The organism is Paenibacillus sp. PsM32, assembly GCF_030433815.1.
Taxonomy (GTDB): domain Bacteria; phylum Bacillota; class Bacilli; order Paenibacillales; family Paenibacillaceae; genus Saccharibacillus; species Saccharibacillus kyungheensis.
In genome coordinates, this window is the sequence record NZ_JARUWY010000003.1 from 115,344 (window position 1) to 230,686 (window position 115,343).

Annotated in this window: 105 protein-coding genes and 4 pseudogenes (2 of these 109 cut by a window edge); 38 read left to right on the plus strand and 71 right to left on the minus strand. The window is 37.6% G+C overall.

The genetic code is table 11. The annotated features are described in order from the left end of the window. The 10 genes from QCD85_RS08365 to QCD85_RS08410 all read left to right on the plus strand — a co-directional run. Positions 1 to 622, plus strand: partial view of a glycine C-acetyltransferase gene (locus tag QCD85_RS08365; protein WP_301262277.1) — the 3' portion only. Its footprint begins 569 nt before the window's first position; the window shows 622 of its 1,191 coding nt (coding positions 570-1,191); its start codon lies beyond the left edge, outside the window; it ends in the stop codon at positions 620 to 622. A 37-nt stretch (positions 623 to 659) separates the two neighbouring features. After that, positions 660 to 1,619 (plus strand): L-threonine 3-dehydrogenase, encoded by a 960-nt coding sequence (locus QCD85_RS08370; RefSeq protein ID WP_301262278.1) that lies wholly within the window; start codon positions 660 to 662, stop codon positions 1,617 to 1,619. Between the two features lie 633 nt (positions 1,620 to 2,252). Beyond that, on the plus strand, positions 2,253 to 3,143 hold the full coding sequence (locus QCD85_RS08375; protein ID WP_301262279.1) for an alpha/beta hydrolase: 891 nt from the start codon (positions 2,253 to 2,255) through the stop codon (positions 3,141 to 3,143). A gap of 76 nt (positions 3,144 to 3,219) precedes the next feature. Beyond that, positions 3,220 to 4,722 (plus strand): phytoene desaturase family protein, encoded by a 1,503-nt coding sequence (locus tag QCD85_RS08380; RefSeq protein WP_301262490.1) that lies wholly within the window; start codon positions 3,220 to 3,222, stop codon positions 4,720 to 4,722. Continuing rightward, on the plus strand, positions 4,709 to 6,106 hold the full coding sequence (locus tag QCD85_RS08385) for an aldehyde dehydrogenase family protein (protein ID WP_301262280.1): 1,398 nt from the start codon (positions 4,709 to 4,711) through the stop codon (positions 6,104 to 6,106). Before QCD85_RS08380 ends, QCD85_RS08385 begins: the two co-directional genes overlap by 14 nt. A 50-nt stretch (positions 6,107 to 6,156) precedes the next feature. After that, positions 6,157 to 7,686, plus strand: a complete 1,530-nt coding sequence (locus QCD85_RS08390; RefSeq protein ID WP_301262281.1) for a phytoene desaturase family protein — start codon at positions 6,157 to 6,159, stop codon at positions 7,684 to 7,686. Between the two features lie 27 nt (positions 7,687 to 7,713). After that, on the plus strand, positions 7,714 to 8,811 hold the full coding sequence (locus QCD85_RS08395; protein WP_301262282.1) for a glycosyltransferase: 1,098 nt from the start codon (positions 7,714 to 7,716) through the stop codon (positions 8,809 to 8,811). Positions 8,812 to 8,985: 174 nt separating this feature from the next. Beyond that, positions 8,986 to 9,252, plus strand: a complete 267-nt coding sequence (locus tag QCD85_RS08400; RefSeq protein WP_301262283.1) for a hypothetical protein — start codon at positions 8,986 to 8,988, stop codon at positions 9,250 to 9,252. Between the two features lie 60 nt (positions 9,253 to 9,312). Next, positions 9,313 to 9,588, plus strand: coding sequence for a hypothetical protein (locus QCD85_RS08405; RefSeq protein WP_301262284.1), 276 nt, complete (start codon positions 9,313 to 9,315; stop codon positions 9,586 to 9,588). Positions 9,589 to 9,634: 46 nt separating this feature from the next. Then, positions 9,635 to 10,279: a sugar O-acetyltransferase gene (locus tag QCD85_RS08410; RefSeq protein ID WP_301262285.1), complete on the plus strand. Its 645-nt coding sequence runs from the start codon at positions 9,635 to 9,637 to the stop codon at positions 10,277 to 10,279. Positions 10,280 to 10,414: 135 nt separating this feature from the next. On the opposite strand, the gene QCD85_RS08415 is transcribed toward QCD85_RS08410, so the two are convergent. The 3 genes from QCD85_RS08415 to QCD85_RS08425 all read right to left on the minus strand — a co-directional run bounded on the left by QCD85_RS08415 (position 10,415) and on the right by QCD85_RS08425 (position 12,523). Next, the gene (locus QCD85_RS08415; protein WP_301262286.1) at positions 10,415 to 10,561 is read right to left on the minus strand and encodes a hypothetical protein; all 147 of its coding nucleotides are present in this window, start codon (positions 10,559 to 10,561) and stop codon (positions 10,415 to 10,417) included. Positions 10,562 to 10,603: 42 nt separating this feature from the next. Next, positions 10,604 to 11,269, minus strand: coding sequence for a CPBP family glutamic-type intramembrane protease (locus QCD85_RS08420; protein WP_301262287.1), 666 nt, complete (start codon positions 11,267 to 11,269; stop codon positions 10,604 to 10,606). Between the two features lie 219 nt (positions 11,270 to 11,488). Next, entirely contained in the window at positions 11,489 to 12,523 is a 1,035-nt protein-coding gene (locus QCD85_RS08425) for a zinc-binding alcohol dehydrogenase family protein (RefSeq protein WP_301262288.1), read from the minus strand. A gap of 135 nt (positions 12,524 to 12,658) precedes the next feature. Between QCD85_RS08425 and QCD85_RS08430 the strand changes: the two genes are divergently transcribed. The 5 genes from QCD85_RS08430 (at position 12,659) to QCD85_RS08450 (ending at position 16,924) form a co-directional block, all read left to right on the plus strand. Beyond that, positions 12,659 to 13,018 carry a winged helix-turn-helix transcriptional regulator gene (locus QCD85_RS08430; RefSeq protein WP_301262289.1) on the plus strand — a complete coding sequence of 120 codons (360 nt, stop codon included), beginning with the start codon at positions 12,659 to 12,661 and terminating at the stop codon, positions 13,016 to 13,018. 1,461 nt (positions 13,019 to 14,479) lie between these two features. Then, positions 14,480 to 14,908 (plus strand): MarR family winged helix-turn-helix transcriptional regulator, encoded by a 429-nt coding sequence (locus tag QCD85_RS08435; protein ID WP_301262290.1) that lies wholly within the window; start codon positions 14,480 to 14,482, stop codon positions 14,906 to 14,908. Between the two features lie 42 nt (positions 14,909 to 14,950). Then, on the plus strand, positions 14,951 to 15,697 hold the full coding sequence (locus tag QCD85_RS08440; RefSeq protein ID WP_301262291.1) for an SDR family NAD(P)-dependent oxidoreductase: 747 nt from the start codon (positions 14,951 to 14,953) through the stop codon (positions 15,695 to 15,697). A gap of 16 nt (positions 15,698 to 15,713) precedes the next feature. Continuing rightward, positions 15,714 to 16,085, plus strand: coding sequence for a DoxX family protein (locus QCD85_RS08445; RefSeq protein ID WP_301262292.1), 372 nt, complete (start codon positions 15,714 to 15,716; stop codon positions 16,083 to 16,085). A gap of 287 nt (positions 16,086 to 16,372) precedes the next feature. After that, positions 16,373 to 16,924: a hypothetical protein gene (locus tag QCD85_RS08450; protein ID WP_301262293.1), complete on the plus strand. Its 552-nt coding sequence runs from the start codon at positions 16,373 to 16,375 to the stop codon at positions 16,922 to 16,924. Between the two features lie 155 nt (positions 16,925 to 17,079). Here the strand turns inward: QCD85_RS08450 and QCD85_RS08455 are convergent, their stop codons facing one another. The 3 genes from QCD85_RS08455 to QCD85_RS08465 all read right to left on the minus strand — a co-directional run bounded on the left by QCD85_RS08455 (position 17,080) and on the right by QCD85_RS08465 (position 19,285). Beyond that, on the minus strand, positions 17,080 to 17,436 hold the full coding sequence (locus QCD85_RS08455) for a hypothetical protein (protein WP_301262294.1): 357 nt from the start codon (positions 17,434 to 17,436) through the stop codon (positions 17,080 to 17,082). 307 nt (positions 17,437 to 17,743) lie between these two features. After that, on the minus strand, positions 17,744 to 18,712 hold the full coding sequence (locus QCD85_RS08460; RefSeq protein ID WP_301262295.1) for an NAD(P)H-dependent flavin oxidoreductase: 969 nt from the start codon (positions 18,710 to 18,712) through the stop codon (positions 17,744 to 17,746). Between the two features lie 147 nt (positions 18,713 to 18,859). Next, positions 18,860 to 19,285, minus strand: a complete 426-nt coding sequence (locus QCD85_RS08465) for a MarR family winged helix-turn-helix transcriptional regulator (RefSeq protein ID WP_273612349.1) — start codon at positions 19,283 to 19,285, stop codon at positions 18,860 to 18,862. A 366-nt stretch (positions 19,286 to 19,651) separates the two neighbouring features. Between QCD85_RS08465 and QCD85_RS08470 the strand changes: the two genes are divergently transcribed. Then, positions 19,652 to 20,506: a CPBP family intramembrane glutamic endopeptidase gene (locus QCD85_RS08470; RefSeq protein ID WP_301262296.1), complete on the plus strand. Its 855-nt coding sequence runs from the start codon at positions 19,652 to 19,654 to the stop codon at positions 20,504 to 20,506. Between the two features lie 458 nt (positions 20,507 to 20,964). Here the strand turns inward: QCD85_RS08470 and QCD85_RS08475 are convergent, their stop codons facing one another. Then, positions 20,965 to 22,089 (minus strand): hypothetical protein, encoded by a 1,125-nt coding sequence (locus tag QCD85_RS08475; RefSeq protein ID WP_301262297.1) that lies wholly within the window; start codon positions 22,087 to 22,089, stop codon positions 20,965 to 20,967. Between the two features lie 321 nt (positions 22,090 to 22,410). Here QCD85_RS08475 and QCD85_RS08480 point away from each other — a divergent pair, with 321 nt between their 5' ends. Continuing rightward, positions 22,411 to 23,340 (plus strand): LysR family transcriptional regulator, encoded by a 930-nt coding sequence (locus QCD85_RS08480; protein WP_301262298.1) that lies wholly within the window; start codon positions 22,411 to 22,413, stop codon positions 23,338 to 23,340. A 202-nt stretch (positions 23,341 to 23,542) separates the two neighbouring features. Here QCD85_RS08480 and QCD85_RS08485 read toward each other — a convergent pair whose 3' ends face one another. From QCD85_RS08485 to murB, 3 genes are all read right to left on the minus strand, one after another. Further along, positions 23,543 to 24,781, minus strand: coding sequence for a macrolide family glycosyltransferase (locus QCD85_RS08485; protein WP_301262491.1), 1,239 nt, complete (start codon positions 24,779 to 24,781; stop codon positions 23,543 to 23,545). An 89-nt stretch (positions 24,782 to 24,870) separates the two neighbouring features. Further along, positions 24,871 to 26,211, minus strand: coding sequence for an MFS transporter (locus tag QCD85_RS08490; RefSeq protein ID WP_301262492.1), 1,341 nt, complete (start codon positions 26,209 to 26,211; stop codon positions 24,871 to 24,873). Positions 26,212 to 26,478: 267 nt separating this feature from the next. Next, the gene (gene murB, locus QCD85_RS08495; protein ID WP_301262299.1) at positions 26,479 to 27,369 is read right to left on the minus strand and encodes a UDP-N-acetylmuramate dehydrogenase; all 891 of its coding nucleotides are present in this window, start codon (positions 27,367 to 27,369) and stop codon (positions 26,479 to 26,481) included. 320 nt (positions 27,370 to 27,689) lie between these two features. Here murB and QCD85_RS08500 point away from each other — a divergent pair, with 320 nt between their 5' ends. Then, positions 27,690 to 28,349, plus strand: a complete 660-nt coding sequence (locus QCD85_RS08500; protein WP_301262300.1) for a helix-turn-helix transcriptional regulator — start codon at positions 27,690 to 27,692, stop codon at positions 28,347 to 28,349. Between the two features lie 405 nt (positions 28,350 to 28,754). Here the strand turns inward: QCD85_RS08500 and QCD85_RS08505 are convergent, their stop codons facing one another. Both QCD85_RS08505 and QCD85_RS08510 read right to left on the minus strand, forming a co-directional pair. Beyond that, complete coding sequence (locus tag QCD85_RS08505) at positions 28,755 to 29,675, minus strand: oxidoreductase (RefSeq protein ID WP_301262301.1); 921 nt, start codon at positions 29,673 to 29,675, stop codon at positions 28,755 to 28,757. A 201-nt stretch (positions 29,676 to 29,876) separates the two neighbouring features. After that, positions 29,877 to 30,614 (minus strand): SDR family oxidoreductase, encoded by a 738-nt coding sequence (locus QCD85_RS08510; RefSeq protein ID WP_301262302.1) that lies wholly within the window; start codon positions 30,612 to 30,614, stop codon positions 29,877 to 29,879. 192 nt (positions 30,615 to 30,806) lie between these two features. Between QCD85_RS08510 and QCD85_RS08515 the strand changes: the two genes are divergently transcribed. Further along, positions 30,807 to 31,463, plus strand: coding sequence for a TetR/AcrR family transcriptional regulator (locus QCD85_RS08515; protein ID WP_301262303.1), 657 nt, complete (start codon positions 30,807 to 30,809; stop codon positions 31,461 to 31,463). Positions 31,464 to 31,691: 228 nt separating this feature from the next. Here QCD85_RS08515 and QCD85_RS08520 read toward each other — a convergent pair whose 3' ends face one another. Beyond that, complete coding sequence (locus tag QCD85_RS08520) at positions 31,692 to 36,470, minus strand: S-layer homology domain-containing protein (RefSeq protein ID WP_301262304.1); 4,779 nt, start codon at positions 36,468 to 36,470, stop codon at positions 31,692 to 31,694. A gap of 506 nt (positions 36,471 to 36,976) precedes the next feature. Here QCD85_RS08520 and QCD85_RS08525 point away from each other — a divergent pair. Next, the gene (locus QCD85_RS08525; RefSeq protein WP_273612359.1) at positions 36,977 to 37,735 is read left to right on the plus strand and encodes an SDR family oxidoreductase; all 759 of its coding nucleotides are present in this window, start codon (positions 36,977 to 36,979) and stop codon (positions 37,733 to 37,735) included. A 140-nt stretch (positions 37,736 to 37,875) separates the two neighbouring features. After that, positions 37,876 to 38,493 (plus strand): TetR/AcrR family transcriptional regulator, encoded by a 618-nt coding sequence (locus QCD85_RS08530; protein ID WP_301262305.1) that lies wholly within the window; start codon positions 37,876 to 37,878, stop codon positions 38,491 to 38,493. A 155-nt stretch (positions 38,494 to 38,648) separates the two neighbouring features. Here the strand turns inward: QCD85_RS08530 and QCD85_RS08535 are convergent, their stop codons facing one another. From QCD85_RS08535 to QCD85_RS08585, 11 genes are all read right to left on the minus strand, one after another. Beyond that, entirely contained in the window at positions 38,649 to 39,014 is a 366-nt protein-coding gene (locus QCD85_RS08535) for an SH3 domain-containing protein (protein WP_301262306.1), read from the minus strand. A gap of 34 nt (positions 39,015 to 39,048) precedes the next feature. Then, positions 39,049 to 39,516: a hypothetical protein gene (locus tag QCD85_RS08540; RefSeq protein WP_301262307.1), complete on the minus strand. Its 468-nt coding sequence runs from the start codon at positions 39,514 to 39,516 to the stop codon at positions 39,049 to 39,051. Positions 39,517 to 39,680: 164 nt separating this feature from the next. After that, positions 39,681 to 40,388: an acetolactate decarboxylase gene (gene budA, locus QCD85_RS08545; protein ID WP_301262308.1), complete on the minus strand. Its 708-nt coding sequence runs from the start codon at positions 40,386 to 40,388 to the stop codon at positions 39,681 to 39,683. After that, positions 40,385 to 41,311 (minus strand): alpha/beta fold hydrolase, encoded by a 927-nt coding sequence (locus QCD85_RS08550; RefSeq protein WP_301262309.1) that lies wholly within the window; start codon positions 41,309 to 41,311, stop codon positions 40,385 to 40,387. The genes budA and QCD85_RS08550 overlap by 4 nt, the downstream gene beginning before the upstream one ends. A gap of 15 nt (positions 41,312 to 41,326) precedes the next feature. Then, positions 41,327 to 41,926: a cysteine hydrolase gene (locus QCD85_RS08555; RefSeq protein WP_301262310.1), complete on the minus strand. Its 600-nt coding sequence runs from the start codon at positions 41,924 to 41,926 to the stop codon at positions 41,327 to 41,329. Between the two features lie 24 nt (positions 41,927 to 41,950). After that, entirely contained in the window at positions 41,951 to 42,916 is a 966-nt protein-coding gene (locus tag QCD85_RS08560) for a zinc-binding alcohol dehydrogenase family protein (protein ID WP_301262311.1), read from the minus strand. Positions 42,917 to 42,994: 78 nt separating this feature from the next. Then, positions 42,995 to 43,624: an ABC transporter permease gene (locus QCD85_RS08565; RefSeq protein ID WP_301262312.1), complete on the minus strand. Its 630-nt coding sequence runs from the start codon at positions 43,622 to 43,624 to the stop codon at positions 42,995 to 42,997. Then, the gene (locus QCD85_RS08570; RefSeq protein WP_301262313.1) at positions 43,621 to 44,391 is read right to left on the minus strand and encodes an ABC transporter ATP-binding protein; all 771 of its coding nucleotides are present in this window, start codon (positions 44,389 to 44,391) and stop codon (positions 43,621 to 43,623) included. Before QCD85_RS08570 ends, QCD85_RS08565 begins: the two co-directional genes overlap by 4 nt. A gap of 21 nt (positions 44,392 to 44,412) precedes the next feature. Next, positions 44,413 to 45,315 (minus strand): glycine betaine ABC transporter substrate-binding protein, encoded by a 903-nt coding sequence (locus tag QCD85_RS08575; RefSeq protein ID WP_301262314.1) that lies wholly within the window; start codon positions 45,313 to 45,315, stop codon positions 44,413 to 44,415. A gap of 13 nt (positions 45,316 to 45,328) precedes the next feature. Further along, positions 45,329 to 45,988 (minus strand): ABC transporter permease, encoded by a 660-nt coding sequence (locus QCD85_RS08580; protein ID WP_301262315.1) that lies wholly within the window; start codon positions 45,986 to 45,988, stop codon positions 45,329 to 45,331. A 143-nt stretch (positions 45,989 to 46,131) separates the two neighbouring features. Continuing rightward, on the minus strand, positions 46,132 to 46,788 hold the full coding sequence (locus QCD85_RS08585) for a hypothetical protein (RefSeq protein ID WP_301262316.1): 657 nt from the start codon (positions 46,786 to 46,788) through the stop codon (positions 46,132 to 46,134). A 374-nt stretch (positions 46,789 to 47,162) separates the two neighbouring features. Here QCD85_RS08585 and QCD85_RS08590 point away from each other — a divergent pair, with 374 nt between their 5' ends. Further along, a complete protein-coding gene (locus QCD85_RS08590; protein ID WP_301262317.1) occupies positions 47,163 to 47,501 on the plus strand; it encodes a winged helix-turn-helix transcriptional regulator in 339 nt (112 codons plus the stop codon). Positions 47,502 to 47,685: 184 nt separating this feature from the next. Here the strand turns inward: QCD85_RS08590 and QCD85_RS08595 are convergent, their stop codons facing one another. The 8 genes and pseudogenes from QCD85_RS08595 to QCD85_RS08630 all read right to left on the minus strand — a co-directional run bounded on the left by QCD85_RS08595 (position 47,686) and on the right by QCD85_RS08630 (position 55,896). Further along, on the minus strand, positions 47,686 to 49,041 hold the full coding sequence (locus tag QCD85_RS08595) for a glucoamylase family protein (protein ID WP_301262318.1): 1,356 nt from the start codon (positions 49,039 to 49,041) through the stop codon (positions 47,686 to 47,688). Positions 49,042 to 49,332: 291 nt separating this feature from the next. Further along, entirely contained in the window at positions 49,333 to 50,634 is a 1,302-nt protein-coding gene (locus QCD85_RS08600) for an NCS2 family permease (RefSeq protein WP_274169961.1), read from the minus strand. Between the two features lie 446 nt (positions 50,635 to 51,080). Beyond that, positions 51,081 to 51,794: a beta-glucanase gene (bglS, locus tag QCD85_RS08605; RefSeq protein WP_301262319.1), complete on the minus strand. Its 714-nt coding sequence runs from the start codon at positions 51,792 to 51,794 to the stop codon at positions 51,081 to 51,083. A 105-nt stretch (positions 51,795 to 51,899) separates the two neighbouring features. Continuing rightward, the gene (locus tag QCD85_RS08610) at positions 51,900 to 53,429 is read right to left on the minus strand and encodes a glycoside hydrolase family 43 protein (protein ID WP_274169960.1); all 1,530 of its coding nucleotides are present in this window, start codon (positions 53,427 to 53,429) and stop codon (positions 51,900 to 51,902) included. 352 nt (positions 53,430 to 53,781) lie between these two features. Further along, positions 53,782 to 54,207 (minus strand): nuclear transport factor 2 family protein, encoded by a 426-nt coding sequence (locus QCD85_RS08615; RefSeq protein ID WP_301262320.1) that lies wholly within the window; start codon positions 54,205 to 54,207, stop codon positions 53,782 to 53,784. Further along, positions 54,191 to 54,424, minus strand: a pseudogene (locus QCD85_RS08620) (zinc-binding dehydrogenase); the annotation flags it as partial. The pseudogene QCD85_RS08620 and the gene QCD85_RS08615, both read right to left, overlap by 17 nt. Further along, positions 54,423 to 54,575: pseudogene (locus tag QCD85_RS08625) on the minus strand (DUF554 family protein); the annotation flags it as partial. The pseudogenes QCD85_RS08625 and QCD85_RS08620, both read right to left, overlap by 2 nt. Beyond that, positions 54,565 to 55,896 (minus strand): NtaA/DmoA family FMN-dependent monooxygenase, encoded by a 1,332-nt coding sequence (locus tag QCD85_RS08630; protein ID WP_301262322.1) that lies wholly within the window; start codon positions 55,894 to 55,896, stop codon positions 54,565 to 54,567. The pseudogene QCD85_RS08625 and the gene QCD85_RS08630, both read right to left, overlap by 11 nt. A 95-nt stretch (positions 55,897 to 55,991) precedes the next feature. Between QCD85_RS08630 and QCD85_RS08635 the strand changes: the two are divergent. After that, positions 55,992 to 56,156 (plus strand): annotated as a pseudogene (locus tag QCD85_RS08635) (transposase); the annotation flags it as partial. Positions 56,157 to 56,397: 241 nt separating this feature from the next. Here QCD85_RS08635 and QCD85_RS08640 read toward each other — a convergent pair. Both QCD85_RS08640 and QCD85_RS08645 read right to left on the minus strand, forming a co-directional pair. Further along, positions 56,398 to 56,568, minus strand: a pseudogene (locus QCD85_RS08640) (MarR family transcriptional regulator); the annotation flags it as partial. 770 nt (positions 56,569 to 57,338) lie between these two features. After that, positions 57,339 to 57,890: a TetR/AcrR family transcriptional regulator gene (locus QCD85_RS08645; protein ID WP_301262323.1), complete on the minus strand. Its 552-nt coding sequence runs from the start codon at positions 57,888 to 57,890 to the stop codon at positions 57,339 to 57,341. 218 nt (positions 57,891 to 58,108) lie between these two features. Here QCD85_RS08645 and QCD85_RS08650 point away from each other — a divergent pair, with 218 nt between their 5' ends. Continuing rightward, the gene (locus tag QCD85_RS08650; protein ID WP_301262324.1) at positions 58,109 to 59,287 is read left to right on the plus strand and encodes an MFS transporter; all 1,179 of its coding nucleotides are present in this window, start codon (positions 58,109 to 58,111) and stop codon (positions 59,285 to 59,287) included. 193 nt (positions 59,288 to 59,480) lie between these two features. Here the strand turns inward: QCD85_RS08650 and QCD85_RS08655 are convergent, their stop codons facing one another. The 6 genes from QCD85_RS08655 to QCD85_RS08680 all read right to left on the minus strand — a co-directional run bounded on the left by QCD85_RS08655 (position 59,481) and on the right by QCD85_RS08680 (position 64,516). Further along, entirely contained in the window at positions 59,481 to 59,876 is a 396-nt protein-coding gene (locus tag QCD85_RS08655) for a cupin domain-containing protein (RefSeq protein ID WP_301262325.1), read from the minus strand. 75 nt (positions 59,877 to 59,951) lie between these two features. Beyond that, positions 59,952 to 60,689 carry a carboxymuconolactone decarboxylase family protein gene (locus QCD85_RS08660; RefSeq protein ID WP_301262326.1) on the minus strand — a complete coding sequence of 246 codons (738 nt, stop codon included), beginning with the start codon at positions 60,687 to 60,689 and terminating at the stop codon, positions 59,952 to 59,954. Positions 60,690 to 60,896: 207 nt separating this feature from the next. Further along, a complete protein-coding gene (locus tag QCD85_RS08665) occupies positions 60,897 to 61,475 on the minus strand; it encodes a TetR/AcrR family transcriptional regulator (RefSeq protein WP_301262327.1) in 579 nt (192 codons plus the stop codon). 95 nt (positions 61,476 to 61,570) lie between these two features. Further along, positions 61,571 to 62,272 (minus strand): SDR family oxidoreductase, encoded by a 702-nt coding sequence (locus QCD85_RS08670; protein ID WP_301262328.1) that lies wholly within the window; start codon positions 62,270 to 62,272, stop codon positions 61,571 to 61,573. 394 nt (positions 62,273 to 62,666) lie between these two features. Further along, positions 62,667 to 63,686, minus strand: a complete 1,020-nt coding sequence (locus QCD85_RS08675) for a Gfo/Idh/MocA family protein (RefSeq protein WP_274169951.1) — start codon at positions 63,684 to 63,686, stop codon at positions 62,667 to 62,669. A gap of 59 nt (positions 63,687 to 63,745) precedes the next feature. Further along, positions 63,746 to 64,516: a sugar phosphate isomerase/epimerase family protein gene (locus tag QCD85_RS08680; protein ID WP_301262329.1), complete on the minus strand. Its 771-nt coding sequence runs from the start codon at positions 64,514 to 64,516 to the stop codon at positions 63,746 to 63,748. A 147-nt stretch (positions 64,517 to 64,663) separates the two neighbouring features. Here QCD85_RS08680 and QCD85_RS08685 point away from each other — a divergent pair, with 147 nt between their 5' ends. Continuing rightward, positions 64,664 to 65,491 carry an AraC family transcriptional regulator gene (locus QCD85_RS08685; RefSeq protein ID WP_274169949.1) on the plus strand — a complete coding sequence of 276 codons (828 nt, stop codon included), beginning with the start codon at positions 64,664 to 64,666 and terminating at the stop codon, positions 65,489 to 65,491. A 124-nt stretch (positions 65,492 to 65,615) separates the two neighbouring features. Next, positions 65,616 to 67,133: a glycoside hydrolase family 43 protein gene (locus QCD85_RS08690; RefSeq protein ID WP_301262330.1), complete on the plus strand. Its 1,518-nt coding sequence runs from the start codon at positions 65,616 to 65,618 to the stop codon at positions 67,131 to 67,133. Between the two features lie 66 nt (positions 67,134 to 67,199). Here QCD85_RS08690 and QCD85_RS08695 read toward each other — a convergent pair whose 3' ends face one another. Further along, the gene (locus QCD85_RS08695; RefSeq protein ID WP_301262331.1) at positions 67,200 to 68,186 is read right to left on the minus strand and encodes a Gfo/Idh/MocA family protein; all 987 of its coding nucleotides are present in this window, start codon (positions 68,184 to 68,186) and stop codon (positions 67,200 to 67,202) included. Position 68,187: 1 nt separating this feature from the next. Then, a complete protein-coding gene (locus QCD85_RS08700; protein ID WP_301262332.1) occupies positions 68,188 to 69,207 on the minus strand; it encodes a Gfo/Idh/MocA family oxidoreductase in 1,020 nt (339 codons plus the stop codon). Positions 69,208 to 69,405: 198 nt separating this feature from the next. On the opposite strand from QCD85_RS08700, the gene QCD85_RS08705 reads away from it, so the two are divergent. Beyond that, a complete protein-coding gene (locus QCD85_RS08705; RefSeq protein ID WP_301262333.1) occupies positions 69,406 to 70,272 on the plus strand; it encodes a MurR/RpiR family transcriptional regulator in 867 nt (288 codons plus the stop codon). A 140-nt stretch (positions 70,273 to 70,412) separates the two neighbouring features. On the opposite strand, the gene QCD85_RS08710 is transcribed toward QCD85_RS08705, so the two are convergent. Together QCD85_RS08710 and QCD85_RS08715 are read right to left on the minus strand one after the other, a co-directional pair. Continuing rightward, positions 70,413 to 71,750, minus strand: a complete 1,338-nt coding sequence (locus QCD85_RS08710) for a dihydrolipoyl dehydrogenase family protein (RefSeq protein ID WP_301262334.1) — start codon at positions 71,748 to 71,750, stop codon at positions 70,413 to 70,415. Positions 71,751 to 71,950: 200 nt separating this feature from the next. Beyond that, a complete protein-coding gene (locus QCD85_RS08715; protein WP_301262335.1) occupies positions 71,951 to 73,210 on the minus strand; it encodes a cytochrome P450 family protein in 1,260 nt (419 codons plus the stop codon). Positions 73,211 to 73,486: 276 nt separating this feature from the next. On the opposite strand from QCD85_RS08715, the gene QCD85_RS08720 reads away from it, so the two are divergent. Next, positions 73,487 to 74,080 carry a TetR/AcrR family transcriptional regulator gene (locus tag QCD85_RS08720; protein ID WP_301262336.1) on the plus strand — a complete coding sequence of 198 codons (594 nt, stop codon included), beginning with the start codon at positions 73,487 to 73,489 and terminating at the stop codon, positions 74,078 to 74,080. Positions 74,081 to 74,200: 120 nt separating this feature from the next. Here the strand turns inward: QCD85_RS08720 and QCD85_RS08725 are convergent, their stop codons facing one another. Both QCD85_RS08725 and QCD85_RS08730 read right to left on the minus strand, forming a co-directional pair. Continuing rightward, entirely contained in the window at positions 74,201 to 75,322 is a 1,122-nt protein-coding gene (locus QCD85_RS08725; RefSeq protein WP_301262337.1) for an NAD(P)/FAD-dependent oxidoreductase, read from the minus strand. A 159-nt stretch (positions 75,323 to 75,481) separates the two neighbouring features. Further along, positions 75,482 to 76,474, minus strand: coding sequence for an aldo/keto reductase (locus QCD85_RS08730; RefSeq protein ID WP_301262338.1), 993 nt, complete (start codon positions 76,472 to 76,474; stop codon positions 75,482 to 75,484). A gap of 224 nt (positions 76,475 to 76,698) precedes the next feature. Here QCD85_RS08730 and QCD85_RS08735 point away from each other — a divergent pair, with 224 nt between their 5' ends. The 3 genes from QCD85_RS08735 to QCD85_RS08745 all read left to right on the plus strand — a co-directional run bounded on the left by QCD85_RS08735 (position 76,699) and on the right by QCD85_RS08745 (position 79,491). Then, positions 76,699 to 77,616, plus strand: coding sequence for an AraC family transcriptional regulator (locus tag QCD85_RS08735; protein WP_301262339.1), 918 nt, complete (start codon positions 76,699 to 76,701; stop codon positions 77,614 to 77,616). A 39-nt stretch (positions 77,617 to 77,655) separates the two neighbouring features. Next, positions 77,656 to 78,201 (plus strand): TetR/AcrR family transcriptional regulator, encoded by a 546-nt coding sequence (locus QCD85_RS08740; protein ID WP_301262340.1) that lies wholly within the window; start codon positions 77,656 to 77,658, stop codon positions 78,199 to 78,201. A 249-nt stretch (positions 78,202 to 78,450) separates the two neighbouring features. Further along, complete coding sequence (locus QCD85_RS08745; RefSeq protein ID WP_204824108.1) at positions 78,451 to 79,491, plus strand: NAD(P)-dependent alcohol dehydrogenase; 1,041 nt, start codon at positions 78,451 to 78,453, stop codon at positions 79,489 to 79,491. Positions 79,492 to 79,675: 184 nt separating this feature from the next. On the opposite strand, the gene QCD85_RS08750 is transcribed toward QCD85_RS08745, so the two are convergent. From QCD85_RS08750 to QCD85_RS08780, 7 genes are all read right to left on the minus strand, one after another. After that, positions 79,676 to 81,568 (minus strand): RICIN domain-containing protein, encoded by a 1,893-nt coding sequence (locus QCD85_RS08750; RefSeq protein WP_301262341.1) that lies wholly within the window; start codon positions 81,566 to 81,568, stop codon positions 79,676 to 79,678. A gap of 471 nt (positions 81,569 to 82,039) precedes the next feature. Continuing rightward, positions 82,040 to 82,483 carry an oxidoreductase gene (locus QCD85_RS08755; protein WP_301262342.1) on the minus strand — a complete coding sequence of 148 codons (444 nt, stop codon included), beginning with the start codon at positions 82,481 to 82,483 and terminating at the stop codon, positions 82,040 to 82,042. 194 nt (positions 82,484 to 82,677) lie between these two features. Beyond that, positions 82,678 to 83,271 (minus strand): chloramphenicol phosphotransferase CPT family protein, encoded by a 594-nt coding sequence (locus QCD85_RS08760; protein WP_301262343.1) that lies wholly within the window; start codon positions 83,269 to 83,271, stop codon positions 82,678 to 82,680. Between the two features lie 11 nt (positions 83,272 to 83,282). Then, positions 83,283 to 84,056: a nucleotidyltransferase domain-containing protein gene (locus QCD85_RS08765; RefSeq protein WP_301262344.1), complete on the minus strand. Its 774-nt coding sequence runs from the start codon at positions 84,054 to 84,056 to the stop codon at positions 83,283 to 83,285. Positions 84,057 to 84,109: 53 nt separating this feature from the next. Next, the gene (locus QCD85_RS08770) at positions 84,110 to 85,048 is read right to left on the minus strand and encodes a serine hydrolase domain-containing protein (protein WP_301262345.1); all 939 of its coding nucleotides are present in this window, start codon (positions 85,046 to 85,048) and stop codon (positions 84,110 to 84,112) included. Between the two features lie 88 nt (positions 85,049 to 85,136). Then, positions 85,137 to 85,424, minus strand: a complete 288-nt coding sequence (locus QCD85_RS08775; RefSeq protein ID WP_301262346.1) for a hypothetical protein — start codon at positions 85,422 to 85,424, stop codon at positions 85,137 to 85,139. 549 nt (positions 85,425 to 85,973) lie between these two features. After that, on the minus strand, positions 85,974 to 86,588 hold the full coding sequence (locus tag QCD85_RS08780) for a TetR/AcrR family transcriptional regulator (RefSeq protein ID WP_301262347.1): 615 nt from the start codon (positions 86,586 to 86,588) through the stop codon (positions 85,974 to 85,976). Between the two features lie 155 nt (positions 86,589 to 86,743). Between QCD85_RS08780 and QCD85_RS08785 the strand changes: the two genes are divergently transcribed. Then, positions 86,744 to 87,049, plus strand: a complete 306-nt coding sequence (locus tag QCD85_RS08785) for a YciI family protein (RefSeq protein ID WP_301262348.1) — start codon at positions 86,744 to 86,746, stop codon at positions 87,047 to 87,049. Between the two features lie 352 nt (positions 87,050 to 87,401). Here QCD85_RS08785 and QCD85_RS08790 read toward each other — a convergent pair whose 3' ends face one another. The 4 genes from QCD85_RS08790 to QCD85_RS08805 all read right to left on the minus strand — a co-directional run bounded on the left by QCD85_RS08790 (position 87,402) and on the right by QCD85_RS08805 (position 91,844). Beyond that, entirely contained in the window at positions 87,402 to 87,938 is a 537-nt protein-coding gene (locus QCD85_RS08790; protein WP_301262349.1) for a GNAT family N-acetyltransferase, read from the minus strand. Between the two features lie 593 nt (positions 87,939 to 88,531). Then, the gene (locus QCD85_RS08795) at positions 88,532 to 88,930 is read right to left on the minus strand and encodes a hypothetical protein (protein WP_301262350.1); all 399 of its coding nucleotides are present in this window, start codon (positions 88,928 to 88,930) and stop codon (positions 88,532 to 88,534) included. 1,153 nt (positions 88,931 to 90,083) lie between these two features. After that, the gene (gene pelA / locus QCD85_RS08800) at positions 90,084 to 91,034 is read right to left on the minus strand and encodes a pectate lyase (RefSeq protein WP_301262351.1); all 951 of its coding nucleotides are present in this window, start codon (positions 91,032 to 91,034) and stop codon (positions 90,084 to 90,086) included. A 204-nt stretch (positions 91,035 to 91,238) separates the two neighbouring features. Further along, positions 91,239 to 91,844 carry a pentapeptide repeat-containing protein gene (locus QCD85_RS08805; protein WP_301262352.1) on the minus strand — a complete coding sequence of 202 codons (606 nt, stop codon included), beginning with the start codon at positions 91,842 to 91,844 and terminating at the stop codon, positions 91,239 to 91,241. A 321-nt stretch (positions 91,845 to 92,165) separates the two neighbouring features. On the opposite strand from QCD85_RS08805, the gene QCD85_RS08810 reads away from it, so the two are divergent. The 3 genes from QCD85_RS08810 to QCD85_RS08820 all read left to right on the plus strand — a co-directional run bounded on the left by QCD85_RS08810 (position 92,166) and on the right by QCD85_RS08820 (position 96,579). Continuing rightward, a complete protein-coding gene (locus QCD85_RS08810; protein ID WP_301262353.1) occupies positions 92,166 to 93,818 on the plus strand; it encodes an S-layer homology domain-containing protein in 1,653 nt (550 codons plus the stop codon). Positions 93,819 to 94,091: 273 nt separating this feature from the next. After that, the gene (cyoE, locus tag QCD85_RS08815; RefSeq protein WP_373461962.1) at positions 94,092 to 95,003 is read left to right on the plus strand and encodes a heme o synthase; all 912 of its coding nucleotides are present in this window, start codon (positions 94,092 to 94,094) and stop codon (positions 95,001 to 95,003) included. A 187-nt stretch (positions 95,004 to 95,190) separates the two neighbouring features. After that, on the plus strand, positions 95,191 to 96,579 hold the full coding sequence (locus QCD85_RS08820) for an N-acetylmuramoyl-L-alanine amidase family protein (protein WP_301262354.1): 1,389 nt from the start codon (positions 95,191 to 95,193) through the stop codon (positions 96,577 to 96,579). A gap of 103 nt (positions 96,580 to 96,682) precedes the next feature. Here the strand turns inward: QCD85_RS08820 and QCD85_RS08825 are convergent, their stop codons facing one another. Beyond that, complete coding sequence (locus QCD85_RS08825) at positions 96,683 to 97,810, minus strand: NADH:flavin oxidoreductase (protein WP_301262355.1); 1,128 nt, start codon at positions 97,808 to 97,810, stop codon at positions 96,683 to 96,685. A gap of 189 nt (positions 97,811 to 97,999) precedes the next feature. On the opposite strand from QCD85_RS08825, the gene QCD85_RS08830 reads away from it, so the two are divergent. Further along, positions 98,000 to 98,596, plus strand: a complete 597-nt coding sequence (locus QCD85_RS08830; RefSeq protein ID WP_301262356.1) for a TetR/AcrR family transcriptional regulator — start codon at positions 98,000 to 98,002, stop codon at positions 98,594 to 98,596. A 36-nt stretch (positions 98,597 to 98,632) separates the two neighbouring features. Here QCD85_RS08830 and QCD85_RS08835 read toward each other — a convergent pair whose 3' ends face one another. The 5 genes from QCD85_RS08835 to QCD85_RS08855 all read right to left on the minus strand — a co-directional run bounded on the left by QCD85_RS08835 (position 98,633) and on the right by QCD85_RS08855 (position 104,328). After that, a complete protein-coding gene (locus tag QCD85_RS08835) occupies positions 98,633 to 99,295 on the minus strand; it encodes an SGNH/GDSL hydrolase family protein (protein ID WP_273612406.1) in 663 nt (220 codons plus the stop codon). A 109-nt stretch (positions 99,296 to 99,404) separates the two neighbouring features. Beyond that, positions 99,405 to 99,554: a hypothetical protein gene (locus QCD85_RS08840; RefSeq protein ID WP_273612407.1), complete on the minus strand. Its 150-nt coding sequence runs from the start codon at positions 99,552 to 99,554 to the stop codon at positions 99,405 to 99,407. Between the two features lie 15 nt (positions 99,555 to 99,569). Further along, complete coding sequence (locus tag QCD85_RS08845; RefSeq protein ID WP_301262357.1) at positions 99,570 to 100,787, minus strand: MFS transporter; 1,218 nt, start codon at positions 100,785 to 100,787, stop codon at positions 99,570 to 99,572. Positions 100,788 to 100,935: 148 nt separating this feature from the next. Beyond that, positions 100,936 to 101,946: an ROK family protein gene (locus QCD85_RS08850; RefSeq protein ID WP_301262358.1), complete on the minus strand. Its 1,011-nt coding sequence runs from the start codon at positions 101,944 to 101,946 to the stop codon at positions 100,936 to 100,938. A 375-nt stretch (positions 101,947 to 102,321) separates the two neighbouring features. Next, a complete protein-coding gene (locus tag QCD85_RS08855) occupies positions 102,322 to 104,328 on the minus strand; it encodes a TerD family protein (protein ID WP_274169923.1) in 2,007 nt (668 codons plus the stop codon). Positions 104,329 to 104,520: 192 nt separating this feature from the next. Here QCD85_RS08855 and QCD85_RS08860 point away from each other — a divergent pair, with 192 nt between their 5' ends. Next, positions 104,521 to 105,084 carry a GNAT family N-acetyltransferase gene (locus QCD85_RS08860; RefSeq protein ID WP_301262359.1) on the plus strand — a complete coding sequence of 188 codons (564 nt, stop codon included), beginning with the start codon at positions 104,521 to 104,523 and terminating at the stop codon, positions 105,082 to 105,084. A 111-nt stretch (positions 105,085 to 105,195) separates the two neighbouring features. Here the strand turns inward: QCD85_RS08860 and QCD85_RS08865 are convergent, their stop codons facing one another. Further along, on the minus strand, positions 105,196 to 105,699 hold the full coding sequence (locus tag QCD85_RS08865; RefSeq protein WP_273612412.1) for a ferritin: 504 nt from the start codon (positions 105,697 to 105,699) through the stop codon (positions 105,196 to 105,198). A gap of 88 nt (positions 105,700 to 105,787) precedes the next feature. Between QCD85_RS08865 and QCD85_RS08870 the strand changes: the two genes are divergently transcribed. After that, positions 105,788 to 105,922 carry a hypothetical protein gene (locus QCD85_RS08870; protein WP_301262360.1) on the plus strand — a complete coding sequence of 45 codons (135 nt, stop codon included), beginning with the start codon at positions 105,788 to 105,790 and terminating at the stop codon, positions 105,920 to 105,922. Here the strand turns inward: QCD85_RS08870 and QCD85_RS08875 are convergent, their stop codons facing one another. The 7 genes from QCD85_RS08875 to QCD85_RS08905 all read right to left on the minus strand — a co-directional run. Beyond that, positions 105,923 to 106,276 (minus strand): hypothetical protein, encoded by a 354-nt coding sequence (locus QCD85_RS08875; RefSeq protein ID WP_301262361.1) that lies wholly within the window; start codon positions 106,274 to 106,276, stop codon positions 105,923 to 105,925. A gap of 62 nt (positions 106,277 to 106,338) precedes the next feature. After that, positions 106,339 to 108,066 carry a ubiquinone-dependent pyruvate dehydrogenase gene (gene poxB / locus QCD85_RS08880; RefSeq protein ID WP_301262362.1) on the minus strand — a complete coding sequence of 576 codons (1,728 nt, stop codon included), beginning with the start codon at positions 108,064 to 108,066 and terminating at the stop codon, positions 106,339 to 106,341. Positions 108,067 to 108,301: 235 nt separating this feature from the next. Then, complete coding sequence (locus tag QCD85_RS08885; protein WP_273612415.1) at positions 108,302 to 109,024, minus strand: YebC/PmpR family DNA-binding transcriptional regulator; 723 nt, start codon at positions 109,022 to 109,024, stop codon at positions 108,302 to 108,304. Positions 109,025 to 109,463: 439 nt separating this feature from the next. Beyond that, the gene (locus QCD85_RS08890; protein WP_274169920.1) at positions 109,464 to 109,808 is read right to left on the minus strand and encodes a hypothetical protein; all 345 of its coding nucleotides are present in this window, start codon (positions 109,806 to 109,808) and stop codon (positions 109,464 to 109,466) included. A 176-nt stretch (positions 109,809 to 109,984) separates the two neighbouring features. After that, positions 109,985 to 111,541, minus strand: coding sequence for a ribosomal protection-like ABC-F family protein (gene abc-f / locus QCD85_RS08895; protein ID WP_273612417.1), 1,557 nt, complete (start codon positions 111,539 to 111,541; stop codon positions 109,985 to 109,987). A gap of 193 nt (positions 111,542 to 111,734) precedes the next feature. After that, positions 111,735 to 113,462: an assimilatory sulfite reductase (NADPH) hemoprotein subunit gene (gene cysI / locus QCD85_RS08900; RefSeq protein ID WP_301262363.1), complete on the minus strand. Its 1,728-nt coding sequence runs from the start codon at positions 113,460 to 113,462 to the stop codon at positions 111,735 to 111,737. A gap of 63 nt (positions 113,463 to 113,525) precedes the next feature. After that, positions 113,526 to 115,343 carry the 3' portion of an assimilatory sulfite reductase (NADPH) flavoprotein subunit gene (locus QCD85_RS08905; protein WP_301262493.1) on the minus strand. It continues 24 nt past the right edge of the window, so only the last 1,818 of its 1,842 coding nucleotides appear in the window; its start codon lies off the right edge, out of view; its stop codon occupies positions 113,526 to 113,528.

Below are 115,343 nucleotides of genomic sequence, written 5' to 3' on the forward strand. Positions count from 1 at the left end.
TATAGCTAAGCTACCTGACATTGTCAATATAGCTGAACAATTCGATCTGATTACGTATGTGGATGATGCCCATGGTTCGGGGGTTCTAGGAGCAGGTGCAGGAACCGTTAAGCATTTTGGATTATCCGACCGTATTGATTTTCAAATCGGTACGTTGTCCAAAGCGATCGGTGTTGTTGGCGGTTATGTCGCTGGTAAGAAACAACTGATCGAATGGTTGAAGCTGAGAAGTCGTCCATTCTTGTTCTCAACTTCACTACCACCGGCTGCAATCGCTGCTTGTAGCGCATCCATCGATATTTTGATGAATGATACAGAACTGATCGAGAAGTTATGGGCGAACAGCAAGGAATTGAAGCGAGGCTTGAGTCAGCTTGGATATGATGTAGGTCAAAGCGAAACACCGATCACTCCTTGTATCATTGGCGATGAATTGACCACCCAGCAGTTCAGCAAACATCTCTATGAAGAAGGTGTCTATGCCAAGGCCATTGTATTCCCAACGGTACCTAAAGGAACTGGCAGAATACGCAATATGCCTACCGCTGCCCATACGAAGGAGATGCTGGATCAGGTGATCTCTGTCTATGAGAAAGTTGGTAAGGAAATGAAATTAATCTAAACGCATTCACGGGAGTCTACTTCAGGAGGAATGTCTGATGAAAAAGATATTGGTAACGGGAGCACTCGGTCAGATCGGTTCAGAGTTGGTGATGAAGTTACGCGAGTTATATGGCACAGATCACGTCATTGCTACAGACCTTAAGTCATCCGCCCACGAAATTACTCGCTCTGGACCATTCGAGCTGCTGGATGTGACGAATGATAAGGCAATGTTCGAAATCGCCAAGCGATATGAAGTTGATACTGTCATCCATTTGGCTGCATTGCTGTCAGCAACCGCAGAAGAGAAGCCTCTGCTTGCTTGGAATCTGAATATGGGCGGATTGATGAATGCACTTGAGGTATCTAGAGAGCTCGGCTGCCAATTCTTCACACCTAGCTCAATCGGAGCTTTTGGTCCTTCCACTCCAAGAGATAATACCCCGCAGGATACCATCCAGAGACCAAATACGATGTACGGTGTGAATAAGGTATCAGGTGAACTGCTTTGTGATTATTATTTTCATAAATATGGGCTAGATACAAGAGGACTACGCTTCCCCGGTTTAATTTCTTATATGACACCTCCTGGTGGAGGAACAACCGATTATGCAGTAGAAATATATTATGCAGCCATAACGGCTGGAAGATATACATCCTATATTGCGAAAGACTCGAATATGGACATGATGTATATGCCAGATGCTCTGGACGCTATCATTGATTTAATGGAAGCAGACTCAGATCGGTTAGTACATCGGAACTCATTTAACGTCACCGCAATGAGTGTTGACCCAGAAGCAATCGCTGCATCGATTCGAGAGGAGATTCCTGGCTTCGTCCTTGATTATGATGTGGACCCGAAGAGACAAGCGATCGCAGATAGTTGGCCACATTCTATTGATGCGACGGCAGCTGCAAGAGAATGGGGATTTCATGCTCGCTATGACTTGAAGGCGATGACGAAGGATATGCTGTCCAAGCTGAGTGAGAGATATGTGCTTCGTAAAGCTTAGAGTTTGTGAAGTACATGTTCTAATCTAATGTGTTAAGAAAATGTGCGGTGTCTTCGAAAACGATCTGTTGTTTTGGCTTAATGTCAGAATATAAGTAGAGTTGCGATAGACGGTATATGTTTTGTTAGGGTTGGAAATTTTTTCGTAAATCATAGCGGCGTGATCATTTCCATAGCATTCATTAGAATCAGGACTTTGAGATAGACATCCATCTTAAGGTCCTTTTTTATGCGAAAATAAATTTCCCTGAAATTTCTATATGATAATAAGTTGAAGGCGATCATAACTAAGGGGACATCTGATTTTTCTTCTAAAATAGTTTGGACAGCTTCATTTATCTGGAATAAGAGGGGGCTACTAGTGGTTAAAGCAATTGGACTTCAGAGCCGGGCGACTATTATGTAAATAGAGATGGTAGAATACGTAACCGAATGATGCTGTAACTCTAGATATGCGCAATATAATATAAGATATTCTTCACAAAATTGTCACGTCAAACGCTGATTAATCAGTATTTGACGCTTTTTTTTAAAAGTTAGTACATTTAAAGGAAAAAAGGGTAATAGCATTAGAGAACTAATGTTAGAAACGATTCATTTCCAGTTTAAATGGTAAAAAAGCGAGGTTATCCTAATGTTCACCCATATGGCTGCAAGGTTAATTCGTCTTTTCCCCAATCAGGCGAAAAAGACGCCCATGCTCCCCTTCGAACCAGTGAAGGAAAAAAAAGAGATGAAAGTAGAGACATCTGTAAAACTCACGGATATTTCCTTCTACTATCCCTCAGAATCCAAACTGAAAAAACTCCCATTGTATATTAATTTTCACGGGGGAGCGTTCATCATGCACGACAAGGAGATGGACGATCCGTACTGTCGTTACCTGGCTAACCGGACAGCATGCATCATTGCGAATGTGGAGTACGCAAAAGCGCCGGAGTATCCTTTTCCCAACCCACTCGAACAAGTCTATGAAGTATTTCGCTGGATCCAGAGCAGAGCCGACGATTTGAATATTGACACGGAAAAAATGATGGTCGGCGGACAAAGTTCGGGAGCTAATCTGGCTGCCGCGCTCTGTCTCTATTTGGAGGAAAAAAAGGAAAAGCAACCGCTACTTCAAGTGCTGTCATGCCCGATGCTGGATTTTGCGACTCCGCACGCCAACAAGCCGGAAACGGACAAATGGCGGGCACGATATCCCCAAGTTGCTCACTTTTTGAACATGTGCTACGTCCCGGAAAAAGGTCAAGCAGAGCATCCTCTTGCTTCTCCTGTTCGCGCTGTCATAAGCAAACATTTGGCACCTGCCCTTATTCTCATCGCAGAACATGATGCTTTCAGGCCGGAAGCGGAATGTTATGCAGAGAAATTAAAGGAAGCTGGGGTACATATTGAGGAAAAAGTATTCAAAGACTGCAAGCACGCTTTTACCCACCTGGGTCCAAAAGAAAAAGCGGAGGAAGCCTGGGAAATGATTGCACGTAAAATCAGAGAAACAGCGAATGAGCGTTATGCAGAATAAAGTAAGGCATATGCTGGCTTGGCGCAACAATGAACACCATTCTTGATTGATGGAAGGAGAAACAAGACAAGTGAACATGACAAACAAAAACGTAGTGGTTATCGGAGGCGGACTTGGAGGACTGTCAGCTGCAATTTCGCTGGCACAGGCAGGATATGAGGTATCTTTATATGAAAAAAACGATCACATCGGAGGAAAGTTGAACCGACTGGACCAGGACGGATTCGGTTTTGATTTGGGCCCGTCTATTCTGACAATGCCTCAAGTTTTTGAGAATTTGTTTGCTGCCAGCGGCAAATCAATGAAAGACTATGTGCAGATTGAAAAGCTGAATCATCAATGGCGTTCCTTTTTCCCTGACGGAAATATAATCGACTTATATGAAAATCTACAGGACATGCAGGAGAAAAATGATTCTTTGAGCGAAAAAGACATGCGCGAGTATAAGGATCTGCTTGAATATTCCAAAAGGATCTACAATATGACGGACAAAACCTATTTTAAACATGGTGTAGATAGCACAAGAGAAATTATGAAGCATACGAGTCTGTTTGGTGCGTTAAAAAATTTCGATTTGTTTTCTACTGTTCATGGAGCAATCGACAAGCGGATCAGCAATAAACAATTGCGTGATATGCTGTCCTACTTTATCAAATACGTAGGTTCTTCGCCTTACGACGCACCGGCTGTTTTGAATATGATGATTTACATGCAACATGATCAGGGATTATGGTATGTACCCGGTGGATTGAATAAACTGGCAAACGGTTTGGTAAAGCTGGCTGAAGAAGTGGGAGTTCATTTCCATCTCGGGACACCCATCGTTAAGCTCGAAAAAAACAACAAAGAAATCACGGGAGCTTTTTTGGAAGACGGAACAAAGCTGACTGCGGATTATTACGTTTCTAATATGGAGGTTATCCCGGTTTACGAACGTTTACTGGACGAAGACAGCCGCTTTGTAGGCAAATTAAAGAAAAAATTCGAACCGGCCAGTTCTGGTCTTGTTTTGCATTTAGGCGTGAAAAAAAGCTACCCTCAGCTTCGCCATCATAATTTCTTTTTCGCGGAAAATATGAAGCAGCAAATGCAATCTATTTTCCATGAACATACCCTGCCGGAGGATCCGGTTATTTATTTGGTTAATGTTAATAAAACCGATCCATCACAGGCTCCTGAAGGACATGAAAATATCAAAGTATTGCCCCACATTCCTTACATACGGGATCAGAAACCATTCACTCAGCAGGACTATGAGCAATTTGCCGAGCGAGTTCTGATCAAATTGGAAAAAATGGGCTTAGATGATTTGCGAGCCAATATCGTGACCAGAGATATGTGGACACCAGAAGATATCAGAAAGACGTATGGCTCTGACCGCGGTGCTATTTACGGAACGGTATCCAATCGTAAAAAAAATAAAGGATTTAAGCATGCCAAACAAAGCGAACGCTATAACAATCTCTATTTTGTAGGCGGAACGGTAAACCCGGGCGGCGGAATGCCGATGGTTACGTTAAGCGGCCAGCTGGTCAGCAAAAAAATTGTGCAGAGGGATGTTTCGCATGCCGGACAATGAAAATCATTTTCTGAAGACCTTGCCTGAAAAGCAGCGTGAAGAATTACTACGTCAAGGCAGCCCTTCAAATGAGATGCGTAAAAAACAGCTTTTAAAGCTGAAAAATATTCTTGTGGAACGCGAAAAAGAATTAACAGATGCGCTTTATTCCGATTTGGGTAAACCGGCATTTGAATCTTTTTCATCGGAGATTGCCGTTCTGTTGAACGAGATCGATTACGTCTGCAAGCATATCAGTAAATGGAATCGTACCCGAGGTTCCCGGTACTTGAAATTAGGCTATATCGAATCACTACGAAAAAAGAGACATCCGTACGGAAGCGTACTGGTTATCGGTTCATGGAATTATCCGGTCCAACTTACCCTAATGCCTGTGATCGGAGCTATCGCCGGAGGGAACTCTTGTATTATCAAGCCGTCCGAATATGCGCCGGCAGTAGCCGAGCTACTAAAAGAAATCATCAATCAGGCATTTCCGCTTGAACAACTGCACGTGGTAACAGGAGATTCGCAAACCGCTAGCCTGCTTACTGCAGCACCGTTTGATTTGATTTTTTTTACAGGCAGCGGGCAAACTGGTAAGCGAGTGGCGGATCAGGCAGCCAAGCAGCTTACGCCGGTAATTCTGGAACTCGGTGGGAAAAACCCGTGTATCCTTGACGAAACGGGCTTTTCGGCAGCCGCTGTTAAGGACATTGTGTGGGGAAAATTCATCAATGCTGGCCAAACTTGTATTGCGCCAGATACCCTTTTTGTTCAGCGCTCCGTTTACGAAAAGACGCTGGCTGAAATTTCTACGGTGCTTTCTGATTTCTATGGGGAGCAGCCTCAGACAAGCAGAGATTATGGTCGAATCTGTACCGAAGCCCATTTTCAAAAAGTGATAGATTTTATCGAACAGGGCACAGTTCAGTATGGCGGTGTGTATGATCAAGCCGACCGGTTTATCGCTCCAACTGTGTTGACAGATATTGAGCCGGGAAGTGCAGTCCTGGAAGAAGAAATTTTTGGCCCGGTTCTTCCGGTCATTCCCTATACCGATTTGAATTCATTATTATCCAGTGGCAGTCTGCAGCGTGATGCGCTTACCGGATACATATTCAGCACCGATAAACATCGAATTGAGCAGTTTAACGAATACATGCGTTCCTCGACGATCAGTGTCAATCAAGTAATTCATCATGCGGCGAGTCCCCATATTGCGTTTGGTGGAGTTGGCCAAAGCGGATACGGCGCTTATCATGGCAAAGCCGGGTTTCTGGCTTTTAGCTATGAAAAAACGAGCGTTCGAACGTATCATTATCTACGCTTTTCGGGCAAATTCCCGCCTTATTCGGAACGAAACATGAAAGCTTTGAAGAAGTTGAGAAAGAGGATTCTGTAAACAACCAGTATCGCAACAAAGAAAACAGGATGCGGAAATGAGGATTTTGTATGAGTAAAAAGGTAATAGTCATCGGAAGTGGGGTGGCGGGTCTTGCCTCTGCCATCAGGCTTCAGGCTGCTGGCTACCAAGTAGAAATCTACGAAAAAGGTTTGACACCCGGTGGTAAAATGAACCGGATCGAACTGGACGGAGGATACAAATTCGATTTGGGACCTAGTATCGTGATGATGCCAGAAATCTATCGGGAACTATTCGAAGTGTGCGGCCGTGACCCGGACGATTATATTCCCATGGAAAAACTAGATCCGATTTATCGGGCTTATTTTAGTGATATTCCTGATGAGCCTTTTGACATTTCCTCCGATATGACCAAGCTGACCAAAACGATCGAAGCGATTAGTGAAGAAGATACAGCAGGCTTTTTTCGGTATCTACATGAGATTTATCAAAAATTTATTATTGCTAAAAATTATATTCTTCCTAGACCTTTCCGTAAAAGGAGTGACTTTTATAACCTCCCAATGTTGAAAAAGGCAATAAAATTAAAACCTTACGATACCGCGGATAAATTTGTCGGTCGGTATATCAAGAACAAAAGGCTGAGACAGATGATCAGCTTTCAAACGTTATATATTGGCATTTCACCTCTGACTAGCCCTTCTTTTTATACAATGATTCCGATGCTTCAATTTTTATATGGAGTATGGTTTATTAAGGGCGGGATGTATACGATGGCTTTGTCGATGGAAAGACTCTTCAAAGAGCTTGGAGGAATTATTCATTACGGCCAAGATGTACAGCAGATATCTATTCAAAATCAAAAAGCGGAAGGGATTGTCGTGGACGGACAAAATATTTCTTCGGATTATGTCGTTTGCAACGCAGACTTTCCTTATGCAATCAAACATCTGGTACAAGACAAGTCTGCTAAAGGACAGTATACCGATGAGAAAGTCGACAGCATGAAATATTCTTGCTCCTGCTTTTTGCTGTACCTTGGTATGAACCGCAAGTATGAAGAAACTGACCATGTGCATAATTTTATTTTCAATGAGGATCTGGACCAGAATCTCAATGATATTTTTGATGGAAAAAAACTGACGAATGCTTCTTTTTACGTATATATCGCTTCAAAAGCAGATCCTTCCATGGCTCCTGAAGGAACAGATGGATTGTATATTCTGATGCCTGTATCAAATGCAGCCGAATCCAACTATGAGTGGGACGAAGAGACGGTTGCTTATTATCGCAGTTACATCTTAAATGAATTGAAAAAGATTCGTGGTTTTGAAAATGTGGATAATGAGATTGTGACCGAAACGCATATCACACCACTGGATTTCAGTTCCAAGTTCAATGCGTATAATGGTGCTTCGTTTGGTTTGCAGCCTATTTTAAAACAAAGCAACCACTACCGTCCGCAAAGCAAAGCGAGCAATTGCGAAAATTTGTACTTTACTGGAAGCAGTACACATCCCGGCGCTGGCGTTCCAATCGTACTTCTATCTGCCAAAATTGCCGCCCAAGAATTGATCCAAGATGATACAGGCAATCTGTTTGATTATTCGGTAAAATAAAGAAAGGGGGCGAATGTTATAACGGCTTTGGACATTATCAAACTGGCGATTGGATTCGGGACAGTAATAGTCGGCTTCCTCATGTTCTGGTCGCTGCCTGTGCCCCGTGCCTCCTCCAGGGGGGCAATCAATCTACCGTTTCTGTCTATTATTATTCCTGCTAGAAATGAAGAAAGCAGGATCGTGCCTTTGCTGCGGTCGCTACAGGAACAGCGGTTTACCTCATTCGAAATTCTGGTTGTGGATGACGATTCATCGGACAAGACCGTTGTTGTAGCGGAAAGTTTCGGTGCAAAGGTGTTGCAGAACGAAGGAGTAGGGAAATCCTCAGCCTGCTGGCACGGCGCCGAACAAGCTAAAGGAAGCTGGTTATTATTTTTGGACGCGGATACGAAATTCGAAAGCACAGAGGGGCTAAACAATCTGTTGCAGTTTTATCAGGAAAAGGGAGCCAGAGGTATTACAGCATTGCAGCCTTTTCATACGGTAGAGCGCTTGTATGAACATCTTTCTGTTATTTTTAACATTATCGTTGTAACAGGAATGAATTTGTTTACCATTTGGGGTTCGCGTTTTAAAACAGCCGGTTCGTTCGGTCCGTGTATTTTATGCAATCGCGATGATTATTTTTTGTCTGGAGGGCATAAAAAAATCGAAGGAGCTATCATGGATGATCTGGCACTAGGAGAGGCGTTTGTTGAACAAAATCTTCCTGTACGCTGCCTGGGGGGGAAAGGTATTATATCTCTGCGCATGTATCCCGAAGGCATTGGCAGTCTGATCGAGGGCTGGTGTAAAAGTTTTGCCGTCGGTTCCAAATCGACGCATCCGGTTGTTATGTTCATGGTCATCTTATGGATATCCGGCAGTTTCATTGCTGCATCCGCTCTAGTTTCTTCCCTGATAGCATGGAATCCTGCTACCATCCTGTTGAGCGGGATACTATATGTCTTGTATGTCATTCAGACAGGATGGTTTGCCAGCAGAGTCGGGGACTTCAAAAAAGCGATTTTTCTTGTTTACCCGATATGGTTTGCGTTTTTTATAGGCATCTATGTATATTCCTTTATCAGGGTGAATGTTTTCCGTTCCGTGAGTTGGAAAGGTCGCAAAATCAAAGTCTGAATACTGCGTGATATAAGCTAATTGTTAAATCAAGTTTTTGGGAGACCTCTTGTACATGTTTTGAACTCACAAGAGGTCTTTTCATATCATGAACACAATAATTGAATATCAAGCTTCACCAAAGTCTAACGAGTATTACCCAAATCATACGGTGATAGCTATGTTGAATTGGATGTGGAGCAGGATGGAATAATAGTAATATCCATTGAAAGGTACAAAATTGAGCGTGGAGAGCGTAATATCTCTTTAGATACTTTACAAAAATTTCTAGTATTACATATTACACCTTCACATTTATTTGAAAACTATGATAATAAACAAACTAAGGAATTGGCAGACATGTTAAATCGCGATCAATTTTTATTAGAATCTAGGAAAGAGATCACGGTCATCGAAAAAATGATCAGTAATTTGCTAGAATCAATAGACGAATTAAAATAAAGAATAAATATTCAAATATAATAATTGTACTAACGCATACAATTAAATAAATCCTATGTAGTGATTATAAAAGTAAAATCGAATCAGTCTCTTGTCGCTAATCGTGTACAAGAGTTGGGAGCAGGTATGACTTTAAATAAACATCATCTCAGCGCAATTGATATGAGAGCGGCATTATTAGAAGTCTTAACCAATCCATCTTATAAAGAGCAGGCTTGTATCATTGGTGAATCTTTACGACAAGCAGGTGGTTATCAGAAGGCTGCTGAAATGATTATGAGTCATATGGATTCAATTGATCGTAATCTGTCCAATACCAAGTTTATAGATAAATAAGTTTTCTCTGTAGCAAGATGTGAATACTTTCAAAAGGGGATATGATATGAGTGAAGAACAACGTATTTTTGATGGATTATTATTCAATCCAGGTCATCCTGATCTGAAAAAAATTAAATTAAATGCTCACAAACTCAGCCAAAAGTATAGCCAAACCTATGAAGATGAAGTAGAAGATCGTGAAGCATTGTTAAGCGAACTAATCGGAAGTAGAGGAGAACGATGTTTCTTGCAAGGGCCTATCTTTTTCCATTATGGTCTTCATACTGAAATCGGCGATCACTTTTTTGCTAATTATAATCTTACCGTTCAAGATGATGCCAAAGTCACAATTGGAAATCATACTAATTTTGGACCTAATGTTACGATTGTTACACCTGTTCATCCTTTTATCGCTTCAGAACGTCGCCAGATGCTAGATCAGCATGGTGTACCCAATACTTTATGCTATGCCAAACCTGTAGAAATAGGAAATGATGTATGGCTATCTGCGAATGTAACAGTATGCGGTGGGGTGAAGATTGGAGACGGATGTGTTATTGGAGCAGGTAGTGTGGTTACTCAAGACATTCCAGCACATTCTTTTGCAGCAGGCGTTCCTTGTAAAGTAATTAGACCGATTACAGAGTTAGATAGTATGCGTTTTAACCCAAAAGTATTAGCAGATTGTAGTGTTGTAGATGAAGAATAAAATTTATATTGGGGTCAAGTTGAATAAATAGAAATTTGAGAGTTGTTCTTTTTTAGAACAACTCTTTTATGTTGCGATATAATTATATTTATTTAGTATATTACTATATAAGCCATGCTATATTTTGAATTAATTTTAATGAGCACGATACATAAAACCTGATTTTTTGGAAAATATCCAGACAGCCATAACCATTATAAGTGTAACCAATATGCCCGATTCACCTGTCCATAGATAAGCATTTTCACCTTTAGTAGCTGTATCAAATGAATCTTGAATCACAGCGTTCCACGAGGCATGAAGCAGGATAGCTGGCCAGATGCTTCATGTGCTTAAACGAAGTTGGCTGATGATAAAATTAAAGGAGCTAATTGCAATCATAAACAAGATGATAGATAGTATTAATGAAGGACCCGAGTAATAACTGCCTAACAGAATAGCGGGAAAATGCCAAACACCCCAAATCAGCCCACTTGTCAAAATGGGCTTAGGCACGCCTGCTGTGATTAATCGGCTGAGCATATATCCTCTCCATCCCAACTCTTCACTAGCACTGCTGAGGATACCGATCAATGTGCCTACAAACATCTGATAGACAATGCTTATCACGAGTGACCATATATATGAGTTGTCAGTATGTACGAAGTCAGCCAAGCCTGTTATCCATGCAAAACCGTAAGCGAGCAGTCCAATAATCACTGGGAAAAGTAGTACAAACGGTATCGATTTGAAAGCCAAGTTCCCTCGAAATCGAAATGAAATATCTGCAAACCCTTCACGCAACAAGAGACGAGTTAAGACAGATGATAATCCTGGTGACCACATAAGCAGAAGTCCAAATATAGGTGATACATGGAGTGCAAGTATATAACTAAGAAAGGTGAGAGGAACAAGCCACGCGAAAAAAACAACTAATCCTTTTCTCGATTTCTGTACGATGTTCGGGTCTTGCTTGTTCATTGCTCTATCATTAATTATATAAGATTCCAAACTACTTCACTCCTTTAAAGAATAGATGCATTTCAATAAGAAGTATAGCAGTGGATGCAACTAGGAGGAATGAACCTAAGACTAGGCTCTATTTTAGGCTTAGGTTAGTATAGAGTAGAGCTCAAGACGTATTACATCATAATAACTCAAATAAAATGATAAAAATAAAGCAGCCAATCACAATGATTGGCTGCTTTTGTCTAACTATGGATAGTTTGGTTATTCGAAGTTATCTATTACAATTTTGCCTGTCATGCGTCCTTCTTCCAATAATTCATGAGCTTTCCGCAAATTAGTAGCATTAATAGGAGAGAGGATCTGTGCCACGGTAGTTCGTAAAATTCCTTTATCAATCATACGGGAAACTTCGTTTAATAGCTTGTGTTGTTCAATTAAGTCCGAAGTCTGGAATAAGGGTCTGGTAAACATAAGCTCCCATACAAAAGTTACGCTTTTATTTTTTAATAAGGTCAGATCGAGGGGCTTATCCGTCTCTACAATAGAGCAAATTTTCCCTTGTGGAGCAATCGCTTCAGCCATGTTGACCCAATGTGTATCTGTACTGTTCAAACAAAAAATGTAATCAACATTAGCTAAACCTAATGCTTTGAGCTGAGGGAGAAAGGCTTCATAGTGATTGATGATGTGGTCAGCTCCCATATTTGTAGCCCACTTAGCAGATTCGGGGCGTGAAGCTGTACCAATGACAGTCAAACCAGCATGTTTTGCCAACTGTGTTGCGATAGAACCAACGCCACCTGCCGCTCCGATAATTAAAATATGTTTACCTTCATTATGCTCGGTATTAGTAGATACACCTAACCGATCAAATAATCCTTCCCACGCAGTGATTGCAGTTAATGGTAAAGCAGCTGCATTTGCAAAGTCTAGCGTTGCTGGTTTAAATCCGACGATTCGCTCATCCACAAGATGAAATTCACTATTCCCACCAGGACGGGCTATACTACCTGCATAGTATACTTCATCGCCTGACTTGAAAAGCGAAGCTTCTGGTCCAGCTTTTTCAACGATACCGGAGACATCCCAACCGAGAATCTTTGGCGTATCTTCGGTCTTATTTTTTGGGGCACGAACTTTAACATCAACTGGATTAACAGAAATAGCTTTAACTCGGATTAGTAGATCTTTTCCCGTAGGCTCAGGTATATCTATAACAACATCCAGCAAGCTTTCAGGTCGATCAATAGGTAAGTATTCTAGCAAGCCGATGGCTTTCATTTGTTTGTTTAACATGGTTATTTCCTCCTTAAATGTGTAGCACTTATTGATTTCTGTTTGTAATATAACGTATATTAACTATTGTGAATAGTACGCACAATAGTGTGATCTAGTATCAATTTGTATACTATTGAGAGAGGGGATATATACATGCGAGACCGGAGATCTGGCTATGGCGAATGCCCGAATGAAGAAGGTTGTCCCGTCGAGTATACGTTGGATGTAATTGGTGGCAAGTGGAAGGGATTACTTCTATATCATATGATTGATGGACCTATACGATTTAATGAGTTTCGCAGGATATGTCCAACCATTACACAGAGAATGCTGACGTTACAACTTCGAGAGCTTGAAGAGGACGGGATTGTGAATCGTGAAGTATACCCTCAAGTTCCTCCTAAAGTAGAATACTCGCTGTCCGAGTTTGGAAGCACATTAGTACCTATTATTATGGAAATGAAGACATGGGGAGAAAAGCATAAAAAATTATCAAGTTTTGCTTCTAGATAGAGTTTCAAAGTTGTACCTATAAACAATTCAGGGTTAATTGGATGAGGTTTTGTAGTCAAAAGGATAATTAACGACTTTCCAGATTAAATAGATAAGCAGTTAAAAAAATAAACTCTTATAGTAATAATTGAGATACGCTATACAGAGTTTATTTTTATATTTAAGAATAATTTTGGAAGCAACCAAATAAATATTAGAAATATTCATGACGTAGATGGAGGATTTATATAATAGATGAGGATTTGAACAAATTTTTATAATGTAAAGTATTATATACATAATCACAAAACTCGTATTTTGTACATATGTATAATTGAGTAATATAAATATATTAATTACTTATGCGTCTATTCACCTATTGTTGTTTGACAAAAAAGTATCAATTTGAAGCTTGAGCGAATAAAAAAATAAATTTATAAAGCAATTATTTTAGTGTAGCCTTCATTTCTTCATCTGTTAAGTTTTTATAGAGTATGGTAAAAAAATATTCTCTCTGACATCCTAAAGCGTGATCATTCCCAAAGCTATTTATGCATAGTCGCGCTAGATGATAACTAGGTATATGGTCGATGCGAATAACACCATTCCATACGATTAAGAATGTATCATTCATTTCATAAAATAAAGCCAGTTTATGGAAAGTATATTCATTCTTAATTTTTACTGAATCAAAAAAATTGAGCAAAAGATTGTCTTTATTATTTATCTGAATAAGACAAGTAGCAGCATAATTAGGATAATACTTTCAAACTGTTTCCATTTTACTGGATCCCCCCTCTCATCTTATCATCTACCGCCACTTTATCACTGGTATTGCTCTCTGTTTCTACAACTAATTTAAAAGAAATTAGATTTTATTTGACAAAAGATAATATAAAATTTAATATATGCTATAGCATATAAATGATTGATATCCGCTTATTTTGTTCTAATTCACTAGTTGATTAACTAATCTAAATGGAAAGGAAGATCTATAAGTAATAAAATCTCTAAAGTGCTAATTGTTGAAGACGAAAAAATAGTGCATGAATTTACTTGAAATGTATCTTTTACCCTAGAGTTATCACATTGATTAGACTGATAAAGGATTCATTTATATATGCTATAGCATATAAAAGGAGGTTTATTTTATAGTAAAGATTGCGGATTCACTTGGATAGAAGTTGTCGATGCTCCACTTAATATCCATCAATTATCTATACACTCTAAAAATTCTGCACGTTTATATGGAGCACTTGGTGATTCTTTTTTAAAAGAAAATAATTTAGGTCCTGACTATGCACAAAGTTTAGATATGTTTTGACATGGGAATATATTACCGATGGATTGGAACTTCATTATAATCACCATCGATTAGTGATATCACATTATAGTGTCCAGTGCGGTATTAGATTGACAGTAGATAGTACATCTCGTATGATTCAGACAAAATTACTATCTGAGAAATGGCGAGGTGATACGATGAATTTACACCAATTGACTGGATTTCTTGTACATCGTACAGATGTGAAAATGACTAACTATTTTATGAGAACGTTACGCCCTTATGATATTACACCTGATCAATGGGGGATCATCTCCATTTTGGATACGGAACGTGCAGTGAATCAGAAACAACTCGCTGAAGCGATCGATCGTGATCAAACTACGGTTGTTCGTATGATTCATTCTCTTGAACGTAAAGAAATGATTAAAAAAGTGGCTAATCTAGAAGATAAGCGCTCTCATCATTTATATCTGTCTACTAAAGGAGCAGATATCAAAAAGAAGTTACTGACTACAGTACAAGAAGCACATGACTATGTCACTAGAGGATTTACAATAGAAGAAATCGAACAACTTCAATCTTTTCTTAATCGTTTATATATTAATGTTATGGATGAAGAATAGTCGTTTGAGATATTCTTTACATCCTACAAGGAGGACGTTCTTTTGTTAAATAATAAGGTTGCCATCGTTACGGGAGCAAGTCGAGGAATTGGAGCTGCAACAGCACGCCTGCTAGCACAACATCATGCTAAAGTAGTGGTTAACTATTTTAGTAATGCTGCGGCAGCTCAGCAAGTTGTAGAGGATATCAAAAAAAATGGTGGTGAAGCCATAGCGATTCAAGCTGATGCTAGAAATGAAGAGCAAATGTCATCGCTTGTGCAGGGCACACTCGAGCATTTTGGACATATTGATATACTCGTTAGTAATGCCTCTATTTCTTTTCCAATGACTTCGTTTTTAGATATCTCTTGGGATGAATTAGATCGTAAAGTTTCCGATAAGTTAAAAGCAGCTTTTGTATCCACAAAGGTTGTATTACCACATATGATTCAGCAAAATAAAGGGAAACTAATTTTTATTTCAAGTGGACTAAGCAACTTTGCACAAGCTGGATTTGTCGCACATGGCATTGCAAAAGGAGCACTCAATTCTTTTGTCCGTTATATAGCTCATGAAATGGGATCCTATCAAATTACTGCCAATGTTGTGTCTCCAGGAATGGTTGCCACTGATGCTACTTTGCATACGCCTGTAGAAGCTAAAAACCAAACGGCTCAGATGACACCGCTGGGTCGTATTGCACAGCCAGAAGATATTGCAAAATCAGTTGTAATGTATGCTAGTTTATATAGTGATTTTATCACCGGTGCTTATGTTCCTGTATCAGGTGGCATGGAAATGAATTAATTCGTTTTTATTTTAAATGGAAGAAGGGAATTTCATCTATATTACGATAATTACTATTCAAATTTTACTAGGAATATTCTTTTTAATGACCGGATTCAACATTGCTTCTGGCAAAATGGCTGAAGAGTTCAAAAGATTTGGCTTCCCCTCTTTTTTCAATATCCTAACAGGAAGCTTTGAAATTATTGGCGCAATCGGTATGATTATAGGAATATGGGTGCCTGTAGGAGCACTTATAGCAGGATTCATTTTAGGTGGAACGATGTTAGTTGCCGCATTTACATTGATCGTGATTGCTAAAGATGCTTTCGCTAAAGCAATCCCTTCCATTGTTTTGGGTTTGATCAGCTTGTTTATTGCCTATTACCATTTTGTTTATAGCATTTAAAATTGAAAAAAGCCGAAGTAGCTCCTTTATACAGCTCTTCGGCAAATACGCCCTCTGAACAACACTAATTGAAGACGATTTAGCATTTTACTCATTATCGCAGTTTGCAAATAATTACATAAGCATAATATGTAGAGCGGTCAATAATTTTTTAGAGTAGTTAGAGAGATATTAAGCTTTCCCCCACTCCATATCTCCAATATTATATTACTTCAGCAATCGCTTTTGTGGCTTGCTGGGCAGCTGTGGATATAGCGGAAGACTAGTACGTTAAAAGGAGATTATATATGATAAGAAACGATAGAGATACAATTGTAGAGGTTCTTAAATATTTATGCGATGGACTTAGCCCATTCCAAAAAATGGATTCTATTGAGGATTTTATTAAAATGCATACGGATGTCTATGATACTTTTGGAGACGATTCATTGGATATTTTAATTGATATTTTATTACATCCTCCTGAGTTAGGACGCATTGATTCGAATGATTTTGACTATGAATTACAAGAAGCTCTTATAGCGATTGGGCCTAGAAACCCTCGTTATACTTTGGATACAGTCGAGGATCTGCTCGGTATAAAAAGTATACGTCTTGTCCTGATCAATATCATTGGGGGACTGAAAAATGAAGATGGTCTATTTCTATTAGAATCTTTATTGCAGCATTCAACAGAGTCGGATCCCTTGTCGGAAGATGAGCTCATAGAGTTGGCTTGTGCACTCGGTGAGATTAGAGGCGAGAAAGCTGTTGAAATTTTAGCAAAAATGAAAATAAAATATTATAATCATTCATCTGATCTATTGCAATATATAGAAGATGGATTAAAGGTGCGTTAGCAGCTTTTTTAAAGTTATGGAGCAAAGCCCAACAGTTCTGTTGAACTTTCATCTTGGAAATGAGACCCTTGCTGGGTCTGCGAAGCAACAATTTTTCTAGACTTGAGGATTACAACTTCATTAACGATAATAGAAAGCTACTCTGCGGCTTTTACTTAGACTCCATGAACAAACATGAGCGTTGTACGCATGTATCGGTAATATTCGGTTCCCTGCTTTTTAATAAAAATATTTGCAGGAGAGTTAGGTCTTCCCGGATAAAAATACATCTGGTCTTTATAAGCTCCTTCTCCTTGTGTAAACTTTGTAGGCTTCACATCGTTCAGATCCACCGTATCTTTATATGTCCATTGTTCCCCGTACGCTTCGATCGCTGGCGCATGAGCTTGGATACGCTTTACGGTAGAGTATAAAGTAGGAGTATGATTATAAAGGAGAATCACTTCTACAGATATACATACTGCACATAGTGCCACAATCGTGAGCGCCCATTTCGTCACTTGTCTGCTCATGTTGACACCTCCATTTCAGTATTAATTTCCTTTCACATACACATACGTTATAACATTCGTATTCCACGTTCCCCACTTCACATAATAGTCGCCCGGCTCCAAAGTCTAGTTGTTTTTAACCAATAAATATTTGGAGTTAGTTGCATACATTCTTTGTTCAACGGTGAAGTGATGCTCATAAGTTTCTTGTATAAAAAGAGAAGAACATCGTATTAAAGTTAGAGTCTACTATAAGTTGTCCCACTAAAGCAAAAAAACGAAGATCGATCTAAAGTACAATCAAATAGCTAGAGAGTACTCCCGTATTTTAATTAAAGTCTTGCATTAAAGTATCCACTACTTCTTTTACAGTTATAATTTCTTTGATTGGTGTAATTCCGGTACCTACAGAAATATATCCATCGTCTGTATTTCCTTCTAGCATCCCGATACGCATGCCATCAAACAAAAATTTTGATGTTTCTTCACGGCTAGCACCTTGATTATCCATTTCTACTAATTTATTCGCTAATTTAGTAGGTAAAGAACGATAGTATGCTGGTAGAGTACGAAACATTAACAAATCTTCTGCTGTAGCATCTACAATCATTTGTTTGACGTTTTCTGCTGCTGGATTTTCTTTTGTTGGAATAAAGACACTACCCGCAAATACACCTTCAGCGCCTAAAGCAAATGCAGCACGCACTCCTCTAACGTCTCCTATCCCACCAGCTGCCATTACAGGAATCTTTATAGCATCTGCAATCATGGGTACAATTGAGAATGTTCCAATAACTCGTTCTGGAACTGTCCCCCCTTCATCAAATCCAGTCGCAACATAAACATCGATTCCAAGTGCTTCTGCAGCTTTTGCATCTTTAATAGTAGGAGTAAGCGGTCTATAAACAATTTTAATATTGTTATCTTTTAATGGTTTAAACATTTTTTCATACGGTAAACCCGGCAAGCCGTTCACAAGAACAACAGGAACTTTCTCTTCAATAACGGTTTCTATCATTCGCCACGTGTAATTCAGATCACTACCTCCAATGATAACTGTTCCAAATGGCTTTTCCGTTAATGTTTTTGTTTTTTGTATTTCAGTTCTTAATCTTTCAGCAGTTAATTCGGGTGAACGATTAGGAGTCCTATCAACCTGACCGGCAGTTGCTGCTAGAAATCCTAATCCCCCCGCATTGCTAACCGCTGCAACAAATTCCGCATTCGTAAGCCAAGACATTGGGCCCTGTATAATCGGTTTTTCTATACCTAAAATTTCACATATTCTATTGTTCATTATTGAACCCTCCAGGTTTCAAATATTTCTAACACTATCTTGTCCGTAATTACTTTGTCTGCTAAATAAATTCATTTGACTGATTAGAATATCTTGAAGTATTTTGATAATTATTTAGTATGCTAAGTAATTATCGAAGAAAATAACTTAGTGCAAGTTATTTTCCATACGTTTTAATAAATCCCGTAGTATGAGACGTTCTTCATCTGATATGGACTGAAGTAATTTATCTTGTTGTCGTTTCCATTTTAATCTAACTGGCTCTTCTAATTCTTTACCTTTGCTCGTTAGATATATTCGCATAACTCTCGCGTCTTCTTCATCACGTTTACGGTATATGACACCATTTTGCTCTAGCGTTTTAACCATATTTGTAACTGTAGGCGGTTCGCATCTTAAATGTTCACATAGTTGCATTTGTGTTATTCCATCACCCAACCACAAACGCGCAAGTAGATTATCTTGACCTACGTATAAATTAAGTTCTCTAAGACTTTCACTATAATCCCGACGCGTCTGGGAGGAAACCTTATCCAAAGATCCACGGATTTCACAGTCAATATTAACCTTCATAGATAAACCTCCTAGCCAAATATATTTAGCACGCTAAATATATCATAGTCGTTTTTAAGCTGTCAATGGTACTTCCTAGAAAGCGAATATAAACCCTATTTCATTCAAAGAAGGTACAACAACTTTCTTCCTCTTCCTCCCTACGACTTCTAATCAGAAATAAATCTAACCAATGATAGAAAAAAAATTGCCTGAATTGTATGAACTTGTTTTAAAACTTCATTAGGTGATGTAATCGGTCTTCGGTTCTATTCTGTACTAGCCTAAAGCCCCAAGCAGAGTCTAGGCTTAGGTTTATTCCTCCTAGTTCCATCCACTGCTATACTTTTTATAAAATACACCGATCCTTTAAAGGAGTGAAATCATTTGGAATCTTATGGAATCAATGACAGAGTAACGAACAAGAAAGACCCGAGCATCGTTCAGAAATCTAGAAAAGGACTACTTGTTTTTTTCGCATGGCTGGTTCCTCTCACATTCCTTAGCTATGTACTTGCGATTCATGTATCGCCTATATTTGGTCTTCTACTTATGTGGTCACCAGGATTGTCCTCTTTCTTGACTCGTCTCTTGTTACGTGAAGGATTTGCAGATATTTCATTTCGCTTTCGAGGGAAATTAGCTTTAAAATCAATCCCGTTTGTATTGCTTTTTCCAGTGATTATTGGAACACTAGCGTACGGTTTGGCATGGATAACAGGCTTGGTTGACTTCGTACATACTGACAGCTCATATATGTGGCCATTGGTGGTAAGTATTGTTTATCAGATGTTTGTAGGTACATTAATCGGTGTGATCAGCAGTGCGGGTGAAGAGTTAGGCTGGAGAGGTTATATGCTCAGCCGATTAATAACAGCAGGCGTACCGAAGCCGATTTTGACAGGTGGACTGATTTGGGGCGTTTGGCATCTTCCTGCTATTCTATTAGGCAGTTATTACTCTGGCCCTTCATTAGTATTATCTATCATCTTGTTTATGATTACGATTAGTTCATTCAATTTTATTATTAGCCATCTCCGCTTAAGTACTGGAAGCATCTGGCCAGCGATCTTGCTTCATGCTTCATGGAACGCTGTGATTCAAGATTCATTTGATACAGCTACCAAAGGCGAAAATGCCTATTTATGGACAGGTGAGTCGGGCATATTGGTTACACTTGTACTGTTTTTGGCAGCATGGATGTTTTCGAGAAAATCCGATTTTATGTATCGTCCTCACTGAAATTAATATGCAATATGGTGCGGAGTATGGAGTATAAAGCAAAAAGGTATCCATAAAACAGACGACAAGTAGGTTTAAGCTACTTTATGAAAGACTTCAACCAAGCAGATATCATGTTATCATTATTACATTTCAATAGTATCAAATTTTTGTCCATTGGCGGCAAATACACGCTATGCTTATCCAACAACAAGTATAGAAATGAACATCTAACATATATAGCAAAACAAGTGACTACATCTGTTAAGGATGCAGTCACTTGTTTTGATGCAATTTATTATGAGTTTATCTATTTCTATGTTGAACTGTTTTTCGGCTATTACATACTTCTAATAACCCTGTAAGAATTAATGATACTAAGATCATAGCAAGTAATCTGATCCAAAATCTGCTGAATAGGTGATTGGTATTTTACTATTATATACAATACAAATACAACACCTTAGATAGATTTATTTCTAGTCAAGTTCTGGTTTAGAACCCGATAAATTCTCACCAGCAGTTAGAATCGTTCTACAGAAAGAATTTACTGTTAAATGATTGTCAAGTGTCACTGTACGACCATCTGGAAGGGAAACAGTTCCTGTCATTGTTGAAAGTAGATAACAATACATACGAGTTCCTGTTGAAACAGGCCAATGACTGTAAGCACGACCATGTGAAGCAATTTCTACATCTACAATGCAGTTATCTTTTTCCATCTTCAGCTTCCATTTAACAGGCAAATTCATACCACTTTTAGGATCTTCCCACTTCTCAGTAGTTTGATAATTAATAATTCCATTACCTGGACCAAAATCGACTTGTTTATCACCATACTTTACAAAGCCAATTTGGTTAGGACCAGGCTGAAAGAAATTTACTTTTACATCGCCTTGAATGGTATAAAGCCACCACATCCATTGAGGTGAAGGAAGGTTTTTAATTGGATCGTTTGACTGTCCTGTAATGATATGTTCACGAACGCCATATCCATTCTCAATTTTCAAATCATGTTCTGATGTGCGAATAGTTCCATTAACGTTAACGAATGCATCATAGCCAGCACGATCATTCTTATCAGCTTTTGAGAAAGGTCCCCAGTTCCAAAGAGCTGTTCCAATTTGCTCATAGACAAGATCAAGCTCAGCATCACCAGCTTTTCCTTTGATTTCCCATGTAGGAGGAGCTGCGATAAATTTTAGTCCATCAAAGTCCCAAATGACTTTGTCTTCTGTTGCAGTAACTTTAAATTTATCTCCACGCAAACGTTCTTTAGGCGTCCATCCTACACGCACAAAGTTGTTGTCTGTCATGGTGCCACGCTGGGATTTTGGTACAACAATTAATTGAATTTCTCTTTCTGCTGACATACCAGATCCCCAAATTCCTTTTCCATTACCAAAGAGAGCATAGCCAGCAGCCCATAGTAGAATATCGTAGTCTCCTGCTTCTGCGACAACACCAGCAGCAGTTTCTTCCCAAATATCAGTTTGTGATGACGGCACTGAAAGTGACTCAAAATGAGTCATCTCATCTTCTAAAGTAATTACCTCATGAGAGGTGACAATATTAGCATATTTTTCATTATAATCGTTTGACATAAGATTTCTTCCTTTCTTCTCCTCAAGATGAACAAGTATATTTTTATATGGATTGTTCAAAGTCACTACTATTTATAGATCGATCAAAACATCTCTTCATTGTATTTTGTACAGCTACCTCCCTTAGTTCAGGCTAATGTAAAGTTTGTTACAGTATTTTTATAGCGTTTGGATTGGCTATGTGTATATGATAAAACATTTATTATAAATAATTAAACACATAATAAATACAGATTCACACTTTATATATGTATAATAAGAAATGAATCATTCAAATTTATATCGTTATAACATAAATCAGAAATGGAGATTTTGAAATTTATGGAGTTTAGACAATTGCATTATTTTCTCAAAATATGTAACACATTGCACTTTACAAAAGCTGCTGAAGAACTAAATATTGCACAACAACCTTTAAGCTTTCAAATACACAAACTAGAAGAAGAATTGGGATTTAAACTGTTTGAACGAACCACCAGATCAGTTTCTATTACTCCTGCTGGAAAGGAATTTCAAAAGAATATTGAGAAAGCGTTCTGGTATATTAAACAAGGAACCGATAATGGAAAAATGATATCTGAAGGTAAGATAGGAAAATTAAAAATCGGTTATAACAGTTTTATAATGAGTACTACTCTTACTCTTGCTATTAATGATTTTAAAGAACAGTACCCTCAAGTAGAGTTAGAACTTCAAGAATTAAATTCTCCAAATCTCGAAAATGCAGCGTTAGACGGAACAATAGACGTTGGGGTGATGGGGTTAATCTGGGAAAATCATAAAGAACTTAACTATCTAGAAATAGCAGAAGAAACATCTTGCGTTGCAATTCCAAAGAAATGGAAAATTACTGATAACGAATATTTAGAATTGGAACAAATAAAAGAGCAATCATTCATTACGTATTCACCCAAAACAAAGACTAAATCGTATCAAGATTTTATATCAACATGTCATTATCTAGGGTTTGACCCTAAAATCATTCAGACTGCTGAAACTGATTTAGCCGTTCTTGGGTTGGTTGCTTCAGGATTGGGAGTTGCTTTTGTGCCCTATTGTTATAAAAATATTTATTGCGATTTGATAGATTATAAGCCAATAAAAAATCATAAGATCCCCATCAAAATCGATTTAGTTTGGAATAAGAAATATCTTCAACCGAAAGCTCAAAATTTTATAGAGTTATTAGTGAAAAGCAGTAGAAATGAATTAGATGCAAATCATTTATCGAAAATAATATCCCCTTTTTGATTATGTATTAATTCATTGCTGATAATAGATTTGTATCTTTTTCAATTTATAACTTCTTTTCCAAAACGCAAAAAAGCACCTCACAAAAAAGGCATAGTAGTCTTTTTGTGAGGTGTTTTCCCGTTAACAATAATGATTTGACTGTATAATATGATTGATTAAAGTCATTAACAACATCTTCTATAGTACATCCTTGAAGAACCTATAACCTAGTATTGGAGACATTACGATCAATGGAAGCCATATGATTCATAATCATTTCAGCAGCCCGTTTATAACCACCCGCTTGTCGTAAAGATTCACCGATGATACAAGCCTGCTGTCTATAAGATGGATTGCTTAGCACCTCTAATAATGCTTCTCTCATAACAGCTACACTAAGCTGATATTTATTTAAAGTGATACCTGCCCCTAACTCCTGTACTCGATTAGCTACAAGCGGCTGATCCGATGTTAGCGGAATCATCACTAACGGAACATTGTAATAGAGCGCTTCACTTGTACTGTTCATTCCGGCATGGGTAATAAAAACATCTGTATGCTGTAGCATCTCCAACTGTGCAATATATGGCATCACGATAAAATTAGAAGGAATTTGATCAGCCAAAGGTTCCATATCTGTATATTTTCCTGACGATAGAACCACATTCACCGGTAGATCGCCAAATGCTTCAAAGCAAAGCTGATAAAAATCCAAGTTTTTATTTAAAATAGTACCCATAGCAATATACAACGTTTGCGGATAACGTTCATGAAGCCGCTCGAATGAAAAAGTCTGAGCATCTTGACGCGCAATGATCGAAGGACCTGTAAAAATAAACCGATCGTCCAGTTGCTCTGCTTGTGGTTGAAAATAACGACTGGTATACACAAGCTTTAACTCGCCTGCATGCACTGGAATTTCTTCTATAGCGGGAATACTCACTTGAAATTCTCGCGCTAATGCACTCGTTATCTTCATCGTAGCATCATACAATTCCTTCGTATTCGTATCCATCTCCTGCATACCTTCTCCAGCTCCTAATGGATTGACAAAAGCAAAGGAAGCGACCGAACACACTGCGGGAATTCCTAATTTTTCTGCAAGAATAGTCCCTCCCCAACCCATCAGTGAATCAAAGATGAGATAGTCGAACTTTTGATTTTCGATCACTCGTAGCACCTCGGGTATAATCCTCTGAATAATACCGCCTACCATCATATAAATGAACTGATAAGGATGAGTATACTCCTGCGGTTTCAACACAGGATCAAGAGAGAAAGCATCTTGTGGAAATGGATATGTAATCAACAGGGCGCCAGTTTGTTCGATTCGGGAACGGTACTCTTCTGTGCACACATAGACAACTTCCTCACCACTGTCGATCAATTGAGTAACTAATCCTAACGACGGATTCACATGACCTTCAGCCGGAGTAATAACAACTAATACACGTGCTATTGTATCCACCTCCCTATTCAATTTTTTCTGCTATCATAATATTTTTAAAAATATAATATTATACGTTACAAAAGAATATTATCTTGTGACTAAACAGTCGGATCATGTTCTTGAGGAACAGGCTCGGTGATGCGTAAAGATGCTAAAAAACTTAATAATACCCATAGTAATTGCAGGATTAATACCATCATTACTCCTGTAGATATGCCCCACTGTAATGTTTCTGACAAAGCGATTAAAGCGCCACCAACTCCGATGCTTACTCCCATATAGAAAGAATCGACGAATTGCAGATTTGCAGACATTTCTCCTTCTTGTCTAGGTGTTGCATGTTGTAAAGCAATAGCAGCAGTTGTAGGATTAGCCAATCCAACACCGAAGCCAGTAATCATTTGTGAGAGCAAAATGAGTATAATTCCACCATTGGATAACATAAGGGCTAGGATGACAAGTACAGTACCGGCGATCATAATTCCGATACCACTCATCACTCTACGCTTTCTTCCATGACCTTGATCTCGTACATCAAGCTTGGCTTGTAACCATGCTGCGGCAGACCAGCTTAAAGAACCTGCTGCTACAATAAGGCCAGCAAGATCTGCTGATAACCCTTTTACTTCAGTTAATGCCAAAATTACAAAACTCTCTGTTGTAAAATAACAAGCTACATATAACCCTCTGGACACCAATGTAGCAGGTAATCCTTTTTTCACTGCAAAAGTTCCTTTAGGAAGTAGTTTTTGCATTTGCGGGATCATGATCAACAAGCCACCCAAAGTAAGTACTATTCCTTTCCAATCGGTTATCATCCCAAGTCCTGTAAGCAACAGCCCTGTTCCAATAGCAAGTAGAATCGCATGCAGAGTCTTGGAATCCGCTTTGGGCGCTATACCTGTCCGTACTTGCCGAAGCTGTAGATCACGGAAAGAGCGGAATGTAAGACTCAATGCCAATGCAATCAGAGGTAACACAATCCAGAAAACAAATCGCCATGATATATACGACGCCATAAGACCTGCCAGGTAAGGACCGATTAAAGAAGGTAACACAAATGCCATAGAGAACGCCGCCAAAATTTGAGTACGAAGAGCATCTGAATAATGCAAAGTTACACAGGTATATACACATGTGATCAAAGCTCCTGCCCCAAAACCTTGAAGCGCTCTTGCTACAATAAGCATATGCATATCAAAAGAAACAGCGGCAACTACAGTTCCGAGCACAAAAATACTAAACGACACAAGCATAGATGTAAAAACGCCGCGCTTATCAACCTGCTGACCCATAACAAGAGTTCCAATCAGTTGAGATAATAAAAATGCGCTAAAAATCCATCCGTATAAATGAATACCTTGCAAGTCTTGTACCATTTTCGCTGCTATTGTCGTAATAGCCAGTCCTTCGAAAGCGACAGTTGTTAGAACTAGCATAATACCAATCGTCAACGCTCTGTGCTGCTTATCAAAAATTCCAGTCTGATTGTTATTTGTTTTCTACACCTCCCTAATAAAATATTTTTGGTAAAATTAACCTTTTTTTAAGGTCTGAATACATAATACTCTTTCTACTTTGTAAAGTAAAATGTTTAATAACTAATGTTTAATAAATAGTAAAGATGCAAATGATCTTTCCACTACTCATAAAAACTACTATAAGTGAATTGAAAGTAGTCGATACCTAAAAGTAGGCAATAGAAGTCACTCTCCTAAAATAATCACTTCTGTCTCCAAATCAATCTTAAATGCCTCGTATACTTTTTGTTTGATCAACTGGATTAACTCCAAATAATCGTCAGCGGTTGCATGATCTGCATTAATAATAAAACCTGCATGCTTCAGAGAGATTTCCGCTCCTCTAATACGAGTGCCTTGCAAGTTACAATCCTGAATCAATTTTCCTACAAAATGACCTTCTGGACGTTTAAAAACACTACCACATGAAGGATATTCTAGCGGTTGTTTAGATTGTCGTTTGAACGTCAAATCCTGCATGATACTAGAGATGACATCTTTATTTCCTTGTGCAAGCTTCAGCTCGACATCAAGTATGATATAGTCATTTGTTCTAAATATACTGTCCCGATAACCAAGCTTCATATCTGCTCGGGGTATATCCAGCACTTCTCCATCTTTGGTGATAACACTCGCACGCTCAACAACTTCAGCCATCTGACCACCATAAGCACCAGCGTTCATATAGAGAGCTCCTCCCGTGCTACCCGGTATACCACATGCAAATTCCAGCCCTGTTAAGCTATGATCTAACGCCATGCTAGAGACATCCATAATATTGGCTCCACTTTGCGCAACAATGTTATTCCCGCTCACCTGAATCTGATCGAAATGGCTCAAAGAAATAGTGATTCCTCTTATGCCGTTGTCTTTAATGATGACATTTGAACCTTTGCCGATAACAGTCAACGGTAATTGCTGTTTTTTTGCAATTTCAACGATGCTTTTAATTTCGTCTTTCGTGGTGGGATGAATAAGTATGTCTGCTTTACCACCTAACTGTATATACGTGTGATCTTTTAAAGGCTCATTTCGTTTTACTTTTTCCAAAGATATATGATTCTCAAATAGATTCATGCTATTCTCTCCTTGAGTTGGCACAGAGATAATATAGATGATACGGATAAACCTTCGAATCCAAAGGCTATTACTGTCAAAACGATCCCTACAAATAATGCAAAATAGATAATGAAAAATAACTAGACTGAAAATACGGTGATGACCAGACCATATCAAATGTGACTTTACAACATGAGTATGTATACCTCGTATCCGGATACTTAGTAAACATTTTTGTTTATAAAGTCTAAACTACAGTTCAATTTTGACTTTGTCAACATTTTTGTTTAAAATGTAGACAGCGATATAGATTAAGTTGTTTTAAAAGGAGATGTACCATGAGCCGGGATCAAATTAAAAAGGATGTCTCCAAAAGTACTCGAAGAGGGATCATTCATCTGTTAAAAGAGCGAGGAGGAATGGATGTTGTAACACTCTCCTCTCACTTTTCGTTGTCAGGAATGGCGATTCGTCAACATTTGAATGCGCTCAAAGAAGAAGGACTAGTTACCCATGTGGAAGAAGCTCGTCCTATGGGTCGACCTACTAAGCTATGGGTATTAACTCCAGCAGCTAATCGTTTTTTTCCAAATGGCTATTCAGACTTATCTGTCAGCTTGATTCATTCGATGAAAGAAGCGTTTGGTAATGAAGGGCTGGATAAGCTACTAGATATTCGAAATAAAAAGATGCAAGAACAATATCTTCAGCATCTTGGTGATACATCAGACATTCGAGAAAAACTGGAAAAGCTTGCCGAGATCCGAACAATCGAAGGTTATATGGCTGAGGTAAAGATGCAGGATGATGGCAGTCTCCTATTGATTGAGAAGCATTGTCCAATCTGCGAAGCTGCTGCTGTATGTACCGGATTGTGCAAAAATGAGTTACATTTATTTCAAACGGTTCTAGGAAATAATGTTCATATTGAACGCAGTGAGTACATTTTAGCAGGAGGAAGAAACTGCATATACACCGTTAGACAACATAAGCCATAACGAAAAGAGCAACCTCATTGGAGATTGCTCTTTTTATTACTGCATATCTTTTCTTTACATACTCGTCTTACGTCTTTTCTGCTCTTGCTATCAGTCTGTTCCTTTTTGTTATACTCCATAAAAAAATGATTGTTGAACGCATGTACTGGTAATATTATTTTTTATTCATTAACAACGAGCAAAGCAGCCATATTGAAATAAGACTGCTTTGCTCGTTGTTATAATACGTTATTTGATAATTGAGATACTATTTATTTAGATGTATACTTTTTATCTTTTAGACCATTCTCTAAAAAATCTGCTTAATCAAAATCAAATATGTTGATTATTTTCTATCCGATGTTAAATGAATCCTTCTCTCTCTTTTAAGAATTACCTCATGAATCTTTCATATTCATTTCCAAATCACTTTTCAAATTTGAAAGATATACCTGTTAAATCTTCAGAAACGTTCCAAAGCTTATTAGATATATTAGAGTCATACAGTTTCTCAATGATCGTATCATTTGTTGGATAGCCTTTTTTGCCACCTTTGCTATCAGGAGCGATATATTCTCCTCCTTTTATAGTGGATGATGTTGCGCTATACAAAGCAGGCAATGCACCCATATGTGCTGGTTGACTTATCATACTTGAAATCATTCTGAGAAATATATTGGCTTGCTTTCCTGAACCAAAAGAGCCTAAATTGGTATGCGAAATTCCGGGATGACAAGCAACGCTCACTGAATTGATATGATTTGAACGAAATTTATTTTGTAATTCTTTTGCAAACAATAGATTTGCCAGTTTACTTTGGCCATAGAACTTACGACTATATCCTTTAGAACCGTCTAAATTATCAAAATTAATATGAGCATCATGAGCAACTAAGCTACTCTGCGTTATCACTCTCGAATTTGGCGTAGAAATTAAATGTGGCAACAATAATCCTGTTAATGCAAAGTGTCCTAAATGGTTCCCGCCAAATTGGGATTCAAAGCCGTCTTTCGTCAGATGAAAAGGAGGATACATAATACCTGCATTGTTAATAAGAATGGCTAAAGATTTATAATTGTTAAGAAAATTTGCTGCAAATGCTTTTACACTGGTCAAATCACTAAGATCGAGCTTCATAGCTTTGACATTTGCACTAACATAGGCAGCTTTTATTTTATTTACAGCGTCGGCTCCTTTTTCCATATTGCGAACAGCAATAACAATTGTCGCCCTCTTTTGAGCTAATGCTAGCGCTGTTTCGAAACCGATCCCGCTATTCCCACCTGTGACGATGACCACTTTCCCAGACATATCTGGAATATCATCTGTTGTCCAAATTTTACTCATTTAAAATAGGCTCCTCTCGCTGACTTACACAATTTGATTGAATTTATAGCATCATAAACATCGTTATTTTAACAGTAGGGATATAGCTTTCTTGGACATTCTACCGTAGAGCTTAACTAGTTAGCTATCTATCTAAGTTCTGATAGAATACCTCTTCTTCTGATAAAGATGAAAATATTTTTCTTGCTCTAGCAGATTCTTTTAAGATCGCTGAGAAGTAGGCGTAACGATCATTTCTTTTACTGTCACAGATGATGGTTGTTCAATTGCATATCGGATTGCTGCTGCAATATCTTCTCCATGTAGAGGGGTTAAGTTAGCAAATTCAGACTCTAATGAAAACACATCTTGGTCTGTTATCGTATGCGTTAACTCAGTAGCTACATTACCGGGAGAAATGATCGTTGTACGAATATTTTGATCAGGTCGCAACTCTTTTCGTAAGCCTTCTGTAATAGCACGAACTGCAAATTTTGTACCGGAGTATACTGCGGTGCTTGGATAAATTTCATGCCCTGCCACTGAAGCAACGTTGATAATATGCCCTTCATTTCGTTCTTCCATATGTGGAAATACAGCAGCGATTCCGTATAAGACACCTTTAATATTCACGTCAATCATTCGATCCCACTCTTCTACTTTCCGGTTTCTTATAAAAGAAACTTGTGCGATACCAGCATTATTAATCAAAATATCGATTTTACCGTAAGTTTCAAGGGTAGCTTGTGCAAGTGACTCCATATCTGCTTGCGAGGTTACGTCTGTAACTCGATACTCTGCCTGTCCCCCAGCAGCTTCAATTTCTTTTTTTAGTTGACTTAATCGGTCTTCCCGGCGTGCTGCAAGCATAACTTTTATTCCGTTACTCGCTAGTTCTCTTGCTGTTGCTTCTCCAATTCCACTACTTGCACCTGTTATAATAGCCACTTTGCTTTCCATATTTCGTACCTCCTGAGTTTTGTTTGATTTTATTTTTTTTGAATAACGCACTCAAATATGAAGAGTGTTTCGTTAACAAAGATTATATTATCATACCAAGTTAACTAAATCAACAAAAATAGTTAACTTGGTTTTTATAGTAATTTTAATGCATATTCTGATATAATATAGGCTAGCTAAGGGGGAGGAATTATGGACGAAGATCAACGTGATAAGACAAGTAAAGAAATGATATATCGACTTGTTACGCGTACTCGTAAAGATAGCCTTATTTCGATGCGAGCTGAAGATATGGCTAAATTTATGGATGTAAGCAAAGTAACAATGTATAAATATTTTTCTTCCAAAGAGGAAATATTATCCCTGGTTATCTCAAACTACACAGATTATATCCGTAATATGGATATATCTTCTGCTGATGAGAATAAGGCGATCCTAGAACGCTATCAAAAGTCATTTGAGCAATCTTTGATGATTAATTACTATTTTCCAGAACATTTTTTCAATGATTTTAAAACTTATAATCCGCGGTTGTATGAAGAAATTGTTGATGCACAGCAATTTCGTTTTAAACAGTTAGATGAACTGTATCGTTTGGGAGAGGAACAAGGGATTTTTTATCCTGTAAATTCTGCAATTTTTATATTGGATGATGAACTGATCTTGCGCCGAATACTTGATCCATCGTTTCTTGTTCAACATGGGTTACCTTTAGAGCAGACACTGCTTGATTACTACCAGATGCAAAAGAGGAAATTAATTTGTGAAAAGCATATAAACACAATGGATGATTCACCGATCGAAGAGCTAATACGTTCTTTTGTAGCTAAAAATTCGAGGAATTTATAAGATATAACGAACCACAATAGCCTATTATAAAGACCGAAGGCTTCTACGACTTGGTAATACCGATAGACGATGAATAAAGGATACTTGATTTTCTGGATAGTTTAGTAGGAGAATCCATATTATGAAGATCAGGAACATCAGTAGCATTATTCATCTTTGAAAAGCTTTGTTTTTAAAAGTAATCGAGTATAAAAAAAGGTGCTACACGTCATGTGCAGCACCTTTTTTTCATTTGTTTAATAATCTATAAATCACCACAGCTGTTTCTTCTTTGGTAATCTTCTGCTTAGGCTTGAATTGACCATTCTCATAACCAATAAAGAGTTCTCCGCCTAATGTATTGATCGCTGTTTTTGCCCATGAAGGGATCTTTGTGTTATCAGTAAACTGATATACAGCATTTCCTTGTTGCTTTATAACACTTTGCAAAATTGTAGCCGCTTCTGCTCTTGTTATGATTCGATCTGGTTTAAAAGTTCCGTCTGGATAACCTGAAATGTAATTCATTTCAGTTGCTTTCACTATATTTGCGGTATACCATTTTTCACTTATATCACTAAATGGATGATCATTAAATGTATTGGATGTTGGCAGAGAAGCAGTTGTAACTTCAAGCTCTTCATTTCTGGCGCGAAGTAACATACTTACAAATTCTGCTCTTGTAATACCTGCTGTAGGGTTGAACTTACCTGATTGATCACCATTTACAATGCCGCGGTCAGCTAGATCATTGATAGCACTCTCTGAATACCGTGACTTCACATCAATAAATCGATTAGCTAGATCATTATCGTTAGCTATTGGGCGCACAGATAATGTATTATGATCCTCTTCTATTTTATCAGGATTATGCTGGTCTATCGTCACTGTCGGGTTCAAAATCGTCGAAGGAACATTCCCAACTGGTTTGTCTTTTGTTTTAAACGTTATACTTTGCATTTCTGATCGAATCCCAGATGAATTTTCAGTCCATACCTTTATGGTATATCGATGTGCATCTGACAACTTGTTAAGTTCAAGTGTTGGCGATGATGATCGCTGAAGCTCATTTTTATCATCTGCAAAAACAAATAGATCTAAATCACTTCCATTTAGCGCATGTACAATTGCCGAAGATGTAGTGATATCTGTTGTATATAGTTGGAACCCTGAAAAAGGATTCGTTTCAAATGATAACTTATACAAATCTCCCATAATTCCAGATGAATTCACTGCACGAATTCCAAAATCATTATATGTTGTACTACTTGATAAATGATCTATACGTACCTGATTGTCTTCGGTAGTGTGAATCAGTTGATCACCATCGTACACAAGATAAGATGTTGCCCCTTTAAAAGACTCCCACCCGATCGTAGCAGAATCAGATTGTAGATCTAAAATATTGAGCACATTAGTTTGAGATGAAATAGGTGCTCCTTGATATTGTATCCATAAGCGCTCAGGGCTTTCGCCATTTTTGCCTACAGCCGCAATACCAAAAGAAGATAAAATACCAGCACCCGGGCTAGGTAAGTTTACATGTAATTCACTGGTTGTTTGGATCAATTTCCCATGTGTATCATAGATACGATAATATAGAGCACCTTCAGAAGGTGAAAATGCTAATTGAAGATCAACATTTGTATTGGAATGTACGTGTCCCGATTTAGGAGCAAGCGGTATAGTCTGAAATTGAAGAGATTGTACAGCAGACTTTCCACTTTCATTGACAGCATACACATGTACCGAATATATCTCACCAGCGGTTAGACCGTTTAAATCAATCGTTGAAGTTGAACTGGTATATTCTTTTCCATTGATGATCGCTATATAACTTGAAGCTCCCTTTACAGGGCTAAACTTTAGTTGTGCAGAAGTATAAGCAATATCTTCTATGCGCAAATCTTGATGAATAGATTCAGGCAAAGTGATAAACGTCGTATTCGCAGCTTCCCCTGTGCCAAAATCGTTAAAAGGAACAACAGAAACTACATGTACACTACCTGCATTCAGTCCAGAAAATTCATAACCTGGATGCTCTGTTGTTGCTGTTTTGATACCGTCTAGATAGATATCATAGCCTGTGGCTCCTCGTACATCTCTCCAGACATAAGATGCAGAGTCAGTAGTTACATTTTTCTTTATCAACTCCGTGGCGACAGGTAATGTCGATAATGAGATATTTTTAAAATTACTTTGTCCCGATGCATTGGTTACAGCAATAGCATAATTATAGTGTGTGCCTGAAATAAGATTATGATCAGCAAAAAGAACATTTGAACTAGGATAAGCTACATGGTATTCGTTATAAGTATTATCTGTAACTGTTGTATACGTTTCTTTGGTAACAGTCACGATATGCTCATCATTGCGTTTGACATCATAATAAACATCTCCTGTTACGCTGTCCCATGATAGCTGTGCAAAATTAGTTCCAACCCCTACTATATGTAGACCAGCAAGCGAAGGTATTGTCAAAAATGTATAGCGACTCTCCAGACTTTGACCGGATGCATTGACGGCATGAATACTCAATGTATAGCTATGGTTAGGAGAAAGTTGTTCGAATATATGACTTGTATTCATACTTCCGTTTGAAATGATTACTCCATTTTGATCAGCAAGTTCATACAAATAATGCGTAGCAGATGGAACAGATTCTAGCTCTACACGCATAGAAGTCTCAGATAGTGCATAAACTCCTTCTACTCTGGTAACAGCAGGAATTGTTGTATAACTGTAGCTTATAGATTCTCCTCTACCTGATACATTAATAGGTGTGATGACATAAGTATATTTAGTGCCTGGCGTTAGATCGGTATCTATAAATGAGTTGCTACCAGCAGGTATATTTAATATATTTCCTGTTTGCTGGTTAATCACTTCATAAGATTCATCTGTTCTGGATGGTAATATTCCTTGAATAATGCCTGATGAAGAAGAACTTAACTGAATATCATCATGGACAAGCTTTTCTGGTAAAGCTTTAATCTTAATTTCTTTGGAGCGTCCATATGACTCATTGCCCGCTGAATCTAGTGCAAGCACATGAATATACCAGATCCCCTGTTTTTCAGATGGTAATGTAAGAGAAAAGTTCTCGTTACCTTCGATCCACTGCGCATTGATGTCTGGACGAGTACTCTGTTGATTTACAATATAACGAACAGATTGTAATGATCGATCAGCAGTCAGAATATCTACATCCACCTGATTAGCTTGCCAATCGGAGCCATCTGGTGTAAATGAAATTGTCGGCCCTTCTTTGTCAATATTCGCAACTGTGATTGTTTTCGAAGAGGAATTACCTATCCAGTCATACGTAGTAAATGTATAATCTCCATTCTCTGTCACATCATATGTAGTGACTCCTGTTGCTACACTATGGCCATTGGGAAGTGTTATCTTCGTAATCCAAGTATCCGGATCATTAGCAGATACATAAATCGTATTTCCATAACGATTCAATTCATTGGATGCAAGCGATAGATTCAATTCTGGTTGGCTATTATCTTGTAAAGTGATCGTTTGTGTTGGGCCGATATTACCATTTCCATCAACTGCTGCTACATGAATAAATTGAGCAGTGGCATTAGGGTTTATCGTCATACGAGTATCAGAAGTAGTTATAGATCCAGATGTGATTACTGTATTAGGATCATTATCCGGAGTTACAATGTATCCTGCGATGCCAGAAGTGACTTTCACTTGAGTAGGATCTTGAACTGAACCTAACGAGCCATCTCTTAATTGACCTTGAATAGTGTATGTATAGTCTGATCCATTATCTATTGGTGCTGCCCATGTTAGAACAACATTTTTATGTGAAGGAGCAAATGTGTAGTTCAAACCTTCAACTTTGTTAGGTTTCTCCATATCTACAGCAGCACTATCGTTATAATTTGAATCGTAACCAGCATAGATTTGTTGACCATTTCGGTAAATAATTGCTTTTTGTGCATAACCGATTTTGAACTCATCCAACTGCATAATACCGTTGGTAGATGAAGTAAAGCTAAGATTTGCTCCGTATTTACCGAGGTCAAACTGTGTCGTATCTGCCGGAATATCAAGGCTACGACTGTAAGTTGTCCAATCTGGATGATACCCTATATCAGCCATCCCAGTACCAAAATCTCCATACGGAAAAGTAACCAACGAGTCTCCCGGCTGAAATGTATAGTCTCCATTGCTAGTCATACCTGATGCTCCTATCGTTGTATACCAGAACGAAGAATTCGAAGAGTCTAGCACCAGTGACTGGGTTGCAGCTTGATATTTATAATAAGCAACTGCCCAGTGCCAATCGGTATTGGCAGAACTGAGTATCGTTAGAAATTTTCCATCAGGCCAATTTGGAGTCCCTCCATCCACATATACAGGAATGATTTGAGGCGTATTTGCTGGCTTGCCCGGAACAATAGAGGTGGTGTTTCTAAAGCGGACAATCCTTCCACTATCATCTGTTAATTGGAGCCCTTTTTTTCCGCGAATATCACTAAATTGAACAGCGCTTTGATTGGTTGATCCAGATAAAGAACGCATATCATATTGAGCTTGAAGTCGTGCTCCTTGTTGCAGACTTGCTATAGAAGTTCGAGCCAAGCTTGTATCGCTAGATGTACTAGGATATCCATATGCATTACCTTTACGGTTAGTGATCGTGTCTGCAATTTGTAATGAAGTACCTTTATCTGTAGAGACATAGGATTGATTGCCCTGGTTACCGCTACCACCGTAATAGGTAGAAAATTGGTTAGATTCAAAGTTAGTTTTATACAGCACCTCACTATCTGGCATAATTACAGAAAAGTTCAACGAAACCGAGTTAGTACTGGCTTTTGCAGATGTGATATCGGCTGTCACGTTTGCAGCATGAACACTTGGAATTGGCCCGAATACAGATGTTAAAATAAGAATACTTAACGAAGTTTGAAGTAGTTTACGATTAAACACTAAGCGATGGAATTCATTATAAATAGTTGGTATCGCTTCTTGATCAATAATTTTTTTAGAATTTTTCATAATATATGCTCCTTTATAAAACAAAAAAAAGCACCTCGCCGCAGATACAGAGTATCTACAAGCGAGGTGCTTCCTCGTAAGTTCATTTAATTGAGTATATCATACCTGCATTTTGAAGAAAAAGCAAAGAGAATTCGCAAATATATAGATAAGTTAACTTGATGTTATTCATTTTATAAAAATAGTTTACTCAAGCAAATTTTTTTATACATTTTTTATGTTTACGGGAACGTTGAGTAGCAGACAATTATCATCCTCTTTTTATCACGCTTAATACGTTGATAAATTCTTTTAATACCGCTTATGAACATAGATTATATTGATATATGCGATCAGTGTATATCACTCTTTCTGTAATCTATATTAACAATCTTTTTATTTATTATTCCTGCTGTTTTAATAAGCTTCTTATCAATACCAAAAAAATATAAAGTTGAGTTACTTGACTTTGTATTAAAGTTGCCTTATATTTATCCATGTAAGTAATTTGCAATGGAGGTTTGAACATGAGTAGACTTAATGGTAAAAAAGCACTTATTACAGGTGGCACTAGCGGAATTGGTTTGGAAACAGCTAAGCAATTTTTAGCAGAAGGTGCTAGTTTGATTGTTACCGGAGTAACTCCGGAAAACGTAGAAAAAACGCAAAAGGAACTTGGAGATCAAGTCCTTGTGCTTCAAGCAGATTCTCGAGACCTTAACGCTCAACGTCAATTGGCTGAACGTGTTGGACAACATTTTGGCAAGCTAGATATTGCTTTCTTAAACGCAGGTGTATCCCACTGGCGTCCATTTGATCAAATCGATGAAACTAACTTTGATCGCTTGTTCTCTATCAATGTAAAAGCTCCATTTTTCTTAATGCAAGCATTAGTTCCTGTAATGGCTAATCCATCCTCTGTTGTACTTATGGGATCAAGCAGTTCTCATGCAGGGTATACAAATTCTAACGCCTATGCAGCTACCAAAGGTGCTATTTCTACTCTAACCAAAGCATGGAACTCTGACTTACTGTCGTCTCATGGTATTCGTTTCAATACAGTGAGCCCGGGACCAATTGATACACCACTTTATGATAAAAATAAACTGGGTATTACTGAAGAAGTTCGTGACATCGTTATGGACGGTATCCGTGATGGTATTCCAGCTGGGCGCTTAGGTACAGCTGAAGAAATTGCGAAAGCTGTCGTTTATCTAGCTTCAGATGAGTCACGCTTCACTATTGGGGTTGACTTGATTCTGGATGGCGCTCAAACGATTCTTTAAAAAGTTAAAATTAATGCTGCTTAGAGCCCTTCATGGGCACTTAAGCAGCTTTTTCTTTTAGAATACTTTCAATTGTTGTATAGTATACAAGAGGGTTTCACCCCTCCGATAGGACTTAAATCCAACTTTGGAGTGGACATATGGGCATAAAATCAACTTACCATGAACGTATAAAAGAAGAAAAAAGAGCATGTGTTATTGCTGCAGCGCAAGAACTTTTTTTTGAAAAAGGATATGCACGCACCACATTATCTCAGATCGCAAAAGGTGCTGGTCTCTCTACCGGAACATTATTTAATCATTTTCCAACAAAGGAATTGATCTTCGAAACGATCGTCAAGCATTTTTGGGAGCTTGATCCTGAATGGGATCTTCCACCAGTACTTGGCTCTCCTTTGCAAGGATTAATAAAATTCGGACGAGACTATGCATGCGTACTGACTCGTGATGGAATGGCTCCTTTGTTTCGAGTTGTTATTGCAGAGGCCAAGCAGTTCCCCGAACTCAGTCTTTTTCATTATGAACTGGGCGAAGGTGCTGTGCATCAGAAGTTGACGCAATATTTACTCGATGAAGTTGAGCTGGGTAATATTAGTTTGCCTGATGCGTCAAAAGCGGCTAACGAATTTATGAGTACAATTGCAGGACAAGTGCTATGGCCTAAAATGCTACTACTCGATTTCAGTATCTCTCGAGAACAGGCTTTTCAAATATCAGATGAAGCTGCTTATATGATCATCAATAAGTACGATAGCTAAAGTAGACGAATACGAGTAATCTCATAAGATGAGAGCTCTTGTATTCGTCTTTTGCATTCCAATTACTTATTATTCGTGTTGATTTGTATCATATACGTTTGTTTTTTCAACAAAAACAGCCTATCAAATGATAGACTGTCTCAGGTATCTAGCTTTTATTTTGGTTTGGGATAGTCTACTAACATCAATACTTTATTAGGAACCCAACCCTTTTCACCGTCTGTCGTATGTACCAAACTCCATTCGTTCAACTCATATTCTTGCTCTACGATCAGACCGGGATTTACGGTTAATTCATAAGCAGAATAATCTGTTAAAACGGTAGAAATTTGATTTTCATCAAGTGAGCTTAATATTTGCTTGGGAACCCAACCATGCTTTTGAGAATGAACAGCTTCACAAAAAATCCAATTCGGAAATTCTGTATCTTCTCTTCCATATAAGACAGTATCGCCTTTAGCCAATACAATAGGATCTGGATAATTTGAAAAATGAGAGTGAACCACCTGATATCGCTTCATCCTCAGTACCTCCATACATATCATTGCAAAATATTCAAATGCCAAAGTGAAGAATAGACTTATTGTTGCTATAAGCTTCAATAGCTAGATTTATTAATAATTGTAATTCGTTTTGCACAGTCTTGCGGAGAACTCGATTTCTAGTACTTTCCCAGTAGCCTTCTTCGTGCTCTGTTTCTTTCCAAACGGTCTCACCTCTCAAACTAAATATGTCTGGTGCTTCTTCTATAAAATCAAGCCATTTTTCTAAAAGCTGTTTTAACTTTCCAGACTCTGTTGCAGATATAATAGTTAAGCCATAATACGTTAATCCTCTGGTACTTTGTTGTGTTGCAGGATCATAAGTAGGTATCCAGTTCAAAAAATCCATTAGATACAAAATCATATCATCAGATATACTTGCTTTTTGTGTCCATGTATAACGATTAGATCTGTACCATTCATACACATTGTCCATATTAAAATCGTTGTTAATTAGAAAAAATTCATGTTCTAAACTCATTGTATCCACCTGGGTTGACCCCGTGTTTATGTATTTGCACACTATTAATCATATTATCATATTATTAGACTATTACATCAAGAATCATCCAACTCATATTGTTGTATTTTAATCTTAAAAAGCTCATCTCATGATTGAAATGAGCTTTTTTTATTTGTAATTTATTAATTTTCTAGGTTTGAAATACTATCATGTAAATCAAATAAAGAATAATCTGCTTCCAAAAATTCTTTATCATGTATTGGATTTTGTTGTACGAATGTATCAAATGGTTGTATAGATACTTCACCCTGCTCTAGCACAAAATCCAGTACATGTCCTCCAATAGAGTGATCGTCAGCAAGAAAATGATGATGAAACCCTGAAACATTTAATCCATTATATAGCTCAGGGAAATAATAACTAATCAGCGTTCCTGCAACCTGTTCTTTTTCAAATTCGATCTGTTTTTGTTCCAGTTTATGAAGTGGAGCATAAGGTTTATGTTGTTTAATAACAGTACGTGTTTTCATATTAGAAAATGTACCCTCTATTTTGATTGCAAAAATAATATTACGATAATGAGTACGCTCTAAAATCTCATCCTCTAGTTCTTTGCGTTCAATGCGATTAAATAGATTCAAGCGAGAAAAGTCAGCAAAATGAACGGTACAAAATGGAATCATTTCATCTTCAGGAACAATGGTTACCTCACCAGTGCTAGTTACTCGAAAAGGAATTCCTTTTATAATAATTAATTCTCCATCCATTCCATCTCCTGTGCCAAGACCCGTATCACCTTCTTTTAGTATGTCGACTAACTTTTTTGTTCCATCATATAAACCTGGAACAAACTTGGCCATGGTTCCGTGCTGATAGACACTTTTACTCATTTCGTTTCACCTTCTTTCAGTAGGAAGCTATTCAAATCTTTAGCAAACTTAACCGGATTTTTAGCTATTAAAAGATGATCTCCATGCTCTGCTTTTGTATATACATATAAGTCAGAATGAGAAACAACTGAATGCATCCAACGTTGACTAGTTAAATTAGGACTATATTCACCCGTAAAAATGGCAGTTGGAATATCTATTTTTTTGCTAATTACGTCGCGCCAATCATTACTTGCATGATCGTATAAAACTTTACTCATCAGCTCATGGTTTGTAGGTATACGTTGTGAAGATAGATGGCTCACATTTTCGCTATAAGCAGTATTGGGGGCAAATGTCATCATTGAAGGTTCATGTGAAGTCAGTGACTCGATTAATTCATCTGCTGTATCACACATTGCGCCTGCTTCCAAGCGCTCTTGAGTATTCATATCAGCACGACTCAAAATAGATGGTGGCTGATCGATAAAAGCGGCTTTTAGAATAGCAGAGGTTCCAAACAGATCTATAAAGTTCCAAAGTATAGCTGACCCCATAGAATGACCTGCAAAGTACGCTGATTCAATGCCTAGATGTTCTGTAAATTCCTTTACGTCCATAGTGAAACGTGAAATACGATTTCCATAATCAGCACTATCCGATAATCCATGATTTCGGTAATCCAGAGCATAGACTCGATAATGATGACGGAGCAAATACATTACATAAGTGAAATGAGTTCCATTACCTGACCAACCCGGAAGGAAAACCAAAGGCTTTCCACTTCCTGCAGCCCAATAACGCAATGTGACCTCATCACTTGTAGTAAATGATTGAATCTCTAAATCTTCAAAGTCCGATAATCTAGAAAGTGTCTCTGGAACCTCATGTGGAAATACATAATCTTTTTTCAAAAACGATAATTCATGAGATAACGAGTTCATAAATGGTGTTCTCCTTTAGATATGACTGATGATTTCCGCAGAAGTCATTTTAGTTGCAATATTGTTCATAGCATAATCAAGTGCAGCCTTTTGCCACTCTTCACTAATTGTTGATGTTCCATCTGTAGCGATAACAACATGGTAGCCATGATCTGCGCCATCTCTACAAGTATGTTCTACAGCCATATTTGTCCATACACCTGTGACTATAATGGTTTCAATACCAAGCCCTCTTAGTAAAACATCTAATTGAGTACCATTAAAAGCACTCATACGGGATTTCTCAATAACAAAATCCCCTTCTTTCGGTTCTAAACCTTCGACTGGAGCCGCACCCCATGTGCCTCTTACAATACTTTCTGTTTCAGCAATAGCCTGAAATATAGGAGCACGATTGCCAATACCTTTGGCTCCTTTTTCAACTACAAAAAGATTATGAAAAACAGGGATTCCTGCTGTTCTTGCATGATCAGCGATAGCTTTGATATTCTCGACTACATTTTGTTTTTGAGCATGTTCTACAGCTCCAGAATTTTCAAATTTACCACCTTTAATTAAATTATCATTTTGCAAATCAATAATTAACAATGCTGTTTTAGTTGTATCAAATGCCATTTGTATATTACTCCTTTTCTTTTATCATAGATTGTTGATAATAATTTTACCGTTAGCTATATTTTGTTCCATAAGTTGATGAGCTTCACCAATTTGATCAAGAGTGAAGACTTTAGCAATTGGTGCTTTAATTTCGTGTTTATGAATATAATGAAGTAATTCAGTTACAAGTTCGCTTTTAATATGTTCACTATCGAATTGAGTGAAATAAGTACCTGAACGAATAGCACTCATAGGTTCAAATTCATTCATTACCCATTGTCCTCCCAAGATACCAGCCATACATAAAACGCCACGTGGTGCTAACATATTAAGCGATGACTGCAAAGTAACTGTTCCTATAAGTTCTAATACTTTATTTACTCCTTTAGGAATGATCGTTTCCAGTTCTTGCTGTATAGATTCATCGTCTAGCAGCACATGATCCGCACCATATTGTTTAAGCATATCCACTTTAGCTTTTGTACGTGTTGTTGAAATCACAATTGCCCCAATGCTCTTCGCTAATTGTAAAGCCGCAATTCCTACTGAACTCGTACCTCCCCGTATAAGAATTACATCTTGACTATCTAGCATAAGTACATCAAAAAGTGAAGCAAAGGCAGTGTAATACATTTCTGGAATAGCAGCTAACTGTACCCAATCCATATCTGTATCAACTGCATACACCTGTATAGCAGGAATTAGAGCATACTCCGCATAGCTTCCATCAAATTGACGACCCAAGCCGCCCATCATTGAGATCACTTTTTGTCCTTTAGAAAACGTACTATCTGAAGGGTCAAAAATTTCTCCTGCACATTCAATACCAATAATTCGCGGGAGTTTAACAGATGGAGATTCTCCACGACGAGTAAATACTTCTGATCGATTAATACCGAATGCTTTGATTTTTACTAGTACCCAGCCGGGTTTAACTTCAGGTATAGGTACTTCTTGAACGATTAAATTAGTAGCTGTAACTGGTTTACTTAGAACTACTGCTTTCATACAAATTTCACCTGCTTCTATTTGGTAAGATTATATACTCATTGAAAAAATAATAAGTTCTATGGATACTTAAACAACTCAATTCGTATGAACTATTCTGGTTATTTTGTTCTCGATTTGAATTAGGATTATATTAGAAATAATAGCTAAACCCGCAGATAAAATCGTACCCCACCAGATTTTATATATATTCATTGTGCGAAGTCCATCGAACAAAATAGTACCTAATCCACCTGCATTTATAAAAGCAGCAACTGTAGCCATACTTATAGTAATGACAGTAGCAAGACGTATTCCTGTAAGAATAGATTTTACCGATAATGGAAATCGAATAAGAAACAATATCTGCAAATGAGTCATTCCTAATCCCTTTGCTGCTTCTATAATAGAAGGATCAATCTCCTCCAATCCTGCTATAAAATTACGAAGTAAAATATATTGATTATAAATAACCAGCACTATAATTGCTGTGGTTTCTCCTAATCCAGTTATCGGAATCAAAATGGCAAAAAGAGCAAGACTGGGAATAGAATAAATAATAGAAAAAAGATAGATTATACTTTTAGCAAAAGAACGAGAATACATCGATAGCATGGTTAATAAAAAAACGATGATAATAGAAATCAACATAATAATAATCAACATTTCTACGTGTTCTAACAGAGCTTCTCCTAATTTTTCTGGATGTTTGAGAGCATATGAAATCAATAAATCCCCTCCCAGAATTGCTCCTGTTTTCGTGAAGATGCGAGAAGACTCATAACAAATTCATTTGCTGGATGACGTACAATATTTTGCGGTGTATCAAACTGACAAACGCTTCCCTTATCCATAATGATAACTTTATTTCCTAGTTTGAAAGCTTCATTAATATCATGTGTAACCAGCAAAAATGTTTTCTTTAGCCCTCCATGAATGCGTATCAACTCCTCTTGCAAATGTATTCTGGTGATAGCATCAACTGCTCCAAACGGTTCATCCAAAAGCATAATTTTAGGATCTATTGCTAATGCGCGCGCCAGACCAACCCGTTGTTGCTGTCCACCCGATAATTGTGAAGGATAACGAGATTTGTATTCTTGAGGATTTAGACCCACTAATTGTAGTAATTCATCTGTCTTTTTCTCCATTTGAGAGCGAGTCCATTTCAAAAGTTTGGGCACTGTTTCAATATTTTGAGCAATAGTCATGTGAGGGAATAGCCCTACCTGTTGAATAACATAACCAATCTTTCTTCTTAATTGAACAGGATCAATATTAGCGATATTTTCACCAAAGAGATTAATTTGTCCCTCGCTAGGTTCGTACAAACGATTAATCATTTTTAAAAGTGTTGTTTTACCTGAGCCGGAAGAACCTAATATAGTGATAAATTCTCCTTCATAAATATCAAGACTGACATGATCTACGGCATAATCTGTAGCTAACCGATATGACTTGCTCACATTGCGAAATTCAATGGCTGGTTGAAGCATAATTCCTCCTATATCATTTAATTATTGAATAGACTCATAAAATTCTTTAGCTACATCTTCATATTCTTCTTTATTGACATCCACTTTGGCGTTCAGTGCCGTTATGTTAGAAATGTTCATTGCTGCACTCACTTTATTAATCACTTGTGCAATATTTGGATTAGCTTTTAATACTTCATCGCAAATAACAGGCGCTAAATTATACGGTGGCCATACTTGTTTATCATCTTTTAACAGGGTAAATTCATTTGTATTCACTAACTGTCCTTCTGTAGTATAAGCAGGAGCTACATCAGCTTCATTATTTCTAAGGATTTCATATTTCAAGCTGTTATCGTATACCTTAGAAGATTTCCAATCAAACTTGCCATAGACTTTTTCTAATGCTGGGATACCATCTTCACGCTGATCAACTTCGCCTTGTGATGCAAAACGTAATTGTGAAGCATGCTTTTGCAAATCAGAAATAGTTGTGATACCTAATTGCTTAGATAAGTCGCTACGAATAACAAGACCTGCCCCATCATTAGCTTCTGAGTAATTAAGCCATGTCACTTGAAATTGTTTCTCATACTCGGCTTTTACAGTTTCATATACTTTTTTAGGATCAGTCATTAAATCCAATTTTAATATGCTTAATAAACCTGTTCCTGTATATTCTGGATACATATCAATTTCTTTATTGATAAGAGAAGAATGAATAACAGAGCCTGCAATATTAGGCACTCTTTTAACCGTATAACCGGCATCTTCTAAAGCTAAAGCATATACTTCTCCAACAATCAGATTTTCAGTAAAATTTTTAGTGCCTATGACGATTGTTGCTTTGTTTTCGCTATTTGAACTTTTATGTCCACATGCCGTTAGTGCACATAATGCTCCAATGAGTAAGATTACTACAGCCCATCTGTTTATTTTCTTCATTATTCATTTCCCCCTATTTGTCTAAAAATTTGTATCTAAATAAAAGATGATCTAATCTATCCAGTAAAAATCCTGCCACAATAGATAGCAGTGCTACTGAAATTCCACCTATAAGTAGAAGATCTATTCGATTGAGCCCTAGTCCTGTAAAAATAATATCTCCTAAACCACCTGCTCCAATTTTAGAAGCAAGTGTTGCACTCGCAATAATTTCAATCATTGCTGTCTTAATACCTGTTAGGATCATCGGACCTGCTAACGGCAACTTCATTTTCCAAAATAACTGACGTTCAGACATTCCTAATCCATATGCCGATTCTTGCAAAAAAGCAGGCACTTCCTGTAAACCAGTTACTGTATTCATTAGTATGGGAGGAATAGCCAAAAAGACCAAAGCTATAAGAGCCGGCTGAATACCCGTTCCCATTACAGGAATCAGCAAGAACAGCACGGCTAAGCTAGGAACAATACGCAATATTTGAAATCCAGAAATGATCCATTTCGCATATTGGTTGTACTTATTACAAAAACATCCAAAACCAATGCCAATACCTATCGAAAAAATAAGAGCAATCATACTAATGAGGATATGCTCTTTAAAAGATGAGCTATACTGCATCCAATGATCAGAGAAGTACTGTACGATTTGTATCCAAATATTATTATTTTCCAAGTCTGCCCGCCTACCTATTAAAAATTCTATTGCTTTTAGATACTCTGCTTAAATTAAAATGAAGATGCTCGGTTTATAATAAATGTAATATTTTTTTATGAAAAGTAGGCACCTTTTAGTAACCAATACAAATAGCTAAGACATTATCTCAAATCAGCATCAATTTTAAGATTACAAAAGTAAGCTTCAGTTCCAATATCTACAAAAAGACCAATTTTTCCATAAGTTCCTTCTGCTTTCGTTTGATTCAATGAAATACATTCAACATCATCAACAAATACAGTGAGATTATTCTCATCAATGTTTAGTCTAAGGTTAATCCACTCGGACGGTCCAATAGGTGCACCAGCTTCAAAATCTCCATCTGGATACTCTTCTCTTAGGCGGTCGAATTTCCAGTTAGGGTAACAAAAATATTGGATTGCCCGTTGATCGCGGGGTGGGGCTGGATTTACTTTCAATCCATTCAAGGGACGAAGATAAACAGCTTCAAAAAAGTCCTGATTAGCATTTATTCGATAAGCTAACCCTGCAAAGCCACGCGCATAATCTGGAGCATCTTTGCGTAGTTGACTAAATAAATCTACCGATATAGTGCCGTTTTTAAAATCTGTAGGAATGATTAAAAATGTTGGCATATCAATAAAATCAATAGTAGGTTCTCCCTTAGAAATTTCATCCGTTAGCGTAACACGTAATGCTTGTCTTCCTTCTATAGTTCCCGGATTAACAGCTACACCATAGGGTATTGCTCCTTCTGGTAATGTATTAAGAGGATAAGTAATACTCTTTGTAGTCATAGTAGTTATGCTCCTTTAATTATCAATTTAAAAGAATATTCTGATCATAGAGTAGATAAATAGAAAAGCCCTATTAATTGAATAGGGCTTTCTTTTAATACAAAAATATTATCTAGTAATGATTTTAGTTTTGTTTTTATTATTGATATATCTATCATAATCTAGTTATTTTTATTTGAGCAGTAGGCACTTTTATGTTGTATAGGAACCTTTTTGTAACTAAGCCAAATTAAATTTTTAGTCAAACTTGAAATTATTTATTCCTAATCAGCCTATTTGACAAATTTATATTTTAAGCATTACAGTTACTTTGAAAGTAGACACTCTTTTGTAATGTTAAGAATTAAAAAGTAACTATTGGAGGGTTAACATATATGATTTCGAAAAAGGAACTACCTTTGTGTCCTGTAGCGACAACTGTCGGTCTTATAGGGAATAAATGGAAATTATTTGTGATGAGAGATTTACTGAAAGGAACAAAGCGTTTTGGAGAATTACGTAAAAGTATTCCCGATATTAGTCAAAAGGTTTTGACAGAAAATTTGCGGGCTATGGAAGATGACGGCATTATTGTTCGCACTGTTTTTGCTGAAGTTCCTCCTAGAGTGGAGTACAGTTTAAGTGATCTAGGCAATACATTAAGACCAATTATAGAGGTTATGGAGACTTGGGGAATCGAATATAAGAAACACAATGATAATGTAGGTTCATAGCTGAGAATAATAAAGGCATAGTTAGACTTGATATAGCAACGACCATTCACTGTTATTGAACCAGTGAATGGTCGTAGTTTATTTACTATTTTCTTTTTTACAGTGATCTCGTAACATATCAGTCTCTCATATTCGTCTTTTACATTATATTTTGACTGTATCTGAAATGGAATGATCCACCTTTTTATTGAATAGAAAAGACTTCTTTCTTCAGCAAGCTTTCGGGTTTCTTCCCAATAGGATCACTGTGGAAATAATCGCGAATGACTCCATCTTGTAGATAGTTAGCGATAGATATCATAATCATTCCTTGATCGAGAGCAAGATACGCTTTGGCAAGCTCACCTGTCTTCACATTCACAGAGTCATAAAAACCGTACTTTCCTGCCATCTTTAATTTTTGAAGTGCTTTGATGTTCTTTTGTGCGGCTTCAGGTGCATATTCTAAGGCTAGAAATGTTGCATGAGCCGTTACAGTTGTACTGTCTTTGTATCCTGATATTCCAAGCGGTGTAGCTGCAAATTCACTATATCCTGTTGGTGTTGCAGCAGGTGAGAATCCCCATGCAGCATATCCTTTATCTTTGGCATATTGAATTTGTAATTGAACATGGCGTTTATTATTGAGTCCAAGTGCTCGGGTACCTAGTTCTTTTTCTTTGATGACCATGCCTGGCATCAGTGCCTCGAACATGCTACCGCCCCAGCTTGGAACAAATTTTTTATTCTTATATACATAGCTTCCTTCAAATACCTTTACTCCATCGTATCTGACTGTTTTGCCTTGAGGAACTTGAGATTGCCAATCGAATTCCGCTGGCATTGTGCGGTACATTTTCCACCAATGCTCTTTGGGAACATCGCCTTTGCCGATCGCAATATAACTTGCTACACGCGGCTCGGTATAAAAAGAACCATAATGATGTTCTGTCAGTTCTCCTTTGGCTACATCATATCCACCACGGAATTGACCCACTTCAGGATCGTATAATGTTGTATAGTTCATAGCGTTAACCAGTTGGCTCGTCTGCTCATGAAGTTCTTGGTATGCCTGACCTACTACAATCAGACCTGCTGACATCCAGCCATTATCTACTTGAGAAATAAATTGCCCCCAGTCTTTTTTCAGTGATCCGTCTTCGGTATTGTACCAGTTGTAAAATAACCCGTTCCATTTATCCATCTTTTCAAGAGAATTTAGCGTTGTTTGCAGTCTTGTTACTGCTTCTTTTTTGCTAATAATACCTAATCGCTGAGCAGAAACAGTACTCATCATATACATAGAGATATTAGTAGGTGATGTCCGTTTTGCTTCTTCTGTTCCTTTTTCAGTCGTTCTAACTTCGTCGTATGTTAAGCCAGTCACCGTATCTGTATAGTCTGTAAAGTATGCATATGTTTTCTTTGCAACCGCTTTCAATTCAGTGTTGAATGCAGTCTTTTTACTTGAAGATGGTGAAGCTGAAACCATAGGAGTGAAAGTTAAACCCGTTAACAGGCAAAAAGCTACAAATAGACTCAATACTTTTACTTTGTTCATTTACTTTTCTCCTTCCAAATAAAATTTGAAACGTTTCGCCATTTATAATAACATGAATGTTTCATCACAGTAAACCATTAATTGATAACGCTTACTAAAAGGATAGAATCAGACTACCTTTTCTGCTTGCGATGCGAAACGTTTCTTTTTTACTATATTATTGATGGCTATAGCGGTTTTATTTGATTTATATATTTGGCATTACTTTGATGTACGCTAATCATATATCTGCAAATACAAAAAGAGAACGATCTATAATAGACCGCCCTCTTCTTAATCAGAATCGATATGTTAGTGATCCAGAAATACAAGCTGAATTAAGAATAACACTGCAAAAATATAGAAAATTGGATGAACTTCTTTACCTTTACCACGAAGAAGCTTAAGCAATGGATAGAAAATAAAACCAAAACCAATCCCTGTTGCAATACTGTGTGTTAATGGCATTAAAATAATAATTAAGAAAGCTGGAAATGCTACTTCGAGATCTTTCCAGTCAATTTTGTTAATTACGCTGATCATAAAGTAACCCACAATAATCAATGCCGGTGAAGTGATCGCTGAAATGCCGGATAATACACTGACAATAGGTGCAAAGAATAACGTAAGTGCAAGTAGAACACTGACTGTAATCGCCGTTAGCCCTGTTCGACCGCCAGCAGCAACACCTGTGCTAGACTCGATATAAGCAGAAGTTGGACTTGTTCCAAGTAAAGAACCTGTTGTCGTTCCTACTGCATCTGCTAGTAGCGCACCACGAGACCGCGGGAATTTGCCATCTTTGTTAAGTAGCCCTGCTTGTTCAGCAACACCAAGCATGGTTCCTGTAGTATCAAATAAAGTAATTAATAAGAATGTGAATATGATCGTATATAGACCATTTGAGAATACTCCTGCTAGATCCAGTTGGAAAGCGGTTGTAGAAAGCCCTTGAGGCATAGCCATAATCGATGCAGGCAATTGGAACAATCCTAAAATCCAAGCAAGAATAGCGGTAACGACCATACCTATGAAGAGATATCCTTTTACATTATAAGCCATCAGAACGACAGTGATCAGTAATCCAATAATCGTTAGATACGTCATTGGCTCTGTCAAATTACCAATCGTAATTAGATTGGATTCAGAAGCGATAATAATACCAGAGTTCTGTAAACCCACTGTGGTAATAAAAAGCCCGATTCCCGCGGTAATCGCATGCTTCAAACTTGCCGGAATTGCATCCAGCAACATATAACGGAATGAAGTCACAGATAAAATAATAAACAAAATCCCTGCGATAAATACTGCGCCTAAAGCAACTTGCCAGGTTACACCATACCCACCGACAACACTATAGGCAAAAAATGCATTCAGACCCATACCCGGTGCTAACACAATCGGATAATTAGACCATAATCCCATAATCAGAGTTGCTACAATACTTGCTAGAATCGTAGCAATAAATACCCCATTAAAATCCATACCCGTACTACTGAGTATTCCCGGATTTACGATAACGATATAGACCATCGTAAAAAATGTAGTTAAGCCTGCAATAATTTCTGTTGAAACGGTGGTGCCTCTTTCTTTGAGTTTGAACCAGTTATCCATGGTAAAGCCATCCTCCACTCCGTATCTATTCATAAACGCTAAAAAATCCTCATTCTTTTATAGGATGATATGAGTTGTACTCCTATAATAGTCATAAGGATTTAACACATAGGCTTATGAATAAAATCAAGGCAATTATATTTATAATTCGTTTTAAATCTGACGTCCATTTCGAATTTTAATGAATATAACGTATATTGTCAATGAAATATTGTTCTTTATGTCTTTAATTACGAACTATCTATTTATTTTTTGGTTTTTTATTCGTTTTTATTTCAAGTATTCTATTCATTATTTATTGCTTTATTTTACAGTATCCCTTCTGTCGCTAGAATATTTCGATCATATGTGACTACAGAAATCTATACAGTGCAAAGAAGTAAAAAGACAGCCCTTTTAGGCTGTCTCTTTTTGTATCATCGTTAATGTTAGTTGTAAGAATATTATTAATTACTTGTATATCTTACCCAATCATATTCTGCATACAATGGATTCGCTCCATTATAAGAACCTAACCAATCGTCGACTCCTTTGCCATTCCAGATATTCATCATAATTTTACCTGCATTGGTTGGAATATTGGTTGTTGCTGTATGTTTGAGCACGCCATCAACATACCATTTGATTGAATTAGGCTGCCAATCGAAAGCATACGTATGGAAACCTTGCGAAGCATCAAAGCCCAGATTGATAACCTTCTCATGATTTCCTACACCATTAGTATAATAGTTCAATTGTACTTTAGTCGTATCTTTACCTAAAAATTCAATATCGATCTCATCCCAAGGTGTACCATCTGTAGGTCCTGTATACGTGAAGAAAGAAGAAACAATACCTGTGTTTTTGGCAGGTTTCATACTAACTTCATACAAGCCGTACTTATATTTGTTGGTTGAGCGGTATTCTGCACAGTCAAATTTATTTGTCGCTGAACTGGTTAGACCCAATCTAAGCTTACCATCACTTGTAAAATTAGCGTTGTTGGCACGCCATGTACAATTGAACATATCTCCATTAGAGTAACCATCTGCTTTTTGCCATGTGCTTGCATTAAAATATGTTAATGGCTCCCAAAATACAGTTCCTGCAAAAGCACTTACCGATACAAACAGCGAGATAATGCCTGTAGCTACTAATGTGAACCAAGATTTCTTTTTCATAAATACCTCCATCTGAATATGAGATAAAAGCAATACTATAAAATGATGTTTACTCTTTTACAGATCATTTCCTAGTCATTCCATCGTTACCATGTTGCTTACATATTAAGAACCAAACTGCCAGTAATCTAGATTGAACAGATTAGCATTGCCTGATCCTGTAAATACAAGATATACATTATGAACACCAGTTACATTATTGATCGTTGTCTGCATTTCTTTCCAGTTCTGCATCCCTCCAGTCGAAGTTACTTTCAATGTACCTACCAATGGACCGGTATCACTATCCAGTCGCACTTCAATATTTCCACCGCTAGTAGCAGCTACATTAGCTTTGAACGACTTGGCTCCACTTGAACCAAAATCTGCTCTACCTACAGCTACCCAATCACCATTGTTAATATTTGTTACATTAAGATTGCTAATCGGCCCACCGCTTGCTTGGGTTGGTTCTGTAGCAATTCCAGCTTGCCATCCAATTGTCTCTGCTTCTACTCTTGTATAAGGATTGATATTCGATAATTGAGAGACTCCAGTCATATTTGCTTGTACTTCAGCAATACTGCCATCTCCGTTATGAACTAACTTATTGATATGCGGTGAACGATAACCTTTACCTGTGCCAATTTGAGCTTTACTGACCGTTTGCGCATGGTACACGACATACCATTCATTTTTAAAATTAAATACAGCATGATGGTTGTTACCACCTACACCGAAGAAATTATACGGATTTTTGAGGAAATGACCTTTGTACGTAAAAGGCCCCATCGGATTATCACTTACCATATAACCGATCTCACCTGCTGGATATTGTGCAGGATGTGTACCTGCAAAATTGATGCAGTAGGAATAATAATATTTTCCGTTGTATTTATGAATACCCGAATCTTCAAACATATAAGGAGCATCAATAGTGGTCGCACTTCCATTCACACTAATCATATCTGCTCCCAATTTGATCACTCTGGCTGTTTTCGGATTAGCAATAGAAGCAGGGTTAGATTCATTAGGGATTCCGCCTCCGCTATACAAATATCCGTTACCATCATCATTCACAAGAACAGCTGGATCGAAAAGCCATGTTACCCCTGCCATACCAGGCGTACTTTGAGTCACCAAAGCTTTGCCCAGTGGATCTGTCCAAGGCCCAATCGGAGTATCAGCCGTCAAGACACCGATGCCTGCTCCACCATTAGCAAAATATAAAAAGAATTTATCTTTACCATTTATTTTCTTAGTCGCAACTGCTGGAGCCCATGAGTTGCCAGCCCATTTAGCAATTCCTTTTCCACCGTTTTTGTTATTAGCTCCGGCAACCGGTACTGTTCCATGATCAGTCCAATTCACCATATCTGCTGAAGAGATCACTTGAATACGATCGAGTGAGCTAAAATCATTTTCTTTGATTGATCCATCACTGTTATACACATAAGTATCGCTAGACATGTAAATATACACTCTTCCGTTATAAACCAATGAATACGGATCAGCTCCAAGTTTGTGATCCATCAAAGGATTCGAATTTCCCGGAAGCTTGGCTAATGGTCGATTAGCAGCATCAACACTTACTGTAGAGAAAATACTGAACAATAGAGCGAAGGAAAGAAACAAAGCCAAACATTTTCTACTCATCTGCGTACCTCCATAGTTTTATATAGTATAAAACTGAGCTATCCATTATTTTAGAGAAAGAGAATAGACTCAGATTTGTACTTACAAGAAAAATAATCATACAAAAATAAAAAATGTTAACGCTTACATAATCCATTAAAAAAATAATCACCTACGTATTGTTGGTCATCAGTGATCCCGGCACAAAAGTATAAATATGTATTTAATTGAAAATAATGTTTTATCCGAAATTATCATAACATGACCTCTGTAATATAACAACATTCTGACATATAATAATAACGCTATCACCAATAGATCAGATAGATTAACAACAGAAAGAGCCAATGAAGGAATTCATCGGCTCTTTTTTTCAAGCTTGTAGCGGTCTAGCTTCGACCATGATCATGTATTCTTTACGCTCTTTAATGAGCCATTTTCCATTTTGATGTACATAAAGATCATGATATTGAATACTGTAATCAGATAGAATATCCACTCCATGTTCTTCCCGAATGACTTTCATTTGTGAAAATACAATGCCTTCTGCTGTATCTCCATGTACTGTAACCTGATGTTGTCCATTGATTGTAAAATAACGCTTAACTTCATTCACATGAGTCATAAATTCTTGTTGTAATTGTTCTAGTCCCTTGATATCAGAAATCAAATGATCGTCAATATAAATAGTAAACCGGGTATCTGGTGTAAATAAATCCATTTGCTCTAAAATCTTTTTCTCGTCGGTTAAAATGGCATATGCATCAACTACTTTTCTTAATTCCGATACTGCTTCCAAATGTTCTAGTGACATCCTGAACAGGTAATGGTTCTGATGGGACACCGACATTGACCATAGTACCATTTACAGTTAATAGTGAAAGATAAGCATTAATATCAACGTTTGCGCTTATTGTATTTATAATGAGATCAAACGAACCTGCTAGTTTCTAGAAGGTTTCAGGATCACTTGTTGTGTAATAATAATCCGCTCCCAATTGCAGACCATCCTCCTTACAAATGAAATATGTGAATAAACCCAAATACGATTATTGGAACCAACAAAGACGGAAGCAGATTTAACGTGCTGAACTTCTTGATTCCTAGAATACTTAAGCCCGATGCCATTATCAGCCTGTGCTCTATATGAATTCTATTAAGATAATCGTTTATCTACACCATATTGATAAGGCACACCAAGATTTTCTCTTAATGTATCTCCATTATAATCTTCATGGAATAAACCACGTTCCTGTAAGATAGGAACCACTTCTTCTACAAAACGTTTTAAGTCGGTTTCATAAGCATCTGGGAGTATCCAAAAGCCGTCTGCTGCGCCACTTTCAAACATTTCAGTTAGGTAATCTGCAGTTTCTTTTGCATCACCTAATGTTGCAGGATGGTAATCAATCACAGAATGATAAATGATATCGCGTAATGTCCAACCTTCACGTGCCACTTTTAAAACGTTCTCGGCACGAGGATCAGAGTAAGCGCCGATTTTTACTTTGTCTAAAAGTTCTGGTGCGATCGGGCGTTCTAAATCTTCAGGAGTTAAGCTGATTCCTAGTACCATTCCGATATGAAATGCACGTTGTTGTACTATATTTTCATCCATAAAACTTGCGTGACGATCTATTGCTTCGCGTTTAGAATTCGCAACAACCGGCATGAGTCCTGCGATAAATTTAATCTCATCTGGATTTCGACCCGCGTCTATCGCAACCTGGCGTAGTGCATTTCTTGTAGCAATACCTTGTTCTCTCGTCCATACTTCACCAATCATTGCACTCGCATAGCGTCCTGCAAATTCAATACTATTTGGAGATCCACCAGAGTGAAAGATGACCGGTTGTCCTTGTGGTGAAGGTGGAATTGGCAAGGCTCCAATTGCCTGTATATATTTACCAGATATATGGACAGGTTTTACTTGGCTATAATCCGCAAATATACCGGTTTCTTTATCAGCTTTTAGAGCATCTTTTCCCCATGTTGCCCATAAGTGCTGTACAGTTTCTACGAACTCATAATGACTTTCATAACGTGATCTACTATCCATTAGTTTTACACCAAAGTTTTCTGCTACCTTTGGACTTGATCCCGTAACTGCATTCCAAGCAATACGTCCACCACTCATTAAATCTATCCCTTTAAATTGACGTGCTAAAGTAAAAGGATTATTCCACTGAGTATGTACAGTTGACACCACACCAATGTGTTTTGTTTGTTGTAATATTGCAGTGGCAGTAATGATAGGTTCAAGCGTCATCGCTGGCACTTCCCTGTTATCATCGGGTATTGCTCCAGGGAAATCACCTATAAATAGAAATTGAAATTTACCTTTTTCAGCAAGTTGAGCATATCGAATATCTGCATTAATATCTGGATAAGTAGTCACATTGACACCTTCACTTTTCCAAGCTTTAGCATTTGCACCGTATGCCCCTGTAAATCCTAAACCAAGCAACATTTGTTTTTTTTCAGACATAAATAAATCCTCCTAATTTATTTTCATATGATATCTACTTGCTAAGCCCTGTAAACAAACTTCAATAACCCTCTCAAATCTGTCAAATTAAAGACATGGGACGACGATACGATTTAACCGATGAAGGATGGAACGCTATCAAGCCTTTTCTGCTACCTGCCCGAAAAACACAAGGAGGACGACCTTCGAAAGATCGTAGACATCGACTGAATGCGGTACTTTGGGTCGCACGTACCGGAGCGGCTTGGCGGGATTTGCCCTACCTGGTATCCGCCAAGCGCTAAATTCTCCCCCATATCCTGAAACCATTTGTATCGCTCTTATAATGAAAACAAATTTAAAAATTCGTATAACAAATAATTTAAGAAACTCTATTATTATTTAGCCCACTAAGTATTTTCTTAAAAGTCATACACCAAAAACTGGCGGTTGCATTTCCTCACTAAATTTTCTCTGTGAAAACAAAAAAATTAGCGGGCTAAATATTAATTTAAAGAAAAATCAAAACAAATTTTTCTCCATTCGAATCATCAATTCTTTTAAAAATAAGCGTTCTTCCTCTGTAAGATAGATTCGCATTAATCTTGCATCTTGTTCATCCCGTTTACGATGTACAAATCCATTTTGCTCCAACGATTTAACCATATTTGTCACCATAGGAGGCTCACATTTTAAATGTTCACATAGTTACTTCTGGGTAATCCCATCCCTTGAAAACAAGCGAAAAAACAAATTATCTTGACCTATATAGAGATTAAGTTCTCTCAAACTTTCGTTATAATCTCTATACATTCGAGATGAGATTTTATCTAATGATTGATGAATATCGCAATCAATTTGATTATTCACTGCTAAACTTCCACTACCCAAAATATATTTAGCACACTAAATTTATCATGAGAGAATTTAGCTGTCAATAGAATTCCTTAGCATGCTAATAAATATTCGCCGTTTGACCGTTCCAATTGATCTAAAGTGACTGAAAAAGTAGGCATCGCACAGGATCGAAACCTTTTGACCTGAAGTTTGGGATGGCCATTAGTTAGAAAAATTGTTTTTAGCGGAGAGCTAGTCACAGTGCTTCATATCCAAACAAAGAACAACTCGTAGCTGATTTGTTCTTTTAGCCATGCTTTTTTGTATGGTATAAAATTAAAAATTCATACATAATTATCATATTTCATTTAAGCTAAAAGGTTTTTCTCACGACTTAATTTTATCTACATATCTTTTTCACAAGTTAGGAACGATTGAATGGTGGATTGTCAATCAGATGCCACAATCGCCTGATGAGATTTCCAATCAATTATGGGGATTACTCAAACGAAATCAAGTTATTCATTAGTCACAAATAAAATAACTAAAACAAAAAAACGACTCCAATGTGTAGTCGTTTTTGTCTTTCATGCTACTGTATTCATCATATGGCTTCCGCTATACTTCTAAGATTCTACTACTCGCTCTAATAAATCTCCTAATTTTTCTGCCATTTCTTTAGGTGTGTAAGGCATCTCATTTTTGATCCACCACTCTACGACACCTACATATGCATTAGCTACAAATTCAGCGACAACTTCTTCATTCTGCCCTTTATTTCTACCTTTAGTAATATCAATATCTTTTTTGAATTCTTTAATATTATGCTGAACAAATTGATTACGGAAAAAAGAAGCTCCTTCACTAGCTAGCATAGTCGAAAAGAACAAATAATTTTCTTCCAAATACTCTATACAAAGTACCGTAGATTCGAACCAATCCAGTTCAGCTTCTGTCTCGCAGATCTCAGACATATTTAAAATATGCTCCTCAATAATCTTATCGATCAGATCGAATTTATCCAGATAATGAAGATATACTGTCGCACGATTGATATTCGCTCGATCAGCTATATCTTGAATCGTAATACTTTCAAATTTCTTTTCTGACATTAATTCTAAAAATGCTTTTTTTATCGCTTCCTGAGTTCTTAACACTCTTCGATCTACTTTTACCATGTGGGTTCTACACATCCTTATTTATTATCAACAATATTTATAAAATTGTCGTATAAACATCATCTAGAGTGAAATTAACGATTTGCATATCTTGTAATAGATCTACTCCAGTTATAAATTATAGACAGTTGTTGTAAAAACATCAATTGTAGTATACATCCTAATCTAAAAGTATAGCTTTTACGATAAAGATACGGGATAAAGATAGGAGTTGGACTATGAATAAAGGAAATCGTTTACTGCTCATCATACTTACGATCGGTGTATTTGGTATCATCAATACCGAGATGGGCGTGATTGGCATACTGCCCTCTATAGCAGAGCATTTTAATGTGAGTGTGACCAAAGCAGGACTGTTGGTCAGTTTATTTGCTTTGATTGTAGCTATCTCAGGGCCGACGATGCCATTACTTTTCTCAGCTATTAATCGGAAATATGTAATGTTACTGGTGTTAGGCGTGTTTGTTATAAGCAATACAGTGTCGTTATTGACTACTGATTTTACAGTGCTGTTGATTGCTCGGATTTTGCCTGCTTTTTTTCATCCTATTTATTGTTCATTAGCATTTACAGTCGCTGCTTCTTCAGTAAGTGAACAGGAAATGCCTAAAGCTGTAAGTAAAGTCTTTATAGGTGTATCTGCTGGAATGGTAGCAGGTGTACCGATAGTTAGTCTGATCAATACAGTCTTTTCGCTACAGATGGCTATGACCTTTTTTGTTGTGATCAATGCGATCATATTTGTAGCTACTTTATTCTTTATCCCTTCGATGCCTGTTGTCAAAAAGCTTTCTTATCGTAAACAACTATCTGTTATGACCAAACCTGTATTATGGATTTCTATAATGGCTGTTATTTTTTTGAATGCATCTATTTTTGGTGTTTATAGTTATTTTGCAGACTATCTAATTACAGTTACACATATGGCTCCAAGTTTGATCAGTGCTACGTTATTTATTTTCGGTGGTGCTAATATAATCGGAAATATCGTATCAGGACGATTGCTGATATCGAGTGCCACTCAGACTATATTTGGTTTTCCTTTGTTATTAGGAGTTGTCTACCTGATCATGTTTGTAGCAGGTCAATCCACCTTAGCTATAATGATGATTGCTTTAGTATGGGGAATCTTAGCCGGAGGAATGATGGCAAATATCAATCAATACCTGATTGCTACGACAGCGCCTGAAGCACCTGATTTTGCTAATGGCTTATTTATATCTGCTTGTAATTTAGGCACAACGATTGGTGCAGCCGGAGGAGGGTTATTGTTAGCAGGATTTAATACATCCTATATCGTATTTGTAGGCATTCTATCTTTAATCATTAGTCTAGTGGTGCTATTATTTAGAAATGCTATTAGCAAGAATGATAAGCTAACTGCTATTTCTTTATAAATAAGTTTGCAAATCTATCAACTTAACTATGATTAAGTAACGATTCATATAATTCATATCAAAAAGCTAGTAAAGCGCTCTGTATGAGTGACTCTACTAGCTTTTTTTAGTTTTAGTTTACTTGGATGGTAGCAGGTATCGACTGTTTTATATCAATCTTTTTTTGAAATGCATTGTTAATATTTCATTAATATTATAAATGATCGAACCATTCATCTTCTACCGGTTCAAGCCAATCTGTTTCTCCCGGAGTCATCGCTAAATGAACGAACCAGCTGTCTTTCGTAGCGCCATGCCAGTGTTTCACATTAGCCGGAATATTGATAACATCCCCTGTCTGAAGAGCTTGAGCAGGCTGTCCTTCGGCTTGATACCATCCTTTGCCACCAGTCACTAACAACACTTGACCTACATGATGAGAATGCCAGTTATTGCGAGCACCAGGAGCGAATGTCACATTACCAATCGCTGTATTTAAAGGAGTAGCATCGGTGAAAATCATTTGCAAATAAGCGTCCCCTACAAAGTTAGCTTTTACTTTCTCACCTAAAGGAAAAATAGTACTGTTTTGTAATTGTTCGTTTTTCATAATATATCCCTACTTTCTTTTGATAAGCTTATCTATTAGTTACAATAAAATACCTTAAACGAATCATCGATCTGACTATTTCGATTGCTGGGCGGCTTCTTCTACACAACGCAGTGCATTCAGACTTCGTGGATACCCGATATAAGGAAGACACTGAGAAATAATTTTAATCAGAAAATGCTTATCCTGACCTAGCCTAATATTAGCGACCGCATGACTGGTTAATTGAGGTTCACAACCGCCTTGTGCAGACAAAAAGCAAAATGTAATCATTTCTCGTTGCAAATGGTCTAGACCTGTTCGAGTATAATAATCACCAAAGCAATTAGCCGCTAACCACTCATTTATATGTCTAGTTTCTTCTGCCCCCGATTTCCAAAAATCTTGCATCTGATTACCAAAAATATCTACCTGTGCTTGAATCCCTGCTGTTAAACGGTTAGCTATAGTCGTTGTCGATTGAGAAGGCAAAGGCAATTCTACACCTTGTGCAGTCAACATATCATTAGTAGCATGTAAGAAAGGTAACACACGTCCTATGCCGAGATAAGCTACAGACTGATATATGATTTCCTTCACTTCGACAGCTGTTACACCAGCGTGAAGCGCTACGGGAAGTATAACTTGGAATTCATCGATGCCCTGACATCCGATTAATGTAGCGACAATAGCCATCATTCGAGTACGATCATCCAGATCATTTTGATTTGCGACTTCATGTAATACAAAATGATCAAAACGTTCAATAAAGTCAGCATCTGTTTGTGTTAATGGTAAGCGATCATTGGGAAATGTCTTGTCATGATTATACATGTATCTACATCCTTTCTTTGGAATGGTGTACGTCAGGGTGTCTTGCCCTATATGACTATTATGACTCATAAGATCGTTATTCTAATATCCTGATTATCTTAAATGATTGCCTGATTCTCTTACAGCCATTAGAAGTAAACTCCAAGAACTCTATAACGTAAAAAAAAGCCGCTACATGAGCGACTTTACATCTATTTCTATATGATATTAGCTTTTTAATAAGTTTATAGAGACATCTATCGTATGTGATAATTGGGCTTTATCTACAGAAGATCTACCCATGACTCGTATACCGATAGACACTGTGTGCAGATATTTAGCTAGTTCTTTAGCGCTCTGCTTTGAAGTAAATTCTCCGTCCTGTTGACCCCATAAAATAATCTGTTCAAACATATCTTCGATGCCTTCAAATGATTCGATAGATTTGGCATTTACCTCTGCATCGCGCGCCGCCAGTTCTGTTACTGAATTGACTATTAAGCAACCGGATGGCAAATCTTCTTTATCTAAAATCATGAATTGAAAAAGAGAATACAATGCTTCTGTAGCCGTTTTGGATGGCTTGATTTCACTCGTAAGATTCGCTTTTACTTTGTCCATATAACGAGTGATCGCCTGTAGAAATAGTGAGTGTTTATCACCAAATGTATCATATAAACTTCTACGATGAATACCCATATGTGTGACTAGATCACTCATCGATGTTTTCTCATAACCTTGATCCCAGAAAAGGATCATAGCTTTATCTAATACTTCATTCACGTCAAATTCTTTGCTTCTGGACACAAAACTCCCCCCAATACGAAAAATGTAACATATTGAGAACGTTAAGTAAAGAAAGATTCAAACGTTAAATATATCTATCAATTATGACTCTACTTTTATTGAAATAGTTGCGGATATAGAGCAGGAATACCACCAGCAAGACCTTGTTGTACTTGTTGGCTGATCTCATCACCAAGAATCTCATAATGGTCAGCTTCGATTCCATCTACAGCGATTTTAGCGATATCTTCTGGAGCAGATTTAGGTGCATCACTACCAGCCATCATATCTGTATCCATAAAGCCTACATGTAATCCAGCTACTTTGATATTTTTAGGAGCTAATTCAAGACGTAACACATTGGTTAATCCCCATGCAGCAGCTTTGGCAGCCGTATATGCTCCTTCTTGCCCTATACTAACCCAAGACAATACAGATAAGATATTTAGAATAGAACCTCCACCATTTTTTTCAATAATCGGTGCAAATGCACGAACCATAGAAAGAGTACCGAACAGATGAGTGTTAAATTCCAAATGAATATCGTCTAAATTTCCTGTAAGTAAAGAAGCTCCTGTTGCTGTACCTGCATTATTAATCAAAACAGTGGCATCACTTGCGATTTCAGTTGCCGCCATCACAGAGTGAGGATCAGTGATATCCAATTGTAATGGGATAGCTCCCGGTAGATCGACAGATTCTGGCTTTCTTGCACCTGCATAGACTTTAGCTCCTCTTGATAAAAGCTCAAGAGCTAATTGCTTACCCAGACCTCGATTAGCACCACTAATAATAACTACTTGTTTTGAAATGTCCATGTTTTCACTACTCTTAATTTAGAATGATCGTTCTTAAATGGTCAAAAAAATAATTTCTTACTCAATAGCTTATTAATGATCCAACATGTAACCTTTCGAGAATGATCGTTCTCAATGAATAAAGTATAGTTTATTTGAGAACGATCAGTCAACTATTATTTTTAATTTGTTTTAATGACTTTCTATTTTAGAAGTTGTACGGTGAACATGCTTGTATTCTTGCTGAATATAATAGAAACAAATTTATACATAATCATGTCATTATAGATACATGCAAAATATAGAGGCATAAAAAAAAGACCGTAGCTTCGATAAAGAAGTTACGGTCTTTCCACTTATTATATACAGATCGTTATAATGCGTGTTCAAGTCACATGCACTATTTGCTAAACCATTACAATTGTACGACACGTCCTGTTTTTTGCGATTCAAAAGCACCCAAAATTACTTTGACCGCGCGTAAACCTTCTTCGCCCGAAATTGTAGGAGGAGTGTTCGTAGTAATAGACTCTACAAATGCATCAATAACACCACTAGGAACTTGTTTTTCATTGGTAGACATCATACCTACTTCGTATGTTTCTACGGTTCCATCTGTTAGTTCTACAATGACTTCGTTACCATGAACTGTTCCGATTTTCATTACACCGTTTTCACACCACAAGATAGTACTGTTGTCTCCACCTTTGTACTGTGTCCAGCTTGCTACCAGTGTACCGATCGCACCGCTCTTCATACGTAACAAGCAAGTAGCGTTATCGTCTACTTCTGTACCTTCTTTGTGCAAAGTACCGATGAAACTAGCGACATCTGCTACTTCATCATTTAACAAATAACGAATAAAGTCAGATTTGTGTACACCTAGATCGCCCATTGCACCCATAATCGCTTCTTCTTTACGGAAAAACCAGCTATCTGCTCCATCTACACTCCAAGCTTCAGGACCAGGATGTCCGAAAGATGTGCGGAATGTTAAGACTTTACCTAGTTTACCTGAATCCAAAATTTCTTTTGCTTTTACATGAGGAGGCATTAGACGTTGATTATGACCTACCATCAAGTATACGTTATTTTTTTGAGCTGCTTCGATCATTTGCTCTGCTTCTTCAATCGAACACGCCATAGGCTTTTCAACCAATACATGTTTACCTGCATTTGCTGCTGCAATGGTCATAGGAGCATGCAAGTAGTTCGGTGTACAGACGCTTACCGCATCGATCTCTTCATTCGCTAGAATTTCTTCGTAGCTTGCATAGGCTTTACCGCCGTATAGGTCAACCATTTCTTGTGCACGTTCTAGATTAGGATCAGCAAAAGCTACCAATTCTACTTGTTCATTTTCTGCATATTCTGGAATATGTCTGCGCTGAGCAATAGCTCCGCAACCGAATACAGCTACTTTAATCTTGTTCATGAATAATAGTCTCCTTTGATTGGGTATCGATTGAATGTATGTGTACGAAATAGACGAAATTAATTTAAGTAATTTTGTTTAAGCCAGTTATAGCTGTTGGACACGCTTTCAAGTGGAGGATTCTGACATACATCTTGTTCCACGATCAGCCATTGTACGCCTGCTTTACCTGCTTGTTCGATCACTTGTGGCAAGTTAACAATCCCTTGTCCTAATTCTAATGTTTTCATTTGACCTTGCTCATCTTTGTCAAAATCTTTGAGGTGAAGAAGTGGTAAACGTCCTGCATATTTTTGAATATATTCTAACGGATCTTGTCCTGCAAACTGTACCCAACATACGTCCATCTCAACTTGAACTGCTTCTGGAGTCGTTTCTGCAAACATACCATCAAAAGCGTTAGTATCTTTGAATGCACCGTGGAATTCAAAATCATGGTTGTGATAACCAAAAGTAAGTCCTTGTTTGCTAGCTTCTGCGCCAAATTGTTGCAACTCTGTAAATAAAGCGCCCCATTCTTCACTGCTTTGCGGACGATCTTCTGGCATAATATAAGGACAGATCATATACTGTGCACCGATCACTTTTAGGTAATCGATCTCTTTTTGCAAATTATCGCGCATAGATTGTAAAGGAACATGGCTGCTAAATCCTTTGAGTCCAAGTTCATCTAAAAGCGCCTTCATTTCTTCTGCGGGAATATCTCCATAACCTGCAAATTCTACACCTTGATAACCAAGTTCAGCCACTTTGCGTAATGTTGCCGGGAAATCTTTAGCTGTCTCATCACGAAGTGTAAATAATTGCAGACCAATATTTAATGTTGTCATTTCAAAAGCACCTCTTTGGATTATTTTTATTCTATGTGTAAGAGTTATCTTTCATCTATTATTTTAGAACAAGACACGCTAAAATGAACATACACAATATCGTAAAAACATGAACTATTTGCTCAACTTTTGGCTAGGGGGATTATTTTGGACACATCTCTTTTGATCTGTGATCATTCATATCATTACAAAGCATTTAATCATCAAATAAAAAATGGACTACAACATTACATTTTTCGCTTACAAACAGAGGGCAGTTGTGAAGCATTCACCTGCGGAAATCGTTATGTATTAAAAAGTGGAGATTTACTGCTACTCAAACCTGGTGATGATTATCATCTTGTTGTACAAGAACCGGCTAAAAAAGATGGATTATCTAGCGGAGATTATTATTTGTTCTGTCAAGGAACTTGGATCGATGAATGGTGGCAACGCCAGCCACGCTCTACGGTATATTCTATTGGAACAGAAAGTAAATTGATCGGCTTATGGCATAATTTGTTATTGGAAAAGCGGCGCGGTCTTCCTGAAGAAGATACTGAATTAGAGGATGTACTGTTACGTAGCCTCTGTCTGTATATCGATCGTGCGATTAGCGATACGGTACAAATGGATCGTAAAGGTTCAGCGACTCTTTTGCTAAAGCGGTTTATTGAAGAACATGCTACAGTGACTTTCAAATTAGAAGAAGCCGCTAGATATGCAGGGCTTAGCCTTTCAAGAGCAGTTAAATTGTTCAAAGAACATTACGGCAAAACGATGATCCAATATGCGATTGAAATTCGTCTTAAAGCTGCGATTGAGCAAATTCAATATAGCGAAATGACACTCGAACATATTGCAGAAACATGCGGCTTTGCAAGTTACTCCTATTTTCACCGGGTATTCCGCAATCAATTCGGTATGTCACCTGTAGAATACAGAGCGTCTAATCCGATATTGAAGCTATATGACACAGAAAATAGTATGAGATAAGGTGTATGCCTTATCTTCTTTTTTTGAAAGCGTAATCATGCTATGATCAGTCTGTCATATTACTCTGGAAAGGAAATTGTACGATGGTTATTATTGTTTATCCATTTTACATAGGTGCTTATTGATGAAATATAACAACCCTATTATTAAAGGCTTTTATCCTGATCCAAGTGTCTGCAAAGTAGGCGATACTTATTATTTGGCTACCAGTACATTTCAGTATTTTCCCGGCGTACCGATCTTTGAAAGTCATGATCTGATGAATTGGAAGCAGATTAGCCATTGTCTGACCCGTACGACTCAAGTTCAATTGGATCAGGTTCAAAGTTCTGGTGGAGTGTTTGCACCTACTCTACGTTATCATAGAGAGCGATTCTATATGGTCACAACTAATGATACTACGCGTCAGAACTTTTTTGTCTGGACTGATGATATTTATGGAGAATGGTCAGAGCCTATAATTGTTGATCAGAGCGGCATTGATCCTGATCTGTATTTTGAAGATGACACCACTTACTTTATGAGTAATGGACACGATGTAGATGGGAACGAAGGTGTGTTCCAATGTCAGATCGATATTGTAACAGGTCAGAAATTAACACCAAGTCGTATGATCTGGCAAGGAACAGGTGGACGTTATCTGGAAAGTCCTCATATGTACAAAATTAATAACTGGTATTATCTACTGGTTGCTGAAGGCGGTACAGAGTATGGTCATATGGCAACCTATGCACGCTCGATATCCCCTTCTGGCCCATTTGAAGCGTATGCACATAATCCTGTCTTAACTAATCGCAATCTAGGTGGTTATCAATTACAAGCTGTCGGTCATGGCGATCTGATTCAGGACAATAATGGCAATTGGTGGTTATATCATCTTGGATTTCGTCAGATTGGTCAATGGCTTACATATCATCATCTAGGACGTGAAGTATTTCTTACGCCAGTGACATTTGATGAAGAAGGATGGTTTACTGCCGGGTATCATGGGACTACACTCTCTAGCTTTGAGACAGATCGGATATCTGACGATGTGATTCAGCAGGAAAAACGTATCTATACATTTGAGAATACAAATTGGGAGCTAGATTGGTGTTACCTTCGCTTTCCACAGACTGAAAACTATCAATTTGAAGATCATAAGCTAATGCTAAAAGGAACTGATATTACACTGGATCAACCTCTTTCTCCGACCTTTCTCGGGTTACGTCAAAAGGATTTCTATGCTGTGATCACTTGTGATGTAGAAATTATAGATGGAGAAGCAGGCATAACGTTATATATGGATGAACATCATCATTATGAATTAGCTATACGCGGTCAGAAAGATCATTATGAAGTGATTGAACGATTAAATACGCAAGATATCAAATCTGTACAGCAGACAGTTGCATTAACAAGTAATAAAGCTTCAATTATGGTCAAAGCTGAGCCAACATGCTACCACTTTTTTGTAACTGTTGAAGGTCAAGATATCCTACTAGGCACTGCTCAGACCAAGTATTTGTCGTCAGAAGTTGCTGGAGGATTTACAGGAGTGATCATCGGATTATACGCTACCAATCATCCAGCAGGTCATGCTGCAACATTTTCAAATTTCAAATGTGAATATCTTCATTCAATAGATAGAGAAAACGTTTAGTGTATCTGTAGAACAATCAAAAGCGCAACGATCTTATAGCAAAGATCATTGCGCTTTTGGTGTTCATTAGTGATCTGCACCAAATACTAAGCCGGCAGATTGTTTGGCTTGTTGGATCACATGCATTACTTTTTCACTGTGTTCAAGCATTTCAGAGACTTTGAGCATATCTTGTTCATAGATGATTCGCTCAAATTCTACAAATTCATCATACATGCGATGCGGATGATCTTTGACATCTATTCGTACAGGCGATTCGGAATCATTTACATATTCGAAATGATCCACAATATTAGTAGAACCTGCAATTGAGATATAGCCTTGATCTCCTTGAATATTAGTGCGATTCGGTGCACTCGTATCTTTGGAACCGATACAGACACATTTGAAATGATCATAATCTAGTAATAATATACCGGACGTATCTATACCACGCTCTATATTAGCATGATAATGAACAGACTTCGGTAGACCAAATAAACCCACAACAAGATGAATATTGTACACATTAATATCCATTAATGCTCCACCTGACATGGCTGGATTGAATGCAGATAAGACTTCTCCGTTTTTGAATCTGCGGTAACGTGAGGAGAATTGTGAATAGTTACACTCTACGATTTTGATATCTCCAAGTTTGGGCAATTGTTCGCGGATAGCGAGTACATTTTTGAGATATTGATTAGAAATTGCTTCTACTAAGATACGATGTTGACGTGTAGCAAGTTGTTTGAGTTCTAGAAACTCTTGTAGATTCGATGTAAAAGGTTTCTCACAAATCACATGTTTGCCTTGCTCTAATGCTTGCTTCGCATAAGAATAATGCAGATGATTAGGGAGTCCAATATAAATGGTATCTACTTGCTGATCAGCAAGCAATTGATCATAGTCCACATACACTTGATCGATCTTATACTGCGTTTGCCATTGAGCCAACTTCTCTTCATGACCCGCTCTCGCACAGATCGCTTGTAACTGAATCGTTGGAATATCTCCAATAAAGCTTAGTAAATCTTCAACAATCATTCCTGATCCTACAATACCTAACTTCATTTTAAGAACACTCCTTTATCCCTTTTTCTAATATTTCTATCACTTTTGATGTTTGGTGATCTTTAATTTGTTTTTCTCTGCCATGTATAATCGCTTCATATATATCATCATAAATGCGTGTATAATCTCCTTGCTCAGAGATCACTTTTTCTTCGTGATATTGTCCTTGATCATCTATATAAGTCAATGTACCGTAATGCTCGGGTCTATCTATACCAAAGTCAGCATGTCCTTTTGATAAATAAAACAACTTTAAATGCTCTTCTTGTCGATCTTCGGTTTGCTTGATAAATACCCCTTTTTTACCGTACACGGCAAAACTTGGTCTAGCTATCAGACGAAAAAAGCTTGATTTGATAGATACTTTCAAGCGATCATAATAAAAGTCCAAATCAAAATAATCATTCATTCTACCTGTACCTAGTAATTGGCGAACATCATAATGAATATGCTGAGGTTCACCGAAATAAGAAATCACCTGATCAATCGTATGCACCCCATGTCCGTAGAGATAACTTTGGTAGGTGGAGAAATGATCTATACTTTCTGGTGTCTCTGGTCGGTAATAATCGTAATGCATTTCTACTTCTAGTAATTCACCCAGTTTGCCGGATGCAATCACTTTTTGCATCGTTAAGAAATCAGAATCATATCGTCTATTTTGATAGCATTGAATCAATAAGTTCTTTTCTTTAGCATATTGAAAAATAGAATCTGCTTCGTCTTTGGTTAGCATAAACGGTTTTTCGACAAGTACATGTTTGCCATGATCCAGCGCCATTTTGGCATACGTATAATGAGACTCGGTATGTGTGCAGATCACGACTAACTGAATATCAGGATCATGAAGTATATTTGTGATATCATCGGTATAGAGGATATTATCCATTCGAGTCCAGTCTGTTTTATAGAGATGACGTGCGTAGATTGTTTTGACATTCAAATAATCGCGATTCATAGAAAAAGGCAGATGATAACGATTTGTACTTTTTCCATTGCCGATATAGCCAATAGTTAACATGATGATTGCTCCTTTTATCACTTGATTTCTTTTATTATAAAAAAAGAATCTATAGCGTAAAGGGATTAGCTGTATAACGGTATATTCGACCAGTATTCGCTGATTAATCACACTAAATATAAGGTGTTCTTTGAACAAAATGTTCAATACAAAGAGATTTCGAACGTTATTGTCGTATCGGAATAGGAGTGAAATCTTTTGAAAGTGCTTTTACAATTAGCTGAAATGAAACAATTTACAACCAATGAACAAAGTATTGCTACTTATATTTTGACTCATCAAGAAAAAATGTTACCTTTCACTATTCAGGAACTGGCGAAAGCTACCTATACTTCTCATTCTGCAATCAATCGGTTAACACATAAGCTTGGATTATCTGGGTTTAAAGAATTTAGTCTTTCTCTAGCACGTGAATTTGAGCAGAATCAACATCAGTTGACTGAAGTTGATGTCAATTATCCTTTTAGTCTAGGAGAATCTTCTATACAGATTGCTAAAGAAATTGCTGATCTGATGAAGAATACGATTGATAAAAATCTGTCTCTAATCGAGGATGAGTTACTTTTACAGACAGCTCAATTACTAGATCAAGCTGAACGTATCTTTATCTATGCTTTGGGTGATTCACAGATTCGTGCCAAAAGTTTTCAAAATAAACTATTTAAAATCAATAAGTATGTTGTGATTGCAACAGAGCTATCAGAATGGGCACATCATACGCTGAATGTGACAACTCGTGATTGTGCACTATTTTTAACGTATCATGGCAATTCACCTAGCTACACCAAAGTGTCTCGTTACTTACAGCATGAACAGATTCCTTATGTCACGATTACAGCGAATCATCAAGGAAAATTAGCTACATCAAGTACTATTTGTATTAAGCTTCCTGACGATGAGGTAAAGCTAGCGAAGATTGGAACCTTTTCTTCGCAGATTGCACTCGAATATGTACTCAATGTGATCTATGGTTGTATGTATAAAATCGACTATAAGCATCATATGAAGAACACCGAAGAATCTCTGCACAAATTCAATCGTAGCGATATGATCGATGATATATAGACCATTACTAGCAATATGATTGATGATATCTAGACCATGACTGTACCGATCATACTCAATCTGAATATAGTCATATCGCATATACAAAAAAACACCCCTACTCTATATTGCAGTAAGGGGTGTTTGTATTTTATTTCTATTTATTTAGCTTCTTGCATGTATCTTGGAATCATCGTTTCAAAAGAAGGGAACGCATAGATCAGTTTGTCTACATCTTTGGATGTTAAGCCTAGTGTAATAACAGGAGTTAAGCTATTAATAATCTCAAGCGCTTCCTGACTGTATGCTGCTGCCCCTACAAGCTTTTGCTCTTGATCATAGATAAGAGTCAAGTGAGCTTCGGTTTCATTACGACCTGCAAAATCCCATTGTTTGCCCAAATCGATCGGCTTCACTGTAAGTCCGGTAGATTCAGCTTCTTCAACTGTTATCCCAATTTGCGCAATCCGAGGTACGGTAAAAGCAATCGTAGCGATTGGTGGATATTCAATCCCTTGAGTCTGAGCACCTAAGAAAGAAGCCGCTAGATATTTCGCTTCAAATACAGCAGTTGGTGTTAGACGTGGTTGTTTTTTATCCAGAATATCTCCACTTGCATAAATGCCTTTTTGGGTAGTCTGTAAATACTCATCCACTACAATACCTTTACTGTTGTACTCGACACCTGCTGCTTCAAGATTCAAATTCTCCACATTCGGTACGCGACCTGTCGCATTAATAACTAATTTGGTTGTTAATGTTAGACCATTTTCTGTCGTGATCTGTAATTGCTCGCCTTGTTGTTCGACTTTGCTTAGTTTCTCATTGAAATGGAATTGGATTCCGTCTTGTTGCATCTTTTTAAGTAATTTTTGAGCATATGGTTGATAGAACTCATTTAGAATATGATCGGAGGATTGGATCACATGCACAGTCGCTCCTACTTTGACAGCGATAGAAGCCAGTTCCATAGATACATAACCTGCACCTACAAATACGATATGATCGGGAAGATCTTCTAAGTATAAAAACTCATTGCTTGTTTTTAAGTATTCTTGACCAGGGATATCTAGTGGTGTTGGACGTTGACCACTTGCAATCACAATTTTGTCTGCTGTGTATTCTTGACCATTCACAGATACTGTTTTTTCATTTACAAAAGATGCTTCGCCTTTGATCACTTCAATGCCTACTTTTTTGAAGTTTTCTTCCAACATCACAGGTAATGCGTCTAGCACTTTATTTTTGTGAGCCATTAGTTCAGACCAGTTAATTTTCATTTCACTTGTCATTCCGATTCCGTTGTATGCTTGCGCATCTTCCATAACTTTGATTGGGCCATCCAAAATAATTTTCGGATTACAACCATAGTTTGTACATACACCCGCAATTTTGTTACGCTCAATAATCGCTATTTTTTGACCTGACATACTAAGTGGCATCGCTGCATTCCACGCGCCCTGACCACTACCTATAAATAAAACATCAAAGTTACTCATTATATATTCCTCCATTTTCGAATGTAATCTAAATAAATGTAATATAAATATTTGAATATGATTTGGTATTTGTATTATAACCAAAAACAACCCCAATCAATCGCACACGATTAATTGGGGTTGTTGGTAATTAGATATATAAAAGGAGTATAAACCAAGCCTATCCTCCTTTTTTCTTCCAAATCATCATATTATATTGATTAAAATGTAACTGGCAATGTAACCAAACTCTGCGAACTCAACACAAAATGCCAGTTCACTTCTTCGCGCGGAACAGCCAACTGCAAATTAGGCATACGTCGAAGTAATGTTCTAAAAGCTACATCGCCTTCAACACGTGCTAACGGTGCTCCCAGACAAGAATGAATCCCATGTCCAAAAGCCAGATGACGATTCACCGAACGATTAATATCTAACTCTTCTGAATGTTCAAATAACTTTTCGTCTCGATTTGCTGATTTGAGTAAAGGAATCACAACATCCCCTTTGCGAATCTGCTGACCACCTAGTATTGTATCTTCAATAGCATAGCGAGGTCCTGTCATTGTAGCAGGGCCATTGAACCGAAGTAACTCTTCAAATGCTGAAGAAGTGAGCTCAGGATCAGCTTTGAGCTTATTCAATTGCTCCGGGTAATCCAATAACATTAGCGTTCCTGTAGCAAGCAAATTAGAAGTCGTCTCATGACCGGCAAAGATCAATAATGTAATCATTGAAAGTAATTCGTCTTCACTTAAATGATCGCCTTCTTCTTCAATGGCAATCAATTGACTAATCAGATCATCTGCTGGATTTTTACGTTTGGCATGTACAAGTTGCGCTGTATAATCACCAAAAGCACGTAAATTGGCTTCCACTTCAGGTTCTCTTACTCCTAATCCCAGACCATGCGAAATCGCTGTCGACCACGTATGAACTTGAGCACGCTCTTCTACAGGTACACCTAACATATCGCAGATGACGTTGATCGGTAGTGGATGTGCATAGTCTTTGACAATATCCATATGTCCTTGAGCCTGTACTTTATCTAATAATTCATCGGCAATCTTCTGTACACTTGGACGTAGACTTTCCATGTATCTTGGTGTAAATGCTTTGGATACCAGTCGACGCAAACGCCGATGATCCGGTTCATCAACAGAGATCATTGATTTACCGCTAAAAAAAGTAGTCGGTGCAGGTGAATCGGCTTCTAATACTGTTGTAGGTGCAGAAGGTGTTAATCCTTCAATTAGACTTTGATCCACAGTAAACAGTCTTGGATTCTTGAGTACTTCACTTACTTCTTCCATCCGAGTAATCATCCACTGCTGACCCTTCGTATTCCCCATCGGTACTGTAATCGGAATTACTGCTCCCATCGCTCTCAGTTGAGCAAAAATAGAAAATTGTCCTTCGCCAGCATCACTACGAAATGGATTAAGCTTTGAAGTTGCAGTTATAGAGTTAAATGTATTCATATCAATCATCCTTTCAGCACGTTTTTAGAAGAGATATTAATCATTTGTATAGATATAGAATAGCAACAGAACGGTTTTGGACTTCATAACTGTGAACAGTACATCGCTGTAATTCATTGACAAACAGAACGTTATTAGGTTTACTTTTCATAGTTGCGTATTCCTTTCTTATAGATATTAATAAAGAGGAGAGTTCTCCGCTTAACACTCTTAAAGCTTAAACGGAGAACTCTCCTCTTGTCAAATTTCACATTGAATGACGGGAAGTGAACAATAATGGATCAATCCAATACAACGTATCGACCGGAACGCCGGGATGCTGCAGAGAATCGTAAACGTATTTTGGATGTAGCATTCAAATTATTTGAAATACATGGTGTGGAAGAAGTCAGTATGAACCAGATCGCTACCGAAGCACAGATTGGAGCAGGCACGCTATATCGTCGCTACCGCAACAAAAGCGAGCTGTGTTCTGAACTTATTCAAGATAATGCCAATCTATTGTTTGAAGAGATTGCCACGTATTTGCAGAACCATCAATCGTATACAGCAGGTGAGCGATTACGAGGATTGATGAGTTTGTTTATACAATTTAGAGAAAAAAATGTGCAGTTACTTACAGGAATTGAAAATTCCAATGATCGTGGCATAGAGGAACAAAATAAAAGCCCATTGTATCATCGATTGCACCATATTCTTTGTACTTTATTTGAAGAAGTATCGCCTGCAAATGAGCCTTCTTTTGCTTTATTTCAAGCAGATATGTTAATGAGTGCATTGCGCAATGATTCTTATGTATTTCAAAAAAAGGTACGTGGCAATTCTTCCGATTATATTCTTGAGCATATCTGTAAAATATTTATTCCATAACAAAAAAGGCAAATCATTCAAGATCATATGATCTAAAATGATTTGCCTTTTTATTATAATTATCTGATATCACACTTATATACATATTATATTTGAATAATAAAATGAATAGTTTACATATTAAAGAGCAGTCTGAATATTATAATCGTTCAGTTCAATATCTACGTCCATATCCAGTGCTAACTTAGCTAATTGATAGCCGATAAAAGGCCCCATCGTTAAGCCTGATGCCCCAAGTCCATTCGCTGTTATAATGCCTGTCCAATTCGGAATACTACCGATCACAGGTAAGAATCCTGGAGTAAACGGTCTAAAGCCTACACGTACTTCTTGCAGTGTACTCTGTGCCAGATCAGGTGCAAGTTCTAATCCTTTATTTAATACTTCTTGCATACCTCCAGCTGTGATTCGAGTATCATAACCTTCGATATCATTTTCGTGAGTAGCTCCGATGACCATCTTTTGCTGTTCAAACGCAAGCAAGTATTGATCGGCTGGTGGCATAACGACAGGCCATGTTCCGGTATCTGCTGATGGATCTTCTATTTGTAAATGAATAATCTGAGCTTTCTGATAACTGACTTGAAAATCGATACCTAAAGGTTGTAACAATGGATTCGCCCATGCACCTGCACATACGACTACAGTATCTGCTTCAATGGTCTGTCCATTCACTATAACTCCGGTAACTTGATGATCTTCATATAATAGCGTAGCGTCGCCTTCGATCTTGTGTGCTCCGTAGTGCTGTGCAGAACGAATCAACGCATCTCGCAATGCACGACCATCAATACGAGCGGCTCCACTGATATGTACAGCATGATATCCTTTTTTTAACAAAGGAAATTGATGATGAGTCTCTTGTGCATTCAGACAGGTAATATCTCCAATCTCTGGTGCCTGTTCTTTGCGTAGCTGTGCTCGCTCTTCCATTTTCTTAATTTTGTCCAAATCTTCATGAATACTAAGTGCACCTACCCGGGCATAACCTGTATTGGTTTCTCCTGCATCTTGAAGTTCCTGAATGAGTGCAGGGTAAAATTGTGCACCTGCTTTGGCAAGTCGATACCATGCTTGATTACGACGTTGAGACAACCACGGGCAAATAATGCCTGCCGCCGCATCTGTAGCTTGCCCCTTATCTTGGCGATCAATAAGAAAGACTTCTGCCCCCATTTTACTTAATTGATATGCGGTAGAAGCTCCTAAAATCCCTGCGCCTATTACAATTACTTTCTTCATCACTGCATTCCTCTCTATTGTACGAATATGTATATTATAACGAAAATACTTGTAATTCTCTCGTATAGTTACAATAGGTATAACAAAAAGCAGTAGTGCTAAGACTACTGCTCTTCATCAAAACGATTGAGTTATCTATCATCTGTTATCGATATGACATTATAACGGATAAGGAATTAAGCCTACGACAGGATGTGGAATATACCCTTCTTCAAGAGAACTCACTTCTTCTGGTGTTAATTGTATATCAAGCGCAGCTACAGCATCTTTAAGATGTGATGATTTGGTTGCGCCTACAATTGGAGCACTAACAGGTTGCTTTTGTAATAACCATGCCAGAGCAATATGAGAACGTGGAACACCTCGTTTTTGAGCAATGTCTGCTACTTTTTCTACGATAACTCGATCAGCATCAGCCGTACCATCGTACTTCGATTTCTGAATATGATCTCTTTCTGAACGATAAGTCGTTTCTTCTGGATCACGCGTTAATCTTCCAGAAGCAAGCGGACTGTATGGAATAACACCTATTCCTTCTTCCAGACAAAGAGGTAACATTTCTCGCTCTTCTTCACGATATAACAAATTCAGATGATTCTGCATCGATACAAATGAAGTCCAACCGTTAGCTTTGGCTATCTGAATCGCTTTTGAAAATTGCCATGCATACATAGCAGAAGCTCCGATATATCTTGCTTTACCAGCTTTGACCACATCATGCAAAGCTTCCATCGTTTCTTCGATCGGTGTCTCATAATCCCAGCGATGAATCTGATACAAATCTACATAATCTGTTCCCAAACGCTGAAGACTTTTATCGATTTCACTCATAATAGCTTTACGAGATAGTCCGCCGCCATTAGGGCCTTCGTGCATTTTCCCGTGAACTTTGGTAGCTAATACCATTTCATCGCGGTTCGCATATTCTTTCAGTGCACGTCCTACAATCTCTTCACTTGCTCCTAGTGAATACACGTTCGCTGTATCAAAAAAGTTAATTCCAAGTTCTAACGCTTGCTTAATAATCGGGCGACTATGCTCATTATCCAATACCCATGAATGAGTCCAACGTTTGGCATCGCCAAAACCCATACATCCCAAGCAAATGCGTGATACATCTAATCCTGTTTTTCCTAATTTGACATATTCCATGATCATTCTCCTCACTTTCATATCTTCAGATTCAAAAGCGCTTGCTTCGTTAATGAACAGATGTCTATAATAGTAAACACATTAAACAGATCATCTGTTCAACGGCTCCTCTATAGTATGCAATATATCCCAAATACACAGGTATCGTATTTATCTTAAATGATTGCCTAATCCTCTCACGATTACGATCGCTATTCAAAATTCATACAAGAAAGGGTTCTCCTATGTCTCAAGAAATGCAACATAAAAAAGACGAACTTGCTAGCTTAATCAAACGTCATTCTACTACTGAAGGTGTTCAAGAAACAGCTATCTCTTCTTTGTTTTTTGTACGTTATTTGTATACAACAGAACCAGCTTATCATGTAGCCCGTCCTGCACTATGTTTTATCGCGCAAGGTTCCAAAGAAATCTACCTAGCCAAAGAACGATTTTTGTATAATCCTAATGATTATTTAGTAGGTTCTATGAATTTGCCTGTAGTCGGTCAGATTATCAAAGCTTCTGCGGAGGAACCGTATGTAAGTTTTAAGCTTGAATTTACCCAACAACAGATTCTAGACGTACTTAAAGATTCGTCGATTCAGCCAATAGCTGGTGAACATGCTGAACGTGCTCTATTTGTCGGGCAAATCAATGCAGGATTACTCGATTCTATTCTTCGCTTAGCTCGCCTGTTAGATCATCCAGAAGATATTCCTTTTCTAGCTCCATTATGTATCAAAGAAATATTGTATCGACTGCTACAAAGTGAATATGGATCGACGTTAGCACAGAGCGCTATGGAAGGAAGTAGTACGTATCGGATTCAAGATGCGATTCAGTATATTATCAATCATTATGATCAATCGTTGTCGATCGAGATGCTTGCTGAAGTAGCCAGTATGAGTATTTCTTCATTCCATCGTAACTTCAAAGATATAACAACTATGACCCCTCTTCAATTCCAGAAGCAATTACGTTTGCAAGAAGCGAGACGCTTATTATTAGCTGAATCAGCAGATGCCGCCGATGTGGCTTTTCGGTTGGGTTATGAAAGTGCTTCTCAATTCAGTCGTGAATATGCACGTATGTTTGGCTCACCGCCGCGTACCGATATTAAGCGTCTCAAAGAAAAATACGAACTTACTTTTAACTTATAACGATATAGATATACTTTACGAAAGCCTGGTGCACTTCTTATGTCCAAAATAGATCGCCGTATTCTTAAATCACAAGAAGCGATGAAAACAGCAGTCATTGAACTAATGACAGAGAAAAGCTTTGATGAAATTACGTTACAAGATATTGCTGAACGTGCCAATATAAGTCGGGGGACCATCTATCTTCATTATGCAGATAAATTGGATCTACTGAATAAGCTGATAGAAGAACATATTGAGAAATTAAGAAGTATTTGCCGATCGGTAGCTGAACTTGATTTTAGAGAAGCGATATTGCCGTGGTTTGAATATTTAGAGCAGAACTATCTTTTTTTCTCGACGATGTTAGCTAGTAAAGGTGCTACTTCTTTTCGTACTCAATTTGTTGAATTTCTTAGGGAAGAATTCCAAAACGAAGTCAAACAGTCTGGTGAGAAAAATGCCAGTATTAGCGAAGATATTCTTTTGCAATTTATCGTTACTTCGTATGTCGGAATTACCGAATGGTGGATTATTAACAAAATGCCTTATTCTAGTGAAGTGATGGCTGATCAAGTGGGCTTATTATTAGATCGCAACTTATAAGCACTTCTACAGACAACAAACATATGAATTAATGAACATGTATGCAACTATTGTTCATTAATAGACAAATCGCTCTTTTTTATCGATTGTAAGCAATCTTATTTTGGTGATAATATACAGATGTACATTAAAGTATAGATGTTTTACTTTGTAGTGAAATGTTTTATACCTGTAGTACACTAAAAAATTGATCACTTTAGCATTTCAAACGAAATTGATATTGCTTAAGGAGAAGGAGCAGAGAAACTTATGTGCAAAACACACGTACTCAGTGCTGCAAGTCCAAAAGCACCATTTGAGAAAACAACGATTGAACGGAGAGAATTACGTCCAAACGATATTTTAATTGATATCAAATTTAGCGGAATCTGTCACTCGGATATCCATAGCGCGTATGATGAATGGGGCGGCGGTATTTTCCCTATGGTTCCAGGTCATGAAATCGCTGGTGTGGTTGAAGCTGTAGGAACAGACGTGACTAAATTTGCTGTAGGCGACCGTGTAGGTGTAGGTTGTTTTGTAGATTCTTGTGGCGAATGTGAATATTGCCTGCAAGGTGACGAGCAATACTGTACAAAAGGTGTTGTACAAACGTACAACTCTAGAGATTATGATGGTAACCCAACTTATGGTGGATATAGCCAAAAAATCGTTGTTACTGATCGCTTTGTAGTCAGTATTCCAGAAGCATTAGGCTTGGATGTAGCTAGTCCACTTCTATGCGCAGGGATCACTACATATTCCCCTTTGAAACATTGGAATATCGGTCCTGGTAAAAAAGTAGCTATCGTTGGTGTTGGTGGTCTAGGTCACCTTGCGATTCAATTCGCTCATGCACTAGGTGCAGAAGTGACCGTATTGAGTCGTTCTATGAGCAAAAAAGAAGAAGCAATCGGCTTTGGAGCAGATCATTATTATGCAACAGGTGATGCAGAGACATTTGCAACACTTGCGAATAAATTTGACCTTATCTTAAACACGGTATCTGCTAACCTTGATGTGAATGCTTACCTTTCTATGCTACGTGTAGATGGAACGCTAGTAAATGTAGGTGCACCTGCTGATCCAGATCAATACAGTGTATTCTCACTAATCATGGGTCGTCGTAGCCTTGCAGGATCACTTGTAGGCGGTATTCCAGAAACGCAAGAAATGCTTAACTTTGCAGCAGAGCACAATATCGCTCCAATGATCGAAGTGATCGGTGCGGATTATGTAGGCGAAGCTTATGAGCGTGTTGTAAACAGTGATGTACGTTATCGCTTTGTTATTGATATCGCTACTTTGTAAAAGATCGCTGTCTATTGGGACAAAATTATCCGTTTGTATATGTAAGCGCAGATGGCTAATTATAAAATCAAATCAATTAATCATAATCATACACAAGATTATGGATAATACAAATAGCAAAAAGAAGCCTTTCGACGGTGAAGGGCTTCTTTTTGCTATAGATGTTATCGTTATTATATGGATATTAGTCTGTCGCTTTAAGCAATATCCATTTCTGATTAGTGCCACCGTTGTCTGTCCACTGAATCACATCGCCGCCATTGCTAGTTGAACCACTGCTGATATCAGCGACTTTGTTACTGTTGCGATTGATTAACTTCAGCGTATTGTCTGTAAACACAGGCTTCCACTGTTGATGGGTACCTCCATTATCTGTCCATTGAACGACATCGCCACCATCGGCTACAGATTGTGCAGACACTTCGAGTGCTTTTCCTGTTTTGCGATTAATTAATTTGTAATAACCATTCGTTGTCGCTACGAATTTCCATTGTTGATTTGTACCACCAATATCCATCCATTGGATAACATTGGCACCATCTGCGGTAGACGCTTCGCTTACATCCAGTAATTTGTTACTGTTTTGGTTGACGATTTTGTAATAAGCATTAGCATCTATCGTCGTCCCTCCGCCTGTTGCGCCAGAAATTCCTGTAATCACAAACGTACTGACCGAATTAGCTGGTTGGGTATTGGTGAACTTCTTATTTGCTAGAGATAGCCCACTAATTGCCGCCATATTCTCCGAACTGCTTGTCCGGTAACCGGTCACATTGCCTGTCAACGTAGTAAATTGAGACAGATCGTAATTGACTGTATTTGGTGACGTTGTGCTATTCACAGTGACAATAACTAATTTTTTGCCTGCTGTATCATAAGCAGCCACCGAGTTATTGTCGACAATATCAATAATTTTGTATCCTGGACGAATAAATTTACTCCATTGTGCCATCATATGATATTTCTTTGTAACGGTATACGTGCCTAGATTGGCACTGGCATTGTTGAGATCCGTTTCGATCATGCCCCAACCGCCCGGCGTTTCTACCGCTTGCCAGTAGACCCATGCACTATTTTTCATATATTTGAGATCCGATAAAATTGTACGGGACAACGTCATACCTGTATCGTCACCGTCACCATGCTCGGAATTCCACAAACGTTTGCCATTAGCGGAAGTATTCAGCCCTGTGCGGTCACTACCCTGATACGTATGAGTATTGTATTGTACTAATTTGGATTTGGTAGCTGCCGAATAGCTGTCGATACTTTGACGAGTTAGATCAATACTAGTTTCTTCAGGAGCACTAATGCCGATCGGCAGACCTTTCGCTGCTATCGCATTGGATAACTGCCCGATCATCACTTGTTGATTAGGCGCAAACATCACATTCCCTTCTTGACGATTGCCGAAATACCAGTAATCTGAACTGGGCTCATTAAAAGCAGATAATGTACGGAAATTAATACCCCATTGATCGCGGAACTGCTTGGTTACTGTAGTCAAATAATCGGCAAAATCATCATACATATCTTCTTTCAAATTTTCAGCAGCATTCTGATTACCGGTGACACTTCCACTCTTTGTCATCCACCACGGCGGTGAGTTGGAGAAAGCCTCAGCAATAAATTCGCTAGATGGGATGCGAGATTTGGCTGCTTGTAAAATCGAGCGTTGATTACTATCTCTTGTCCAATCATAAGCAGATGTAGCTGAATCTTTGAAACCTGGAATGCGTGCACGAAGTTCCATATGATTCGGATAAGTTGGGTTCTCGCCACCACCGATATTGTAACGAACAATATTCATTTGTAATCCGTTACTGCCAAATAATTTGTCAGCATAATCATTACGTACCGATTCAGAAGCACCCCCTACCCGATTCGCCCACCATGCAAGTGATGTTCCCCAACCTTCCCATGTCTGATACTGTACATTCGGATTAACCGTTGCATTATAACTTGCTGCAGACACATTTTTCATCGGAACCACTCCATACGTTGTAATTAGTAATGCCAGAATCAATAGACTGTGGTTGAGTATTGCTAGACGTTTTTTTAGCTTTGGTTTGGTCATTTAACATGTCCTCCTTCAGATGATGTTGTTAAAATCTTCTTTATGTATACGCTTACAAAATGGTGTTTGAAGAAGAAATCGATTTATAAAGATCGATCTCTTCTTCTATCATACACAGAATTAAAAGCTATTTCAATTATTTTACAATTTAAATATCCGCATAGAGAATTTTAACCAAGTCGTGTCTTCAAACTAAATATTCCAGCAAAATATATCTTATTTTAAACTAGAAATCGAACCGGCTTATACTCGATGACATGTTCTAGAAAGTCAAATCCTTATCCTTAAAGAGTTATATAAACAAGTGAATTGTACTCTATAGAATCGTCGATGAACTCCAAAAATCGTAGCTGTACTGCTTATCATAATAATTCATCATTAGTGTCAAGATATCTCCATGTGAATTGAATTCATCACTACGTTAATAGAATCTAATTAATTTTCTCTCTCAGGGTTACTATTTTTTATTCCTTAAAGATCTGCACTTGATATAATTCTTAAATAATCTTTCCAAAGGAATTTATAGGGGCCCATATTCAAAGACTGGCTTGTTTCGTGATTCTCAGATCTGAAATCAGCCCATATTATATATTCTTCTTCTCTTTTAATAGACACTGTAATGGCTCCACAACCAAGATCCGCACACATTGGACATACAAAAATAAAATATTGCCCCGCTCTTAGTTCTGACGGACTTTCTAATAAAAGTTTTTTAATTTCATTTTTTTGTAAATCTTCATTGATTTGTCCTAACACTGATATATAATCATAGTTTTCAAAAGTACTATATAAGGAATTACCATCGATAATAATGTCATAAAAATCCGTGTTATATTCACACTTTTTTATTTCCCCATCAACATAACTGTCAGAAAAGCCAATTCTCGTTGTTCGCTTTAGCTGAATATCATTCAAAATAATTCTCCTTTATTATGTTGGATTTGCCTTGCTATTATTATAATGTTGACGAGTATTATCTGCTGCTAAGAAATCTTTAGAAATGCTAGGAAAGTATTTTATTTAATCTTCTTCTAATTTTTTCTTAGAAGTGTTTTTTCTCCCTACGATAATGTTTGTAACATAAGTATATTATTAAATAAGTCTATCTTCTAAGAAACGTTAATATTTCTTTTATTCAGCTTTTTAAATACTGAGTAATCCTGGCCAGACTGCATAAAGTTTAAAATTTCTTTCGCACACTCCGCTGGATCCAATATCTCCGTATTCACTTCAAGATCATATTCGTCAAAACGATAAATCTGATCGAACTGCAAACTTGCTAGCCCAATATTTCGGTCTCCTCTTCTTTGTTCTCTTCGTATAAGTTCTTCTTTAGAGCATTTTACGCCTACGAACAATACAGGCCGATTAGCAAACATATCAAGACATTCATTAAACCGTTTGTCATTATCCAACACAGTATCTGCTATTATGTTCAAACCCATTTCCGAAAACAGCTTAACTGTCGAATGGTACACTGAGAATAACGAATCATCTACAATTTGTGCGACAACTTGATGATCTATTTCTTTTGGAGAGGTATCTATCAACTTATTATTAACAAAGTTATTATAATTATCGAAAAAATCATCTAGTGATAAATGTTGGAATAAAATCTCTTTCTGATTGATTAGTTCAGTGGAAATACTTGTCTTTCCTGAACTTGAAGTTCCATTCAATAGTACAATAAGTCCTTGCTTCACATGGATCACCTTTATTTATCAGAGTTATATCTCTCAAATAATGCTATTGTATGTAGAGCGTTCTCAAAATTGCGATATACTTCATCTGCAACTCCCAGAAACTCTTCAACATCTACATGACTATCTAAGTAACAAGTATACAGATAATCCACTAAAGCAGAGTCAATCTCATAATAGGTCAATATGGCATTCTTCATCTTCACAAAGTCATCTTCCCATACACCTGTATCTTCCAAAACCAAAGAGTATAAAGCACGAAGTAATCGCTTAGAGTAACCTTTTATATATCTCATTTGCATGGTGTGATCACTAGCATTAGAAAGTGAATGATGTATACGATCTACTTCTTCCTTGGTGTCTGTATTTAAATCTACAATAAACTCTGGAGAAATCTTGATCGGTGGTACTTGTTGACCAACGTCTTGACCATATACGCAGACACAAATGATCTTTACCCAAAAGCCCCACTCATTCGGCTTACTTAATACACTATCCATCGAGCAAATGATCGTATCAATCTTAGTAACTACTGGATATTCTTTCAAAAGCCTGTCTTTAATAATGGATAACCTCTCGTAGTCTATATCTTGAGGATCTACACATACAATCGTAAAGTCCGCATCTGACTTAAAAGGGGTAGCCGTTCCTTTTGGAATTGAGCCGCACATATAAATGCTATGAACCTTACCTTTGAATTCAGTAAGGATGGTATAGATATACTTATCAACAAAATCTTTGTATTCGCTTTGTATTTCAATTTTATTTATGACTTTTTCTAATATCATATAAAATCCTCCTGGATTAAGATTTTGCTAGCAGAGGTGCTAATTTCTGTGCATTATCGCAAAAGTTCTGCAATCGCTTTTAAAGGTTTTAGGGTATCACTGTATGTATCACTTGTTAATGTAACAACTATATTTTGAGAATGATCTACACAGATATACTGCCCGCCCATACCCATAGCGAAATAAAAAGGGTTCTCTAACGATTCATTGGCCACCCACCAGTGATGACCGTAATAACCGATGTCATCATAGGTTAAATACTTGGGTTGGGTTGAAGTAGCTATCCATTCTTCACTAAGCAGTTGGCGTTTCCCATAACGTCCCTTGTTTAAATAAAAGTAACCGAATTTTTGCATATCTTGTATAGACATATGTATCCCAAAACCACCAATATTCACTCCCTGAGGATCTACATGCCATATGAAATCTTTCATTTTCAAACTAGAAAATAGATACTTTATCGCAAAATCTTTTGCACTCATTCCGGATACCTGTTGAAGTATGGCTAATAATAGATGGCTACAGCCAGAATTATAGTTCATTCTTTCACCAGGTTCAGCATTTAATGGGCGCTCTAATATATAATCAACCCAGTTCGGACTATGTATCATGGCGGGCCAACCATTCCATTCACCCAGCTCTGGCCAATCAAATCCTGCACTCATGCTCAATAAGTGCTCAATAGTAATGCTTTGCTTGCGGATGTCTTTATCCTTTTGAAGCGATGGAAAATAATGAACAATCGGTGTACGAAGATCTGAAATTAATCCCTGTTCGACAGCAATTCCAAGTAAGCACGAAGTAATACTTTTCGTACAAGAGTTGATTTTGTGGAGCTTCTCTTTCGATTTATTGTTTCTAAAATATTGAAGTACGATATCTGAATCCACACTGAGCAAACAACTCTCGATTTTTTCTTTTTTCAAATAACTCACAAATGATTTTATTTTTTCATCGTTGATTTGAGACTGATTCAGAGATTCAATGATCATAGGCTTGCTCCTATTCATTATTATGAAGATCATTTGAAGATTTTTTTTATCATAACATTGTTTTATTTATTGTGTTAATTGTTACCCTCTATGCATAATACCCACCTTCTAATAAGTACTCTTTTGTCTCTTTATAATATTTGTAAATTTTACTAAATGCTCTATTTGCTTTATGCTGAGATTCCGTATCACTAATACACGGTTTAATCACTTTCACCACTTCTCTCATATCAGTATTAAATGAAGTTTCTCCCGATATCAATTTTTCTAAATCTAATTCAAATAGACCTTCAAAATTTTCGGAACAATCTCCATACAGATATAATGCTTTAGTGTCATCCATTCGAAGTAACTTGAAATCAATACAAAACGCCATAAATTCATCTACTCTTTCTTTAATTTATTGATTTTCCGATCTTTGTATAGCGTTGCTGTATTTACTAAGATCTATATCTGAATCATCTCACTCAGCATCTGAAGCCCTCTCATCTAGTATTATTTCAATAAGCTTTTTCCAATTTTCCATAATACTCTCTTAATATTCATGTCTTTTATTGTTTGGTTATGTTATTCGCAAGCTTTACATATCTTTCCTATAACGTCATATCTATAAACTTCGTGAATAACTCCATCTGTAAAGTATTCGCGAAATTGATCAATTCCCCTGCTGTCAGCTTAATAAAGTAAATCCATAGTTAAATGCTTATCTAATCAGTAATCTGCTCATGTTCTTATCCTTTTCGGTACTCGGTACAAGTTCTTGTATTCGGATCTGGACAAGAACTTGTACCTATAAAACAAAAAAGCCGCTAAATATAGCGACTTTTAGTGGGTTTAGTTTCTTGTTCCTCGACAACAAGACATAGTCCCTTTTAAGACATAATGTTGAATAAAGCTTTAATCTACAGTTGAACAACTTTAGCATTTAAGTTTTCTTAATTCCGTTGATGAGTGCATTGACGCAAATGCGTGCTAGATGCTCAGTCCCACCTGGCCTAGACGTAATCGGCTGCATGTGGTTTTCAATAATTAAAAGGGCGGTTCCGTGAATCGTAGATAAAAAGACACAAGCTAGTTCTTTGCTATCATCCAAATTCAATATACCGCTCTCTTGACCTGAGACGATTACATTTTCAATCAATCCAAATACCTTCTTGGAGGTGGCATAAAGGGATGGATACATGTTGTGATCAATCGTCAATCCGCTAAACATTTCCCGTACCGACCAGGGATTTTTAACGGTGAATTCGACGTATGCCAGACTAATATTTTGTAATTGATCTATAGTATTAGCCTCGCTCATATCAACTACTCGTTGCAAAGAATCGTGTAATTGAGAGAAGCCCTCTTCAATAACTGCGGCGATGAGATCACTTTTATCTTCAAAATGACGATAAGGAGCGGCATGACTTACACCAGCTTTGCGAGCCACTTTTCGTAGATCCAACCCCGTTACGCCCCCTTCAGATAGAAGTTCCAATCCAGCTAAGATTAATTTTTCGCGAAGATCTCCGTGATGGTAGGGACTTTTTTTATTCATAGATATCATCCTTATAATAATATGTTGACAATGTAAACAAGTAAGTTTACGATGTAAACATACTAAAGCATTGTTTCATTGTAGTATACACGAGATGGAGGTTTTTTGAAATGTCAGATAAGACTATGAGCAATAATCCGGAAAAATTGCATTACATGTTATGGTCAGTTCCTCCTAGAGAATCTCAACAGGATATGAACGCAGAACAACAAAACGTTTTGCAAAAACACTTCTCCTATTGGACAGATAAGCAGAATCAAGGGATTGCACTTTTTTGGGGACGAGTTCTAAAACCGAACGATCCTCATGGAATGGCCATCATCGAGGTTAAGAATGCAGACGAAGTCACGCAACTTATCGCCGAAGATCCTGCTGTTATCGCGGAAATGATTACGGTAGACTTTTTTCCGATGATGATTCCACCTAGAACAGTGAGCACAAACGAACCTAACGTGATGTGAGATACCTGTAGCGTTGTCTTTCGAAGCTTAAAGAAAAAGTAAACTGTGGTTCAATAAATTTCGGATCGTAGCTAGCTACAGGTCTGTAGTGAACGAAAGTGAACCTATATCTATAGCGCGTGAGGCTTATGATGACCGCTTAGCCAACAAAATAAAGACGTGCTTAACTCTCCATTGATTGAATCATTTCCCTAAAGCTTCTTAGCGATTCAAGAGTAGAACCAGGTCGAAGATTTAACCTCGGAGGTATTAATCACCTGACTTGGCTTCTTCTCTTCTGACGATTCAAGAGATGCGAAGGCCTGTTGCATGAATATCATGTTACCTGAAGAAATCTGACATTTTGAAATACTCACAAAATCTTTATTAATTCTAAATTTGCATATGTGTGTTCTGAATATTCACTGTCTCCATAAATTCCACTCACATTATTAAATCCAGATTTTATCCAGAACTTTATGGCTGGCCAATTCTTTATTGACACGTTGATTCGTATTTCTTTATATCCTAACTCAGTAGTTAATTCGATAAATTGATTTATGAATTCTTGTCCAAACCCTTGTTTTTGAATACTTCTATCAATATACAAAAATTCAAGATGTATAGATTCAATAGCTGGATAACCATGATACACACTTAATATTCCTATTATTCTTTGATCTTTATTGTTTCGAATCGTTTGTATTCTATAGTTTTCTACTTTCCCATTAGGAGGCAAATGGCCCTCAACGAAACAATTTCTTATGTGTTCTGGATTATATTCTTGACCATCCCACTGGTTCATATATCTACTTGTCTCATATAGATCTTGTACTAAAGAGATTTCTTCTTCTTTCAAATTTGACATCATAAGCCTTTGAGAATTCCATTTATCTAAGATGATTTTCATAATTCTACTCCTTCTTTTTTAGCCATTCTTCAGATTCTTTCCGATGACGTTCCTGTATTCACGACTCAGTGCATGCTGATTCCAAAGCTTTAATAATTACTTACACTTTTTTAACATGCTGCAATTTCTGATTTTGATCATCTTTGTTTTCAATAAGGCTCAATATCTCTGTTTTCAGAGATAGATTTAGATCATTCAATTTTTTTTGCTATCGCTGTTTCCATATTCAATTCAAATGCTATTCTCTCAAATTCATCAAAAATTATACTTGTAATACTCTTAATCCCAAAATATAGAAAAAATTAAAGTCATTTATTTCGAGGATATTACCTGTTTTAAATTATGTTTTCAATAGTTTTTTATTTTTATAGTTCTTAAAATCAATTATCTTTATTATCGAACTTTTCATTTTGACTTCTATCGAGACTTTTACTATGCCCTTACACCCAATGCTTCTTCAGAAATAAGACTTATAAATCAATATCGAATACTTGTTTTATTATGGAAAAGCTTAATCAACACTCGTGTTCTTTATTATATTATTCTAAAAATCAATCTAGACCCAAGTATATTAACTTGGGTCTAGATTGATTTTAAAATCCCCGTGTGATAAGGCTATTTATATCAATATTAAAGTGTGCGCGATTAGCTAATTTTATAGCTTCACGTGTATCTAATGAATTTCCTGAGAAAAGAAAAAACCGAATAATTCCTTCTAACGCTTGATCGTGACCTGGTAGAAATTTCTTACCAAGCGTTGTAACTTCATTACAGCCACAGAGACAAAACTCCGATTCGTATTGAAGCGAAATAGCATTACCAAACCTACGATAACGTTCTCCAATTTCTTTGAAAAGTGACTCCTCTGTAATCATCTCCCGACCAGAACTTGAACTTGCTATTCCTGTAAGACGTCCTTTCTTAACTAAATAATCGACCGACTTGTGATTAATCCAAAGACGTTCAGCTGCTTGTGCTTTACTAATAGGCATCAAGATATCTCCTTTCAAACTCCATACCTTTTATTTAGGGTATGGGATTAATTATAACATAAATATTTATTATTTCAATGTTCATCACCGTTATATCGGTGATGGGATTTAAATCATCATCATTATTATTTGTGATACTCTTATAAATCGTATGCCTAATAAGCAGAGATATAGTGCTACTACTCAAATACAATGAGTTTTTCTATTTATGATTAATCCTTCAATAAGATATAGAATAGTAATTAAAGACACATGTACTAATATAATATTTAAGAATAAAAATTTTATAAATTGAATTTTTTTGTAATTAAAGCAATAATATAATTTGAATTGAAGGTTGTTCCAATTATACCACTTCAAATTGATAATCATGCTGTCTTTCATATACTAAGGTATTAAATTAATTACTACATCAGTATTATTTAAATTATTAAATTCGACCTTTAATTGTTTTCCACTTTTCTTATTAATCTTCATATACGTTGTGATTCATCTTATAATTTTTTACTGATTAACATCAAAAATTTTCTTGAGTTTTTCAGTAAGAATCATGCTGATTTTATTGCTCCTCTACTCTTAAATTTAGATTTCTTAGTGTTTTGGATAACATTCCGTTTTTCGTATATTCTCATGTTCTAGCATCTTCTAAAAATAGCGAAGATTCATTCATTTTTTAATAGATACGTAGGCAAAAGAGTATCTTAAGGAATGTATACTCACTTGCTTGCGAATTTACGCTTGAGTGAGTGCCTTTTCAAACATTCTTTATAGGAGCGTTAAGTCAGATGAAATCCTATTCGTTATGCTTGGAATAGCCAGACTGTTAGCTTTCGATTACTTGATTCACATAAACAGAGAAATGATTTTTATCGAATAGAGACAAAAAATATTTTTTTACAGCAGCAGATTGACTCATTATTTCAATATCACTACAAATTGTAAAAAAGCGTTAATTTGCAAAGTGTAAGCTTTGATCGTCTTATTATTATAGTCTTTGCTCTCAACACCTATATTATACGCCTTATATTATTATATACTCCCACATTCAGGAAATTATTCCGATCACAAAAAAAGGACTTCCAGACGAAATCCATCTAAAAGCCCTCATTACTTCAATACTTATTAGTATCTTTCAAATATAAGAAACTATCTATCAGCTTGGTGACCAGTTGCCATACCACGCATAACCCGTTCTTCTTTCCTGATCAATATCGCTCAATTTGTACTTCACAATACCATCACGTCCGACAAAGATCGGCTTGTTCGTATTCAATTCGTAAAATCTCGCCCAGATCGGCTTGGTTACACTGGCATCATTGACTACGACTACATCATTATTTTCTTTTACCACTTTGATCCCTACAATTTGCACAGCTTTGAACCAATCTTCCGCCGCTTTGATTGAAGTCGCGATCTGTGAAGTGGAAGGTCTGGTTTTGAGGAATTTGACGATAGTTGCACTTTCTTTGGAGCTCAGTGAAGGCACTTCATAGATGCGCGCTGTCGCAGGTTGGAGTGTATTAGAATCATGTTGTTGACCCCATACGGTTAGTTTGCCTCCTGAAGTGACTTGAGTTTTCAACAGGCAAGTGACTCCTTTATCGACAGACTGTTTGCTTTTACTCGCTAGATTGCTATCGACAAATGCAAAGTCCCCTTTTTTATTAGCAACTTCGTCTAGCAGAATCATCACATTGATCATCGCATCATCATTATATGTAATATGCGTATGATACCCGGAGCTTTGATAGACTTGTGGCCATCCGCCGTTAGCATATTGCATATTGATTAGAAAATTAATGCCTTTGATCGCAGCAGCCGAATATTTGCTATCTTTGGTTTTGGCGTATTCACTTGCCAGTCTGCGAATCTCGGTATATGTTGCTTTGTTGTCGATCGTCGATTTTGCCCAATCTCCACTCGTTTCTGCATAATCCTTTTTCCAGCCACCATCTGTTTGTTGATTTTTGATAATATCTGCCAGGCTTGCTGTGGTGCCTGAAGCATCTGCCGCCATAATCGTAGTGGTAGGTTGTAACAGCGCCACCGGTACAGACATGAGCATAGTGAAAGCGAGCGCAATCGATATTCTGTTGTTTTTCATATCAATAAATCTCCTTTATAATCCATTTTTTGATAACTCTTACATATATTAATAGCGAGTTTAGTCTATTTTTTTATTTTTGTAAATAATTTCCTTTTAATTTGATATTGGATATAAAAAAACAGATCAAAGCTATAATAAATAGCTCGATCTGTTTTTTGATTGGTCATTATTTATGTTTTTGAACCGCAGTTATCTTTACATTTATTCAATCTTCGCACCCAAAGAACGTGCTAATAACACAGCCTGTTCTCGATCTAACTTGGTGTTTTTGATCACCAGCACTTTCATATCTACCCCTTCAAGATTTGCACCTCTAAGGTCTGTTCCATGTAGATTGGCTTTGATTAATACCGCTCCGGTTAGATCACATTTTCTCAAGTCTGCTAGGGAGAGATCCGCATTAGAGAAATCTGTTTCGTAGAATTTAATCTCTCGTAAATCTTGCTTTTTGAATATCGTATAGCTCAAATTCGTATACGACCAATCTCCCTGATAAAGAGTGATCCCATCCATTTGAGCGCCAGCAAAGTCCGACCCTGTCATTTTGCACAAGTTAAATTTGGCAACAAACAGATTAGCACCAGTAAATGAGCAATTTTCAAAAGCAGATTCGGTATGGATCGAACCGTTCAATGTTGCTCCCTTAAAATCACACTCGATAAATCGGCAATAACTAGTTTCTATTTCATCCATCGATACATTCATAAATGTGCATTTTTTGAACGTACAACGAATCAGTTCACCATACCGCAAATCTCGTCCATCAAATTCAACTGCATCGTATTCTTGATCTTTATATTGATACACAATAGACCTCCAAAATAAATAAAATCATCTAAGCAAATCCATTTTAATATACCATATAGGTGTCAAGTCCCTGCTTAAATGATGTTAAAAGTCAATCCATTTTTTTGTAGATGTAGCAGTATGGTTTTGACAAATTTCTGGATCTCATGCTATCGTATAAAGCAATTACATATCTGGATTGTAACCGCTTACGTGGGCAAAACCTATCAAACTATGTTGGAAGAAGAACATTCTTCTTTCTATCGTAGTTTTGGGTTTTGCCCTTTTTGTGTATTTACAAAAATTATTCCAGATGAATCAAGCTAACATTAAGGAGGAATTATGTTGAGAAAAAGAGTCGGTATTTACGGGGTGACAATCTTTGCTTTGTTAATGATTCCAGTAGTATTCATTTCCAAACCTTCGATCGCAGAAGCTTCGTCTGTACAGTCGGTAGTCGCCAATACGTATATCGGTGATGCAGGAACTATGGTCGAGTCATTTGATATCACTGTGAATAACATCAGTACATATGATCATCTGCAAGCTAGCGACCTGGATATTACAGGTAATTATAACGGTTATCCGCTAAATGAAGCTGGCGAGATTGTACAACATAATTATGATAATGATGGTATAGAATTATCGATCAACGATCAGACGATTCATATGAAAGTGGCTCCATTCCGATATCCAGGTGGTTATGTATCACCATTTGCTGTTACAAGCAGTACCTATCCTGAATTATCTTTTACCAAAGACAATGTGAGCAAAGTGAATACACGTACAGTCGATGATTTTAAATCCAGTTCATTTACAGCAAGCAATGGAGCGACTTTACCTTATCGGTTCAAAGAAACGTCATCTGCAAAGCCCCAACCTCTAGTTGTCTGGCTTCATGGTGGTGGTGAATTTGGAACCGATAATATGAAGCAATTAACCGAAAATCGCGGAGCTACGGTCTGGACAGAATCAGGGAAAGACACTTCTGTGCTCGCTGTACAATATCCGCAAAATTACGGTTGGGCGATCTATAATAATCCGGTAGAATTAACACAAATGCAAGCATACTTCACTCTTCAATATGAACTGATTCAACAGTTGGTAGATGAAGGAAAAGTTGATCCAGAGCGAATCTATCTGGTCGGTGTATCTAGCGGTGGCGGTGGTGCACTGCGATTTATGATGCAGTACCCTGATCTATTTGCAGGTAGTATTGTGATTGCAGCCAAAGATGCGGTTGCCGATTACAAAGGAAGTGTAGAACCATTCAAGCAAGCACTTCAGCCTTTAACCGATACTCCGATCTGGCTGATCCATGCAGAAAATGATCCGACTACAGATAGCAGAACTACTACATTATCTTATCAAGCATTGACTGAACTGGGATCAACCAAAGTCAAGCAAACGCTGTACAGCGATGAATTTATGACAGAACACCATTTCTACGATAAAATGTTGCACTGGTCATGGGTTCCTGCCTTTAACAATTCTGAAGTCGTTGACTGGTTATTTGATCAATCCCGATCCGATCAGATTGTCCATGCCAACCTAGCAGACGATACAACAGTTACACGTGCTCAATTAGCATATGCACTTGCGAATGTGCTTCAATTACCAGAACCGATAGCCACACCATCATTTGTGGACATTTCAAATTCAGATATGAACAAACAGATTCAACAGGTGACTGCTCAAGGGTTGATGAAAGGAATGACGGCAACTACATTTGCACCAGATGACAAATTGACTCGTGCTCAACTAGCTACGGTTATCTCTAACTGGATTAATATGACGGAGCAATCTACAGAGTCGAAGTCTCCAATTGTTGTTACCGATGTACCTCAACAACACTGGGCCTATGCTTCTATCGAACATGTCTTACAGATGAAATTAATGAAAAATGACTCAACTTCTCTATTCCACCCTGCTCAACAGGTCACTGGCAAAGAAGTCAATCAGCTACTAGCAGAGATAGCACAATCTTATTCATAATGAACCAAATAAACAGCAAAACGGTATCTATATAAAAAGATACCGTTTTTTTGTTGCTTCTATTACGAATTTGGGCTACTTTTAATAGATATGACTTGTATCATATCGATGTATTTTTCACAATTCAATTACTAAGTGTTCTAAAATTGTTCACATTTAAATGACATTATTATTAACGAAGTCAAGTTACAGAATTCACCTACTATAAACAGTGATATAATTACTACATTATATAGTATAAAATTTTAATTATATAGAAATGGGTAGATAATAATGATGAATAATAGTGCGCAGTCTAACATTACAGTGGAATACAGTTCAATACCAAAAGCTTTTTTTGATACAATTAAAGTCGGTATTATTAAATCTAATCTGATTGCTGTTATTGCTGGTCTATGTATGGCACTTTATGTATTTAATGAATCCGTCTGGGGACAGATTGTACCGATTATTCTTGCTATGGTAGGTTCGACTTTGATTATTGCTTCCGCAGGAGCATTTAATAACTTGTATGATCGGGATATTGATGCGATTATGGAACGAACCCGAACCCGTCCGACAGTTACCGGTCAAGTGGATACCAAAGTAGGTTTGATTATCGGTTTTACGATGACAATTTTGGGTGCTATTGTATTGTATATGGCTACGCCAATGGCGGCTGTATTCGGTATATTGGGACTTTTTCTTTATGTCGTCCCTTATACTATGTGGACCAAACGTACAACCGTATACAACACTGAAGTAGGTAGTCTTTCAGGAGCAGTTCCTCCACTAATTGGTTGGTGTGCAATTTCACAAGATTTAGGGCATTTCGAAATTTGGGCACTTGTCGTAACAATGTTACTATGGCAGATGCCTCATTTCTACGGTATTGCGATTCGCAGATTTGATGAATACAAAGCAGCAGGTGTGCCTATGCTTCCGATCGTCAAAGGAATCAAACGCACGTATATTCAGACGAATGTGTATATCGTTTTGTTATTGTTCTCAAGCTTTTTATTCTGGACACTCAGTCCATATGTAACACTTGTATCATTCCTAGTAACACTCGCTTGGTTGTACTTGAGCGTATCTACATTTAAAAAGTACGAAAACAAAAAATGGTCACACAAAATGTTTATCTTCTCGATCAATCATATTACAATCATTTTCTTAATGATCATTGCTTACTGTTTGATCGCTTAAGATAGCCAATTGTTATTGATTATGTAAGCTATTATCGATTCTCTCTACTACAGGGAAATCGATAATAGCTTTTTTTATTTTTGCATTAGAGAAACTTTTTTTCCTTACGTGAGTTTAACCTTTTAAGCGGGCAAACCGAATATACATAAGTGAGTACTATTCTAACCGGAAAGAAGATGAGATAACGATGAATCGAAATCAACGAAATGTATGGATAACGATAGCTTTTGCGATGGTCATGAGCTTTTTTATTCTACTCCCTTCAACGACTCAAGCTGCATCTACACAGATTATGCTAGATAACCAAGCTGTCGAAGGCGCAGGCGATGTAATGATCACCAATCAGACTACAATGGTTCCTATTCGAGTGATCTCTGAAAAGTTAGGTTATAAAGTCAAATGGAAACAATCCGATCAGCTTATTACGATTTCTAACGCTGCCGCCACGATCAAGTTAACCGTAGGTCAACCTCATGCAGATGCGACCAGTGGTACTGTTGTATTAGAACAAGCTCCATTTATGAAGTCTAATACGACTTATGTACCTTTGCGCTTTGTCGGGACGCAGATGGGCTTGAAAGTAAAATGGGATAACACATCCAAAACAGTCTATTTGGAAAAAGTAGCTGCTGGCCCTGATACCAATAACGGTTCCACTCCTGATCCGAACAATACAACGATTGAAGGTATTAGTTATAGCGACAATCGCTTAATGATTTCGTCTAGCAATCAGGTAAAGCCAGTAGACTCGGTACTGACTAATCCGAACCGGATCGTTATTGATTTCCCGAATACGGCTTTTGGTAAAGGGTTCTTACAAGGAACTGAATTGAAACAAGGTGAAGTCGGAACAATCCCTGTTACTGGATCAGCAGATGTGAAGCAGATTCGTTACTCTATATTCAGTAGCCAACCTTCTCAAGTGCGTGTTGTGATCGATCTAAATCAAAGTAAAACGTACAAATTGTATCAGCAAAATGATCTAACGTTTGTTGATCTCAATACAACTGCAACAACCAAGCCTGTAGGTTCTAATGGCAAAAAAGTAGTTATTATCGATCCGGGACATGGAGATACGGATTCTGGTGGTATCGGAGCTACGGGAGTACTTGAAAAAAATGTAGTACTTAAAGTAGGTAACAAAGTAGCGGCACTGCTCAAAAAGGAACCTAAAATCGACCTGATTATGACGCGTACAGATGATACATTTATTCCTTTAGACAGTCGGGTCAAAATTGCTGAAGATGCTAATGCCGATGTATTTCTATCGATTCATGGGAATGCGGCTCCTAACAAAGATGCCAGCGGAACAGAAACATTCTATGCAGATACCAAGCGAAGTAAATTGTTATCGGATATTATTCAAAAACATGTGCTTGCAGCTACTGGCTTCAAAGATCGCAACTCCAAGCAAGCCAACTATCTAGTGATTCGCAAAACAACAATGCCAGCAGCACTGCTTGAAATTGGATTTTTGACCAACAAAACAGAAGAAGCCATCATGGTACAAGATGATTTTCAAAATAAAGTAGCTGAAGCGATTGTTGCCGGACTTAAAGAATATTTGAATATCTAATAATCATTGTGCCTGATAATATCCGCAATATAGCAATGAATGATCCGATTCCATACCAAAAGAGCGTTCTTCACTATCTACGAAGAACGCTCTTTGTATGTTGTTAGATCAATGTCGATAATGATTCAGGTGTGAAATTATGCAGTTCTTGAGTACGATTTTCACGTATTTTGATCGCCCAATCAGGGTCACTAATCAGCGCACGTCCTACAGCGACAAGATCGAACTCATTAGCATCTAAACGTTCTAACAAACCGTTGATATCCTTCTGTTCTGAGCCTGTTCCTTCGGTATAAAGCGTTGTAAAATCGCTATCCAATCCTACCGAACCGACAGTAATCGTTGGCTTGCCTGTTAACTTCTTGATCCATCCTGCTAGACTAAGAGGTGATCCTTCAAAAGCAGGCTCCCAGAAACGGCGTGTCGAGCAATCGAAAATATCTACTCCTGCCTGCACTAATACGTCAAGAAATTCTCCTAGCTGTTCAGGTGTATCAAACAATGTAGCTTGATAATCACTCATTTTCCATTGAGATAAACGAATAGCTATCGGATAATCTGGCCCAACTTCTGCGCGGATACGCTGAATGATCTCGACAGCAAATTGAGCACGCTTGATGAAGTTTCCTCCATAACGATCAGTACGTTGATTGGTTTTCTCCCAGAAAAATTGATCGATAAGATAACCATGAGCACCATGAATCTCTACACCGTCAAAACCAATCTTTTGCGCTTGTACCGCTCCATCTACAAAAGCTTGTATCACTTCATCTATATCCTGCTGAGTCATTGGATCAGTTACAAGATTACCATCAAAATCAAGACCCGATGGAGCCAATGATGGTGCTTCTGGATGAGGCAAAGAACCTGCTGGACGAGCAATTCCCATATGACCGAATTGAGGGAATATTTTGCCCCCTGCTTCATGTACCTGACGTACTACTTCCGCCCATCCTTGCAAAGCTTCTTCTCCATAAAAGTTAGGGATATTAGGTTCACTGATCACCGCAGGATGATCGATATTGGTACTTTCTGTGATAATAAGCCCGACTCCCTTTTCAGCACGGCGACGATAATACGTAGCTACATCTTTTCCAGGTACACCATTGATTGAAAACATACGACTCATCGGAGCCATAACGATGCGAGTCGGTAGCGTTAATGTCCCTAGTGTATATGGTTGAAATAAAGCTTCAGTGGAATAAGTTTGTTGTTGCTGTTGATTGTTCAAAATAGCACCTCCTGATTGGTATACATCGATCCTATCAAGCTTTGATATGCTCTACAACCAACAATGTTTCTGTTATTTTGCTTAAGCAACATATCGATGATATTGTTGTTTATCTTTTAAATGCTTGTTGCTACAATAGTGTGCGTTTATAATAAGAAACAACAACTGAACCGAAAGTGGTGTATACCTATGGCAAGCGTTCTTTCTCCCAATCCCAATGACCCCCGGGTTATTCGTACAAGACAGTTGATTTTGGATTCCTTTTTGGAACAACTTCATAATAGTGATTTTGACACAATTACGATTAGTGATATTACCAAGCATGCGACGATTAATCGCGCTACATTTTATGCTCATTTTCCTGATAAATATGCGCTACTTGAAGCGATTTTTTCGGATAGCTTTTTGCAATTCGTTGTTAATAAAGTAGATAATCATATTAATCTAACAGAAGAAATGATTTATGAGCTGGTGATGGCGCTATGTGAATATCATGATTCAAGTATGACTTGTATTAAAAAATACGATTCGGTTTCTGCCATTATGGAGGAAAATATTAAGACCCAACTAGAGAAATTTATACTTAAATTAATTACTCAAGAACATGCTGATGCAGATCCTAATACATTAACAACGGCTGCTACAATGATCAGTTGGGCAATATATGGAGTGGCTTACCAGTGGAAAAAAAATAATCAGCAACAATCTTCATCTGCTCTGGCTGAAAGTGTAGTTCCGATTGTGATGGGCGGACTTCATATATTACATTCAACGCAAAAAGGCTGATATATAATATCAGCCTTTAAGTTATAACGTATTTTTTTATAATGTTTTTATAAATCCAATAATACGATTGGCTAATCGCTCATGCCCTTTTTGATTAGGGTGCAGTCCGTCAGGTATACCGTTTTCTCCTGTAAAATACATATTTTTGTGAACTTCCAGTAGTGGCTGAATCCCTGCTGTATTCCATAGGTCACAACAAGGAAAAGAATAGAGCGAAGCGACTTCTCGTACAGCTTGAACGTAATCGCTATAAACTTTACCTGTTGTTCTGTTCGGTAAATGCTCAGGTACGATATTGCTTGATCCATGAGGTGGAGTCAAAAAGATAATTAAGCGATCAGGATAATATTGAATAAGTCCCTCAGCAATATGTTTTAAAGCCCCATAAAAAGTATGTGTATCGTCCACAGAAGTATTTATATCTCCAAATTCATTTTCTACTGATGAGAAATCATTTCGACCTCCCATAAAAAAGATGATATCTGCGTGTTTATTCATATGTTGATATCGTTCACACATCGGTTCCCATCCGCCACTAGATACACTGCTTCCAGAAATCCCATGATTTTCATAAGAACTCAAACCTAAGCTTTCACTAACTAAAGCAGGATATGCTTGTTCTCCTTCTTTTAATTCATAACCAAATGTAATACTATCTCCTAAAAAAACAGCTGTTTGATTCTGATATAATGCACACATATATGTAGCTCCTTTCTTTTGTATACCGATTACTAATATAGCAAAGGTATTTATAAGAAAGATAGCTTACTAAGCATTTGAAAAAGGATTTCTATAATAAAGTGCTTTGTTATAAAGGAAATAGATAAGCAAATGGATCATCTGGTTTAGAGTTCTTCTTTTCTATATCTGATACTTTATCTGTTGCTGCATAACTAGCACTGAGTAAAATGAAAATACATAATAATATCCATAGAAGTAATCCTGAAATGAGTAACATAATACTCCCTTCTTTCTATTTTGATTGTCTTTTTTGGATGGCTATATTAACAGATTCAGAGCTTAATAGCATCGCTACTATAAAAATTAGCACGACAACAGGAAATAGCTGAATACTCCATTGAGAAGCTAAAATACCAAACAGCGGTGGCAAAAAGGTGGTACCTGTATAAGCGACAGCCATCTGGTAACCGATCAATTTAGCCGAATTGGCTTTGCCAAAGCGATGTGGCGTTTCATGGATTAATCCTGGATATACCGGTGCAAACCCTACACCAATCAGAATCAGTCCGATCATACTAGCGATGTCTGGTAAAGGAAGTAACATAATTACGCCTCCACTAACCGCTATAATCTGACCTGCCAAAATCAAAATACGGTTATTGACTTTGAGCGTGATAAATCCTGTAATCAATCGACCAACTGTAATTCCACCATAATATAAAGACACCCATAGAGCGGCTGTCTCAGCAGTCATGCCTTTTGCACCTACCAGATAACTAGCACCCCATAATCCTACAGTGGATTCTACTCCGCAGTAGAATAGGAATGCGATTAGAGTCATTTTGACGCCTTTGATACGGATTGGATGAACTTTTTTCACATTCGAATCTGTAGACGTATCAGATATGGATGATAATGGATCAGATATATCAGTAGCTTCAGCTTTAGATTGCTGAAGATCGGCTACTTTTTTCCAGAGCGGTAATGTCACCAGTAAAATAAGTACCAATCCCCACTGAATCATAGAAACGGTTGAATAGCCTTCACGCCACGATCCATGTTGAGCAATAAAGTAAGACATAATGATTGGACCTGTCATAGCGCCCACTCCCCAGAAGCAGTGCAACCAGCTCATATGATGAGCTTTGTAATGATTGGCTACATAATGATTAAGTCCAGCATCTACCGCTCCTGCACCAAGCCCTAGCGGAATCGCTAATAGAGCTAACCATAACAATGAAGGGGCAAATGAAAATCCAAGCAAAGCACCAGCAGTTAAGGCACAGCTAAATAATGTAAGCTTACCTGTTCCCCATTTCTGAATAATGGTTCCACTTACTAGGCTGGATACAATTGTACCTGCGGCAATAATCATCGATAACAGACCCGCAGATTCAAGGGAAGCACCAATTTGTGGATGCATGACTGGCCATGCTGAACCAAGCAGTGCATCTGGAATCCCCAGACTGATAAAAGCAAGATAAATAATAATCAAAAACCAAGTAGCCATAACGATAGAATCCCTCCGAATTTACTATTTACATTTAAATAAACCAACTTAATAAAGATTATTTATTAAGTATGCAATAGAGAACATTGCCTGTCAATATGATTATAAACTATTTACAAAAAATACTCCCATTATACAATGAGAGCACTTAAATATTAGGAATATGTGAAAGAAAAGGTTCTAACGCTTTGAGGGTTAACCATTTCATCCCTACTTCAAAATCTTGAAGAAAAGAATCCAGAAAAATTAATTCAGGATATGAAGGCATCAAGCGCTTGACTTGATAAGTTTCCCAATACGGATGCCACTCTTCTTCCTCAATATAACTTTGATACATAATAATCTGTTGTGGTGCTAGAATCGCATTCGTTGTCTGTACCAATTGACACAGCGTTTCGATAAATGTATCTTTGCTCAGATTGCTTTCCCAATCAATATCGATCGGCAAAAATTTGATTTCCCCTGCCATGCCATGTTTTCCTTTGATCAATTGTCCATTCAGATGGATACCCATACCCGGACAATATTTTTCTGGAAAATACATGCCAACTATACATTGCTCTTGTGGAGAATCTTGTTTTACATAATATCCAGTGATTGCGGCATTAATATCATTTTCCAACACAACAGGAATCCCAAAATGAGATTGGATATCTTCACTCATTCGTACACCTTGCAAGTTCGGATGACTACTTACAATAATCTGTCCGTCGATCGCTTGACCGGGAATACCGACACCAATCACTTTAATTGCTGGATAACGATCAAGATAATAAGCGATCATTTCATAAAAGCTAGTACGTTCAAAGATCGGCATATGATATTCTTGTTTCTCCAAAATATCTTCTCGCAAATTGATAACGCTGGCTGAAATAGTATCTTTGCCTTGCTTCACGTTCATATAGATCACTAATGCCATACTGAAATCATAATTATAACGATACGTTAAAGCAGGTCGTCCACCATTAGAAGGAATCATTTTATCTTCAGCAATCTCACCTTGCTCTACCAAATCTCTAATCAGCGAGTTGATCGTTACTACACTCAATTGAGTCAATTCAGCGATTTGCGGTTTGGTGCCTACTTCGATATCTTTCATTACCCGGCGCACATTGCTTAGATTAATTTCTTTGATTAAATGTGTACTTATCTTTTTCATAATAACCTTTCCTGACATATAATAAATAGGGTTTATTTAGTATGTGTGAAATCCTATAGACTTGTCAAGAAAAGCAGTAGTGATCGAGATCAATAGTTATGTGAGCCGTATCTGCAAGTATAATTCAGATCATTATATAAGATCGTTATACTACTATTTTGACACCGAATCCGATAAGCGCAAGCCCGTAAATTTTTGAGAAATAAGCTGAACGTTAGGTTTTTGCATAGAGGTTGAACATGTTGCAGTAACCACACCAGTACGACAAACCAGAGCACTGCAATGGAAGTAAGAATCAATTCTAAATACAGTAATTGCGTATGAATATGATCCTGTTTATTGATAAATTCAGGGATAAATGTAACCTATACGCCATTAACCTGTCGTTAAACCATACATTTTGCAAGCTTCTTCCAATCCACCGACAAAATACGTTTCTGAAGTGGTAAATGCCCATTCTCCATCAATTTTGCGGAATTGACCTAATACTAACGTATCGCACACCGTACTCGGCATATATTCGAAAGTATGATACAAATTCAATTCATTATCTATTGTTAATTCGACTTTTTGCTTGTACGCATCCAGTGAACCTACAATAACAATCTTCTCACAATAAGTCGGCAAGCTGGATAGATCAATATACATCATTTTTTCCCATGCTGTATCATTAATCAATCGTATACACCCACTTGGATGATCGGTCTGATTATAGAAAATAAGATCTTCATCACTTTCACATTGGTCAGATCCATTCACTAGAAAAGCAGAGATATCAATATCGATTTCATCTTCTGCATCTTTTTTGGAAAGTTTGAGCTTAAGCTCATTTTCATCAGAGACACCGATACGTGAGCGTAGGCGATCTTCCACTTTGGCTAACTGCATTTTGTCCCATATTTCTACATCTAACTGTTCTGCTAATTGCAGAGCGGCACGACTAAAGTAGTTGGTGGCTACTACCATATATTTATCACAATTGTACATACGTGCACCTGCATAGACTTCTTGTACCGCTTTGATCGGTACGACATTACTAAAACATTTTAACTGCACAGCTTTGCGTACTCCACCTTTGATAGCGATTAGGTCTACACCATAATCCGGTGCATATGGATCGCTGGTAGGCACTTCTACTTCATAACCCAATTTGGTAAACAAATCCTGCATATGATACTCAAACGTTTTCCCATTTAGAGCGATATCTTCTAAGACTTCAGCTGTAAAATTATACGTATCTGTTAGATCAGGGATTCCATAGTTTGCACCGATTTTTTCCATGCCTGCATTATAACCATTCCCAATCGCATTAAAGCGCCATTCTTGCTTGTAATAATACAATGCTCCTAATTCCAGAGCAGTATTCGATGCACAGGTCTCCATATCGATCTGAAAACGAATCAATTCACGATTATCGTAAGTAAGCACCCGAATATACAATTGTTCAGGCGTGCCATCAGGCATAACTAGCGTAAATAGAATCTTATCTTGCCCTGCTTGTTCTATTGCAGATAGATTAACTGTATATTGCTCCATATCTTCTGTCGGTAGTTCTCGACCATCTACATGCGTCATACCAATCGTTGATTTGTTACCGAAAAAAGCGATATTTTCTGCATCTGCTAATTGATTATTGGTAAGCAACATCGCAGCGCTTAGACATTCCCCTTCTACTGTTTTCCAACCTATGCCTACTTTTAGATTGGTTTGTTCTACTTTAGACTTGGAGCCTTTGATTACATGTTGCGAATCCGCCGTATTTTCAATCTGACTGATTCGTACTCGTCCATGCATCGGTAGATCGGTTTTGTTCACATACTGAGCAAATTTATTCAGCAATTTGCGATACAATACAGATGTGGCTAGACTGGATATTTTGGGAATATGGGTCAGTATAATATTTTTAGGTGGCTTAGTAGCACAGCGTAACGGCGAACCTTTGATCGAGACAAAATTCCAGAACATATGCGGGGCATTCATCGACTGAATCACTCGTGTATAAGGTGTAACTTCTTCGTCTGTGAACCAGATAATATGAGTTAATTCGCTGGTATGAAATAGTTCTGCAAATAAATCTATTTTTTCTCCGCGTAATGCGTCTTTGCCGTAAATCTGTGTTTTCATATATTGGGAAGCCGTATGCTCTGTAAAATCAGGCAATTGATAAAAAGATCCTTCGATCTGTGCCACGACTTGAATCTCACCAAACATAGATAATGGAGAAAGCTTGGTCAATACCGATTGCATATTATTACGTTTCATATATCGTTGTAAGCCGTCGGCTGTATTAATGATAAATATGTACCTCATTTTGGAACCATCGACATCCTGGCGGTTAAGGTAAGACTGATATGATGCTCTATAGTTAGTCGTCGAACTCATGTGAAAACTCCTTTAGTGAAAAAGATAGAAAAAAAGATAGAAACGATATTTAGGTGATCTAATAATCATTTATATTATTCTAACTTTACCTCTTTTTTCCTAAGAAGGAAATGAAATATTTTATGGTGATTAGTACATCGTGCTTTGGGTCTAATATAATGAGGAGAGCGATATCGTGGAAGGAGAAAAAGAATGACATCATTAAAATGGGTTACTACATCAATCTGGGATGAATCATTATGGCAAAAGATTCAACCTATTTATGAAGAAGCATTTCCACATGGAGCCAAGCCTAAGCGAATTTTGCGGATCATGCTTGAACAGAAAAATTCATTTATTCATGCCTTATTTGATCAAGAGCAGGTTATCGCTATGGCTATTACCGGTCTGGTGGGTTCTGCTGCTGCATCTATATTAATTATTGATTATATGGCTGTGCATCAGGACTGGCGGGATCAAGGAATAGGTCTATCTTTTTTGGAGCAAATCAAACAGTGGGCTATCGATGAACATGGTATCGCTGCTATTGTGATCGAGGTAGAAGCAGAGGATACTCCGCTCAATCGAAGTCGATTATTATTTTGGGAAAAGTGCGGGTTTATAGCGACTTCTTATGTACATCAATATATCTGGGTTCCAGAACCTTATCGGGCAATGGTATTGCCGTTACAGACTGATTTTGCTGTAACCGATCAAGGCGAATCGTTGTTTCGTTATATTACTTCTTTCCATGAAAAAGCCTACCGTAAAAGGTAGGCTTTATTGGTTATCTATCAAGTTATAGAATGGGATGACACTACATATTTAGTCAATATTGTTGTTGTACTTTAACGTAGTAGATAGATACGTTCGGCTATTGTTTTACCTTTATAGCGCAGGAGCTGTGAAAGAACGTCCGGCAAACTCTGTATCCATCATATAAAAAGCATTACTATCTTGCTCAATACGACGTAACTTTTGAATCAGATTATCGAATAAAGACTCTTCTTCAACTTGTTCGTCGATAAACCATTTTAAGAAATAGATCGTTGCATGCTCACGCTCATTAAGCGCCAGATCTGCAAGATGATAGAATTTTTCTGTATTTCTTTTCTCATGTGCATATCCATGTTCAAAAACATCAAGCATAGATGTATATTCATTCGTAGGCTCTGGCATAGCTGTCAGTGTAGCACGATAACCACGATCATTTAGAAATTTGTAGATTTTCATTGCATGGAAACGTTCCTCTTCTGCTTGTACAATAAAGAAATTTGCAAATCCATCCAGACTTTCTCCTGAACAGTATGCCGCCATCGCCATATACGTATGTGCAGAGTAAAATTCAAAATTCATTTGTTCATTTAGTGCATGTACTAATTCAGTAGCCATAATCCGAACACCTCAACCTCTATGTAATATGAATTGATTATAACACACAATTGACGCACTAATTTTGAATATCCAGTGACACCAAATTGTGACGAAATTGGGTGTGGTAGAAATTCTTATTATAAGCCCTTATATGATCTACAGCAAAGTAACTAAAAAAACAGGATCATTTGCACCAAAGTATGCAGATGATCCTGTCTGTATGTGTTATGCTTTGCAATAATTACCGATTAGACGATTGAAGCAATCTTGGATTTTCTACTGTATTTGCAGAATACGTCGATGGAGCACTTTCCAAAGTTGGCTCTTCTTTCATCGAAAAAAGGGCTTTTACTTCATTCAGACATAGCTTGAATGAGTTACCGATTTCTTTGGTATTTTGCCCTGCACCTTTAATCGTAGCCATAGCTACTTTCAAATCGGCTGACTTCTGCCCTGCTTGTTCTTTAATACGATCAACATTTTTCTTTACGCCATCGACATCTTTTTTGACATCATCTAATGTCAATTTAATCTGATCTGCTGTGCTTTTGCACTTATCAATACTTTTTTTGATATCTTTAATCGGGTTACCCATAGGAATGCCTCCTTGTGTCTTTCTTAATGTTCTCATACTCTCTATTACCCAAAATGACCAACTTAACGTAAAAGATTACTTTTTGCTAAATCAATAATCTCATCGCCACGTCCATTTAAGATAGCTTTCATGCTCCATACTGTAAATCCTTCTGCTTGTTTGAGAGTGATTTTCGGTGGCATGGATAGTTCTTGACGGTTAATAACCACATCAAGCAATACAGGTCCATCATGAGCGAGCATGCGTTCAATAGCAGAAGGCAAATCAGCCGGATCTTCTACTCGAATTCCCATAATGCCCAGTGCATTAGCTACAGCAGCAAAGTCAGGATTAACCAGCGAAGTCCCTGTTTCAAGGAACCCAGCGGCTTTCATTTCCAGTTCAACGAATCCTAGTGCTCCATTGTTAAATACAACCGTTTTGATCGGCAATTGGTGTTGTTTTAACGTTAATAGATCGCCCATTAGCATTGATAGTCCACCATCACCGGATAAAGAGATCACCTGACGCTCTGGAGCGGTTGCTTGTGCTCCAATCGCTTGTGGAAGAGCATTAGCCATCGTTCCATGATTAAATGAGCCTAGAAGACGACGTTGACCGTTCATTTGCAAATAACGAGCTGCCCATACAGTCGGTGTTCCAACGTCTGCTGTAAAGATCGCATCTGCTGTAGCTGCATCGCTTAACAATTTCATTAAATATTGTGGATGAATCGGAGTATGCCCTGGTTTGCCGACAGCCAGTTCATCTAACCCTTCGCGTACTTTAGTGTAACGATCTACACATTTCTGCAAATGGTTTGAATCATGTTCTGTTGTAAGTAAAGGTAATAGTTGTTCTATCGTATGTTTGACATCTCCACATAATCCGTAGTTCACATTGGTGCGTCTTCCGATATGGGAAGGATCGATATCTACTTGCAAAATAATCGCTTTTTCAGGGTAAAATTGACGATACGGGAAATCAGTACCTAGCATGAGCAGTACATCACAGTCCATCATCGTATGATAACCGGATGAATACCCGATCAATCCCGATAGACCTGCAAAATAAGGATTATTGTACTCTAAATGTTCTTTTCCTCTAAGTGCTGTGACCATTGGAGATTGAAGACGCTCTGCTAATTGCATCACTTCTGCATGTGCTCCTTTGCAACCTGCACCACATAAAAGGCTGATTTTTTTACCTTCGTTTAAGTAAGTAGCCAGCTTTTGCAATTCATCGACTGAAGGATGAACGACTGGACGAGTAACATGAGCCGGAATGTCGGATACCGGGTGTTTTCCCGATTCTAGAGCAGCAATATCTCCTGGTAAAATAATAACAGATACTGTCGATTGAGCAATCGCTGTCTGAATTGCCATATTGATCGTACGTGGCATTTGCTTCTCTGTCATAATCGTTTCGCAAAAAGAACTACATTCTTGAAAGATCTGTTCAGGATGAGTCGCTTGAAAATAGCTACTTCCAATCTCATCACTTGGAATATGAGCAGCAATCGCTAATACAGGCACACGATTACGATAACAATCATACAGTCCATTAATCAAATGCAGATTTCCCGGTCCACTACTTCCTGCACATACAGCAATACTGCCTTCTAATTCTGCTTCTGCACCTGCGGCAAATGCAGCCACTTCTTCATGACGAACATGTATCCATTCTATTTTGCCAGATCGACGTACAGAGTCCATAACTGCATTCAGTGAATCCCCTACAATTCCGTAAATGCGTTTAACACCTGAGTTAATTAATGTTTCTACAACGGAATCTGCAATATTTTTTTTCATACACAGTCACCTTCTCTTTTCCTATAGTCTATGTTTTATTTGTTCTTTCGACATAATTCATTCTTTACCCGCAGATAAGGTATTCTCAAACAATATGTAAATATATACAAAAACCCTCTACCAGATAAATAGGTAGAGGGCTCTTATCAATAAAGAATATATGCTACGATATCCGATAATTACAGATCAAAATATTACATATCCTTTTGTCATCCAAATGGATAGTTATCCAATCTTAATCTTCGAACTCTACGTTGTGATAGACCTGTTGTACATCTTCCAAATCTTCAAGTGCATCAATCAATTTCTCAAATTGTGCATATGTCGCTTCATCAGGAAGAGTCAGGTAGTTTTGTGGTAACATCGTCAATTCAGCAACCGTAAATTCAGTTACACCTGCTTCTTTGAACGCTTCTTGTACCGCATGGAATTGATCAGGTTCTGCATAAACGATTACCGCTTCATCTTCTTCAAGAATATCGCGTGCGTCTACATCAGCTTCCATCAGAATTTCCAATACTTCATCAGCCGTTTTGCCAGTGATTCCGATAACAGCTGTAGAATCGAACATGTAAGCTACAGAACCAGCTACACCCATATTACCGCCATTTTTGTTAAAAGCAGAACGAACTTCTGGTGCAGTACGGTTTACGTTATTGGTTAACGCATCTACGATAATCATCGAACCGTTTGGACCAAAGCCTTCATAACGAAGTTCAGCATATTGCTCATCTCCGCTACCTTTTGCTTTTTCAAGTGCACGATCAATAATTGCTTTAGGTACGTTATATGTTTTTGCGCGTTCTACAACGACTTTCAAAGCACGGTTAGATTCCGGATCTGGATCGCCTTTTTTCGCAGCTACATAAATTTCAACTCCAAATTTAGCGTATACACGACTTGTGTTAGCATCTTTTGAAGCTTTTTTTTCTTTAATATTATTCCATTTACGGCCCATAGTTATCCCGCTCTCTTTCTAATATTAAATCTATATAATCAGTCAGTGTCTAATTATACTCGTAAAAAGATGCGTGAACAAGTTCATTCCTGCTGTTTTTGTTCATTTTGGTTCATAATAACGTATACGATGAAGTAATCGCTTGATGATAATAGTACTCTTTGCACATATCTATTTGTTTTACAGAAGGAATGTTTTATCAGGTTAACTTGATAAATGTGATAATCGACATGGGTTATTCTATTCTTCTGGATCATATACAAATGCAAACTAGATCGCACACAAAACGCAAAAAAGCACTACGATATAGATAGTGATATCTATACTGTAGCGCCTGCTTAGATGACATGTATTTACGTTGCTTTTATAATCATATGAATAGAATCGCTTATGACTATGCAAAACGATATTTATGTACCTACTTAAAATCAAGCATCATTTACAACGATCCACCTGTTTTGAACTTGCGGATATTGACGATAATATTATAGATGGTGCCTACAATATACACAGCAAGTAATACATAAGCGATCAGATTGGCTCCAGAAGACTTAACATAGATCAGTAGATAAAGAGCAACAAAAAGAAATTCAGTATTGATAAATACAAACAACAGCTTTTTAGCGATTTCTTCCGGTGTGAAAGCAAGAATAGCATTATTTTCGACCACAGTCTCACTTTGCGTACGCTTTTTACTCAAGCTCATCCAGCGTAATCCGGTGATGATAATTCCTACAGCAATCAAACCAATCACTATCAATAAAGCAATCTCCAGCTTGTTCATTTGATTCTCCTTTGAAGTAAATAAAAAGTAGGTGATCTTCTTTTTTTCCAAATAATGATAGACTTCGTTTTACATTATACAATAACTTTTATATCAATATATACATTTAAAAATAATCAACAAAAAAAGAGTGCTTGAGAGCACTCTTTTGCAATCTATACGTACAGTTACTGATCTTAAAATACTTTTGTTGTCCAATCTTCACAGTTCCAAGTCTCTGTCACAATATCACGATAAAATTCAGGTTCGTGAGAGATCATCAAGATACTACCTTTGTATGCTTGAAGTGCGCGTTTTAGTTCGTCTTTGGCATCGACATCCAAATGGTTCGTCGGCTCATCGAGTACCAGAATATTGGTTTCACGATTAATTAATTTACATAGACGTACTTTTGCTTTTTCGCCACCGCTGAGAACAGCGATTTTACTTTCGATATGTTTGGTCGTTAGACCACATTTCGCCAGTGCAGCACGAACTTCAAATTGGGAATATGAAGGGAACTCTTTCCATATTTCTTCGATACAAGAATTGTAGTTATCGCCTTTCATTTCTTGTTCAAAGTAACCGATTTGCTGATGTTCTCCACGTTGTACTGTACCCGAAATAGCTTGAATTTCGCCCAAAATACTACGTAGCAAGGTCGTTTTACCGATACCATTCGCACCAACTAACGCGATTTTTTGACCGCGTTCCATTTTGAGATCAAGCGGTCTGGACAATGGCTCATCATAACCAATAATCAAATTGTTCGTTTCAAAAATCAATTTACCTGCGGTACGACCGACTTTGAAGTTGAATTGTGGCTTCGGACGTTCCTGCGCAAGTTCGATCACATCCATTTTATCCAGCTTCTTCTGACGGGACATCGCCATATTACGAGTCGCTACACTCGCTTTGTTACGTGCAACAAAATCTTTCAATTGTGAAATCTCTTGCTGTTGACGTTTGAAAGCTGATTCTAACTGTTGCTTTTTCATTTCGTAGACTTCTTGGAAATAATCATAGTCGCCAACATAACGGCTTAATTCTTGATTTTCCATATGATAAATAATATTGATTACACTGTTCAAGAATGGAATATCATGCGAGATTAGAATAAACGCATTTTCATAATCAATCAAATAGCGCTTCAACCATTCAATATGCACTTCATCCAGATAGTTGGTCGGCTCATCTAGCAAAAGAATATCCGGTTTTTCAAGTAGCAATTTGGCAAGTAACACTTTGGTACGTTGACCACCACTCAGATCGTTTACGTCTTTGTCCAGACCGATATCGGTTAATCCCAGACCACGCGCTGTCTCATCGACTTTGGCATCGATCAAGTAAAAATCTTGGTTGGTTAATGTATCTTGAATCGTACCTACTTGCTCTAGCAATTCTTCTAATTCTTCAGGAGTCACATCTCCCATTTTGCCGTACATATCATTCATTTCTTGCTCCATATCAAGCAAGTACTGGAAAGCTCCTTTTAATACATCACGAATACTCATGCCTTTATCCAGCACAGCATGTTGATCCAAATAACCAACACGTACACGCTTCGACCATTCTACTTTACCTTCGTCTGGTTGTAATTTACCTGTAACGATATTCATAAAAGTAGACTTACCTTCACCATTCGCTCCGATTAAGCCAATATGTTCGCCTTTTAACAGACGGAACGATACATCTTTAAAAATAGCACGATCACCAAATCCGTGACTTAACTTCTCTACATTCAATATACTCATGGTTGATATAACACCTTTTCTGTTAGACTTTTTTCCTCGTTTTATTATAGGGGGAAATCGCTAACAACTCAACGGAATAATCTCATGATGGACGAATAATGAATAAGAATATACAAAAAAATCCTTTACAGCATCAACGGCACTGTAAAGGATTTTTGAACAATCATATCAATCTACTCTTCTATACTAAGCATTAAGCATGAAATTGCATACCATCTAATACTTCTGCTACATACCCTGCACGAATCACAAAATCACCGAAATGTTCGCCTGCGATCCGTTCTTTGGCATATTGATTGACCATCGGACGTAGTGAATTTAGAATCTCTTCTTCGCCAATATTTTCTTTGTATAGCTTGTTCAGGCGATGCCCTGTAAAGCTACCACCTAGATACATATTGTATTTACCTGGAGCTTTACCGATAAATGAAATCTCAGCCAGTGCCGGACGTGCACAACCATTCGGGCAACCGGTCATCCGAATCACGATATCTTCATCGCGCAGACCTGCTTCTTCTAAGATTGGTTCGATTTTGTCGATCAATTCAGGTAAATAACGCTCAGCTTCTGCCATCGCCATTCCACATGTTGGTAATGATACACAAGCCATCGAATTACGACGAAGCGCTGAATAATGAGCACCTGCGGTTAATTGATAACGCTCAATCAGTTCTTCAATCTTTTTCTTTTTGCGACTGCTTACATTACCGATAATTAGATTTTGATTGGCTGTTAGACGGAAGTCACCATCGTGAATTTTGGCAATTTCACGCAAGCCTGTCATCAACTGATAATCACCATCATCCATAATACGTCCATTTTGGATAAATAAAGTTAAGTGGGATCTACCATTGTTCCCTTTCACCCAACCATAACGATCTCCATTATGGTCAAAATGGAATGGACGCGCACCCTGTAACTGCCAGCCTAGACGTTCGTGCAATTCATCCACGAACCACTGTAGTCCGCGATCATCTATAGTGTATTTGAAGCGAGCATGCTTACGTACAGCACGATCACCATAATCACGTTGAATGGTAACTGTTTTCTCAGCAACATCAATCATTTGCTCTGGTGTACAGAAGCCGATTACTTTAGACACTTGCGGATAGGTTTTGTCATCTCCGTGTGTCATTCCCATACCGCCACCAACCGAAACGTTAAATCCGAGCAGGACATCATTTTCGACCACAGCGATAAACCCTAAATCTTGTGAAAATACATCGACATCATTAGAAGGCGGAACTGCAATCCCAATCTTGAACTTACGCGGCAAATAGACTGCGCCGTAGATCGGTTCTGGATCTACTTCATTGCTGTCGATAATCTTTTCTTCATCTAACCAGATTTCGTGGTAGGCTCTTGTTTTGGGATCTAAATGTTCACTCACTTTGCAAGCCCATTCATACACTTGAGCATGAACATCTGATTGATATGGATTCGGATTGCACATTACATTACGGTTCACGTCACCACAAGCCGCAAGTGTGCTTAGTAGCGATTCATTCACTTCACGAATCGTATTTTTGAGATTCCATTTCAGCACTCCATGCAATTGGAATGATTGACGGGTCGTTAAGCGAATCGTATCGTTGCCGTATTTATGAGAAATGCTGTCCATCATCAGCCATTGTGCAGGAGTGACTACACCACCAGAAGCACGCACACGTAGCATAAATTGATACGCAGGTTCTAACTTTTGCTTATTACGTTCGGTACGCAGATCACGATCATCTTGCATATAGCTACCATGATGCTTCATCAGACGGTTATCGTCTTCTGGAATTGAACCGGTAATTGGATCTTTCAATGTTTCTTCTAAGCTACCTCGTAAATAATTACTATTGCGTTTAATATCCTCAACATCGCTATGTGCTCGATCATGCGGAGGATATGGTTTTTCTTTTTCTAGATTCCCCATCTAACTGTCTCCTCTCGATATCTACAGAATGATTGACGTTCAACCGTTTGGAACCTTGAACGTTTAATACACATCCCGTTGATAACGTTTTTCCTGTTGCATACATGTTAAATATTCAGTCGCTTCTTCAGGGCTTAATTGACCTTCTTGAGCGATAATTTTTTCTAGGGTCAAATGGACGTCGTTCGCCATCTGTTTCTCGTCACCACACACATAGATAGCTGCTCCTTCTTGAAGCCACTCGAACAACTCTTTACTACGTTCTAACATACGGTGTTGTACATATACTTTCTCTGACGTATCGCGTGAAAAAGCAACATCCATTCGTGTTAATACACCATCTTTAAGCCAGCGTTGCCATTCGGTCTGATACAAGAAATCGGTCGCAAAATGCTGATCTCCATAGAACAACCATGATTTACCGGAAGCTCCTGTTTCTTCACGCTCACCGACAAATGCTCTAAAAGGAGCGACTCCTGTACCCGGCCCAATCATAATAATCGGTGTATCTGGATTCTCTGGCAGACGGAAATTATCGTTATGTTGAATATAGACCGGCAATGTATCACCAGCTTCCAGACGTTCTGCTAAATGTATAGAACATACTCCATACCGTTCACGACCCCGCGCTTCATAGCGTACAGCACGTACAGTCACATGAACTTCTTCTGGAAAAGCTTGCGGGCTACTTGCAATTGAATACAATCGTGCAGGAATTTTGCGTAATACCGATGTGAAATCTTGTGCAGATACACCTGCAAATGAATGATCTTGTATCAGATCAAGCAGATCGATGCCATTGATATAAGTACGTAGTTCTTGTTCACGACCAGATGCTACTAATGCTTTCAATTCATCACTTGTAGACAACGCTGCTAATTGCTGCACAATCGGCTTCGTAACGGTTGTAATCTCATAATGATGAAGCAAAGCTTCGTGTAGAGAAGCTTGATCTCCATGCTTGCTGATCGTAACTACTTCATCGCTATTCCAGTTCATCGCAGAGATAATGTCACTTACCAGTTGCGGATGGTTCTGCGGATACACACCCAGACTATCACCAGGTTGGTATTCTAAGTTAGAACTTTCTAATGAAAGTTCTATATGACGGGTCTCCCGACTGGAACCACGTCCGTTAAGATTTAAATTTTCGAGCACTTCTGCTTGAAAAGGATTGGTACGTGTATATTCAGACTCTAATGTTGCACTAGCAGTCGCCGAAGAATTTACAACTACAGCAGGGCTAGACGTCTCCGTAGATTGCGTCAAAGCTGTCAGTACATCGTTCATCCATGCTGTCGCCGGTTCTTCAAAATCTACATCGCAATCTACGCGTGGTACAAGACGTTCTGCACCCAGTTCTTCTAAGCGTTTATCGAAATCTTTTCCGGTCTGGCAAAAGAATTCGTAAGATGTATCGCCCAATCCAAGCACTGCAAAGCGTGCATGATCTAATTGAGGCGCTCTTTTACTATGCACAAATTCAAAAAAAGGAATCGCATTATCCGGCGGATCTCCTTCTCCTTGTGTACTTACCACGATCAGCAGATTTTCTACTTTTTTCAACTGATTAGTCTTAAAATCACCCATCGATGAAAGTGTAATCTGAAAATCTTGCTCTTCTAATTTTTTCGCCATTTTTTTGGCTAAGCCATTACTATTTCCGGTCTGTGATCCAAAAAGGATTGTAACGTCTTTGGAAAGGGTTACGGTTGCTTGTCCATTGCTTGTTTCTACTGGCGCAGCAACAGCGTTTGCTGTTGTCGGACCTGCCGCTGATTCAGGCAATGCTGCAATATATCCACTAAGCCAAATACGTTGTGTTGTATTAAGTGTAGGCAGAAGACGATTAAGCAGATCGACCTGCTCTTGATTAAAAGG

Coding starts and splice junctions, on each gene's coding strand:
- QCD85_RS08370 (WP_301262278.1), top strand. CDS start 660: ATGAAAAAGATATTGGTAACGGGAGCACTCGGTCAGATCGGTTCAGAG.
- QCD85_RS08375 (WP_301262279.1), top strand. CDS start 2,253: ATGTTCACCCATATGGCTGCAAGGTTAATTCGTCTTTTCCCCAATCAG.
- QCD85_RS08380 (WP_301262490.1), top strand. CDS start 3,220: ATGACAAACAAAAACGTAGTGGTTATCGGAGGCGGACTTGGAGGACTG.
- QCD85_RS08385 (WP_301262280.1), top strand. CDS start 4,709: ATGCCGGACAATGAAAATCATTTTCTGAAGACCTTGCCTGAAAAGCAG.
- QCD85_RS08390 (WP_301262281.1), top strand. CDS start 6,157: ATGAGTAAAAAGGTAATAGTCATCGGAAGTGGGGTGGCGGGTCTTGCC.
- QCD85_RS08410 (WP_301262285.1), top strand. CDS start 9,635: ATGAGTGAAGAACAACGTATTTTTGATGGATTATTATTCAATCCAGGT.
- QCD85_RS08425 (WP_301262288.1), bottom strand. CDS start 12,523: ATGTTAAACAAACAAATGAAAGCCATCGGCTTGCTAGAATACTTACCT.
- QCD85_RS08430 (WP_301262289.1), top strand. CDS start 12,659: ATGCGAGACCGGAGATCTGGCTATGGCGAATGCCCGAATGAAGAAGGT.
- QCD85_RS08435 (WP_301262290.1), top strand. CDS start 14,480: ATGAATTTACACCAATTGACTGGATTTCTTGTACATCGTACAGATGTG.
- QCD85_RS08445 (WP_301262292.1), top strand. CDS start 15,714: ATGGAAGAAGGGAATTTCATCTATATTACGATAATTACTATTCAAATT.
- QCD85_RS08450 (WP_301262293.1), top strand. CDS start 16,373: ATGATAAGAAACGATAGAGATACAATTGTAGAGGTTCTTAAATATTTA.
- QCD85_RS08455 (WP_301262294.1), bottom strand. CDS start 17,436: ATGAGCAGACAAGTGACGAAATGGGCGCTCACGATTGTGGCACTATGT.
- QCD85_RS08460 (WP_301262295.1), bottom strand. CDS start 18,712: ATGAACAATAGAATATGTGAAATTTTAGGTATAGAAAAACCGATTATA.
- QCD85_RS08465 (WP_273612349.1), bottom strand. CDS start 19,285: ATGAAGGTTAATATTGACTGTGAAATCCGTGGATCTTTGGATAAGGTT.
- QCD85_RS08475 (WP_301262297.1), bottom strand. CDS start 22,089: ATGTCAAACGATTATAATGAAAAATATGCTAATATTGTCACCTCTCAT.
- QCD85_RS08480 (WP_301262298.1), top strand. CDS start 22,411: ATGGAGTTTAGACAATTGCATTATTTTCTCAAAATATGTAACACATTG.
- QCD85_RS08490 (WP_301262492.1), bottom strand. CDS start 26,211: ATGCTAGTTCTAACAACTGTCGCTTTCGAAGGACTGGCTATTACGACA.
- murB (WP_301262299.1), bottom strand. CDS start 27,369: ATGAATCTATTTGAGAATCATATATCTTTGGAAAAAGTAAAACGAAAT.
- QCD85_RS08500 (WP_301262300.1), top strand. CDS start 27,690: ATGAGCCGGGATCAAATTAAAAAGGATGTCTCCAAAAGTACTCGAAGA.
- QCD85_RS08505 (WP_301262301.1), bottom strand. CDS start 29,675: ATGAGTAAAATTTGGACAACAGATGATATTCCAGATATGTCTGGGAAA.
- QCD85_RS08510 (WP_301262302.1), bottom strand. CDS start 30,614: ATGGAAAGCAAAGTGGCTATTATAACAGGTGCAAGTAGTGGAATTGGA.
- QCD85_RS08515 (WP_301262303.1), top strand. CDS start 30,807: ATGGACGAAGATCAACGTGATAAGACAAGTAAAGAAATGATATATCGA.
- QCD85_RS08520 (WP_301262304.1), bottom strand. CDS start 36,470: ATGAAAAATTCTAAAAAAATTATTGATCAAGAAGCGATACCAACTATT.
- QCD85_RS08525 (WP_273612359.1), top strand. CDS start 36,977: ATGAGTAGACTTAATGGTAAAAAAGCACTTATTACAGGTGGCACTAGC.
- QCD85_RS08530 (WP_301262305.1), top strand. CDS start 37,876: ATGGGCATAAAATCAACTTACCATGAACGTATAAAAGAAGAAAAAAGA.
- QCD85_RS08535 (WP_301262306.1), bottom strand. CDS start 39,014: ATGAAGCGATATCAGGTGGTTCACTCTCATTTTTCAAATTATCCAGAT.
- QCD85_RS08540 (WP_301262307.1), bottom strand. CDS start 39,516: ATGAGTTTAGAACATGAATTTTTTCTAATTAACAACGATTTTAATATG.
- budA (WP_301262308.1), bottom strand. CDS start 40,388: ATGAGTAAAAGTGTCTATCAGCACGGAACCATGGCCAAGTTTGTTCCA.
- QCD85_RS08550 (WP_301262309.1), bottom strand. CDS start 41,311: ATGAACTCGTTATCTCATGAATTATCGTTTTTGAAAAAAGATTATGTA.
- QCD85_RS08555 (WP_301262310.1), bottom strand. CDS start 41,926: ATGGCATTTGATACAACTAAAACAGCATTGTTAATTATTGATTTGCAA.
- QCD85_RS08560 (WP_301262311.1), bottom strand. CDS start 42,916: ATGAAAGCAGTAGTTCTAAGTAAACCAGTTACAGCTACTAATTTAATC.
- QCD85_RS08570 (WP_301262313.1), bottom strand. CDS start 44,391: ATGCTTCAACCAGCCATTGAATTTCGCAATGTGAGCAAGTCATATCGG.
- QCD85_RS08575 (WP_301262314.1), bottom strand. CDS start 45,315: ATGAAGAAAATAAACAGATGGGCTGTAGTAATCTTACTCATTGGAGCA.
- QCD85_RS08585 (WP_301262316.1), bottom strand. CDS start 46,788: ATGACTACAAAGAGTATTACTTATCCTCTTAATACATTACCAGAAGGA.
- QCD85_RS08590 (WP_301262317.1), top strand. CDS start 47,163: ATGATTTCGAAAAAGGAACTACCTTTGTGTCCTGTAGCGACAACTGTC.
- QCD85_RS08595 (WP_301262318.1), bottom strand. CDS start 49,041: ATGAACAAAGTAAAAGTATTGAGTCTATTTGTAGCTTTTTGCCTGTTA.
- QCD85_RS08600 (WP_274169961.1), bottom strand. CDS start 50,634: ATGGATAACTGGTTCAAACTCAAAGAAAGAGGCACCACCGTTTCAACA.
- bglS (WP_301262319.1), bottom strand. CDS start 51,794: ATGAAAAAGAAATCTTGGTTCACATTAGTAGCTACAGGCATTATCTCG.
- QCD85_RS08610 (WP_274169960.1), bottom strand. CDS start 53,429: ATGAGTAGAAAATGTTTGGCTTTGTTTCTTTCCTTCGCTCTATTGTTC.
- QCD85_RS08630 (WP_301262322.1), bottom strand. CDS start 55,896: ATGTCTGAAAAAAAACAAATGTTGCTTGGTTTAGGATTTACAGGGGCA.
- QCD85_RS08645 (WP_301262323.1), bottom strand. CDS start 57,890: ATGGTAAAAGTAGATCGAAGAGTGTTAAGAACTCAGGAAGCGATAAAA.
- QCD85_RS08650 (WP_301262324.1), top strand. CDS start 58,109: ATGAATAAAGGAAATCGTTTACTGCTCATCATACTTACGATCGGTGTA.
- QCD85_RS08655 (WP_301262325.1), bottom strand. CDS start 59,876: ATGAAAAACGAACAATTACAAAACAGTACTATTTTTCCTTTAGGTGAG.
- QCD85_RS08660 (WP_301262326.1), bottom strand. CDS start 60,689: ATGTATAATCATGACAAGACATTTCCCAATGATCGCTTACCATTAACA.
- QCD85_RS08670 (WP_301262328.1), bottom strand. CDS start 62,272: ATGGACATTTCAAAACAAGTAGTTATTATTAGTGGTGCTAATCGAGGT.
- QCD85_RS08675 (WP_274169951.1), bottom strand. CDS start 63,686: ATGAACAAGATTAAAGTAGCTGTATTCGGTTGCGGAGCTATTGCTCAG.
- QCD85_RS08680 (WP_301262329.1), bottom strand. CDS start 64,516: ATGACAACATTAAATATTGGTCTGCAATTATTTACACTTCGTGATGAG.
- QCD85_RS08690 (WP_301262330.1), top strand. CDS start 65,616: ATGAAATATAACAACCCTATTATTAAAGGCTTTTATCCTGATCCAAGT.
- QCD85_RS08695 (WP_301262331.1), bottom strand. CDS start 68,186: ATGAAGTTAGGTATTGTAGGATCAGGAATGATTGTTGAAGATTTACTA.
- QCD85_RS08700 (WP_301262332.1), bottom strand. CDS start 69,207: ATGTTAACTATTGGCTATATCGGCAATGGAAAAAGTACAAATCGTTAT.
- QCD85_RS08710 (WP_301262334.1), bottom strand. CDS start 71,750: ATGAGTAACTTTGATGTTTTATTTATAGGTAGTGGTCAGGGCGCGTGG.
- QCD85_RS08715 (WP_301262335.1), bottom strand. CDS start 73,210: ATGAATACATTTAACTCTATAACTGCAACTTCAAAGCTTAATCCATTT.
- QCD85_RS08720 (WP_301262336.1), top strand. CDS start 73,487: ATGGATCAATCCAATACAACGTATCGACCGGAACGCCGGGATGCTGCA.
- QCD85_RS08725 (WP_301262337.1), bottom strand. CDS start 75,322: ATGAAGAAAGTAATTGTAATAGGCGCAGGGATTTTAGGAGCTTCTACC.
- QCD85_RS08730 (WP_301262338.1), bottom strand. CDS start 76,474: ATGGAATATGTCAAATTAGGAAAAACAGGATTAGATGTATCACGCATT.
- QCD85_RS08735 (WP_301262339.1), top strand. CDS start 76,699: ATGTCTCAAGAAATGCAACATAAAAAAGACGAACTTGCTAGCTTAATC.
- QCD85_RS08740 (WP_301262340.1), top strand. CDS start 77,656: ATGTCCAAAATAGATCGCCGTATTCTTAAATCACAAGAAGCGATGAAA.
- QCD85_RS08745 (WP_204824108.1), top strand. CDS start 78,451: ATGTGCAAAACACACGTACTCAGTGCTGCAAGTCCAAAAGCACCATTT.
- QCD85_RS08750 (WP_301262341.1), bottom strand. CDS start 81,568: ATGACCAAACCAAAGCTAAAAAAACGTCTAGCAATACTCAACCACAGT.
- QCD85_RS08765 (WP_301262344.1), bottom strand. CDS start 84,056: ATGATATTAGAAAAAGTCATAAATAAAATTGAAATACAAAGCGAATAC.
- QCD85_RS08770 (WP_301262345.1), bottom strand. CDS start 85,048: ATGATCATTGAATCTCTGAATCAGTCTCAAATCAACGATGAAAAAATA.
- QCD85_RS08775 (WP_301262346.1), bottom strand. CDS start 85,424: ATGGCGTTTTGTATTGATTTCAAGTTACTTCGAATGGATGACACTAAA.
- QCD85_RS08780 (WP_301262347.1), bottom strand. CDS start 86,588: ATGAATAAAAAAAGTCCCTACCATCACGGAGATCTTCGCGAAAAATTA.
- QCD85_RS08785 (WP_301262348.1), top strand. CDS start 86,744: ATGTTATGGTCAGTTCCTCCTAGAGAATCTCAACAGGATATGAACGCA.
- QCD85_RS08790 (WP_301262349.1), bottom strand. CDS start 87,938: ATGAAAATCATCTTAGATAAATGGAATTCTCAAAGGCTTATGATGTCA.
- QCD85_RS08795 (WP_301262350.1), bottom strand. CDS start 88,930: ATGCCTATTAGTAAAGCACAAGCAGCTGAACGTCTTTGGATTAATCAC.
- pelA (WP_301262351.1), bottom strand. CDS start 91,034: ATGAAAAACAACAGAATATCGATTGCGCTCGCTTTCACTATGCTCATG.
- QCD85_RS08810 (WP_301262353.1), top strand. CDS start 92,166: ATGTTGAGAAAAAGAGTCGGTATTTACGGGGTGACAATCTTTGCTTTG.
- cyoE (WP_373461962.1), top strand. CDS start 94,092: ATGATGAATAATAGTGCGCAGTCTAACATTACAGTGGAATACAGTTCA.
- QCD85_RS08820 (WP_301262354.1), top strand. CDS start 95,191: ATGAATCGAAATCAACGAAATGTATGGATAACGATAGCTTTTGCGATG.
- QCD85_RS08830 (WP_301262356.1), top strand. CDS start 98,000: ATGGCAAGCGTTCTTTCTCCCAATCCCAATGACCCCCGGGTTATTCGT.
- QCD85_RS08835 (WP_273612406.1), bottom strand. CDS start 99,295: ATGTGTGCATTATATCAGAATCAAACAGCTGTTTTTTTAGGAGATAGT.
- QCD85_RS08840 (WP_273612407.1), bottom strand. CDS start 99,554: ATGTTACTCATTTCAGGATTACTTCTATGGATATTATTATGTATTTTC.
- QCD85_RS08845 (WP_301262357.1), bottom strand. CDS start 100,787: ATGGCTACTTGGTTTTTGATTATTATTTATCTTGCTTTTATCAGTCTG.
- QCD85_RS08850 (WP_301262358.1), bottom strand. CDS start 101,946: ATGAAAAAGATAAGTACACATTTAATCAAAGAAATTAATCTAAGCAAT.
- QCD85_RS08855 (WP_274169923.1), bottom strand. CDS start 104,328: ATGAGTTCGACGACTAACTATAGAGCATCATATCAGTCTTACCTTAAC.
- QCD85_RS08860 (WP_301262359.1), top strand. CDS start 104,521: ATGACATCATTAAAATGGGTTACTACATCAATCTGGGATGAATCATTA.
- QCD85_RS08865 (WP_273612412.1), bottom strand. CDS start 105,699: ATGGCTACTGAATTAGTACATGCACTAAATGAACAAATGAATTTTGAA.
- QCD85_RS08875 (WP_301262361.1), bottom strand. CDS start 106,276: ATGGGTAACCCGATTAAAGATATCAAAAAAAGTATTGATAAGTGCAAA.
- poxB (WP_301262362.1), bottom strand. CDS start 108,066: ATGAAAAAAAATATTGCAGATTCCGTTGTAGAAACATTAATTAACTCA.
- QCD85_RS08885 (WP_273612415.1), bottom strand. CDS start 109,024: ATGGGCCGTAAATGGAATAATATTAAAGAAAAAAAAGCTTCAAAAGAT.
- QCD85_RS08890 (WP_274169920.1), bottom strand. CDS start 109,808: ATGAACAAGCTGGAGATTGCTTTATTGATAGTGATTGGTTTGATTGCT.
- abc-f (WP_273612417.1), bottom strand. CDS start 111,541: ATGAGTATATTGAATGTAGAGAAGTTAAGTCACGGATTTGGTGATCGT.
- cysI (WP_301262363.1), bottom strand. CDS start 113,462: ATGGGGAATCTAGAAAAAGAAAAACCATATCCTCCGCATGATCGAGCA.